The following is a 115343-nucleotide window of genomic DNA, read 5'->3' as shown; positions in this document are numbered from 1 at the left end:
GTGGTGCTGGAGCGGCTCTCCGAGGCGCGCCGCAACGGACACCGGATCCTGGCCGTGCTGCGCGGCAGCGCGGTGAACCAGGACGGCGCCTCCAACGGTCTGACCGCGCCGAACGGCCCGTCGCAGCAGCGGGTGATCCGCAAGGCCCTCGCCAACGCGGGCCTGTCCACCACCGACGTCGACGTGGTCGAGGCCCACGGGACGGGCACCTCACTGGGTGACCCGATCGAGGCGCAGGCGCTGCTCGCCACCTACGGCCGCGGCCGCGCCGCGGACCTCCCGCTCTGGCTCGGCTCGGTCAAGTCCAACGTCGGCCACACCCAGGCGGCGGCGGGTGTCGCGGGCGTGATCAAGATGGTGGAGGCGCTGCGGCACGGGGTGCTGCCGCCCACCCTGCACGTCGAGGAGCCGACACCGCAGGTGGACTGGTCGGTCGGCGCGGTGGAACTGCTGACCGAGGCGCGGGTGTGGCCGGAGACCGGCCGCCCCCGCCGGGTGGGTGTCTCCTCGTTCGGGCTGAGCGGGACGAACGCGCACCTGATCCTGGAGCAGGCCCCCGAGGAGGCCCCGGTCGCGGTCGAGGCCGCGCCCGACGGTGTGGTGCCGCTGGTGGTCTCGGCGGCGTCGAGCGCCTCGCTGGCCGGGCAGGCCGAGCGGCTGGCGGCCTTCGTCGAGGCGTCCGGATCGGTGTCGCCGGCCGCCGTGGCCGGCGTTCTCGCGACGCGGCGGGCGGTGCTCGGTGAGCGTGCGGTGCTGGTGGCGGGTTCGCGGTCCGAGGTGCTGGCCGGGCTGGGGGCGCTGGCGCGGGGCGAGTCGGCTCCCGGTCTGGTGACGGGCAGCCCGTCCGGGGCGGGCCGGTCGGTGCTGGTGTTCCCGGGGCAGGGTTCGCAGTGGGTCGGGATGGGGCGTGAACTGCTGGACTCCTCGCCGGTGTTCGCCGCGCGGGTGGCGGAGTGCGCCGCCGCGCTGGAGCGCTGGGTGGACTGGTCGCTGGTCGAGGTGCTGCGGGGTGAGGCTCCGGCCGAGCTGTTGGAGCGGGTGGATGTGCTGCAGCCGGCGAGTTTCGCGGTGATGGTCGGTCTGGCCGCCGTCTGGGCGTCGGTGGGTGTCGTCCCGGACGCGGTGGTCGGTCACTCGCAGGGCGAGATCGCGGCGGCCTGCGTCTCGGGTGCGCTGTCGTTGGAGGACGCGGCGCGGATCGTGGCGGTGCGCAGCCAGGTGATCGCGGGCAGTCTCGCGGGGCGTGGCGGGATGGCCTCGGTGGCGCTCTCGGAGTCTGAGGCCGTCGAGCGCCTGGAGCGCTGGGCCGACCGGGTGGAGGTGGCGGCCGTCAACAGCCCCACGTCCGTGGTGGTGGCCGGTGACGCCGAGGCGCTGGACGAGGCCCTGGCGGTCCTGGCGGCCGACGGGGTGCGGGTGCGCCGGGTGGCGGTGGACTACGCCTCGCACTCCCGGCACGTCGAGGCGATCGAGGGGACGCTGGCCGAGGCTTTCGCGGACATCCGGGGGCAGGCCCCGCTGGTGCCGTTCTTCTCCACCGTCACCGGTGGGTGGGTCGACGAGGCGGGCGTGCTGGACGGCGGGTACTGGTACCGCAACCTGCGCGGCCAGGTCCGCTTCGGGCCGGCGGTCGCCGAACTGCTCGGCCAGGGCCACACGGTGTTCGTGGAGGCCAGCGCCCACCCGGTGCTGGTCCAGCCGGTCAACGAGATCGTGGACGCGGCCGAGGCCGAGGCCGTGGTCACCGGGACGCTGCGGCGCGACGAGGGCGGCCCGCGCCGGCTGCTGACCTCGATGGCCGAACTCTTCGTCCGGGGCATCGAGGTGGACTGGACCGGCGTGCTCCCCACCGGTGCCGATTCCGCCCAGCTGGACCTGCCGACCTACGCCTTCGACCAGCAGCACTACTGGCTGCGCACCGCCCCGGCCACGGACGCGGCCTCGCTCGGCCAGGCCGGCGTCGACCACCCGCTGATCGGCGCGGTGGTGGCGGTACCCGAGACGGGCGGCGTGCTCTGCACCTCCCGGCTCTCCCTGCACACCCACCCGTGGCTGGCCGACCACGCCGTCGGCGGCGCCGTGCTGGTGCCCGGCACCGGTCTGGTGGAGCTGGCGGTGCGGGCCGGTGACGAGGTCGGCTGCGGCACCCTCGACGAGCTGGTGATCGAGGCCCCGCTGGTGCTGCCCGAGCAGGGCGGCGTCCGGGTCCAGGTCACCGTCGGCGGCCCCGACGGGACCGGCGCCCGCAGCGTCGGCATCTACTCCGTCCGCGAGGACGCCGCCGGGCACACCGGGGGCGACACCTGGACCCGCCACGCCACCGGCACGCTGACGGCGACCTCGGACGCCGCCGGTCCGGCGTTCGACTTCACCGCCTGGCCGCCCGCCGACGCGCAGCCGGTGGGCGTCACCGGCGGCTACGACCTGCTGGCGCAGGCGGGGTACGGCTACGGGCCGGCCTTCCAGGGCGTGCGGGCGGTGTGGCGGCGCGGCGAGGAGCTCTTCGCCGAGGTCGTCCTGCCCGAGGAGCAGCGGGACGGCGCCGCCCGGTTCGGCATCCACCCCGCGCTGCTCGACGCCGCCCTGCACCCCGTGATGCTGGAGGTGGCGCTCGGGGATCCGACGGGCGAGAACCGGTCGGGCGGCGAGTCCGAGGTGCACCTGCCGTTCGGCTGGAACGGGCTGCGGCTGCACGCGGCCGGCGCCTCGGCCCTGCGGGTCCGCCTGGTGCGGTCCGATGCGCAGACCCTCTCCCTGGAGGCCGCCGACGAGACCGGCGGACCCGTCCTGACGCTCCGCTCGCTGGTCTCGCGCGCCGTGTCCGCCGACCAGTTGGGCGGGGCGGGCGCCGAGGAGAGCCGGGACGCGCTGTTCCGGGTGGACTGGACGGAGTTGCCCACGAGCGCCGCTCCGGGCCTGGAACTGCCGCCGGCCTGGGTGCCGGTGGCCTCCCCGGACCACGTGGCCATGCTGACCAACGGCTCGGGCGTGCCGCCCGTCGTCGTCCTGGACGCGGTCGGGGACGCCGCGGACGAGAACGCGGCGCTCGGTCTGACCGGCCGGGTGCTGGAGATCGTCCAGGCCTGGCTGGCCACCCGGGGGCTGGAGGCGGCGCGGCTGGTCGTCGTCACCCGGGGTGCGGTGGCCGCCGGCGGCGACGCCGCGGTGACGGACCCGGCGGGTGCGGCGGTCTGGGGTCTGATCCGGGTCGCCCAGGCGGAGAACCCGGACCGGATCGTGCTGCTCGACACCGACGCCGCCCCCGGTACCGACGTCGAACCGGTGCTCGCCGCCGTGCTTTCCACGGGTGAGCCGCAGGTCGCCGTGCGCGGGACCACGCTGTTCGCGCCCCGGATCGCCCGGGCCACCGGGTCGGCCGACCGTGCCGTCGACGCCGTCGAGGCCGACCCGGCCCCGGCGTTCGACCCGGCGGGTACCGTCCTGCTCACCGGCGGCACCGGCACCCTCGGTGGGCTGCTGGCACGGCGGCTGGTGACCGGGCACGGGGTCCGGCAGTTGCTGCTGGTCAGCCGGCGCGGTCTCGATGCCGAGGGTGCGCCGGAGTTGGCCGCGGAGTTGGCCGGGCTCGGGGCGTCGGTGTCGGTGGTGGCCTGTGATGTGACCGATCGTGGGGCGGTGGCGGCGCTGCTGGCGGCGGTGCCGGCCGAGCACCCGCTGACGGGTGTGGTGCACACCGCCGGCGTCCTGGACGACGGGGTGATCGGCGCTCTGACGCCCGAGCGACTGGCCTACGTGTTCGCCCCGAAGGTGAGCGCGGTGCGGCATCTGGACGAGTTGACGCGTGAACTGGCGCCGGAGCTGCGGTCGTTCGTGCTCTTCTCGTCGGCGGCCGGGGTGTTCGGGTCGGCGGGGCAGGGCAACTACGCGGCGGCCAACGCGTATCTGGACGCGGTCGCCCACCGGCGCCGCGCCGACGGTCTGCCGGCCGTGTCGCTGGCCTGGGGCCTCTGGGAACAGGCCACCGCGATGACCGCCCACCTCGACACCGCGGCGGAGGCCCGGACCGGCCGAAGCCGGAGCCGCTCGCTGGGCTCGGAGGAAGGCCTGGACCTCTTCGACGCGGCGCTGCGCACCGATGACGCGCTGCTCGTCCCGATCAAGCTCGACCTGCGGTCCATGCGCGCCGACGCGGCGGCGGGCCGTGAGGTGCAGCCCCTGCTGCGCGGCCTGATCCGGGTGAGCCGGCAGACCGCGCGGTCTGCCGCGAGCGACAGCACGGGCGGGCTGGCCGGTCGGCTGGCCGGGCTGGCGGCGGACGAGCAGGCGGCGCTGCTGCTGGAGCTGGTCCGCACGCACGCGGCGACCGTGCTCGGCCACGCGGGACCGGAGGGCGTCAAGACCGACACCGCGTTCCGTGACTCCGGCTTCGACTCGCTGACCTCGGTCGAACTGCGCAACCGGCTGCGCGAGGCCACCGGCCTCAAGCTGCCCGCGACGGTCGTGTTCGACCACCCGACCCCGCTCGCGCTCGCCCGTCACCTGCACGGTGAGTTCGGGGAGACGACGGGGACGGGTGTCCCGGCGGCGCCCGCGCTGCCGGCGGTGGCCGCCGATCCCGGCGAGCCGATCGCGATCGTCGGGATGGCCTGCCGGCTGCCCGGCGGCGTGGCGAGCCCGGCGGACCTGTGGCGGCTGGTCAGCGAGGGCCGGGACGCGATGTCCGGCTTCCCGTCCGATCGCGGCTGGGACCTCGACGGCCTGTTCGACGCCGACCCGGACAAGGCCGGCACCTCCTACGTCGACCAGGGCGGGTTCCTCCACGAGGCCGGCCTCTTCGACGGGGGCTTCTTCGGGATCTCGCCGCGTGAGGCGCTGGCGATGGACCCGCAGCAGCGGCTGCTGCTGGAGACCTCGTGGGAGGCGCTGGAGCGGGCGGGCATCGACCCGGCCACGCTGAAGGGCACCGACGTCGGGGTGTTCTCCGGCCTGATGGGCGCCGGCTACGGCTCGGGCAGCGATGTCCCCGCCGAGCTGGAGGGCTTCGTCACGACCGGCGCCGGCAGCAGTGTGGCCTCCGGCCGCGTCTCCTACGTGTTCGGCTTCGAGGGCCCGGCGGTGACGGTCGACACGGCGTGCTCCTCCTCACTGGTCGCGATGCACCTGGCCGCGCAGTCGCTGCGGTCCGGTGAGTGCTCGCTGGCCCTCGCCAGCGGCGCGGCCGTCATGACCGGCCCCGGCGCGTTCGTCCAGTTCTCGCGGCAGCGGGGCCTGGCGGCCGACGGCCGGTGCAAGTCCTACGCGGAGGCCGCCGACGGTACGGGCTGGGCCGAGGGTGCGGGTGTGGTGGTGCTGGAGCGGCTCTCCGAGGCGCGGCGCAACGGGCACCACGTCCTGGCGGTGGTGCGGGGCAGCGCGGTGAACCAGGACGGCGCCTCCAACGGTCTGACGGCGCCCAACGGCCCCTCGCAGCAGCGCGTCATCCGCAAGGCCCTGGCGGCGGCCGGGCTGACCCCGTCCGACATCGACGCGGTCGAGGGCCACGGCACCGGGACGGTGCTCGGTGACCCGATCGAGGCGCAGGCGCTGCTGGCCACCTACGGCCGCGGCCGCGACCCGGAGCGGCCGCTCTGGCTGGGTTCGCTGAAGTCGAACATCGGCCACACCCAGGCGGCTTCGGGCGTGGCCGGGGTGATCAAGATGGTGGAGGCGCTGCGGCACGGGGTGCTGCCGCCGACGCTGCACGTGGACGCGCCGTCCTCGCAGGTGGACTGGTCGGTCGGTGCGGTGGAGCTGCTGACCGAGGCGCGGGCGTGGCCGGAGACCGGCCGCCCCCGCCGGGTGGGTGTCTCCTCGTTCGGACTGAGCGGGACGAACGCGCACCTGATCCTGGAGCAGGTGCCGGAGGACGCCGAGGTGGAGCAGGCGGTCGTGACCGCCCCCGACGCCCTGGTGCCGCTGGTGCTGTCGGCGAAGAGCACGGGGTCGCTGGCCGGCCAGGCCGGGCGGCTGGCCCCCTTCGTGGAGACCTCCGGGATCGGGGCGCCGGACGTCGCCGCCGCATTGCTGTCGCAGCGGGCGTTGCTGTCCGAGCGTGCGGTGGTGCTGGCGGGTTCGTCGGAGGAGGCGCTGGCGGGTCTGGGTGCGCTGGCGCGCGGGGAGGCCGATGCCGCGTTGGTGACCGGCACGGTGTCCGACACCGCCCGCACGGTGCTGGTGTTCCCGGGGCAGGGTTCGCAGCGGGTGGGGATGGGCCGGGAGTTGGCCGAGCGGTACCCGGTGTTCGCCGAGGCGTTCGACGCGGCGTGCGCGGCGTTGGACGCGGGGTTGGCGGGCCGGGTGGAGCACTCGGTCAAGGACGTCGTGTTCGGCACGGCGGGCGATCTCGACCAGACGGTCTACACCCAGGCGGGTCTGTTCGCGGTGGAGACGGCGCTGTTCCGGCTGGTGGAGTCCTGGGGTGTCCGGCCCGATGCGGTACTGGGGCATTCGATCGGTGAGATCACGGCCGCGCACGTCTCCGGAGTGCTGTCGCTGGCGGACGCGGCGGCCGTGGTGGCCGCGCGAGGCCGGCTGATGCAGGCGCTGCCGTCCGGTGGCGCGATGGTCGCGGTGGCCGCGACGGAGGCGGAGGTCGCCGAATTCCTGGGCGATGGCGTCGACTTGGCGGCGGTGAACGGTCCGTCCTCGGTGGTGCTCTCCGGTGCGGAGGCGGCCGTGCTGAAGGCCGCGGAGAGCCTGAAGGAGCAGGGGCGCAAGGTCAAGCGGCTGACGGTCTCGCACGCCTTCCACTCGGCGCTGATGGAGCCGATGCTGGCCGAGTTCGCCGCGGTCCTGGCCGACGTGACCTGGGGTGAGGCGCGGTTCCCGGTCGTCTCCAACGTGACTGGCCGGGTGGCCGAGCCGGGTCAACTCGCTGACCCGGCTTACTGGGTGGACCATGTACGCCGCCCGGTCCGGTTCGCCGACGGGATCACCGCGGCGGCCGAACTCGGTGGCGCGGTCTTCGTCGAGCTGGGCCCGGGTGCCGCGCTGAGCGGTGTGGTGGCGGAGTCCGCCGGCGAGAACGCGGTCGCGGTGGCGGCGCTGCGCGACGGCCGCTCCGAGGCGCACACCCTGCTCGCCTCGGTCGCCGAACTCTTCGTCCGGGGCGTCGCGGTGGACTGGGCCGCAACCCTGCCCGCCGGGCTCACGACCGCTCATCTGGACCTGCCCACCTACGCCTTCGACCACGAGCACTACTGGCTTCGCAGTGCCCCGGCCACCGACGCGGCCTCGCTCGGCCAGGGCCGGGCCGATCACCCGCTGCTCGGCGCGGTGGTCCAACTCCCGCAGTCCGACGGCCTGGTGTTCACCTCCCGGCTCTCGCTGCGCACCCACGCCTGGCTGGCCGACCACACCGTCGGCGGCCTCGTGCTGGTGCCCGGCTCCGCGCTGGTGGAGCTGGCCGTCCGGGCCGGTGACGAGGTCGGCTGCGGTGCGCTGGACGAGCTGGTCGTCGAGGCCCCGCTGGTGGTGCCCGAGCACGGCGGCGTCCGGGTCCAGGTCGCCGTCGGCGGCCCGGACGAGTACGGCGCGCGCACGGTGGAGGTGTACTCCGCCCACGAGGACGCCGCCGAGACCTGGACCCGCCACGTCACCGGAACCCTGGCGGTGGCGCCTACGGCGGGCGCCGCCCCGCAGTTCGACACCGCGGTCTGGCCCCCGGCCGGTGCGGAACCGGTCGACGTCGACGGCCTCTACACCGAGCTCATCGGGCACGGCCACGAGTACGGGCCCTTGTTCCGGGCCGTCCGGGCGGCCTGGCGGCGCGGCGACGAGCTGTTCGCCGAGGTCGTCCTGCCCGGGGAGCAGCGGGACGGCGCCGCCCGGTTCGGCCTGCACCCCGCGCTGCTCGACGCAGCCCTGCACCCCGCCCTGCGGGACGCGGGCGCGGCGGACCTCGACCGGACGTGGCAGCCGTTGGCGTGGCACGGGCTGGCCCTGCACGCCGTCGGCGCCTCGGCGCTGCGGGTGCGGGTCACCGTGCAGGGGCCCGACACGCTGGCGCTGGCGGCGGTCGACGAGACCGGCGGCCCGGTCCTGACGGCGGCCGGTGTGACGCTGCGGCCGCTCACCGCCGAGCAGTTGGCGGCCGCGTCGGGCACGGCGGGTGACGACACGCTGTACCGGGTGGACTGGACGGTGCTGCCCCCGGCCCCGCTGCGGCCCGCCGGGCCGGCGCCCCGCCGGGCGACCGTGAGCACCGCGGCGGACCTCGCGGCCCTGACGGCCGGCGGGGACGTTCCTCCCGTGGTCCTGCTGCCGGCCGTCGCGGACGGTGAGGACGCGGACGCTGTCCTCACGCTGACCTCGCGGGTGCTGGCGGTGGTGCAGGCCTGGCTGGCCGACGAGTCCCTGGAAGATGCCCGGCTGGTGGTGCGGACCCGGGGCGCGGTGCCGGCCGGCGGCGACGCCGCCCTGACCGACCCGGCGGGTGCGGCCGTCTGGGGCCTGGTCCGGGCGGCCCAGTCGGAGAACCCCGACCGGATCGTCCTGCTCGACACCGACACCGACGCCGACGCCGACGCCGACGCCGAGACCGATGCCGGGACCGTGCTCGCCGAGGTGCTCGCGCTCGGCGAGCCGCAGGTCGCGGTGCGCGGGACGGCGCTGCACGTGCCGCGCCTGGCCCCCGCCGCCGGCGCCGACGCACCGGGCGGCGAGCCGGCCTTCCGCCCGGACGGCACGGTCCTGATCACCGGCGGCACCGGCTCGCTGGGCGCCCTGACGGCCCGCCACCTGGTCGTGCGGCACGGCGTCCGCCACCTCGTCCTGGCCGGCCGGCGCGGCCCGGACGCCGAGGGCGCGGCGGCGCTCGCCGCCGAACTCACCGCCGCCGGGGCGGCCGTGTCGGTGGTGGCGTGCGACGTCACCGACCGGGACGCGGTCGCCGCCCTCCTCGGCGCCGTCCCGGCCGAGCACCCGCTGACCGGAATCGTCCACGCCGCCCGGGTCTTCGACGCCGGAGTGATCGGCGAGGCCGACCCGGACCGGCTGGCGCGGGTCTTCGCGCCGAAGGTGACCGCCGTCCGCCACCTGGACGAGCTCAGTCGCGAACTGGCCCCGGACCTGGGCGCGTTCGTGCTGATGTCCTCCGCGTCCTCGGTCTTCCTGGGCGCGGGCACCGGCGGCTACGCCGCGGCCAACGCCCACTTGGACGCGGTGGCGCACCGACGCCGTGCGGCGGGCCTGCCCGGCACGTCGCTGGCCTGGGGCGGCTGGGCGCAGGCCGCCGGGCCGGACGGCTCCGCCGACGGGTCCGGCCGGCGCGGGGGTGTCCGGCCCCTGACGGCCGAGGCGGGCATGGACCTGTTCGACGCGGCGCTGCGCACCGGCGAGGCCCTGCTCGTGCCGGTCGAACTGGACCTGCGGGCGCTGCGCGCCGACGCCGCGCTCGGCGGCGGTGTCCCGCCGCTGCTGCGCGGCCTGGTCCGCACCGGCCGGCAGGCCGTCCGGGCGGCCGCCGGCGACGGTGGCGGCGGGCTGGCCCGCCGGCTGGCCGGGCTCGCGCCGGCCGAGCAGGAGGCGCTGCTGCTGGACCTGGTGCGCGGCCGGGTGGCGACGGTCCTCGGCCACGCCGGGGCGGATCAGGTCAGGCCGGAGACGGCGTTCAAGGACGCCGGCTTCGACTCGCTCACCTCCGTCGAGCTGCGCAACCGGCTCCGGGAGGCGACGGGGCTGAGCCTGCCGGCCACGGTGGTCTTCGACTACCCGACGCCGCTGTCCCTGGCGCACTACCTGTACGACCGGCTGGACCCGGCCGCCGAGGCCGCGGCCACCTCGCACCCGCTGCTGGTCGAGCTGAGCCGGCTGGAGGCGATGCTGGCCGAGACCCCGGCCGGCGACGCGGCCCGTGCCCAGGTCGCCACCAGGCTCCAGGGCCTGCTGGCCACCTGGTCGACGGCGAACGGCGGCGGGCCCGCCGAGGAACAGATCGACTACGACACCGCCTCCGACGACGAGCTCTTCGACCTCATCGACACCGAGTTCGGCAGCTGACCGCCACCGGTACCCCGCCCACCCGGCACCCCCGCACACCACCCGACGCCACAGCCCTCTAGGAGCCGAACTTCGATGGCGGATGAAAGCAAGCTTCGCGACTATCTCAAGCGCGTCCTCGCGGAGGCGCGCCGGTCCCAGCAACGCGTGCTGGAGCTGGAGGCCGAGAAGTCCGAGCCGATCGCGATCGTGGGCATGGCCTGCCGGCTGCCGGGTGCGGTGCAGGGTCCGGACGACCTCTGGCGGCTGGTCACCGAGCGCGGGGACGGCGTGTCGGGCTTCCCGACCGACCGCGGCTGGGACCTGGACGGGCTGTTCGACGAGGACCCGGAGAAGAGCGGCACTTCCTATGTGAGCCGGGGCGGCTTCCTGCACGAGGCCGGGCTGTTCGACGCCGGCTTCTTCGGGATCTCGCCGCGCGAGGCGGTGGCGATGGACCCGCAGCAGCGCCTGCTGCTGGAGACCTCGTGGGAGGCGCTGGAGCGGGCCGGCGTCGACGCGGCGGGGCTCAAGGGCTCGGACGTCGGCGTCTTCGTCGGAGTGATCAACGAGGGCTACGCGACCGGCGGTCCGGTCCCCCCGGAGCTGGAGGGCTTCACCGGGACGGGGACCACCGGCAGTGTGGCGTCGGGCCGGATCTCGTACGTGTTCGGGTTCGAGGGTCCGGCGGTGACGGTCGACACGGCGTGTTCCTCCTCGCTGGTCGCGATGCACCTGGCGGCGCAGGCGCTGCGGCGCGGGGAGTGCTCGCTGGCGCTGGCCGGCGGCGCGACCGTGATGGCCGGGCCGGGCATGTTCATGGAGTTCTCGCGGCAGCGGGCGCTGGCCGCCGACGGCCGGTGCAAGTCCTACGCGGACGCGGCGGACGGCACCGGCTGGGCCGAGGGCGCGGGCATGGTCGTGCTGGAGCGGCTCTCCGAGGCACGGGCCAACGGGCACCACGTTCTGGCCGTGCTGCGTGGCAGCGCGGTGAACCAGGACGGCGCGTCGAACGGTCTGACGGCGCCGAACGGCCCGTCGCAGCAGCGCGTCATCCGCAAGGCCCTGGCGGCGGCCGGGCTCACGCCGGCCGACGTGGACGTGGTGGAGGGGCACGGCACCGGGACGGTGCTGGGTGACCCGATCGAGGCGCAGGCGCTGCTGGCCACCTACGGTCAGGAGCGTGAGCCGGGGCGCCCGCTCTGGCTGGGTTCGCTGAAGTCGAACATCGGCCACACCCAGGCGGCGGCGGGTGTCGCGGGCGTGATCAAGATGGTGCAGGCGATGCGGCACGGCGTGCTGCCCGCGACCCTGCACGTGGACGCGCCCTCCTCCGAGGTGGACTGGTCCGCCGGTGCGGTGGAGCTGCTGACCGAGGCGCGGGCGTGGCCGGAGACCGGCCGCCCCCGCCGGGCCGGGGTGTCCTCCTTCGGCGTCAGCGGGACCAACGCGCATGTCGTGCTGGAGGAGCCCCCCGCCGAACCGGCGGCCGATCCGGTCGCGGCCCCGGCCGCACCCGGCGGTGTGCTGCCGCTGGTGGTGTCGGCGGCCTCGGCCGCTTCGCTGGCCGGGCAGGCCGAGCGGCTGGCGGCCTTCGTCGGGAGCACCGACGGGACGCCGCCGGCGGACGTCGCCGCGGCCTTGGCCACCGGGCGCGCGGTGCTCGGTGAGCGTGCGGTGGTGGTGGCGGGTTCGTCGGAGGAGGTGCTGGCGGGGCTGGGTGCGCTGGCGCGCGGGGAGTCGGCTCCGGGTCTGGTGACGGGGACGGCGGGCGGGGCGGGCAAGCTCGTCCTGGTGTTCCCGGGGCAGGGTTCGCAGTGGGCCGGGATGGGGCGTGAGCTGCTGGATTCCTCGCCGGTGTTCGCGGAGCGGGTCGCCGCGTGTGCGGCGGCGTTGGAGCCGTGGGTGGACTGGTCGCTGGTCGAGGTGCTGCGCGGTGAGGCCCCCGCCGAGCTGCTGGAGCGCGTCGATGTGCTGCAGCCGGCGAGCTTCGCCGTGATGGTCGGTCTTTCCGCCGTCTGGGCGTCGGTGGGGGTGGTCCCGGACGCCGTCCTGGGTCACTCGCAGGGTGAGATCGCGGCGGCCTGCGTGGCCGGTGCCTTGTCGCTGGAGGACGCGGCGCGGATCGTGGCGGTGCGCAGCCAGGTGATCGCGGGCAGCCTCGCGGGGCGCGGCGGGATGGCTTCGGTGGCGCTCTCCGAGAGCGACGCCGTCGAGCGGTTGGAGCGTTGGGCGGACCGGGTGGAGGTGGCGGCCGTCAACGGCCCGTCCTCCGTGGTGGTGGCCGGTGACGCCGAGGCGCTGGACGAGGCCCTGGCGGTCCTGGCGGCCGACGGGGTGCGGGTGCGCCGGGTCGCGGTGGACTACGCCTCCCACACCCGCCACGTCGAGGCGATCGAGGGGACGCTGGCCGAGGCCTTCGCGGACATCCGCAGCCGGGCGCCGCAGATCCCGTTCTTCTCCACCGTCACCGGCACGTGGGTCGACGAGGCCGGGGTGCTGGACGGCGGCTACTGGTACCGCAACCTGCGCGGCCAGGTCCGCTTCGGGCCGGCGGTCGCCGAACTGCTCGGCCAGGGCCACACGGTGTTCGTGGAGGCCAGCGCCCACCCGGTGCTGGTCCAGCCGGTCAGCGAGATCGTGGACGAGGCCGAGGTGTCGGCCGTGGTCACCGGGACGCTGCGGCGCGACGAGGGCGGCCCGCGCCGGCTGCTCACCTCGATGGCCGAACTCTTCGTCCGGGGCGTCGCCGTGGACTGGACGGGCGTCCTGCCCACCGGCACCGGTCGCGTCGACCTGCCGACCTACGCCTTCGACCACCGGCACTACTGGCTCCAGCTCGGCCCGGCGGCCGACGCGGCCTCGCTCGGCCAGGCCTCCGCCGACCACCCGCTGATGGGTGCGGTGGTGGAGGTGCCCGAGACGGGCGGCCTGCTCGGCACCTCGCGGCTGTCGCTCCGGACGCACCCCTGGCTGGCCGACCACGTGGTCGGGGGAGCCGTCCTGCTCCCGAGCAGTGCCCTGGTGGAGCTGGCCGTCCGGGCCGGCGACGAACTCGGCTGCGGGACCCTCGACGAGCTGGTGGTGAGGGCTCCGCTGCTGCTCCCCGAACAGGGCGGCGTCCGGGTCCAGGTCACCGTCGGCGGCCCCGACGAGAGCGGAGCCCGCCCCGTCGCCGTCTACGCGACCCGCGAGGACGCCGCCGGCGACACCGGTGGTGACACCTGGACCCGCCACGCCACCGGCACGCTCACCGCGACGACCAAGACCGGCAGCCCGCAGGCCGACTTCACCGTCTGGCCGCCCGCCGGGGCGCGGCCCGTCGACCTCGACGCGCTCTACACCGGTCTCGGCGGGTACGGCTACGAGCACGGTCCGGCCTTCCGGGTGGTGCGCGGGCTCTGGCAGCGCGGCGAGGAGACCTTCGCCGAGGTCGCGGTGGACGAGGACAGCCGCGAGGAGGCCGGCCGGTTCGGCCTGCACCCCGCCCTGCTCGACGCCGCCCTGCACCCGGCGCTGCGGGCCACGGCCGACGGCGCCGCGACCGGCGTCCGGGTCTGGCAGCCGCTCGCCTGGCAGGGGCTCGCCCTGCACGCCGTCGGCGCCTCCGTGCTGCGCGTGCGGATCGGGCGGCAGGGCGGCGACGCCCTCACACTGGAGGCGGTCGACCCGGCCGGCGGCCTGGTCCTGACGGCGGACGCGGTGGAGCTGCGGCCAGTGACCGCCGAGCAGTTGACGGCCGCGACCGGGACGGCGGGCGATGACGCGCTGTTCCGGGTCGAATGGAGCGAGCTTCCCCCGGTTCCGGGGCCGGCGGCCGAGCCGCCGGTCTGGGTCACGGTGTCCGACGCGGCCGGGATCACCGCGCTGGCCGACAGCGCGACCCCGGAGGCGGCGCTGCCCACCGCGGTGGTCCTGGACGCCGCCGCGGACGAGGACGGCGGCCACGGCGTCGACATGGCGCTCGTGCTCACCAACCGGGTCCTGGCGGCCGTGCAGGCCTGGCTGGCCGCTCCGGGCCTGGAGACGGTCCGGCTGGTCGTGGCCACCCGGGGCGCGGTGGGGGCCGGCGCGGACGGCGCGGTCACCGACCCGGCCGGTGGCGCGGTCTGGGGCCTGATCCGCGCCGCGCAGACCGAGAACCCGGACCGGATCGTCCTGCTCGACCTCGATCCCGCCGGGGACCGCGCCGCCGACGGCGCGCTCGCCCCCGTCCTGGGCGCGGTGCTCGCCGCCGAGGAGCCCGAACTGGCTTTGCGGGGACCGGCGCTGTCCCTCCCTCGGCTGGTCCGGGCCGGCTCGACCGGCTCGGCCGACGGCGCGGACTGGGCGGGCCTCGACCCCGAGGGCACCGTCCTGATCACCGGTGGCACCGGCTCGCTGGGCGGGATCCTCGCCCGGCACCTGGTCGCCAACCACGGCGTCCGCCGGCTGGCGCTGGTCAGCCGGCGCGGCCCGGCGGCGGAGGGCGCGGCGGAGCTGGTCGCCGAACTGACCGGACTCGGTGCCGCCGAGGTCTCGGTCGAGTCCTGCGACGTGACCGACCGGGAGGCGGTGGCGGCCCTGCTGACCGCCGTCCGGCGGGACGGTCGCCGACTGACCGCCGTCGTGCACACCGCGGGCATCGCCGACGCCGGCGTCATCGGGACCCTGGACCCCGAGCGGGTCGCACAGGTCTTCGCCCCGAAGGTGACCGCGGCACAGCACCTGGACGCGCTGACCCGCGAACTGGCCCCCGACCTGGACGCGTTCGTCGTCTTCTCCTCCGTCTCCTCGGTGTTCCTCGGCGCGGGCACCGGTAGCTACGCGGCCGCCAACGCCTTCCTGGACGCGCTGGCGTACCAGCGCCGGGCGGCCGGCCTGGCCGCGACCTCGCTGGCCTGGGGCCTGTGGAACCAGACCGCCGGCGGTATGGCGGCCGGCATGGACGACCTCACGCGGAGCCGGATGAACCGGCGCGGCGGCGTGCTGCCGATGACGGCCGAGGAGGGCATGGCGCTCTTCGACGCGGCCCTGCGCACCGGCCGGGCGCTGCTCGTCCCGGCCAAGCTGGACCTGCGGGCGCTGCGGGCCGGCGCCGCGGCCGGCCGGGACATCCCGACCCTGCTGCGCGGCCTGGTCCGGACCGGGCGCCGGCTGGTGCGGGCGGCCTCGGGCGACGGCGGCGGCGGGCTGGCCGGGCGGCTGGCCGGGCTCGCGGCGGCCGAGCAGGCGGCGCTGCTGCTGGAGCTGGTCCGCTCGCACGCGGCGACGGTGCTCGGCCACGGCGGGCCGGAGGCGGTCAAGAGCGGGACGGCGTTCCGGGACTCCGGCTTCGACTCGCTGACCTCGGTCGAGCTGCGCAACCGGCTGCGCGAGGCGACCGGCCTCAAGCTGGCCGCGACGGTGGTCTTCGACCACCCGACCCCGCTCGCGTTCGCCCGCTACCTGCACGCCGAGTTCGGCCATGTGGCCGCCGAGAGCGCCGCGGCGGCGCCGACGGTCGCGCTCGCCGACCCGGACGAGCCGATCGCGATCGTCGGAATGGCCTGCCGGCTGCCCGGCGGTGTGACGAGCCCGGCGGACCTGTGGCGGCTGGTCAGCGAGGGCCGGGACGCGATGTCCGGCTTCCCCGAGGACCGCGGCTGGGACGTGGAGGGGCTGTTCGACGCCGACCCCGGAAAGGCGGGCACCTCCTATGTGAGCCAGGGCGGATTCCTCTACGAGGCCGGGCAGTTCGACGCCGCCTTCTTCGGGATCTCGCCGCGCGAGGCGCTGGCGATGGACCCGCAGCAGCGGCTGCTGCTGGAGACGTCCTGGGAGGCGCTGGAGCGGGCGGGCATCGACCCGCTCGCGCTGAAGGGCACGGACGCCGGCGTCTTCTCCGGCGTCATGGGCCAGGGCTACGGGGCCGGCGGCGCCGTGCCCGCCGAGCTGGAGGGCTTCACCGGCACCGGCGGGATGGGCAGCGTGGCCTCCGGCCGGGTCGCCTATGTGTTCGGCTTCGAGGGTCCGGCGGTGACGGTCGACACGGCGTGTTCGTCCTCGCTGGTGGCGATGCACCTGGCGGCGCAGGCGCTGCGGCAGGGCGAGTGCTCGATGGCGCTGGCCGGCGGCGCGACCGTGATGGCGACCCCCGGCACCTTCGTGGAGTTCTCGCGGCAGCGGGGTCTGGCGACGGACGGCCGGTGCAAGTCCTACGCGGACGCGGCGGACGGCACGGGCTGGGCCGAGGGCGCGGGTGTGGTGGTGCTGGAGCGGCTGTCCGAGGCGCGTCGCCAGGGGCATCAGGTGCTTGCCGTGCTGCGTGGCAGCGCGGTGAACCAGGACGGCGCGTCCAACGGTCTGACCGCGCCCAACGGGCTCTCCCAGCAGCGGGTGATCCGCAAGGCCCTGGCGAACGCGGGCCTGACCCCGGTGGAGGTCGACGTGGTCGAGGGGCACGGCACCGGGACGGTGCTGGGCGACCCGATCGAGGCGCAGGCGCTGCTGGCCACCTACGGCCAGGACCGGGAGCCGGGGCGCCCGCTCTGGCTGGGTTCGCTGAAGTCGAACATCGGCCACACCCAGATGGCGGCGGGTGTCGCCGGGGTGATCAAGATGGTGGAGGCGCTGCGGCACGGGGTGCTGCCGCCGACGCTGCACGTGGACGCGCCGTCCTCGCAGGTGGACTGGTCGGTCGGTGCGGTGGAGCTGCTGACCGAGGCGCGGGCGTGGCCGGAGACCGGCCACCCCCGCCGGGTGGGCGTGTCCGGCTTCGGTGTCAGCGGGACGAACGCGCACCTGATCCTGGAGCAGGCGCCCGAGGAGGAGCCGGAGCCGGTCGCGGAGCAGGCTCCGCCCGTGGGCGTGGTGCCGCTGGTGGTCTCCGCGAAGAGCGCGAGGTCGCTGGCCGGCCAGGCCGGCCGGCTGACCGCCCTCGCGGGCGCGGTCGACACGGCGGCGCTGGCCGCCGCGCTGGTGTCGCAGCGGGCGTTGCTGGGTGAGCGTGCGGTGGTGCTGGCGGGTTCGTCGGAGGAGGCGCTGGCGGGTCTGGGTGCGCTGGCCCGCGGGGAGGCCGCGGCCGGTGTGGTGACCGGCACGGTGTCCGATACCGCCCGTGCGGTGTTCGTGTTCCCGGGGCAGGGTTCGCAGCGGGTGGGGATGGGCCGGGAGTTGGCGGAGCGGTATCCGGTGTTCGCCGAGGCGTTCGACGCGGCGTGCGCGGCGTTGGACGCGGGGTTGGCGGGCCGGGTGGAGCACTCGGTCAAGGACGTCGTGTACGGCACGGCGGGCGATCTCGACCAGACGGTGTTCACCCAGGCCGGCTTGTTCGCGGTGGAGACGGCGTTGTTCCGGCTGGTGGAGTCCTGGGGCGTGCGGCCGGACGCGGTGCTGGGGCATTCGATCGGTGAGATCACGGCCGCGCATGTCGCGGGTGTGCTGTCGCTGGCGGACGCGGCGGCGGTGGTGGCCGCGCGGGGCCGGCTGATGCAGGCGCTGCCGTCCGGTGGTGCGATGGTCGCGGTGGCGGCGACGGAGGCGGAGGTCGCCGGATTCCTGGGCGATGGCGTCGACTTGGCGGCGGTGAACGGTCCGTCCTCGGTGGTGCTCTCCGGGAAGGAGGCGGCCGTGCTGAAGGCGGCCGAGAGCCTGAAGGAGCAGGGTCGTAAGGTCAAGCGGCTGGCGGTCTCGCACGCCTTCCACTCGGCGCTGATGGACCCGATGCTGGCCGAGTTCGCCACCGTGCTCGCCGAGGTCACCTGGCGTGAGCCGAAGCTGCCGGTGATCTCCAACCTCACCGGCCGCCCGGCCGAGCCGGGTCAACTCGCCGATCCCGCCTACTGGGTGGACCATGTACGCCGCCCGGTCCGGTTCGCCGACGGGATCACCGCGGCCGCCGAACTCGGTGGCGCGGTCTTCGTCGAGCTGGGCCCGGGTGCCGCGCTCAGCGGCGTCGTCGCGGAGTCCGCCGGCGAGAACGCGGTCGCGGTGGCGGCGCTGCGCGACGGCCGCCCCGAGGCGCACACCCTGCTCACCTCGGTCGCCGAACTCTTCGTCCGGGGCGTCGCGGTGGACTGGGCCGCAACCCTGCCCGCCGGGCTCACGACCGGCCATCTGGACCTGCCCACCTACGCCTTCGACCACCGGCACTACTGGCTGCAGACCGCCCCGGCCACTGACGCCGCCTTCCTGGGGCTGACCGGCACGGATCACCCAATGCTCGGCGCGGTCGTCCAACTCCCGCAGTCCGACGGCCTGGTGTTCACCTCCCGGCTCTCCCTGCGCACGCATCCGTGGCTGGCCGACCATGCCGTCGGGGGAGTGGTCCTGGTGCCCGGCACCGGTCTGGTGGAGCTGGCCGTCCGGGCCGGTGACGAGGCAGGCTGCGGCACGCTGGCCGAACTGGTCATCGAGGCCCCGCTGGTGGTGCCCGAGCACGGCGGCGTCCGCGTCCAGGTCGCCGTCGGCGGCCCCGACGAGCGCGGCGCGCGCACGGTGGAGGTCTACTCCTCCCGCGAGGACACCGCGGAGACCTGGATCCGCCACGCCGCCGGCACCGTGGCGCCCGCGAAGGCGGCCGCCGCCGCGCCGCCGTTCGACCTCACCGCCTGGCCGCCGCCCGGCGCCCAGCCGGTCGAGGTCGACGTCGACGGCTTCTACGCCGACCTGATCCGGCTCGGCTACACCTACGGCCCGGCCTTCCAGGGCCTGCGGGCGGTCTGGCGGCGCGGCGAGGAGGTCTTCGCCGAGATCGCGCTGCCGGACGGCTTCCGCGAGGAGGCGGACCGCTTCGGCATCCACCCCGCGCTGCTCGACGCCGCCCTGCACGCCAACGGGTTCGTCCAGCCGGCCGGCGCCCCCTCGGGGGCGGACGAGCCCCGGACGGTCCTGCCGTTCGCCTGGAACGGGCTGGCCCTGCACGCCGTCGGCGCCTCGGCGCTGCGGGTGCGGGTGGCGCCCTCCGGCCCGGACGCGGTGTCGCTCCAGGCCGCCGACGAGACGGGCGGGCCGGTCCTGACGCTGGACTCCCTGGTGTTCCGGGCCGTCTCCGCCGAGCAGTTGGAGGCGGCGGCCGGCGCGCCGGGCGGCGACTCGCTGTTCCGGGTGGAGTGGACCGTGCTGCCGTCGGCGGCGCGGGCCTTCGCACCGGCGCCGAGCCGGGTGTCGGTGGCCACCGCCGCCGAGGTGGCCGCCCTGGCCGAGCAGGGCGCGCTGCCGGACGCCGTCGTGCTGACGGCCGTCGGCGGAGACGCGCTGGAACTGAGCTCCCGGGTGCTCGACGTGCTCCAGGCCTGGCTGGTCGCGCCGGGCCCGGAGGACGCCCGACTGGTCGTGGCCACCCGGGGCGCGGTGCCGGCCGGCGGCGACGCCGCGCTGACCGACCCGGCCGGCAGCGCCGTCTGGGGCCTGGTCCGGGCTGCCCAGGTGGAGAACCCCGACCGGATCGTCCTGCTCGACACCGACCCCGGCACCGATCCCGAGACCGTGCTCGCCGAGGTGCTCGCGCTCGGCGAGCCGCAGGTGGCGGTGCGCGGGGCGGTGCTGTCCGCACCGCGGCTGGTCCGGGCCGGCGGCGGTGACGCCCCCGGCGGTGAGCCGGTGTTCCGCGCGGACGGCACGGTCCTGGTGACGGGCGGGACGGGTTCACTGGGCGCGCTGCTGGCCCGGCACCTGGTCACCCGGCACGGTGTCCGCCATCTGGTGCTGACCAGTCGGCGTGGCCTGGAGGCCGAGGGCGCCCGGGAGTTGGTGGCCGAGCTGGCCGCGCTGGGCGCCGAGTCGGTGACGGTGCCGGCCTGCGACGTCGCCGACCGCGACGCACTGGCGGCGCTGCTCGCCTCGGCCGGCCGGGAGCGGCCGCTGACGGCCGTCGTGCACACCGCGGGCGTCCTGGACGACGGTGTGATCGGGGCCTTGACCGAGGAGCGGCTGGCGAACGTCTTCGCCCCGAAGGTGACCGCCGTCGGCCACCTGGACCAACTGACCCGTGAACTCGCCCCCGACCTGGACGCGTTCGTCGTCTTCTCGTCCGCCTCCGGCCTGTTCGGCTCGGCCGGCCAGGGCAACTACGCGGCGGCCAACGCCTATCTGGACGGGCTGATGGCCCGGCGCCGGGCGGCCGGCCTGCCGGCGCTCTCACTGGCCTGGGGCCCCTGGGAGCAGACCGCCACCGGGATGACCACCGGCGCCGAGGCGGCCGGCCGCACCCGGACGAACCGCCGCGGCGGCATCCTGGCGCTCGGGCCGGACGAGGGGACCGCCCTGTTCGACGCCGCGCTGGCCGCCGACGAGGCGCTGCTGGTGCCGATCAAGCTGGACCTCCGGGCGATCAGGGCCGACGCCGCGACGGGGGCGGGAGTGCCGCCCCTGCTGCGCGGTCAGGTCCGCGTCGGCCGGCAGGCGGCCCGGGCCGCGTCGGGCGACGGCGGCGACGGCCTGGTCCGTCGGCTGGCCGGGCTCGCCCGCGCCGACCAGGAGGGCCTGCTGGTGGACCTGCTGCGGACCCAGGTCGCGCTGGTGCTGGGACACGCCGGACCGGACGGGGTGGTGGCCGGGACGTCGTTCAAGGACGCCGGGTTCGACTCGCTCACCTCCGTCGAACTGCGCAACCGGCTCCGCGAGGCCACCGGCCTCAACCTGTCCGCCACCGTGGTCTTCGACTACCCGACCCCGCTGGCGCTGGCCCGCCACGTGCACGGCGAACTGCTCCCGGACGGTGCGGCGAGCGGGCCGGAAGTGGACGAGGACCGGCTGCGGCACGCCCTGGTCTCCCTCCCGATGGCCCGGTTCCGGGAGGCCGGGCTGCTGGAAGCCCTGGTCGCGCTGGCCGCGCTCGACACCGGCGGCCCGGTGGCCGGCGAGGCGGACGAGGACGACCGGCCGGGCACGCTCGCCGATCTGGATGTCGACGACCTCGTTCAACTGGCGCTCGGCGGCGACGACGAGGGCCTCGAAAGCTGATGCGGTACAACGTGATGGGGGCAGTTGAGTGAGTACTTCATACGAGAAGCTTGTCGAGGCGCTGCGAAAGTCGCTCGAAGAGGTCGGCTCGCTGAAGAAGCGGAACCGGCAACTCGTCAGCGCCTCCAGCGAGCCGGTGGCGATCGTGGGTATGGCGTGCCGACTGCCCGGCGGTGTCGACAGCCCCGAGGGGCTCTGGAACCTGGTCAGCGAGGGCCGGGACGGCGTGTCGGCCTTCCCCACCGACCGGGGATGGGACCTGGACGGCCTGTTCGACGAGGACCCGGAGAACCGCGGCACCTCCTATGTGGACCAGGGCGGCTTCCTGCACCAGGCCGGCCTCTTCGACGGGGGCTTCTTCGGGATCTCGCCGCGTGAGGCGCTCGCCATGGACCCGCAACAGCGGCTGCTGCTGGAGACCTCGTGGGAGGCCCTGGAGCGGGCCGGCATCGACCCGGCCACGCTGAAGGGCACCGACGTCGGGGTGTTCAACGGGATCATGGGCGTCGACTACTTCGCGGGTGGGAGCGTGCCGCCCGAGCTGGAGGGCTTCACCGGGACGGGAGCGGCCGCCAGCGTGGCCTCCGGCCGGATCTCGTACGTGTTCGGCTTCGAGGGCCCGGCCGTCACGCTCGACACGGCCTGCTCGTCCTCGCTGGTGGCGATCCACCTGGCCGCCCAGGCGCTGCGCCGGGGCGAGTGCTCGATGGCGCTGGCCGGCGGCGCGACCGTGATGGCGACCCCCGGCCTCTTCATCGACTTCTCGCGGCAGCGCGGTCTGGCCTCCGACGGTCGCTGCAAGGCCTATGCCGACGCGGCCGACGGCACGGGCTGGGCCGAGGGCGCGGGTGTGGTGGTGCTGGAGCGGCTCTCCGAGGCGCGCCGCAAGGGGCACCACGTCCTGGCGGTGGTGCGCGGCAGCGCGGTGAACCAGGACGGCGCGTCCAACGGTCTGACCGCGCCCAACGGCCCCTCGCAGCAGCGGGTGATCCGCAAGGCGCTGGCCAACGCGGGCCTGACCACCGCCGATGTGGACCTGGTGGAGGGGCACGGCACCGGGACGGTGCTGGGCGACCCGATCGAGGCGCAGGCACTGCTCGCCACCTACGGCCAGGACCGGCCCGCGGAGCGGCCGTTGCGGCTCGGGTCGCTGAAGTCCAACATCGGTCACACCCAGGCCGCCGCCGGTGTGTCCGGGGTGATCAAGATGGTGCAGGCGCTGCGGCACGGCGTGATGCCGCCGACGCTGCACGTGGACGCGCCGTCCTCCCAGGTGGACTGGACGGCGGGCGCCGTCGAGCTGCTGACCGAGGCGCGGGCGTGGCCGGAGACCGGCCGCCCCCGCCGGGCGGGCGTGTCCGGCTTCGGTGTCAGCGGCACCAACGCGCACCTGATCCTGGAGCAGGCCCCCGAGGAGGCCCCGGTCGCGGTCGAGGCCGCGCCCGACGGCGTGGTCCCGCTGGTGCTGTCGGCCGCCTCGACCGCCGCGCTGGCCGCTCAGGCCGGCCGGCTGGCCTCCTTCGTCGAGGGAGCCGACCGCTCCGGGGCCGGCTCGCCGGTCGCGGTGGCGGGTGCGCTGATCGCCCAGCGCGCGGTGCTGGCCGACCGTGCGGTCCTGGTGGCCGGTTCGCGGGAGGAGGCGCTGGCGGGCCTGGCAGCGCTGGCCCGCGGGGAGGCCGCGGCCGCCGGGGCGACCGGCAGTGCGTCGCCGTCGGGCGGTCCGGGGAAGGTGGTCCTCGTCTTCCCGGGGCAGGGTTCGCAGCGGGTGGGGATGGGCCGGGAGTTGGCGGAGCGGTATCCGGTGTTCGCCGAGGCGTTCGACGCGGCGTGTGCGGCGTTGGACGCGGGGTTGGCGGGCCGGGTGGAGCACTCGGTCAAGGATGTCGTGTTCGGTACGGCGGGCGATCTCGGCCAGACGGTGTTCACCCAGGCCGGCTTGTTCGCGGTGGAGACGGCGTTGTTCCGGCTGGTGGAGTCCTGGGGCGTGCGGCCGGACGCGGTGCTGGGGCATTCGATCGGTGAGATCACGGCCGCGCATGTCGCGGGTGTGCTGTCGTTGGCGGACGCGGCGGCGGTGGTGGCCGCGCGGGGTCGGCTGATGCAGGCGCTGCCGTCCGGTGGTGCGATGGTGGCGGTGGCGGCGACGGAGGCGGAGGTCGCCGGATTCCTGGGCGATGGCGTCGACTTGGCGGCGGTGAACGGTCCGTCCTCGGTGGTGCTCTCCGGGAAGGAGGCGGCCGTACTGAAGGCCGCCGAGAGCCTGAAGGAGCAGGGGCGCAAGGTCAAGCGGCTGACGGTCTCGCACGCCTTCCACTCGGCGCTGATGGAGCCGATGCTGGCCGAGTTCGCCGCCGTGCTCGGCGAGGTGACCTGGGGTGAGGCGCGGTTCCCGGTCGTCTCCAACGTGACTGGCCGGGTGGCCGAGCCGGGTCAACTCGCCGACCCGGCCTCCTGGGTGGACCATGTACGCCGCCCGGTCCGGTTCGCCGACGGGATCACCGCGGCCGCCGAACTCGGTGGCGCGCTGTTCGTCGAGCTGGGCCCGGGTGCCGCGCTCAGCGGCGTCGTCGCGGAGTCCGCCGGCGAGAACGCGGTCGCGGTGGCGGCGCTGCGCGACGGCCGCCCCGAGGCGCACACCCTCCTCACTACGGTGGCCGAACTCTTCGTCCGGGGCGTCGCGGTGGATTGGGCCGCGACCCTGCCCGCCGGGTTCACGCGTACGCATCTGGACCTGCCCACCTACGCCTTCGAGCACGAGCACTACTGGCTCCCCGCCACCCCGAGCACCGACGCGACCTCGCTCGGCCAGGGCGCGGCGGATCACCCGCTGCTCGGTGCGGTGGTCCAACTCCCGCACTCCGACGGGCTGGTGTTCACCTCCCGGCTCTCGCTGCGGACGCACGGCTGGCTGGCCGACCACGCCGTCGGGGGAGTGGTCCTGGTCCCCGGCACCGGGCTGGTGGAGCTGGCGGTGCGGGCCGGTGACGAGGTCGGCTGCGGCACGCTGGACGAACTGGTCATCGAGGCCCCGCTGGTGGTGCCCGAGCAGGGCGGTCTGCGCGTCCAGGTCGCCGTCGGCGGCCCGGACGAGCGCGGCGCGCGGACGGTGGAGGTCTACTCCTCCCGCGAGGACGCCACGGACGCGTGGACCCGCCACGCCACCGGCACGCTGCTGCCGACGCCGGCCGGTGCCGCCGCGCCGGAGTTCGACTTCACCGCCTGGCCCCCGCCGGGCGCGCGGCCGGTGGACATCACCGGCGGCTACGACCTGCTGGCCCGGGCGGGCTACGCCTACGGCCGGTCGTTCCAGTGCGTGCGCGCGGTCTGGCGGCGCGACGAGGAGATCTTCGCCGAGGTCGCCCTGCCGGACGAACTGCGCGAGCAGGGGGCCCGCTTCGGCATCCACCCCGGTCTGTTCGACGCCGCCCTGCACTCCAGCATCCTGGACGCGGCGGCCGGGCTGGACGGGGCCGCGACGGACGAGGAGCCGGTGGTGCGGCTGCCGTTCGCCTGGAACGGCCTGGTGCTGCACGCGGCGGGCGCCTCCTCGGTGCGCGTGCGGGTGGCCCGGCCGGCGCCGGACGCGCTGTCGCTGGAGGCGGTCGACGACGCCGGCGGGCTCGTCCTGACGCTGGACTCGCTGGTCTCCCGGGCCGTCTCCGCCGAGCAGTTGGAGGCGGCGGCCGGGGCGCCGGGCACCGACGCGCTGTTCCGGGTGGAGTGGACGGAACTCGCCGCCCTGCCCGGCAACGCCGCCGGGGCGGCCCCGGGGTGGGCCCGGATCGCCACTCCGGCGGATCTGGCGGCCGAGTTCGAGGGGACGGACGCCGGTGAGGCGCCGACGGCCGTGCTGCTGGTGGCCGGTACGGAGGGTGCCGACGACTCCCCGCTCGCGCTGACCCGGCGGGTGCTGGCGGTGGTCCAGGCCTGGCTGGCCGCACCGGGCCCGGAGGACGCCCGGCTGGTCGTGGCCACCCGGGGCGCGGTGGCCGCCGGTGGAGACGCCGCGGTGACCGACCCGGCCGCCGCCGCCGTCTGGGGCCTGCTCCGCGCGGCCCAGGCGGAGAACCCGGACCGGATCGTCCTGCTCGACACCGACCCCGGCACCGACCCCGAGGCCGTGCTCGCCGAGGTGCTCGCGCTCGGTGAGCCGCAGGTGGCGGTGCGCGGTTCGGCGCTGTACGGGCCGCGGCTGGCCCGGGCGGCCGTCGTCCGGGGCGCGGAGCCGGTGCTGGACCCGGCGGGGCGGGTGCTGATCACCGGTGGGACGGGTTCGCTGGGCGCGGTGCTGGCCCGGCACCTGGTCACCGACCACGGTGTCCGGCACCTGGTGCTGACCAGTCGGCGCGGGCTGGAGGCCGAGGGTGCCCGGGAGTTGGTGGCCGAGCTGGCCGGGCTGGGCGCCGAGTCGGTGACGGTGCCGGCCTGCGACGTGACCGACCGGGACGCGGTGGCCGAGCTGCTGACCGCCGTCCGGCACGACGGGCGCCGGCTGACCGCCGTGGTCCACGCGGCGGGAGTCTTCGACGGCGGTGTGATCGGCGAGCTCGACCCGGAGCGGCTGGAGCGGGTGTTCGCGCCCAAGGTGACCGCGACCCGGCACCTGGACGAGCTGACCCGCGAACTCGCCCCGGACCTGGACGCGTTCATCACCTACTCCTCGGTCTCGGCGGTCTTCCTGGGCGCGGGCACCGGCAGCTACGCCGCCGCGAACGCGTTCATGGACGGGCTGATGGCCCGGCGCCGGGCGGACGGCCTGCCGGCGCTGTCGCTGGCCTGGGGCCCGTGGGAGCAGACCGACGGCATGGGCGCCGACCTGGACGAGCTGTCCCGGAGCCGGATGAACCGGCGCGGCGGCGCACAGCCGCTGACGGCGGCGGAGGGCATGGCGCTGTTCGACACCGCGCTGCACGGCGGCGAGGCGCTGCTGGTGCCGGTCAAGCTCGATCTGCGGGCCCTGCGCACGGCCGCCGCGGCCGGCGCCGGGGTGCCGGCCCTGCTGCGGGGGCTGGTCCGCCCGGGGCGGCAGACGGCCCGCTCCACCGCGGCCGGCGGCGGTGGCGGGCTGGCCGGCCGGCTGGCGGGGCTGGCGGCGGCCGAGCGCGAGGCGCTGCTGCTGGAGCTGGTCCGTACGCATGTCGCCTCGGTGCTCGGCCACGCGGGCGCGGCGAACGTCGCGGCCGAACGGGCCTTCAAGGATGCCGGGTTCGACTCGCTGACCTCCGTCGAGCTGCGGAACCGGCTGCGCGAGGCGACCGGCCTCGGCCTGCCCGCCACGGCGGTCTTCGACTACCCGACCCCGCTCGCCCTGGCCCGTTTCCTGGACGGCGAGTTCGACGGCACGGTGGCCCCGGCGGGCCCGGTCGTGCCGGCGGCGGCCGTGCACGACCCGGACGATCCGGTCGCGATCGTCGGGATGGCCTGCCGGCTGCCCGGCGGGGTGGCCGGCCCGGAGGACCTGTGGCAGCTGGTCGCCGAGGGGCGGGACGGCGTGTCGCTGTTCCCCTCCGACCGCGGCTGGGGCCTGGACGAGCTGTTCGACGCCGACCCGGAGAGCGAGGGCACCTCCTACGTCAGCCAGGGCGGGTTCCTGCACGAGGCGCCCCTGTTCGACCCGGCCTTCTTCGGGATCTCGCCGCGCGAGGCGCTCGCGATGGACCCGCAGCAGCGGCTGCTGCTGGAGACCTCGTGGGAGGCCCTGGAGCGGGCGGGCATCGATCCGGGGGCGTTGAAGGGCACCGACGTCGGGGTGTTCAACGGCATCATGGGGGTCGACTACTACGCCGGTGGCACCGTGCCGGCCGAGCTGGGCGGCTTCGCTCTGACCGGCGCCGGCGCGAGCGTGGCCTCGGGCCGGGTGTCCTACGTGTTCGGCTTCGAGGGCCCGGCGGTCACCGTGGACACCGCCTGCTCCTCGTCGCTGGTGGCGATCCACCTGGCCGCCCAGGCGCTGCGGCAGGGCGAGTGCTCGCTGGCGCTGGCCGGCGGTTCGACGGTGATGTCCAGCCCGAGCATGTTCATGGAGTTCTCGCGGCAGAAGGCGCTGGCGACGGACGGCCGGTGCAAGTCCTACGCGGACGCGGCGGACGGCACCGGCTGGGCGGAGGGCGCGGGTGTGGTGGTGCTGGAGCGGCTCTCCGAGGCGCGGCGCAACGGGCACCCGGTACTCGCGGTGCTGCGCGGCAGCGCGGTGAACCAGGACGGCGCCTCCAACGGTCTGACCGCGCCCAACGGTCCCTCGCAGCAGCGCGTCATCCGCAAGGCCCTCGCGGCGGCCGGACTGTCGACCGCCGATGTGGACCTGGTGGAGGGGCACGGCACCGGGACGGTGCTGGGTGACCCGATCGAGGCGCAGGCGCTGCTCGCCACCTACGGGCGCGGTAGGGACCGGGAGCGGCCGCTCTGGCTGGGCTCGCTGAAGTCCAACATCGGCCACGCGCAGGCGGCGGCCGGTGTCTCGGGCGTGATCAAGATGGTGCAGGCGCTGCGGTACGGCGTGATGCCCGCGACCCTGCACGTGGACGCGCCGTCCTCCCAGGTGGACTGGACGGCGGGCGCCGTCGAGCTGCTGACCGAGGCGCGGCAGTGGCCGGAGACGGACCGGCCGCGCCGGGCCGGGGTCTCCTCCTTCGGGCTGAGCGGGACGAACGCGCATGTGATCCTGGAGCAGGCCCCGCCGGAGGAGCCGGCGCCGGTCACGGTCGAGGCCGCTCCCGACGCGGTGGTGCCGCTGGTGGTCTCGGCGAAGAGCGCCGGCTCGCTGGCGGGCCAGGCCGGGCGGCTGACGGCCCTCGCGGGGACGGTCGACACGGCGGCGCTGGCCGGTGCGCTGGTCTCCCGGCGGGCACTGCTGCCCGAGCGCGCGGTGCTGGTGGCCGGCTCGTCGCAGGAGGCGCTGGCCGGGCTGGCCGCGCTGGCGAGCGGTGAGAGCGGCCCGGGGGTGGTGACCGGCAGCGCCGGCTCCTCGGGCGCGGCGGGCCGGACGGTGCTGGTGTTCCCCGGCCAGGGGGCGCAGTGGGTCGGCATGGGCCGTGAACTGCTGGACTCCTCACCGGTGTTCGCCGAGCGCGTCGCGGAGTGCGCCCGGGCCCTGGAGCCGTGGGTGGACTGGTCGCTGGAGGAGGTGCTGCGCGGCGAGGCGCCCGTCGAGGTCCTGGACCGCGCCGACGTGGTGCAGCCGGCGAGCTTCGCGGTGATGCTCGGGCTGGCCTCCGTCTGGGCGTCGGTGGGGGTGGTGCCGGACGCGGTGCTCGGTCACTCGCAGGGCGAGATCGCGGCCGCCTGCGTGGCCGGTGCGCTGTCCCTGGAGGACGCCGCGCGGATCGTGGCGGTGCGCAGCCAGGTGATCGCCGGGCAGCTGGCCGGCCTCGGCGGGATGGCCTCGGTGGCCCTCTCCGAGGCGGAGGCGGCGGCCCGGCTGGAGCGCTGGTCGGGCCGGCTGGAGGTCGCGGTGGTCAACGGCCCCGCTTCGGTGGTCGTCGCCGGCGACCTCGACGTGCTGGACGAGGCCGTCGAGGCGCTGACCGCCGAAGGGGTCCGGGTGCGCCGGGTCGCGGTGGACTTCGCCTCGCACACCCGGCACGCCGAGGCGCTGGAGGAGACCCTGGCGGAGGCGTTCGCGGACATCCGCGGCCGGGCGCCGCTGGTCCCGTTCTTCTCGACGGTGACCGGCGAGTGGATCCGCGAGGCCGGTGTCATCGACGGCGGCTACGTCTACCGGAACCTGCGCGGCCAGGTGCGGTTCGGGCCGGCCGTGGCCACGCTGCTGAGCGAGGGTCACACCGTCTTCGTGGAGGCCAGTGCCCACCCGGTGCTGGCCCAGCCGATCACCGAGGTCGTGGAGCAGACCGGGGCCGACGCCCTGGTGGTCGGCTCGCTGCGCCGCGACGAGGGCGGACCGCGCCGGCTGCTGACCTCGATGGCCGAACTCTTCGTCCGGGGCGTGGCCGTGGACTGGACCGGGGTGCTGCCCGCCGGCGCCGAGGGCGCCGGGGTGGAGCTGCCGACCTACGCCTTCGACCATCAGCACTACTGGCTGCAGATGGCCAGGGCCGCCACCGACGCGACCTCGCTGGGCCTGGCGGGGGTGGACCATCCGCTGCTGGGCGCGGTGGTGGAGGTGCCCGAGACGGGCGGGGTGCTGTGCACCTCCCGGCTGTCGCTGCGCACCCACCCGTGGCTGGCCGACCACGCCGTCGGCGACGTGGTCCTGCTACCCGGCACCGGGCTGGTGGAGCTGGCGGTGCGGGCCGGTGACGAGGTCGGCTGCGGCACGCTGGACGAGCTGGTGATCGAGGCCCCGCTGATCCTGCCCGCCCAGGGCGGCGTCCGGGTCCAGGTCACGGTCGGGGGCCCCGACGAGAGCGGCGCCCGCCCGGTGGCCGTCTACTCGACCCGCGAGGAGACCGTCGGCGAGCCGTGGACCCGGCACGCCACCGGGGTGCTCACGGCCACGGTGCGGCCGGCCGGCTCCGGGTTCGACTTCACCGCCTGGCCGCCGCCCGGCGCGGAGCGGGTGGAGATCGGCCCCGAGGAGTTCTACGCCGGTCTGCTGGAGCACGACTACGTCTACGGGCCGGTGTTCCGGGGGCTGCGGGCGGCCTGGCGGCGCGGCGACGAGGTCTTCGCCGAGATCGCCCTGCCGGAGGAGGACCGGGGCAGCGCCGCCGGGTACGGCATCCACCCGGCGCTGCTGGACGCCGCGCTGCACGCCAAGGCGTTCCTGAGCGCGGGCGACGAGCGCACGATGCTGCCGTTCGCCTGGAACGGGCTGGTCCTGCACGCCGCGGGCGCCTCGTCGCTGCGGGTGCGGGTCGCCCAGCCGACGCCGGACGCGCTCTCGCTGGAGGCGGTCGACGAGGCCGGCGGCGCGGTGCTGACGGCGGACTCGCTGGTGTTCCGTCCGGTGTCCGCCGAGCAGTTGGGCGCGGCGGCGGGACGCACCGGCGGTGACTCGCTGTTCGCGGTGGACTGGACGGAGGTGCTTCCGGCCGAGGCCACCGGGGCGCCGTCCTGGCTGCGGCTGTCCACCGCCGAGGAGGTGGCCACGCTCGCGGAGGACGCGCTGTCCGGGGCGGAGGTCCCGGCGACGGCGCTCCTGGCGGCGGTCACCGGCGGCGACGCGGACAGTCCGCTGGAGGTGACGGACCGCGTACTGGAGGTGGTCCAGACCTGGCTGGCCGGTGCCGGGCTGGAGGACACCCGGCTGGTGGTGGTGACCAGGGGCGCGGTGCCCGCCGGCGGTGACGCCACGGTGGTGGACCCGGCCGGGGCCGCCGTCTGGGGCCTGGTCCGGGCCGCGCAGGCGGAGAACCCGGACCGGATCGTGCTGCTGGACACCGACGCGTCCGACCCGGTGGACGTCGAGTCGCTGCCCGGGTCGGTGCTCGGCCGGGTGCTGGCCGTCGGCGAGCCGCAGGTCGCGGTGCGCGGTTCGGCCCTGTACGTGCCCCGGCTGGCCCGGGCCGGCGCCGTCGTCCGGGCGGAGCCGGTGCTGGACCCGGCGGGGCGGGTGCTGATCACCGGTGGGACGGGTTCGCTGGGTGCGGTGCTGGCCCGGCACCTGGTCACCCGGCACGGTGTCCGCCATCTGGTGCTGACCAGTCGGCGTGGCCTGGAGGCCGAGGGCGCCCGGGAGTTGGTGGCCGAGCTGGCCGCGCTGGGCGCCGAGTCGGTGACGGTGCCGGCCTGCGACGTGACCGACCGGGACGCGGTGGCCGAGCTGCTGACCGCCGCCCAGCGGGACGGGCGCCGGCTGACCGCCGTCCTGCACGCCGCGGGTCTGTTCGACGCGGGTGTGATCGGTGAGGTCGACCGGGAGCGACTGGAGCGGGTGTTCGGCGCGAAGGTGACCGCGACGCAGCACCTGGACGAGCTGACCCGCAAGCTGGCACCGGAGTTGGACGCGTTCGTGGTCTACTCCTCGGTCTCGGCGGTGTTCCTGGGCGCGGGCACCGGCGCCTACGCGGCGGCGAACGCGTTCATGGACGGGCTGATGGCCCGGCGCCGGGCGGCCGGTCTGCCGGCGCTGTCGCTGGCCTGGGGCCTGTGGGAGCAGGACTCGGGCATGGCGGCCGGCACCGACGACCTCACCCGCAGCCGGCTGAACCGGCGCGGCGGTCTGCTGGGGATGACGCCGGCCGAGGGCATGGAGCTGTTCGACACCGCGCTGCGCGGTGACCGGGCGCTGCTGGTGCCGGCCAAGCTGGACCTGCGGGCCCTGCGCGCCGACGCCGCGGCCGGGCGCGAGGCACCGCCGCTGCTGCGCGGGCTGGTGCGGGCGAGCCGGCAGTCGGCCCGGGCGGCCGTCTCCGGTGACGAGCGCCGCCGGCTGGCCGAGCGGCTGGCCGGGCTGCCCGGCGCGGAGCGGGCGACGGTCCTGCTGGACGTGGTCCGCGCCCAGGTGGCGGTGGTCCTCGGCTACAGCGCGTCGCACCACATCGACGTGGACCAGGGTCTCTTCGAGATCGGCTTCGACTCGCTGACCGCGCTCGAACTGCGCAACCGGCTGGGCGAACTGATGGGGGCGAAGCTCTCGGCCGGTCTTGTTTTCGATCACCCGACGCCGGGGATGATTGTCGCGCACATGCAAGAGCGCATGTTCGGCGCGGGGGCGGGGGGCGTCGCGGCGATCTCGGTCTGAGCTGTTCCGGCCGGGCCCCGACGCGGCCCGGCCGAGGGGGCCCGAACGGCCCCGAGCCGGACCGGATCCGGCCCCCGACCGGCCCCCGAGCGGGGAACCGGACCGGCCGCCGAGCCGGCCCGCGCACACGAGAGGAGATGACGACATGTTCGACGCGGACGCCTACCTCCGGCGCATCGGTTGCGCCGGGCGGACGGGCGTGGACATCGAGACGCTGCGGACGCTGCACAAGCGGCATCTGATGGCGATCCCGTACAACATCGCCGCCCAGGACTTCACCGACGGCGTCAACCTCGTCGACCTCGACGAGGACGCCGTGTTCGAGACGGCCGTCGTCCAGGGGCGGGGCGGCACCTGCTTCCAGCTGAACCGGCTGTTCTTCCGGCTGCTCGGCGTCCTGGGCTACCAGGTCTCCCTGATGGCGGCCAGCACCGCCGAGGGCAGGGAGAACTTCGGCACCGAGGTCGAGCACATGTTCGTCCGGGTGGCGCTGGACGGCGACGAGTGGCTGGTCGACGTGGGCTACCCGGGACCGTCCTACCTCGAACCACTGCTGGTCACCGACGCGGTGCAGACCCAGTACGGCTGCCAGTACCGGCTGGTGGACAAGGGCGACGGCGACTTCGCGCTGCAGCGCCGGGGGCGGGTGACCCGCTGGAGCGTCGTCTACACCTTCAAGCTGCTGCCCCGCCGGTGGAGCGACTGGAAGGAGTTGGAGGACCGCGCCCGGGAGAACCCGGCCCCGCCCCCCGAGGGGGACATGCAGGGCGTGCTCTACGGCCGGGCGTTCGAGGACGGCCAGGCCGTCCTGAAGGGCCGGCGCCACCTGACGGTCCGGGACGGACGGGAGCGGGTACGCACCGTCGTCGACGACGGCGAGCACCGGGTGCTCGTCGGCACGATCGTGTCCGGGGAACTCCCCTGACGCGCAGGAGCACCATCCGCAGGCGATGTACGACAAATTCTGGAAGGGAATCCAATGGCGAAGAACTCGGCTGATGTGGTTGTCATCGGCGGCGGCCCGGCCGGCGCGGTCAGCGCCTTTGTCCTGGCCAAGCAGGGCCATTCCGTGGTGCTCCTGGAGCGCGACGAGTTTCCGCGCTTTCACATAGGCGAGTCCCTGCTGCCCTACATGATGGGCCTTTTCGACCGGATCGGTCTGCGTGAGGCGCTGGAGACCAGGGGCTACGTCCCGAAGTTCGGTGGCGAATTCATCGACCCGACGGAGAAGAAGTTCTTCTCCGGGGTCTTCCGCGCGGACTTCAGCAAGCAGGGCGAGGGGCGCTTCGACCGCGCCTTCCAGGTCGAGCGCGCCCGGTTCGACGCGATGCTCGTCGAGGAGGCGGCCAAGGCCGGTGCGGAGGTCCACCTCGGCGCCGGCGTCAAGGACCTGCTGATGGAGGGCGACCGGATGGTCGGCGTCAGCTACGAGAAGGACGGCGAGGAGCACGAGGTCCGGGCGTCCTACGTGATCGACGCCAGCGGCCGGGCCGGGCGCATCGCCAACAAGTTCGGGCTCCGCAAGACGCTGGAGAAGCTCCGGATGGTCGGGGTGTTCCGGCACTACGAGGGCCTCGACGAGAAGCACAACCTCGGTGCCGAGGGCGACATCCAGGTCGGCGCGCACAACGACGGCTGGGTGTGGGCGATCCCGATCTCCAAGGAGGTCATCAGCGTCGGCACCGTGATGCCGCGCGACGTGTTCCGCGCGAGCACGCCGGAGGCGGCGTTCGACGAGCACCTGAACCGGGTGCCGCGGATCACCGCGCGACTGACCGGCACCCGCCCCAGCATGGACCTCAAGATCGAGACGGACTACTGCTACCACGCGGACACCGTCACCGGCCCCGGCTGGGTCATGGTCGGCGACGCGGGCTGCTTCGGCGACCCGATGTTCTCCGGCGGGGTGCTCGTCGCGACGGCCACCGCCACCCGCGCCGCCGAGACGATCGACGCGGCGCTGAAGGCCCCGGCCGACGCCGACGCGCTGATCGACGAGTACGCGAACTACTTCAAGACCGGGTACGACACCTACATCCGGCTCATCCACGCCTTCTACGACGGCGAGCTGGTCTCGGTGGCCGCCGACGCCGGCCGGACCACCTCCCGCGACGCGCTGGAGCGCTACCTGATCCGCCTGATCGGCGGCGACTTCTGGAGCGAGCACAACGCGGTGGCGCAGGAGATGCGCCGCCGGCCGGAGTGGGACACCTTCGCGCCGTTCCAGCGGGTCTTCGGCTGCCCCTCGTACCCGCAGCTGGACGAGCACGACCGCAAGGAGCGGGCCGAGGCCCGCATCCTGCGGGTGACCACCGGCCAGTAACGGCCGGCGCGCCCCCCGCACGCCCGGGATCCCGGCGGCCGACCGCCGCCGGGGCCCCGGGCGCGGCCCCGGGGCGCGCGCACCCCGGCTGACAGCAAGCGCGACACCGAGCAGCACGCGCACCGCCGAGCGGGCGCGCACCACCGAACAGTCGGCGTGCTACGTCTACAGAACAGGTTGAAGCGGCGTGAGAGAACAAGTTCCGGTGCGCATCGGCGACCGTTCGTACGACGTGCTCATCGGCCCGGGAGTGCGTTCCTCCTTGGCCGAGGTGATCCGGGGCCTCGGCGCCCGGCGGGTGGCGGTGGTGTCGGCGCGGCCCGCGGAGTGGGTCCCCGACACCGGTGTCGAGACCCTGCTGCTGCCCGCCCGGGACGGTGAGCCGGACAAGAACCTCGCCACCGTCGAGGCGCTCTGCGCGGCGTTCGTGCGGTTCGGCCTCACCCGGTCCGACGCCGTGGTCTCCTGCGGCGGCGGCACGACCACCGACGTGGTCGGCCTGGCGGCGGCGCTCTACCACCGCGGCGTGCCCGTCGTGCACCTGCCGACCACGCTGCTCGCCCAGGTGGACGCCAGTGTCGGCGGCAAGACGGCGGTCAACCTGCCGTCCGGCAAGAACCTGGTGGGCGCCTACTGGCAGCCCGCCGCGGTGCTCTGCGACACCGACTACCTGTCGACGCTGCCGCGCCGCGAACTGCTCAACGGGCTGGGCGAGATCGCCCGCTGCCACTTCATCGGCGCCGGTGACCTGCGCCCCCTCGGGCTGGCGGACCGGATCGCGGCCAGCGTGACCCTCAAGGCCGGCATCGTCTCGGCCGACGAGCGCGACACCGGGCCGCGGCACCTGCTCAACTACGGCCACACCCTGGGCCACGCCCTGGAGGTGGCCACCGACTTCGCGCTGCGCCACGGTGAGGCGGTCGCCGTCGGCACCGTCTTCGCGGGTCTGCTCGCGGGCGTCCTGGACCGGATCGACCCGGCCCGGGTGGACGAGCACCGGGAGGTCGTCGCCTCCTACGGCCTGCCGGGCGCGCTGCCCGAGGGCGTGGACCCGGCCGAACTGGTCCGCCTGATGCGCCGGGACAAGAAGGCCCTCAGCGGGCTCGCCTTCGTCCTGGACGGCCCCGAGGGCGCGGCACTGGTCCACGACGTGCCCGAGTGGGCCGTCGAGGAGGCCCTGGCACGGATGCCGCGGCAGCCGCTCGCCCGGCTGATCGGGCAGGACGGCGACGGGCAGGACGGCGACGGGCACGACGGCGACGGGCACGACGGCCACGGGTACGAGGGTGACGGGCACGAGGGTGACGGATCCGCCGGCACGGGAGCAGCGGTGGCATGAGCTACTCACCACAGCCGCCCGCCGGCCGGGCCCCGGAGCGGACCGGGCACCCGCAGGACCGGCCGCTCGCCGACCGCCTCGCCGCCGCGCTGGCCCGCCCCGCCGCGCAGCAGCCCCGCTGGCCGGACCGGGCCCGGGCCCGGGAGGTGGTCGGCCGGCTGCGCACCGCCGCCCCGATCGTGGCGCCCGCCGAGACCGCGCGGCTGTCCGAACGGCTCGCGGCCGTCGCCCGGGGCGAGGCCTTCCTGCTCCAGAGCGGGGACTGCGCGGAGACCTTCGCCGACAACACCGAGCCGCACCTGCGCGCCAACCTGGGCCTGTTGAAGCGGATGGCCCTGGTGTTCAGCCATGCCACCGGGCTGCCGGTGGTGCCGGTCGCCCGGGCCGCCGGCCAGTACGCCAAGCCGCGCTCCCAGCAGGTCGACGGCCAGGGCCTGCCGGTCTACCGCGGCGACATCGTCAACGGCGTCGAGCCCACCCTCGCCGCCCGCACGCCGGACCCGGAGCGGATGCTGCGGGCCCACGCCGAGGCCGCCCGCACGGTGGCCACCGCCCGCCGGCTCTGCCGCGAGGACCTGGGGGACCCGCACGCGCTGCACGCCGAGAACCTCCGCTTCGTCCACAGCTCGCCCGCGGGCGGCCGGTACGCGCCGGCGGTCGAGGAGATCGGCCGCGGCCTGCGCCTCATGTCGGCCCTCGGGGCGCGCGGGCGGACGGCGCGGCAGAGCGAGATCTACGTCAGTCACGAGGCCCTGCTGCTGGACTACGAGAGCGCCGTGCTCCAGGTGGCCGAGGACGGGCCGGAGCCGCTGTTCTCCAGCGGACTGGCGCACTTCCTCTGGATCGGGGAGCGGACCCGCGGCCCGGACGACGCGCACATCGCCTTCGCGGAGCTGCTGGCCAACCCGATCGGGGTGAAGATCGGCCCGGGGACCACGCCCGAGCAGGCGGTCGAGTACGCGCGCCGGCTCGACCCGCACGGCACGCCCGGCCGGCTGACGCTGATCAGCCGGATGGGGCACGCACGGGTGCGCGAGGTGCTTCCGCCGATCGTCGAGAAGGTCACCGCCTCCGGTCACCAGGTGGTCTGGCAGTGCGACCCGATGCACGGCAACTCCCGCACGGCGGACAACGGGTACAAGACCCGCCACGTCGACCACGTCGTCGAGGAGATCGCCGGCTTCCTCGACGTGCACCGGGCGCTCGGCACCCACCCCGGCGGCCTCCACCTGGAGGCGACCGGCGAGGACGTCACCGAGTGCCTCGGCGGTGCCCGGGGGATCGCCGAGCACGATCTGCCCGGCCGCTACCGGACCGCCTGCGACCCGCGCCTGAACGCCGAGCAGTCGATGGAACTCGCCTTCACCGTCGCCGAGTTGTTCGCCGATCTGTTCCCGCCGGGCACCGCGCCCCGCCCCGAGAGGCCCTGATGACCGACACCCCGCGGAGCACCCCGCAGCCCGCCGGCACCCCGCGGCCCGCACCCGCCCCGCAGCCCGCCGACACCCCGCGGGGCGTGCCCATCAGCGGTGCCACCCGCCTGTACGCCGTGCTCGGCGACCCGGTCGCCCAGGTCCAGTCACCCGGGCTGCTGAACCCGCTGTTCGCCCGGCTGGGCATCGACGCGGTGCTCGTCCCGGTGCACGCCCGGCCGGCCGACCTGGCGACGGTGGTCCGCGGCCTGCAGCGGGTCGGCAACCTGGACGGCCTGTTCGTCACCGTGCCGCACAAGGCCGCCGCCGCCGGGCTCGCCGACCGGCGCAGCCGCACGGTGGAGATCACCGGCACCGCCAACGTCCTGCGCCGCGAACCGGACGGCGGCTGGCTCGCGGAGAACTTCGACGGCTCCGGCTTCGTGGCGGGCCTGGCCCTGGCCGGCCACGACGTCCGCGGCCGCCGGGTCGCGCTGGCCGGCGCCGGCGGGGCGGGCAGCGCCATCGCGGCCGCCGTGCTCGCGGCCGGCGCGGAGCGGCTCGCCGTCACCGACCCGGACGGGCCCCGGCTGGCCGCGCTCGTGGCCCGGCTGGCCGAGCACTGGCCCGGCCGGGTCCGTGCCGCGGCCGAACCGCCCCTGCGCGACAGCGACATCGCGGTGAACGCCAGCCCGCTGGGCCTGCGCCCCGGCGACCCGCTGCCGTTCCGCCCGGACGCCCTCGCGCCCGGCGGCGTGGTGGCGGACATCATCATGAAACCGAGGGAGACGCCACTGCTGCGGCAGGCGGCCGCCCTGGGGTTCGACGTCCATCACGGAATCCACATGCTGAACGGTCAAGTGGACGAGTACCGCGCATTCTTCGGGCTGCGCTGACCGGTGATCAGCAGGTCGGGGCCGACGACTACCAGACCGAGGGATGTGGGGCGCCGAGGGCGGCGCCTACTGTGAGGCCGCAATACCTTGCGTGAAATCCCAGGGGCCATTGTTCCGCTGTTCCGTCGGCCACGCGCCCCGCCCGCTCAATCCGCCCGGCAGTCCAAAAGCGGAGACCAGTTCGCAGCGGAGATTTGGAGAGACATGAACGCGCGACCGGCACCGGAATTCCCCTCCTGGCCGCAGTACGACGACGACGAGCGGAGCGGCCTGATACGCGCTCTGGAGCAGGGCCAGTGGTGGCGCATGGGCGGGGACGAGGTGAACTCCTTCGAGCGTGAGTTCGCCGACTACCACGGTGCGCCGCACGCCCTGGCGGTCACCAACGGCACGCACGCCCTGGAGCTGGCGCTGCAGTGTCTGGGGGCCGGTCCCGGCACCGAGGTCATCGTGCCGGGCTTCACCTTCATCTCCTCCTCCCAGGCCGCCCAGCGGCTCGGCGCGGTCGCCGTCCCCGTCGACGTCGACCCCGTCACCTACAACATCGACGTGGCCGCCGCGGCCGCCGCCGTCACCCCGCGGACCCGGGTGATCATGCCCGTCCACATGGCCGGACTCATCGCCGACATGGACGCCCTCGGCAAGCTCTCCGAGGACACCGGGGTACCGCTGCTCCAGGACGCCGCGCACGCGCACGGCGCGCGCTGGCAGGGCAAGCGGGTCGGCGAGCTCGGCTCGGTGGCCGCCTTCAGCTTCCAGAACGGCAAGCTGATGACCGCCGGCGAGGGCGGCGCCCTGCTGTTCCCCGAGTCGGAGCTGTACGAGGCCGCCTTCCTACGCCACAGCTGCGGCCGGCCGCGCACCGACCGCCGGTACTTCCACCAGATCGCCGGCACCAACATGCGGCTCAACGAGTTCTCGGCGTCCGTGCTCCGCGCCCAGCTGCGCCGCCTGGACGCCCAGACGGAGCTGCGCGAGCAGCGCTGGAACCTGCTGTCCGGCCTGCTCGGCGCGATCGACGGCATCGTCCCCCAGGGCACCGACCCGCGGGCCGACCGCAACTCGCACTACATGGCGATGTTCCGCGTCCCCGGCATCTCCGAGGAGGGCCGCAACGAGCTGGTGGACCGCCTGGTCGACGCCGGCCTGCCGGCCTTCGCCGCGTTCCGCGCGATCTACCGCACCGACGCGTTCTGGGAGACCGCCGCCCCCGAGGAGAGCCCGGAGGCGGTCGCCGAGCGCTGCCCCAACACCGAGGCCATCAGCGCGGACTGCGTCTGGCTGCACCACCGCGTCCTGCTCGCCTCGGAGGACGCCCTGCACGCCACGGCCGGGATCATCGCCGACGCAGTGGCAGCCCTGTGAGGCTTCGCACCGCCGTCGTCGGGCTCGGCTGGGCCGGCCGGGAGCTCTGGCTCTCGCGGCTCAGGACACACGAGGACTTCGACGTCGTCGCCGTCGTCGACCCCGACCCGGCGCTGCGGGCGGCGGTCGGTGAGGCGACGGGCATCCCCGCCCACGCGGCGGTGGACGCCCTCGACAGCCGCGACGTCGACGTCGCGGTCGTCGCGGTGCCCAACCACCTGCACGCCGAGGTGGCCGCGGCGCTGCTGCGGCGCGGCCTCTCGGTCTTCCTGGAGAAGCCGGTCTGCCTGACCGGCGCCGAGGCCGACACCCTGGCGCGGGCCGAGCACGGCGGCGGCATGCTGCTGGCCGGCAGCGCCGCCCGCCACCGCGCCGATGTCCGCGAACTGGCCGGGCTCGTCCCCGGGCTGGGGCGGGTGCGGCACGTCGACCTGGCCTGGGTGCGGGCGCGCGGCGTGCCGAAGGCCGGCGGCTGGTTCACCCAGCGCAGCAAGTCCGGCGGCGGCGTGCTGGTCGACCTCGGCTGGCACCTGCTGGACGCGCTGGCCTCCCTGGTCGGCCCGGCCGAGTTCGCCCAGGTGGTCGGCTCGACCTCCGACGACTTCGTCAACGTCGGCGCGTGGTCCGCCGCCTGGCGCCAGGACCGGCCCGCCGACGCGCTCGCGGGCGACGTGGAGGACACCGCCCGCGGCTTCCTGATCCGCGAGGACGGCATCTCCGTCGCGCTGCGGGCCAGTTGGGCCTCGCACGAGGCCCTGGACGTCTCGCGGATCCTGGTCGAGGGCAGCGCCGGCAGCGCGGAGCTGCGCTGCACCTTCGGCTTCAGCCCCAACCGGCAGCCGGAGCCCGTCCTGACCCTGACGCAGGAGGGCACCACCCGTCGGATCCCGGTGCCCGCCGAGCCGATCGGGGCCGAGTACCGGCGTCAACTGGACGGCCTCGCCGCGCTCCTGGCCGATCCCGCGAACCGCGGCCGGGCCATCGCGCAGGCGCGTGGCACGGTCCAGCTCATCGAGAGTTTCTACGAGTCGGCCCGCGTTGCCGGCCGGGCGCGATCCGCCCGCCCGGCGACCACCCACGAGGAGGTGAGGACCTCATGACCGCCACATCGGCACACGGGTCCGCCACGACCACCGACAGACCAGCACACCCCCGGCGAGCGGTCGTCTTCGACCTGGACGGGGTCATCGTCGACAGCTTCGCGGTGATGGGCCAGGCCTTCGCCATCGCCTACGCCGAGGTGGTCGGGGACGGCCCGGCGCCGTTCGAGGAGTACCAGCGCCACCAGGGCCGCTACTTCCCCGACATCATGCGGATCATGGGGCTGCCACTGGAGATGGAGGCGCCCTTCGTCCGCGAGAGCTACCGGCTCGCGCACCAGGTGCAGGTCTTCGACGGCGTCGTCGAGCTGCTCCAGGAACTCCGCGACCGGGGGCTGCGGCTGGCCGTGGCCACCGGCAAGGCCGGCGACCGGGCCCGCTCGCTGCTCGACGGCCTCGGCCTGCTCCCGTACTTCGCCCATGTGATCGGCTCCGACGAGGTGGCCCGGCCCAAGCCCGCCCCCGACATCGTGCTGCGCGCGCTGGAACTGCTGGACGTGCCCGCCGAGCAGGCCATCATGATCGGTGACGCGCCGACCGACCTCGCCAGCGCCCGCGGCGCCGGCGTCGCCTCGGCCGCCGCCCTCTGGGCCGGGCCCGACGAGGCGGAGCTGCTCGCGGCCGGCCCCGACGTGGTGCTGCGCCGCCCGGCCGAGCTCCTCGCCCTCTGCCCGGCCCTGACCGGGCGCTGACCCGACCGCACCGGAGGCGGCACACCATGCGGACCCGCGACGGCGGACCGGGCCACGGCACCGGGCAGCCCGCCGAGGGACGCGCCGACGGCGCGCCCCGCTACCTCGGCATCGACATCGGCGGGACCAAGGTCGCCCTCCGGACGGAGTCGGCGACCGGCCCGGCCGAGGAGACCGCCTTCGCCTGGGGCCCGCGCCGCGGCGCCGACCACGACCTGGCCCGGCTCGCCGAGTGCGTGGGCACGCTGACGACCCGGACGGGTGAGCCGTTCCGGGCCGTCGGCGTCGCGGTGCCCGCCACCGTCGGCCCGGACGAGCGGGTCACCGCCTGGCCCAGCCGGTCGGAGTGGACCGGCCTGCCGCTGGGCCCGGCGCTGCGCGCGCTCTTCCCCGGGGCGGCCGTCGCCTGGGCGGACGACGGCGACCTGGCGGCCCTCGCCGAGGCCGGGGCGGCGGACTGCGCGGACCTGCTCTACCTGGGCGTCGGCACCGGCATCGGCGGTGGCCTCGTGCTCGGCGGCCGGCTCTGCCCCGGGCCGGACCGGGGCTCCTTCGAGCTCGGCCACCTGGTCGTCGAACTCGACGGCCCCACCTGTGTCTGCGGCCGCCGGGGGTGCCTTCAGGCGACCGCCTCCGGGCCCGCCACCCTCGGGCGCGCGGCGCTGCTGCGCGGCGCTCCCGTCACCTTCGACGAGCTGCGGGCGGGGCTGCGCGACGGGCGGACCTGGGCCGTCACGGCGCTCGACCGGACCGGCTACGCCCTGGCCGCCGCCATCACCGGCGTCACCGAACTGCTCCACCCCCGGCTCGCCGTACTCGGCGGCGGCTTCGCGGCCGGTGTCCCCGGGCTCGTCGACCGGGTGGCCGGCCACCTCGCCGGGTTCGCCCGGCCGGGCGTGCCCCCGTTGCCGGTCGCCCCGGCCCGCCTGGGCGGCCTCTCCTCGCTGCGCGGTGCCGTGCTGCTCGCGCGTCGGCAGGAGGGCCGGCCGGACGGCGTCCGGTGACGGTCCGTCCGGCGCCGCCGCGCCGGGAGCACGACCACGCCGCACGGCACGGCCCGTCCGGACCCACCCGGTCCGGACGGGCCGTCGTCGGCTCAGCCCCCGTGGCCCGCCGGCACGGCGGCCTCCAGCCGGGCCCGCAGCTCGTCCACCAGGGCGGCCGCGCCCTCCGGGCCCCCGGCCGCGCCGAACACGTGGTAGTCCGGGCGCACCAGCAGCGCACTCGCCCCGTACCGGGCCAGATACGCCCCGTAGACGCCGTCCACGTCCACCACCTCGACCGTCCCGGCGTCACCGGCCGCCCGCTCGGGGCCCGTCGCGCCGCCTCCGTCGGGGGCCGGGCCGCCCGGCAGCAGACGCACCACGTGCGCCTCCAGGCCGGCCAGGAAGGACAGCCGCTCCGCCCCCAGCCGGGCCTGGGCCCCGGCCGCGAGCAGCAGCACGAAGCCGCGCCCGACCACCTCGTCGAACAGGCCGCTGCCATCGGGGCCCGCCACCGCCCCCTGCGGTACCACCTCGCCGGCCGGCCGGACCGGCCCGTCCCCGCCGGCGCGGTACAGCAGGCCCTCGCCGAGCGGCCTGGCCGGCTCCGGCCGGGTCGGCCCCCGGCCGCGTCGGTTGGCCAGCACCGTGGCGTCCCGCTCGGCGGCGGCCGCCGGGTCCGTCACGCAGATCACCCGGCCCAGTTGGACCGAGGCCAGGATCGACTCCTTGACCTGCGCCCGGCGCTCCTCGGTGTAGCTGTCCAGCACCGTGTCGTCGGCGAGGCCGCGCAGGACCAGGTCCAGCTTCCAGGACAGGTTGACCACGTCCCGGATGCCCGAGCACATGCCCTGCCCGGCGAACGGCGGCATCAGGTGGGCCGCGTCGCCGGCCAGCAGCACGCGCCCCACCCGCCACTGGTCGGCCCACCTGGCCTGGAACATGTAGGTGGTGCTGCGCAGCAGGGTGGCGGTCCCGGGGGTGACCCCGAACGGGGCCAGCAGCCGCCACGCCGTCTCCTCACGGTTCAGCTCGGCGGCCCGCTCGCCCGGCAGCCGCATGAACTCCCAGCGCCGGTGCCCGGGGCCGCTGCCCACCAGGGTGGTGGGCCGGGCCGGGTCGCAGATCTGCACGTTGGTCGGCACGAACGCCCGGGGTTCGCGCAGCTCGACGTCGCACAGCAGCCACTCGTAGGAGAACCCGAGGTCGGTGACGGGGACGTCGAGGTGCTCCCGGACGAAGCTGTTGGCGCCGTCGCACCCCACCACCCAGCGGGCCGAGACGCTCCGCAGCGCGCCGTCCTCGTCCTCGGCCGTCACCACGACCCGGTCGGCCTGCTCGGTGATGCCGACGACCTGCCGGCCGCGCTCCACGGTGACCCCGGGCAGCCGCGCCGCCCGGGTGGCGAGCAGCTCCTCCAGGGCGGGCTGGTGCATGGTGTTGGCGTCCGGCCAGCCGTACGGGCCGCGCGGCCGGAACTCGATGTCCAGCAGGGTCTCGCCGCTCGCCGTGCGCCACTGGTAGCCGGAGGCCGGTTCGGTGATCCGGTCCAGGTCCGGGCCGATGCCGCAGGCGGCGAGCAGCCGGGCGGTCTCCCCGTCGAAGCTGGTGGCCCGGGGCAGCGTGTACGGGCGGCGGCGGCGTTCCAGCACGGTCGTCCGCCAGCCGCGCCGGGCGAGCAGGACGGACAGCGCGGCCCCGACCGGCCCGTTGCCGACGACGACCACGTCCGTGTCCGTCGGGCCGGTCGGGGGCTCGTGCGGTGACACCTTGGGCATAGGGACCCCTCATCGCAGGGAGGCGGCGGACCGGTGCGGACCGGTGCACGGCGGATGGGCACGGCGGCGGGACCACGGCGGAGAAGCGGGGGAGGTGCTCTGCCCGGACGCCGTGGCGGCTGTGCGCGGCAACGGGGCGCGACAGCCCTGACAGGAACATCGGAAGACTACTATCGCGGCCTGCGGAAAGCGTCAACGTCCGCCCCGGGCCACCAGATCGGGGGATACCCCGACGGGCCCGGACCGGCTTAGTCTGCCCACGTCCCGAACAAACCGAGGACCCGTGCGGAGTCCGCCCACCATCGCCGATCGGCCTGTGCTGGGGAACGTGCCACGGACCGATGCCCGAAGGGAACCTCTCGGCATGGCGCAAGCGACGGCCCAGTACCAGAAGTGGGTCAGTGTCTTCCATCCGGCGCCGAACAGCGCCGTCCGGCTCGTCTGCCTGCCCTACGCGGGCGGGTCGGCGAGCTTCTTCTTCCCGGTGTCGCGGGCGCTCGCCCCGAAGGGGATCGAGGTGCTGGCCGTCCAGTACCCGGGCCGCCAGACCCGGCACCAGGAGCCGGGCATCGACAACATCCCCGACTTCGCCGACCAGATCTTCGCGGCGCTGCGGCACCTGGACGACAAGCCGCTGGCGCTGTTCGGCCACAGCATGGGCGCGGTGCTCGCGTACGAGGTGGCCCTGCGGATGCGGCGGGCCGGGCTGCCGACGCCGGTCCGGCTGTTCGCCTCCGGCCGGCGCGCGCCGTCCCGCTACCGCGACGAGAAGGTCCACACCGGCTCGGACGAGGACGTGGTGGCCGAGCTGAAGACGCTGAGCGGCACCAGCCAGGTGATGCTGGCCGACCCGGAGATCCTGGCGATGATCCTGCCGGCGATCCGCAGCGACTACACGGCCGTCGAGCGCTACCGGCACGACCCCGGCCAGGAGTTGGACTGCCCGGTGACGGTGCTCACCGGCGACGCCGACCCCCGGGTGTCGATCGACGAGGCGCGGGCCTGGGAAGAGCACACCACCGGGCCGACCGAGCTGGAGGTCCTCGCCGGCGGGCACTTCTTCCTCGCCGACCGGAGCGCCCAGGTGATCGAGATCGTGGCCCGGAGACTGACCGGGCAGGGCGTCGCAACCAATCGCTGAACCATCTCCCGGAATAGGTCGACATGCGAACCGCCGCACCCGTGCCGACGATCGGCCAGCATTCGCTCCTGGTGTTCCTCCTCCAAATAGCCGTCCTGCTGCTGCTGGCGCTCGTCCTCGGACGGCTGGCGCAGCGCTTCAACCTGCCCGCGGTCGCCGGCGAGCTGTGCGCGGGGGTGGTCCTCGGGCCGTCGATCCTCGAACCCCTGCTGCCCGGCTTCTCCGACTGGCTGCTGCCGCAGAAGCCCGACCAGATGCACCTCCTGGACGCCGTCGGCCAGCTCGGTGTGCTGCTGCTGGTCGGCGTCACCGGCGCGGAGCTGAAGTTCGGCCTGGTGCGGCGGCGCGGTCTCACCGCCGCCCGGGTCAGCATCGCCGGTCTGCTGCTGCCGCTGGGCCTCGGGATCGGCACCGGCTACCTGCTGCCCCGCTCGTTCCTGCCGGCCCACGCGGACCCGGCGGTCTTCGCGCTCTTCCTCGGCGTGGCGATGTGCGTCACCGCGATCCCCGTGATCGCCAAGACCCTGCTGGACATGAAGCTCCTGCACCGCGACATCGGCCAGCTGATCCTCGCCGCCGGGGTGGTCGACGACGTGGTGGGCTGGTTCCTGCTCTCCGTCGTCTCGGCGATGGCCACCGCCGGGCTGACCGCCGGTGTCGTCACCACCTCGATCCTGTACCCGATCGGGGTGGTGGTCTTCGCCTTCCTGATCGGCCGTCCGCTGGTCGGCGCGGCGCTGCGGGCGGCCGGGCGGTCGGAGAGCCCGGCGCCCACCATCGCCACCGCCGTGGTGCTGGTGCTGTTCAGCGCGGCGGCGACGCAGGCGATGCACCTGGAGGCCATCTTCGGCGCCTTCGTCTGCGGTGTCCTGATCGGCACCAGCGGCCAGTTGGACAGCGAGAAGCTCGCTCCGCTGCGGACCACGGTGCTGGCCTTCCTGGCCCCGCTCTTCTTCGCGACCGCCGGTCTGCGGATGGACCTCACCGCCCTGGGCCGCCCGGTCGTGCTGGGCGCCGCCGTCGCGGTGCTCGCGGTGGCGATCTTCGGCAAGTTCGCGGGCGCCTTCATCGGGGCCCGGCTCAGCCGGCTGAACCGGTGGGAGGCGCTGGCGCTCGGCGCCGGTATGAACTCCCGCGGCGTCGTCGAGGTGATCGTGGCGATGACCGGCCTGCGGCTCGGCGTCCTGAACACCGAGACCTACACCATCATCGTCCTCGTCGCGATCGTGACCTCGCTGATGGCGCCGCCCATCCTGCGGTACGCGATGACCCGCGCCGAGGAGGTCGCCGGGGCCGAACTCGGCCTGGGCGACAAGCACGCCGACCCGGCGCAGGCCTCCGACCCGGCGCAGGCCTCCGACCGGGCACCGTCTCCCGACCGGGCGCAGCCCCCCGGCCCGGCGCAGGCCCCCGACCGGGCGCCCCGCGCGATCCGCGTCTCCGACCAGCGAGGTGACTCATGAGTACCACCATGCTTCTCCTGAACGGCCCCAACCTCGGCATCCTCGGCCGGCGCGAGCCGGAGATCTACGGCACCGACACGCTGGCCGACATCGAGAAGGCCGTCGCCGAGGAGGTGAGCGGCCGGGGCTGGGACGTCCGCTCCATCCAGCACGACTCGGAGGGCGACCTCGTCCGGGCCATCCACGAGCACAGCCTCAGCAGCGTCGGCGCCGTCGTCAACCCCGGTGCCCTGATGATCGCCGGCTGGAGCCTGCGCGACGCCCTGGCGGCCTACCCGCGGCCCTGGGTCGAGGTGCACCTGAGCAATGTGTGGGCGCGCGAGCAGTTCCGGCACGAGTCGGTGATCGCCCCGCTGGCCGGCGGTGTGGTGGTCGGCCTCGGCGCGTTCGGCTACCGCCTGGCGGCCCAGGCCCTGATGCACCTGACCGCCGCCGACCGGTGACGGCCGGTCGGGCCCGCCCGGCCCGTTCGCGTCCCGTGCGTCGAGAGGCACCCCCGGCCCACCCGGCCCGCCCGCATCCCGTGCGTTGAGAGGAAGACCCGGCCCATGAGGCTCAAGCTCCACGAAGTCGGCGACGGCGACAAGGTCGCGCTGCTCGTCCACAGCATCATCTCCTCCGCGGACACCTGGAGCCGGGTGGCACCCCGGCTGGCCGAACGCGGCTACCGGGTGATCATGCCGGACCTGCGCGGCCACGGCGACAGCCCGCACGCCGACACCTACACGCCGGAGGTGCTCGCCGCCGACCTGGTGGAGTCGCTGCCGGCCGGTGCCGACCTGGCGATCGGTCACTCGTTCGGCGCCTCGGTGCTCTCGCTGGCGGTGGCGGGGCTGCGCCCGGCCAAGGTCGTCTACAGCGACCCCGCCTGGCGGTTCACCGAGAAGGCGGTGGGGGAGATCCGGGAGTTCGCCCGGTTCACCAAGGTGGCGACCGCTGACGCCATCCGTCCGATGTTCCCCCGCTGGGCACCCGAGGACATCGAGGCCGAGCTCGCCGGGTACGCGCGCTGGGACGTCACGGCCGTCGACTGGCTGGAGAGCACGCACGACTACGTCCCCGCCCGGCCGGTCGTGCCGTCGCTGGTCCAGGGCGCCGGCGACCACCACCTCGTCCCGGACGAGCTGGCCGCGACGCTGCGCGCGAGCGGGTTCGAGGTGCGGTACGTCCCGGACACCGGTCACTGCATCCACCGGGACGACCTGGACGGCTTCCTGGCGTCGCTCGACGGCTGGGTCTGATCCTGTGGACGAAGGAAGTTGACGGTCATTCAGGCCGGTCGGGCGGCGACACGACGAGGTCCCCGTCCGACCGGCCGAGTGGTGATCGGCCTGCGTGGTAGTGTCGCCGAGTGAGCTCTGGCCGCCTTGATCACACCAGTGAAGGCACTTCCCCGACCGGCGGAGAATCGCAGGTCGTCCACGGTTCGTTCGCCTTGCGGGTCGACTTCTCGGCGCCACCGGAGCGGGTCTTCGCGGCCTTCGCCGAGCCCGCGCTGCGCACCCGCTGGTTCCGCCTCCCCGGCTCCTCGAAGAACGCCACCCACGCGCTGGACTTCCGGGTCGGCGGCAGTGAGGTGGCGGCCAACCTGTTCGTCTCCGGGGACATCGAGGAGCGGCTCGAATACCGCTCCCGGTTCCACGACATCGTGCCCGACGAGCGCATCGTCTACGTCTACGAGGCCCATGTGGACGGCCTGCGCCGCTGGGTCTCCCTGGTGACGGTCGAACTCGCCGCCGAGGGCGGCGGATCGCGGCTCGACTGGAACGAGCAGTTCGCGTACCTGGTGCTGAGCGGGGACGGCACCCAGGACACCGCCCACCTCCGGGGCGGGACGAGGCTGCTGCTCAACGGCCTGTCCGGCGTCGTCGAGCCGGAGCGCTACCGGGGCCTGTCGAAGATCCGCCCCGACATCGGCTGATCCGCCGTCAGTTCGCCCCGGATTCCGGCACCTTGCGTACGGCGGTGTCCGCCGGCCGGACCGGGCGGCCGTCGGCGGCCAGCACGGCCAGGTCGCGCAGCGGTCGGTCGTCACGCCGGTCCAGGAGCTCGGAGTGCGGCTCGCCGGGGTCGAAGAAATGCCGTTCGCCCCACTGGCGGAGCGCCACGACCACCGGGAAGAGGTCCTCGCCCTTCGGGGTGAGCGCGTACGCCTGGTAGGCGCTGCCGTCGGCGGCCGGTTCGACGGCGAGGATCCCGGCGTCGACCAGGGCGCGCAGGCGATTGCTCAGGATGTTCTTGGCGACGCCGAGACTGCGCTGGAACTCGCCGAACCGGCGACTGCCGTCGAAGGCGTCGCGGACGATCAGCAGCGACCACCAGTCGCCGATCGCGTCCACCGAGCGCGCCACGGGGCACGAGCTGTCGTCCAACCTGGTCCGCTTCACCATCTCCGACCTCCTGGGCGCCGATCGCCGTTGTAGCTGGTTGCATGATGCTACCTCTCAAGCCTATCGTGCTGCCATGTCGGTAGCATCATGCAACCAGAGTCCACCGCGGGTCCTGACCCGCCCCCTCACGCTGCTGTTCGCCCTCGCCAGTGGGGCCGCCGTGGCGAATGTGTACGCCGCCCAGCCCCTGCTGGTCGCCATCGCCGATGAACTCGACATCGGCCGGGCCGCCGTCGGCGCGGTGGTGACATGCACGCAGATCGGGTACGGGCTGGGCCTGATCCTGCTGGTCCCGCTCGGCGACCTGCTGGAGCGGCGGCGCCTGGTGACCGCGCAGGCCGTGCTGCTGGCGCTCGCGCTGACGGCGGTGGCCACGGCGGGCAGCACGGCCGCTCTGCTGGCCGGTCTGATGGGGGTGGGTCTGCTCGCGGTGCTCACCCAGTCCCTGGTGGCGTTCGCCTCCGTCCTCGCCCCGGCCGGCGAGCGCGGGCGGGTGGTCGGCACGGTGACCAGTGGCGTCGTCCTCGGCATCCTGCTGGCCCGGACGGTCGCCGGCGCACTGGCCGGCCTCGCCGGGTGGCGCGCCGTGTACGCGCTGTCCGCCGTGCTCACCCTGGTCCTCGCGGTGGCCCTGCGCCGCGCCCTGCCCCGGACCGGTCCCCGGACCGACGCTTCCCGGACCGACGCCCCCTGGGCCGGAGGTCGTTCGGTGGTGGTCGACTACCGCCGGGCGCTGCGTTCGCTCGCCCGACTGCCGCTGCGGGAGCCGGTCTTCCGGCAGCGGGGGTTGATCACCCTCCTGGTGTTCGCGTCCTTCAGCACGCTGTGGAGCTGCGTCGCGCTCCCGCTGAGCGAGGCCCCGCTGTCGCTCTCGCCCGCCGCGGTCGGGGCGTTCGGTCTGGCCGGCGCGGCCGGTGCGGCGGCCGCGGCGCCGGCCGGCCGGCTGTTCGACCGGGGGCTCGGCCGGTGGACGGTCGGCGCCGGCCTCGCCCTGCTGGCGCTCTCCTGGCTGCCGCTCGCGCTCACCCGGCAGTCGCTCTGGGCCCTCGCGGTCGGGGCGATCCTGCTGGACTTCGCCGTCCAGGCCGTCCATGTCACCAACCAGAGCATGGTGCTGGCCCTGGACCCGACCGCGGGCGGTCGGCTGATCGGCGGCTACATGGTGTTCTACTCCCTCGGCAGCGCGCTCGGCGCGATCACCTCCACGGCGGTGTACGCGGCGGCCGGCTGGTCCGCCGTCTGCCTGCTCGGTGCCGCGTTCAGCCTGCTCGCGCTGCTCGCCTGGTCGTGGACCCTGCGCCCGGCCCGGCTCCGGTAGTCCCGGCGCCGGGCCCCGGACGCCGAGCCCCGGACGCCGGTCGCCGGGCGAGAGCGGCGACCGGCGCGGGTGCTCCGGAGGGCAGCACGCGTGTGACCCCGGAACCGGCAAGGGTCAGCTGCGCCACGGTACATGACGTATCGTCAGGACTTCAGTGCGTCCGGGACCGGCAGGGTGACGACCTCCGCGTCACCCTGGACGGTGGCCGGCCGGCGCCGGTGGGCGAGGGCGAGCAGCAGACCGCCCGTCGCCGTGCCGACCAGGAGGACGAGCGCGCCCACCGAGGCCGCGCGGCCGACGGCGTCGGTGAACGCCTGGGCGACGTCCTGCGGTCGCGGGCGGCCGAGGGTGGCGAGGCGCTCCTCGAAGCGGCTGGTCATCAGCGTGCCGAGGACGCTGGTACCGAGCACCGCGCCCACCTGGCGGGCGGCGTTGACCGTCCCGGCCGCCGCGCCCTCCTTGCCGCGCGGCACATGGCCGACCGCCAGGGCGGTCGAGGGCGCGTTGGCCAGGCCGCAGCCGAATCCGAAGGCCATCAGCGCCGGGGCGTAGCCGCCGAAGCCGTCGGCCGGCGCGACGGTGGCGAACAGGGCGGCGCCCGCCGCCGCCAGCAGCAGCCCGGTGACGATCAGTCGCGCCGCCCCGACGCGTGGCCCGAGTACCCCGGCGGCCACCGAGGCCAGGATGAACATGCCGAACTGTGCGAGGAGTTGGACACCCACCTGGAGCGCGCTCAGCCCGCGTACCTGCTGCAGCCAGAGCACCTGGAGGAGGGAGAGGCCGACGAAGCCGAACAGGACGGTGCCGGCCAGCAGGAGGGCGGCGCTGTACGAGGGGTCGCGCATCAGCCGCAGGTCGAGCAGCGGGTGGCTGCGGCGCAGTTGGACCGCGGCGAAGGCGGTGAGCAGCACGGCCGCGCCGAGGGCGGCGGCCAGTGGGGCGCCGCCGACGTAGCTGTGGTGGCCGCCGTCGATCAGCCAGTAGATGAGCAGGGCGAGCCCGGCGGTGGCGAGGATCTGCCCGGGCCAGTCCAGCCGGACGCCCTCGGCCCGGGACTCGGGCACGCCGGACAGGGCGGCGGCGGCGGCGAGCGCCGCGATCACCGGGCCCAGCCAGAACGCGGTGTGCCAGCTCGACCAGCGCAGGGCCAGCCCGGCCGTGATCGGCCCGAGGGCGAGGCCCAGGCCGGAGGCGGCGGCCCAGGCGGAGATCGCGCCGGCTCGCCGGCGCGGGTCGGGGAAGGCGCCGGTCACCAGGGCGAGCGAGCTGGGGGTGATCAGCGCGCCGCCGAGGCCGGCGACCGCCTGCCCGGCCAGGACGGCGGACAGGCTCCCGGCGAACACCAGGACCACCCCGCCGGCGGCCATCGCGAGGGCGCCCAGCAGGAAGATCCGCCGCCGCCCCCACCGGTCGGCGAACGCGCCGGCGCCGAGCACGACGGAGGCCACCACCAGGGTGTACATGCTCGGGACCCAGACCAGGTCGGCGGAGTCGAGACCGAGGTCCGCGCGGACCGCGCCCAGGGTGCCGATGGTCTGGGTGGTCTGCACGAACACGGTGAACAGGCCGAGGCAGGCGGCCAGCAGGACGGTTCCGCTGCGGTCAGTGCGCGGCATCGGGCACCTCCGGGGTGCGGGACGCGGCGGGGCGGGGGACGGTCACGAGCGCTCCAGGGCAGTGGCGAATCAGTTGGTTTGATTTCGAGACTCACCCTAGCGTCAGTGCGTTTGATTCTCCAACCATTGTCTTCGGCCATCGGGAGTGGTGCCGACGAGAACGCGGCGGGGCGCCCCGGTGGGTCCGGGGCGCCCCGCCGCGAGGGGGGATTCGGCGGGTCAGCTCGGCGTGCCGCCCGACGGGGTGACGCAGGGCGGCAGGGTCGAGGGCGAGAGCGTCACGCAGGTCGCCGTCGTGAGGGCCGACCGCGAAGCCGAGGTCGTGGTGCCGGTGGCCGCTGCCGAGGTCGTGGTGCCGGTGGCCGTCGCCGTGGCCGTGGTGCCGGTGGCCGTCGCCGTGTGCGCGGTGGTGGTGGCCGTGGACGGCGTGACACTCGCGGTGGACGGCTTCACGCTCGCCGTGGACGGACCGGACGAGCCCGGTGGGGAGGACGAGGAGGGTCCGGCGGAGCTGCTCGACGACGAGGCCGAGGCCGACCCGGTGCTCGCCGAGGACGACGGCCCCGACGGCGAACCGGAGGAGCTGGACGCCGAGGCCGACCCGGTGGACGGACCGGTCGAGCCCGAGGTCGACCCGGAACTGGCACCCGAGGTCGAGGCCGAGCCCGAACCCGACGTACTGGCCGAGGTGGCGCCGGACCCCGACGCCGACGGGGAGACCGGTGGCATCGGCGCGGCCGGCGGAATGCCCGGTGCCAGCTCCCGCGGCGGCAGGACCGGCCGGTCCTCCACCTTGATCTGCCCGGTCACCCGGGCGAACCAGCCACCGGTGTCGATGTTCACCAGCACGAACTCGGCCACCGGCTTCGGCGCCGCCACCACGATGACCAGCGACGCCGGCTGGAAGCCGGTCCAGGACTTGCCGGTGTACTTGGCGTCGGTCACCAGCTCCGGCGGCTTCAGCGGGTTCCCGCAGCCGCAGCGCACCCGCGGCACGCCCTGCGCGTCCACCAGGACGGAGGTGCCCGCCTGCAGCACCGACTGGTAGGCGACGGCCACCCCGCCCTTGTAGCCGTGGTTGGTCACCCGGGTGTCCACCCGCAGGTAGACCGAGGTCAGCGAACGCATGTAGCTCGGGATGGCGGACTGCTCGATCCCCTGGGCGGAGGCCCAGGCCCGGCCGGTGTCCCCGGTCGAGGTCATGGAGATCAGCTTCTCGGTGTCGCAGGCCGGCTTGGACATCGCGCCCGCGTAGAGCCCGGACGACGAACCCTGCACGGTGTGGATGCCGGCCGGCGAGGTCGCGGGGGTGCCCGGCGTACCGCCGGTCGGCTTGGCGGAGCCGGCGCTCTGGGTGCCGCCGGTCGGCTTGGCCGCGGCGGTGGTCGGCTGGGGAGCGGAGACGGCGGTGGTCTCCACCGACTGGGTGAACGGCGCCGCCCCCGGATCGCTCGGCGACTGCAGCGCCACCTCGTTGGCGGCCGGAATGGCGTCACTGGCCTGCCCGCCCCCGCCGCCGGTGCTGTTGACGATCAGCACCGTCGCCAGCACGGCCAGCCCCGCCGTGCCCGCGGCCAGCGCCAGCTTCTTGCCGGAGCGCCACCAGGGCGTCGGACGTCCGCCGGACGGACCGCCCGGCGCACCGCCCGAGGAGCCGCCCGGCCCGGACGGCGGAACGGACGGCGGTCCCGGCGGGCCGCTCGACGGCGGCCCGGAGAGCGGGCCCGACGGCGGGCCCGAGGGCGGCCCGGTCGGCGGCCCGGAGTTGGGCGGTTGGGAACTCATCGAGGCTCCGTTTCGCGGGCGGCCGGGGAAGCGGCCGGCGCGGAACGCTCCTGCCACTGGCTTCCATTTCTGCCCCGGCCGGGCATCCGCCGCAACAGCACGCCGGTGCCGGGTCGCTGTGCGTACACAGCGCGCGGGAACCGGTCCTGGGTGACGCTGGACCCAGACGCGAGGGGGGTACCCGAGTCCACCAGGAGCCCGTATGCCTCAGGAGCCCACCACCCCGGCCCCCGGCCCGCCCGGTGTTCTGCGCGGCTGGCTGGACGCGCTGGCGGTCGTCCTCGCCGGGATCGCGGCGATGGCGGCGGTGGCCGCGCTCGGCCTCTGGGCCGCCGGCGCCGACTCGCTCCCGGGCGGCGGGTTCCCCTACGTCCTGGCCGGTGCGCTGGCGCTCGCGGTCGGCGGCTCCGTGCAGCTCGACGGCGGCGCCGGCTTCTTCGCCCAGGTGGACGCCGGGATCACCGCGATGCCGCTGAGCGTGGGACTGGTCGGCGCCCTGGTCATGGCGGAGGTGTTCCTGCGTCAGCTGCGCTTCCGGGCGGTCGCCGGCGGCGTCGAACTGCTCGGCCGGGTGGCCCGGACGGCGGCCGTCTGGGTGGTGGCCCTGGTGCTGCTCACCCTCGCCGCCCGGCACACCTTCGTCGTCCCGCTCGGCAACGACCTCGCCCAGCAGCTCGGCGGCGCCCTCGGGCTGACCCCCGAGATCGGCTTCCACGCGGAGGGGGTGAGCACCGTCGGCCTCGGCCTGCTCTGGCTGCTGGTGGTGCTGGCGCTCACCTTCGCGGTCTCCCGGCGGGCGCCGCTGCCCCGCGGCCTGGTGCCGTTCCAGCAGGCCGTCCGGCCGGCCGCGTTCGCGATGCTGTTGGTGCTGCTGGTCTGCGTGGCGGCCGGGCTGGTGGCGGGCCTGGTCACCGCCGTGGTGCACGGCAACGCGCGGGAGACGCTGGCGCTCCTCCTGCTGGCGCTGCCCAACCTGGTCTGGCTCGCGTTCGGGCTGGGGCTGGGCGCGCAGTGGCACGGCCATCTGGTCGGGGCACTCGGCTTGCCGGTGCCCGACGCGCTGTCCTCGGTGCTGCGCGGGCCGGACGGGCAGCAGGCCACCATCGATCTGGGCAGCCTCGCGGAGCAGAACGGCCTGGTCTGGCTGCTGCTGCCGCTGGCGGCCGGGCTGCTGCTGGCGGCGGGATTCCTCACCGCCTACCGCTCGCCGCGCGGGGTCCGGCTCTGGCAGCACGCCGTCCGGCTGGGCGCGGCGGCGGCGGTGACCATGCTGCTGGTGGGCGTCTGGTCACGGGTCTCCGCCGCCTACGGCCTCTCGGTGCTCGGCGTGGGCGCCGGGGAGGGCGGGCTGGGCGACCTCCTCGGCTCCGTCCTGGGGGACACCAGCCCGGCGGCGAGCCTCGGCGGCGGGTCGCTCTCGCTCAGCCCGCAGCTGTGGGTGGCGGTGCCGCTGGCGGCGGCCTGGGGGGTGGTCGCCGGCCTGCTGGGCGGTCTGCTGGCGGCCGGCCGGGGCCGGCGCGGCGAGATCCCGGCGGACGACAGCTAACCGACCGCCGGACGGACCGGGCCCCGCCGCGCCTCAGCACGCGCCCGCGGGCGCGGCCGCGCCTCAGCACGCCCGGGGTCGTGCCTCAGCGCATCCGGGGGTAGACGATCGGGGTCGCCCAGGGCGGTGGTTCGGGTACCGGCGGCGAGGCGCCCGGGCGGCCCCGGCCCGCGCCGGGGAGCACCTGGGTGGGCGGTCCGTCACCCTGCCACGCGGTGGCCGGGCCGGGGGCGTCGGCGTCGGCGGAGCGCAGCTCGGCCACGAACTGCAGGCAGCTGGAGTACCGGTCCTCGGGTGATTTGGCGAGTGCCCGGGCCACCACGGCGTCCACCGCCTCGGACAGGTCCGGGCGGTGGTCGCGCAGCGTCGGCGGCGGGTCGTTGAGGTGGGCCCAGAGCAGGGCGAGGTCACTCTCCCGGCGGAACGGCGGCGTCCCGGCCAGCATCTCGAACACCACGCACCCCAGGCTGTACTGGTCGCAGCGGCCGTCCAGCGGCCGTCCGGAGATCTGCTCGGGCGCCGCGTAGTCCAGGGTGCCGACGATCTGGCCGACGGTGGTCAGCCCGCTGAGCGAGAGCGACTTCTTGGTGAGGCCGAAGTCGGCCAGGTACAGGTGCTCCGGGTGTTCGCTGTCCGTCCCGGCGGCGACCAGCACGTTGCCGGGCTTGACGTCCCGGTGGACCAGGTCGTGGTCGTGCGCGGAGTCCAGCGCGGAGCCGATCTGCAGGGCCAGCCGGGCCGCCCGCCCGACCGCGAAGGGGCTGCCCCGGTTCATCAGCCCGCGCAGGTCGCCGCCGTCGACGAAGCGCATCGCGATGAACAGGATGCCGTCCGTCTCGCCCGCCTCGAACACCGGGATGATGTGCGGGTGGTCGATCGCCGCGGCGGCCTCCGACTCGTGGATGAACCGCTGGCGGAACACCTCGTTGCGGGCGAGCTCGGGTGCCAGCAGCTTCACCGCGACCGTCCGGCCCAGCCGCAGGTCCTTGGCCCGGTAGACGACGGCCATGCCGCCCCGCCCGATCTCGGCCTCCAGCCGGTAGCCGGCCACCCGTCGGCCGACCATGCCGGACGGCAGGCCGGGAGCCTCCTCGGTGTGCGGCACCCGTTCGGCGGACTCCCGTCCGGCCGGCCGGTCCGGGGGGATCACAGCTCACCCGTCCGGGTGGGCTCGTACCCGGACGGTGCCGGGCCGGGTGCCGCGTCGGGCGCCGTGCCGGCGGTCGGGCCGGGTGTCGGGCCGGGGGGCGCGCCGGGTGTCGGGCCGGGGGTGGCGCCGGGGGTGGCGTGCGGCCGTCCGGGGGCCGCGTACGTCTGCAGCTGGAGGCCGTCGCAGTAGCACCACCGGTCGTGCACCGGGTCGAAGACCCAGAGCGCCTCGCCGTCGACGACCAGTCCGACCCGCAGGCCGTGGGTCCGCTCCCGGAAGGTCTCCAGGTCGGCGCTGCCGGCCGCGAGGTCCTCCAGCAGCGCCCGGTAGCGGGCCAGCACGCCCTCGGCCTCGGCGAGCGCCGGGCGGGGGTCGGCCGTCCGGGCCGGCGGGCCGGTGGCGTCCGGCGGCGTCGCGGGGAGGTTGATCAGCAACCGGCCGTCCACCCAGGTGCTCCATCCGTTGGAGCAGAGCACGTTCCCCCAGTCGCCCTGCCGGCCGACCAGTTGGACCGGCAGCAGCGGGTCCAGCCGGGCCGACGGCTGCGCCGGGTCCGGGGCCGCCCAGGAGGCCATCCCGTCCGGTGGGGCGACATGGGTCGGGCGGAACGCGAATTCGTCCATGGGCTCCGTCCATCGGAGGGCACTTCACCATCGCGCGATCACGCGCGATCACTTCCGCATGATCGCGGGCTCCTGCCGGCGCAGCAGCGCGAGCACGACGCCGCCGAGCACCGCCGAGAGGCCCACCAGGATGCCGATGCACTGCAGCCAGCGGGTGCGGTCGGGACGGAACAGCGGATCCGCGGTGATGGCGGTCGGGAAGACCGTGTGCAGGTCGACGGTCTGGGCCATCGCGGCCAGACCCCAGCGCGAGGGCACCAGCCAGGCGAACTGCTCCAGGCCGGGCACCCCGTGCAGCTTCAGCATGGCGCCGCTGAAGACGATCTGCACCACCGAGAGGAGCACCAGCATCGGCATGGTGGCCTCCTCCTTGCGGACCAGCGCGGAGACCAGCAGGCCGAGCATCATCGCCGAGAAGGAGAGCATCGCGACGGCCAGGATCAGCTCGGCCAGCGGCGGCAGCACGACACCGGCGTGCACCTGGACGCCGGTGGGGAGCGTCGGGCTGAGGTCCACCCCGGCCAGGCCGACGGTGGTCAGCACGGCGGCCTGGGCCACCGTGATCGTGCCGAGCACCACCACCTTGGAGACCAGGTAGGCCGATCTGGAGAGCCCGACCACCCGCTCCCGTTGGTAGATCGGCCGTTCCTTGACGATCTCGCGCACCGCGTTGGCGGAGCCGGTGAGCAGCCCGCCGATACAGAGCGTGAGTACCACGTTGATCGCGTTGTCGGGGGAGATCCGGCTGCCGGCCATCGCCCGGCACATCACGCCGATGATGAACGGCAGGGCGATCATCACCGTGAGGAAGAGCCGGTCGGCCGCCAGGACGGCGGTGTAGCGGCGGACCAGGGTCGCCAGCTGGGAGAACCAGCCCTGCGGCTTCTCCGGCCCGATCGGGCTCCCGGCGCCCGCGGCGGCGTGCGCGGCGGGCACCGCCCCCACCGCGCCGGCGGCCACGTACCGCTGGAACTGCGGGGACTCCCGGAACCGGCGCTGCCAGGCGGCGTGGTCCTCGCTCTCGAACGCCTCGAAGGCCTCCGGCCACTCGGCGTAGCCGAAGAACGCCAGCGCCTCGCCGGGCGGGCCGTAGTAGGCGGTACGGCCGCCCGGGGCCAGCACCAGCAGCCGGTCGCAGACGGACAGGCTCAGCACGCTGTGGGTGACCACGACGACCGTGCGGCCGTCGTCGGCGAGGCTGCGCAGCATCGTCATCACCGAGCGCTCCATACCGGGGTCCAGCCCGGAGGTCGGCTCGTCGAGGAAGAGCAGCGAGGGCTTGGTGAGCAGCTCCAGGGCGACACTGACGCGCTTGCGCTGGCCGCCGGAGAGGCTGGAGATGACCAGGTCGGCCCGGCTGTCCAGCCCGAGCTCGTGGATCACCTCGTCGACCCGGGTCTCGCGCTCCCGCTTGGTGGTGTCGCCGGGGAAGCGCAGTTCGGCCGCGTAGGAGAGCGCGCGGCGGACGGTGAGCTGGGTGTGCAGGATGTCGTCCTGCGGCACCAGGCCGATCCGGCGGCGCAGTTCGGCGTAGTCGCGGTAGAGGTCGCGCCCGTCGTACAGGACGGTGCCCTCGTCGGCCGGACGCAGCCCGGTCAGGGCGTTGAGCAGGGTGGACTTGCCGGCGCCGCTCGGGCCGGCCACCGCGAGCAGGGCCTTCTCGGCGAGCGGGAAGCCGACGCCGTCCAGCAGCACCCGGTGCTCGGGGCCGACCCGGACCACCAGGCCCTGGACGTTGAGCGAGATCTCGCCGGTGTCGGTGTACTCGGCCAGCTCGTCGCCGGAGAGGCAGAACGCGGAGTGGCCGATGCCGACGATGTCGGCCGGGCCGACCGGGGCCCGGTGCACCGGGCGGCCGTTCAGGTAGGTGCCGTTGTGGCTGGTCAGGTCGACGATCTCGTGGCCGCCGTCGGGGAGCGTGCGCAGCTCGGCGTGGTGGCGCGAGACCACCAGGTCGTCCAGGACGAGGTCGTTGTCGTCGGCCCGGCCGATCCGTACCGTCCGGCCCGGCAGCCGGATGACCGCGCTGGGCCGGCGGAAGACGCCGGAGGCCTGCGGGGCGATCAGTGACGGTCGCTCGGCGGCGGCCGGCGCGGGCACTCCGGCGAAGGTCGCGGACGGGCCGTCCGCGGGGTTGCCGAACCGCAGCAGGGTGCCGGGGCCGACGTCCTCGTGGTCGATCCGGCGGCCGTCGGTGAAGGTGCCGTTGGTGCTGCCGACGTCGTCCAGTTGCCAGTGGCCGTCGCTGGTGTGCAGCACCGCGTGGTGCCAGGAGACCCGCGGGTCGTCGAGGACGATCTCGCCGGTCGGGTCACGGCCGACGTGGTACGACCGGCCAGGATCGATCAGTTGCGAATCCTGGTCGGTGACGAGAACCAGAGGCGGCGCGACGGGCGCGCCAGCGCGCTCTCCCATGACTCGCATTCTAGTCCGGCCGGGGCCCCCCGGCTTTCCGGCCCGGCCCGGTCGCGGCTCGACCGGGGACGGGCCGCGGACCGGCTGCGGACCGGTCCTGGGCGGGTCCTGGGCGGGTGCTGGATCGGTCGTGGACCGACTGTGGACCGACCGCGGACCGGACCGGACAAGTGGACTGGACCACTGGATCCGAACCGGTCAGCTGCCCTATCGTTTGCCCCGTCGTCCGGCGCGGCTGCCCCGTCGTCGACGTGTCTGCCCCTCGTCCGGAACGATCCGGACCGGCCCCCGCGATCCCCTGGACGGACCGATGAGCCTCTGGCCGCAGTTGCGCGAATCCCGGCTCGTCCGGGCCGGCCGGGCCCCCGGGGCGGTGCTGCGCTGCGGGCTGATGGACACCATGCTGGCCGACCTCTCGGTCTCGGTCGTCCTCTTCTTCGAGCAGGCCCTGGACGAGGACCGGCTCGCCGCCGGCCTCGCCCGCGCGCTGGCACAGGTCCCGGTCTTCGCCGGGCGACTGCGCACCGTGGGCGACGAGTTGACCGCCGTCTGCGACGACTCCGGTGTGCCGATGGACAGTTACGACGTCGACGGCACGCTCGCGGAGGCGATGGGCCGGGTCACCTCGGCCGGCGCCGGTCTGGTCGACCCGGTGGACGCCCCGGCCGCCCGGCTCGGCGGCGTCCCGCTGCTCACCGTCCGGATCACCCGCCCCTCGGCCGGTGGCACGGTGCTGGGCTGCTCCTGGCACCACGCGATCGGGGACCTGCAGAGCTTCATGCTGCTGCTGCGGGCCTGGTCCGCCGCGGTCGAGGGCGGGGAGCTGCCCGAGGCCGAACTGGTCGAGGACCAGGACGCGTTACTGGCGAAGGTGCTGCCCGTCGAGGACTGCGGGCGGCCCGGGTTCCGGCTGCCCGAGCCCGCCGAGGCCGCCCTGCTGGCCCGTGAGGTGGCGGCCGGGCCGCGCGCCAACCGGACCGTCCAGCTGTACTTCGGCGAGGCCGAGATCGCCCGGATGCGGGAGGAGTTCAGCGCGGCGGCGGGCCGAAGACTCTCCTCCGGCGACGTGCTCTGCGCCCACGTCGTCAGTACCGTCAGGGCCTTGGACGAGGACGGCGAGACCCGCTGGCTGACCGTCCCGGTCAACGCGCGCCGCCCGCTCGGCCTGCCGCCGACCCTGGTCGGCAACCTGCTGGGGGACGTCCATCTGCCGCACGCGCCGCAGGACGGGCCGGCCGCCCTGGCGGCCGCGCTCCGGGAGGCAGTGGAGGACTTCGCGGACGGGCATCTCAACCTCCGTTCCAACCAGGCCTTCCTGGAGGCGATCGGGCGGTCCCGGCTGCGTGACTGCGTGCCGCTCGGCTTCGACCCCGCGCACCGCCGGTTCAGCTTCTCCAACTGGAGCCGGTTCGGCGCGTACGAGGTCTCCTTCCAGGGGCACCGGCCGGTGTTCTTCAGCCCGGCCGCCAACTACCCGCTGCCGTGGGTCTCCTGGACGGTCGAGGGCTTCCACGGGGCCGGCTCGCTCACCACGGTGGTGCTTCCGGCGCGGCTGGCCGCCCGGCTGCGCGGCGCCGAGGGGCGGGCCGCGCTGCACCGCTTCCGCGATCCGGCCGACGTGCTGCCCGCGCTGGCCGCCGCCGTGCCGAAGGTGCTCTGACCTACCGGCCGGTGCGGAACGACGTGAGGGGGGAAGGCCCGAAGGCCTTCCCCCCCTCAGCTGCCGCGACCGGGCCGGTCAGGCCGGGAAGGCCGCCTCGATCGCCGTCCAGAGCTGCACCCGGGCCTTGAGCGCGAGCCGGACGGTGTCCGCGCAGGCGGTCCACTTGGCGTCGTCGTCGCCACAGAGGTCGATCAGCATCTGCATCGCCATCGGAGTGTGCTGCTCGCCGTCCACCTCGATGTGCCGGGCCAGGTAGTCCTTGAAGACGGTGAGCGCGCCGTCCGGGTCCTCGATCTTGATGACCTGGGCGAACATGTCGGGGATGAGGTCCTCGCGGCCGAAGGCGAACGCCGCCGCGCGGCAGTGCACCGGCGCGTTCTCGATGATCTCCCAGGTGGTCGTGGTGAAGTCGACGGCGGCCTGCGGCACCCCGGCCTTCTTCAGCGCCTCGGGCACCGGGGTGCCCGCGCGCAGCAGCTCCAGGAACGCCTCGACCGGTGCCGGGTCGGCGCCGGCCTGCCGCATGCCCTCGACGTACAGCTCGAAGTGGCTGGTGAAGCCCTCGCCGAGCTCGTCGCTCTCCTCCACCAGCACGATGTCGTTGATCAGGCGACGGCTGGCGGTCGGCCCGTTCGGGACCCAGGGCACGTCGACGCAGGTCAGCTCGCGCTGCAGGCTCTTCAGCAGCGACATGAAGTCCCAGACGGCGAACACGTGCCGGTCCAGGAAGGTGCGGACGTGCCCGATGCTGGTCAGGCCGCCGTAGACGGTGTGGCCGACGACCTCGCGGCGCAGCGGGTCGATGGCCTCCTGCAGGCCGGTCAGTCCGGGGTGCGAACGGTCCCAGTGGTAACGGTTGTTGGACATGTGAGCTCCTTCACGGGGGGACGGGATTCTGCCACGGCGGCTGCGCGCCGGACAGGGGTCGCGCAGCCGACGGGCCGGTCGATGACGGCGGGGGCTACTTCATGACGGCGCGCAGGGCGTGCCGCAGCTGCTCCCGGCCGGGCTGGAGGGCGCGGTCGAGGGCGGGGGCGAACGGCAGCACCGCGCCGTCCGGGCGGGTGATCCGGCGGGGTGGGGCGATCAGCCGCATCTCCTCCGCGGCCGTGGCCAGCACCTCGGCGCCGATCCCGCAGCTGCGGTTGGAGTCGTCGATGACCACCAGCCGGCCGGTGCGTTCCAGTGAGGCGGCGAGCGACTCCCAGTCGAAGGGGTGCAGCGTGCGCGGGTCGAGGACCTCGACCGAGATCTCGTCGGCGAGTTCGGCCGCGACGGCCAGCGCGTCGTGCACCAGGTGACCGACGGCGACCAGGGTGACATCGCTGCCGGGCCGGTGCACGCGCGCCGAGCCGAGCGGAATCGGCTCCAGCGCCCAGGTGACGGTCTCGCGCACGGCGAGTGCGGCGGCCGGCGCGAACACCACCACCGGGTCCGGGTCGCGTACGGCCGAGCGCAGCAGGCCGTACGCGTCGGTCGGCGTGGCGGGGACCACGGTCTTCACCCCGGCGTGCGCGAACAGGCTGTACGGGTGGTCGGAGTGCTGGCCCGCCCAGCCGTCCCGGGAGCCGGACCCGGGGACGACGCAGGTCAGCGGGACACTCGCCTGGCCACCGGTCATCAGGGAGAACTTGTGGGCCTGGTTGACGAGTTGCTCGAAGACGAGGAACAGCAGCGAGGGGATCTGGAATTCCAGCACCGGCCGCCGCCCGGCCAGTGCCGCGCCGATCGCCATCGCGGTGAAGGCCTGTTCGGAGAGCGGGGTGTCGACGATCCGCTCCGGCCCGAACCGGTCGAGCAGTCCGAGGGTCGGGCCGGCCAGGCCGGCGCCGATGTCCTCGCCGAACACGCAGACCGCGGGGTCGTCGGCCAGCTCGTCGGCCAGCGCCCGGTTGAGCGCCTTGGTGTAGGAGAGCCTGGTCATCCCGTCGCCCCCGCCCGCGGCCGCCGTCCGTCGGCGTAGAGATAGTCCAAAGCGCCCTCCAGGTCCGGGAGTTCGGAGGCGAGTGCGAATCGCTCGGCCTCCGCCAGCTCGGCTGCCACGGCGGCGTCGAGCTCGGTGGCGGCGGCCTCGCCGATCGCGGCGGCGGCGGGCAGCAGCGGGTCGCGGGCCCGCCAGTCGGCCACCTCCTCCGCGCTGCGGTAGCGCAGCTTCATCCGGCGCTCCATGGTGTGGTGGCCCTCGAAACGGTAGGTGCGGCACTCCAGGAAGCCCGGACCGCCGCCGGCCCGCGCCCGGGCGACGGCCTCCTCGGCCGCGGCCCGGACGGCCTCGGTGTCCATCCCGTCGACGGTGACGGCGGGGATGCCGAAGGCGGCCGCCCGTCCGACGGCGCTGCCCGCGACGGCGGTGGCGGCCGGCAGCGTGGTCGCGTAGCCGTTGTTCTCGCAGACGAAGACCACCGGCAGCCGCCACATCGCGGCCAGGTTGAACGACTCCAGCAGCACACCCTGGTTGAGCGCGCCGTCGCCGAAGAAGGAGACCGCCACCCGGTCGGTGCCGGCCTGCCGGGCCGCCCAGGCGGCGCCGACCGCGATCGGCGCGCCGGCCCCGACGATGCCGTTGGCCCCGAGGATGCCCAGCGAGAGGTCGGCGGCGTGCATCGAGCCGCCCCGGCCCCGGTTCAACCCGCCGACCCGGCCCGCCAGTTCGGCGAGCAGGCGGCGCGGGTCGACGCCCCGGGCGAGCACGTGGCCGTGCCCGCGGTGGGTGGAGGTGAGCCGGTCGCCCGGGCCCAGCGCGGCGCACACGCCGACCGCGACCGCCTCCTGGCCGATGTAGGGGTGGATGCCGCCGGTGATCACCCCGGACTTCACCAGGCCGAGCGCCAGCTCCTCGAAGCCGCGGATCAGCCGCAGCATCCGGTAGCGCCGCGCGGGCGTGCCGAGCGGCGCCACCCCCGCGCCGCCGTCCGGGGCGGGCGCGGTGTCAGCGGCCTCCACTGTCGCGCCGCCGGCCGCCGCCGTCACGGGGTGCCCCGCCAGAGCGTCGGGCAGATGTCCGGGTCGGCGTAGTCCGGCCGGTCGTCGGCGGTGCGGCGGACCACCACGTCGTGGTTGTAGACCACCGTGCCGCCGTCCGGCCTGGCGTGCCGGCGGTACTCGTTCGCGCCGTCCTGCAGGTGCAGCGAGATCGCGCGGCGCGGGGCGTCGGAGAGGTTGGCGCCGCTGCCGTGGTAGGTCCGGCAGTGGTGGAAGCTGACGTGCCCGCGCGGGATCTCGACCGGGACCTTGCGCACCTGCTGCCCGTTGTGGTGCGCGTTGGCGGCCAGGATCGACTCCAGCTCGGAGCGGTCGCGGTGGGCGAAGTGGCGGGTGGAGTCCTCGCCGGAGTTCAGCTCGCGCCAGCGGTGGCTGCCGTCGATCATGGTGATGGTGCCGTTCTCCTCCCGGCAGTCGTGGAACGGGAGGAAGGCGGTGAGCATCCGGTCGGAGCTGGAGGTCTGCCAGTAGTGCTTGTCGAAGTGCCAGGGCACCTGGTTGGTGGGCTCCTCGGGCACCGGCGGCTTGTAGATCAGCGTCGCCTGGAAGACCCGGATCTCCTCGGCCTCGGCGAGCAGCGCGGCGACGGCGCCCAGCAGCGGCTTGCGCAGGATCGCGGCGATCGCGTCGCTCTCGTAGTGGACGTAGTCGTTGTGCCGCTGGACCGGGCCGTGCGAGGGGTCCCAGGCGGCGAGGTTCGGCGGGCGGACGGGCAGCTCGCGGTCCCGGTGGCCCTCGTAGTACTTCTCGGTGGCGGCCTGCAGGGTGTCCAGTTCCTCGTCGCTGAACAGCCGGCGGGAGAGGTACCAGCCGTGTTCGAGGTACCCGGCCACCTCCTCGGGCGTGGGCAGCAGCGCGCGCTCGGCCTCGGTGAGCCGGAACTCGGGTGCGGTGGTCATGCGGGGGCCTCCTTCTGCGGGGCGGGGGTTGCTCAGACGGAGGCGGCAGAGCCCTGCCGCTCGACGGCCTCGTACAGGGCCTTGATGTTGGCGGTGCCGAAGGTGCCCGCGCCCTGGCGCTCGATCAGCTCCAGGAAGTAGGTGCGGCGCGGGTGCGTCGAGCGCAGGAAGATCTGGAACAGCTGCCCGCCGTGGTCCTGGTCGACCAGGACGTCGAGTTCGCGCAGCGTGTCGACCGGGATGGCCGTCCCGCCGAGCCGCTCCGCCAGCGCGTCGTAGTAGGCGCCCGGGGTGCTGAGGAACTCCACCCCGCGGTCGCGGACGGTGCGGACGGCGGTGGCGATGTCGCCGGTGCGGAAGGCCAGGTGCTGGACGCCCGCGCCCTCGTTGTCGGCCAGGAAGGTGTCGATCTGGCCGGGCCGGCGGGTGGTGTCGGGCTCGATCAGGGTGAAGGTGACCTCACCGGAGGCGCTCTGCACCACACTGGAGTCCATCGCCTGCTCGCCGACCTCGATGTACTCGCCGAAGATCCGGTGGAGGCCGAGCGCGGCCTCGCAGAACTTGACGGCGGGGGCGAGCTCCCCGGCCGGCACGCAGATCGCGGCGTGGTCGAGGGCGTCCAGCAGGGTGGTGGCGGGCGTCGCGGGGGCGGGCCCGGCCGGCGCCTCGGGGACGAACCGCAGCGCGACGTCGCCGAAGCCGGCCACCAGCCCGCCGGTCCGGTCCAGGACGCGGGCGCCGTGCCGCTCGGCGCGCTCCAGCGAAGCCTGCGGGTCGGTGCAGCCGAGGGCGATCACCCCGACGCCGTCGCCGTGCACGGCCACGAAGCGGGCGACCGGGTGGTCGGGGTCGGTGGCGGAGACGAGGTGCAGCCGGATGCCGCCCTGCCGCAGCCGGACGGTGCGCGCGCCGAGCGGCCCGGCGGCGGGCGCCGCCGGGACGGGGGACCCGGGCGTCTGTTCATCGGGCGTCTGTTCATCGGGGGCGAAGCCGAAGTCGGCGCAGAGGCCGGCCGCGGTCTTGTCCGCGTCGGCGCAGTGGAACTCGACATGGGTGATGGACTGGATGGACAACGGGTTCTCCCCGGGGGTGGCGAATGATGGATGGCCGGGGCTCGGCCCGGCCCGGGCACCCCGCCGGGCCGGGCCGGCTCCGGCGGGGCGTCGCACGGCAGGCCGGGGCGCGGCCCGGCAGCCGGCCGCTACTTGGTGGACCGGGTGGAGGCCGGGCCGAAGACCAGGCTGAGGTTGTGTCCGCCGAAGGCGAAGGCGTTGCTCAGCGCGGCGCCCGGCGGGGTGGACCGGGCCGCGCCGCGCACGTGGTCGAGCGCGCAGGCCGGGTCGGGGTCGTCCAGGTTGAGCGTCGGTGGCAGCGTCCCCCGGGCCACCGCGAGTGCGGTCACCGCCGCCTCCAACGCGCCTGCGGCACCGAGCAGATGGCCGGTCGCTCCCTTGGTCGAGCTGACCGCCGGCCCGTGTTCGCCGAAGACGGCGCGCAGGGCGGCGGTCTCGGCGACATCGCCCAGCTTGGTACCGGTGCCGTGTGCGTTGACATAGCCGATGTCGGCCGGCGCCAGGCCCGCGTTGGCGATCGCGGCGCGCATCGCGTCGGCCGCGCCCGAGCCGTCCGGGCGGGGCATGGTCGGGTGGTGCGCGTCGGTGGAGGCGCCCCAGCCGGTCAGGTCGGCGTAGCCGGCCGCGCCGCGGGCGTCCGCGTGCTCGGCCCGCTCCAGCACCAGGACGGCGCTGCCCTCGCCGAGCACGAAGCCGTTGCGGCGGGCGTCGAACGGCCGGCTGGCCTGCGCCGGATCGTCCCAACCGGACGACAGCGCGCGGGCGTTGGTGAAGGCGGCGGCGATCGTCGGGTGCAGCGAGGACTCGCTGCCGCCACAGACCACCACATCGGCGTCGCCGGCCCGGATCAGCCGCAGCCCCTCGGCCACGGCCTGGGCACCGGCCGCGCAGGCCGTCACGATCGCCGAACTGAAGCCCCGGATCCCGTGCTTGATGGCGATCCGGGCGGTGGCCATGTTGGAGAGCATGCCGGGCAGCAGATACGGGCTGACGCCGGGCCGGCCACGCTCCAGCCGCCGGTGCGACTGCTGCTCGAAGGTCTCCAGCCCGCCGCCGCCGGTGGCCAGGACCACGGCGGTGCGGTGCGGGTCGGCGTCCCGCCCGACCACCAGGCCGGCGTCGGCGAGCGCGTCGTCGGCGGCGGCGAGCGCGAGCAGCACGAACCGGTCGACGCACCTGGTCTCGGTCGGCGGCAGCACCTCGCGGCCCTCGACGGCGGGTGCCAGGCCGGCGGCGGTGAGCCAGCCGTGCGCAGCGTGGCCCTCGGGCAGCGCGCGGATGCCCGAGTGGCCGGCGGTGAGCGCCTCGAAGACGTCGGCCGGCTTCCGGCCCACCGGTGTGACCAGGCCGATTCCGGTGACCACGGCGCCCGGACGGCCGGTGGGCGCGCCCGGACGGCCGCCGGCCGCGCTCATCGGGCGGCCACCGAGTCGAGGTAGCGCTGACGCAGCAGCACCTTGCGGACCTTGCCGGTCGGCCCGAGCGGGATGTCCTCGCCGGACACCACCAGGACCTGCCGGACGGTGGCGGCCGCGGCCTCGTCGAGGGCGGCCGTGACCGCCTTGGTGCGGTCCGCGGCCGGATCGGCGTCGGCCGCCAGGAGCAGCAGGACGTCGGTGACCACCCGGTCGCCGTCCCGGACGGCGACGACCGTGCAGTCCGCCACGTCGGGGCAGGCCGCGAGTACCCGCTCTTCCGACATCGCGGTGAACAGCCGCTTGCCGTCGCCGAGTTCGACCGAGTCCACGGCCCGGTCGACGTGGTAGTAGTAGCCCTCCTCGTCCCGGTACATCAGGTCCCCGGTGAGGAAGCGGCCGCGGATCCGGGTGCGGAAGGTGGTGGCCGAGTCGTTCCAGTAGCCGAGCGCCAGGGTGGGGGAGGAGGTGGCGAGTTCGCCGACCTCCCCGGGGCCCAGCGGCTCGCCGTCCGGGCCGACCACCTCGCAGTCGACGAAGGCGTGCGGGCGGCCGACGCACCGGCCGTACCGCTCGGTGCCGGGGCCGTGGGAGATGAAGAAGTGGGAATGGCCCATCTCGGTGGAGCCGAGGCCGTCCACGAACAGCGAGCCGGGCACCCGGACCCGGCCCGCACGGGTGACGGACTCGCGGCTGCCGGTGGCGATCAGCCGGCGGATGTGCACCTCGTGGGCGCAGTCACCGGTGTTCCACCAGAGCGCGACCGACGTCAACTCCCGCTCGGCCAAGTCGTGGTGGGCCAGCTCGGCCCAGGTGGCGGCGAAGCCGATGACACCGGTGGGCCGCCGGCTCTCGATGGCGTCCAGCACGCCGGCGCCGGACTGCCGGGAGAGCAGGTCGAGCCGGGTGTGCGAGCTGAGCGCGAGGTTGACCGCGATCAGGGTGGCGGCGTGCGGCGCGGGCAGCGCGCTGAGCATCCGGTCCTGGCCCTGCGGGCGGGGCAGGCGCAGGCGGTGGCGGATCGCCGCGTACAGGCTCGCGTGCGAGTGGACCACGGCCTTGGGCATCCCGGTGGTGCCGGAGGAGTGCGTGATCGCCACCGGGTCGCCGGACCAGTGCCGGTAGGGCGCGGGCGCGGCGTCCGGGTCGCCCGAGCCGAGCGTGCCGATCTCCGGGAGCAGCGGGGCGCCGGGGTCGTGGCCGGCCAGGGCGGCCAGGTGCGCGGCGTCGGCGAGGATGCCGACGGGGCCGAGCCGGGCGATGTAGCGGGCGGCGCGCTCGCCGTCCACGTTCGGGTTGAGCAGGGCCGGGATCGCGCCGAGCCGGGCCAGCGCGAGGAAGGAGAGCACGTGGTCGGCGGCGTCCGTCGCGTAGACCACCACCGGGTCGCGGCGGGTCACGCCGAGGCCGTGCAGGGCCGCGGCCCGGGCCCGGACGGCGCGGTCCAGCTCGCGCAGGGTGAAGGGCTGCCAGGCGGCATGGTCGTCCACCGGGGTGTCGAAGGTCAGCAGCGGCTCGTCCAGCCCGAGGCCCAGGGCCATCCGGCTGGTCAGGACGTTGCCGGCGCCGACGTCGGGGTCGTCCGCGAGAAGGGTGCGGATACTGCGGATGCTCACGGTGGTGAATCCCTCCCATGGTGCGTGGTGCTGGGCGTACTTCGGCGGGTGCGGCGTGTGGCGCCGCTCGCTCGATGGCGGTGCGGGGAACGCGGCGGCGGTGGGCCGTGCGGGACGGCTCGGGGGTGGCTGTGGGACGGGTGACGGGGCGGCTCGGGTCAGCCGGCCGTGACCAGGACGGCGGCGGCCCGGTCCGTTCCGTCGGCGGACTCCGCCTGCTCGGCGGCGATCACGAGGACCTGGTCGGCGTCGCCGTCCGCGAGGAGCAGCGCCGCCAGGTCGAGCGCGTCCAGCGGTACCCGGCCCGGTACCGAGTCGGCCGGGCTGATCGCCACCACCGGACCGGTCAGGCCCCAGCGGGCGGCGATGTGTCCGAGGACGGCGTTCGGGTTGGACTGGAAGAACAGCAGGGGCGGCACCCGCTGCCCGGAGGCGGCGGCGTCGTCGATGGCACGGGCGGTGGCGCGGTCGCCGCCCGCGCTGGCCAGCAGCAGGGCGGTCCGGCCGGGGGCCGGGGCGCCGCCGTGACGGGCGCGCAGGCAGCGTTCGGCGGTCTCGGCCACCAGCGGATTGAAGGAGGAGGCGGTGAAACCGGGGATCGGCGGGAGCGGCTCGTGGCGGCCCGGCTCCGGCCAGCGGGCTTCGGCGAGGACCCGCAGCCCGGTCATCGGGCCGCCACCAGGAGCGCGGTGTTGGCGCCGCCGAACGCGGAGTTGAGGGTCAGCGCGTAGCGCGGCCGCTCGGTGCGCGGGCCGTCCAGGACGAGGTCCAGTCCGACGTCCGGGTCCGGGCCGAGCCAGCCGGCGTTCACCGGCAGCCGGCCGTCGCGCAACGCCGCTATGGTGACGGCGAGTTCGAGCAGCGCCGAGGCCTCCAGGGCATGGCCGTGGACGGCCTTGCTGGAGCTCACCGGCAGCCGTTCGGTGTGGGCGCCGAAGACCCGGCGCAGCGCGCTCGCCTCGGCCCCGTCGGCCAGCGGCGAGCCGGTGCCGTTGGCGTTGACGTAGCCGACCTCGGCCGGGCTGACGCCGCCCCGGGCGAGCGCGGCCTCGACGGCCCGGGCCACGCCGTCGCCGGTCGGCTCCGGGCGGCAGACGTGGTGGGCGTCGCCGGCCCGGCCCCAGCCGGCCAGCCGGGCGAGCACCGGTGCGCCGCGCCGCCCGGCCTCCGACTCGGTCTCGATGACGACGGCGGCGGCCGCGTCGCCGAGCAGGGTGCCGGTCCGGCCGGCGCTGAACGGGCGCAACTCGCCGTCGCGGGCCAGCGCGCGGCCGGCGTCGAAGGCGGCGAAGACGCCCGGTTCCACCAGGTGGCCGGCGGCGACCAGCACCCGGCGGTGCCGGCCGGCGGCCACCAGCGCGGCGGCGTCGGCCACGGCGGTGCCGGCGGCGACGCAGGCACCGGTGTACACCCGGGTGACTCCCGCGAGGTCCCAGGCGGCGGCCGCGCCGGCGGCCACGGCGGCGGCCACGGCCCGGGTGTTGAGGTCACTGTGCAGGGCGAGCAGGACGGGCATGTCGTCCCGGTCCGCGGTGGGCCCCGCGCCCCGGTCGGTCGCCGCCCGACGGTCGCCTTCGCCGCTCCGGCCACCTTCGCCGCTCGCGCCGCCGGCGGGCAGGCCGGCCTGCTGGCAGGCCTGGTCCACGGCGGCGAGCACGGCGTCGGCGAGTGGCATCGGCTCGGCCAGCAGCGCGGCCCGGCCGGTCCGGCGCGCGGAGACGTCGAACCTGGTCACCGCGGTGAAGGCGGTCTTGCCGTGGGCGGCCGCGTCGGCCAGCGCGTCGAGCCCGGTGCCGGCCGCGCTGAGCACGCCGACGCCGGTGACTACGGGCCGGACGGCGGGCGGGGCATGGCCGGTCATGACTGCGCGGCCCCCGCGGTCTGCGGCGTCGCGGCGGCCGCGGCCGCCGCGAGGACGGCCGAGCGGAGCACCTCGACGGCGTCGTCCACGGTCCGGATCGCCTCGAAGCGTTCGTCGTCGAGGTCCGGCTCGATGCCGTAGCGCTGCTCGAACTCAGCTATCAGCCAAGTGAGTTCGAGTGACCCGAGTTCCTCGGGGACGTCGCCTGCGGCGCGCTGCCCGAACGCCGCCAGGATCGTCAGGACCTCGGCCCGGTCGGGGAGGACGGGATCGCTCACGCCGGGCTGCCCGAGGTGGCGTTGGCGGCGTCGAAGCGCTTCGCGATGTCGGCGGTGAACTCGTCGAGCGTCATCAGCGCGGTGCTCTCCATCTCGTCGAAGTCGAACTTGATCCCGAACTCGTCCTCGACCTGCACCGAGAGGTCGGCGAGGGCGAGCGACTCCAGGTCGAGGCCGGCCGGGCCGAGGTCGGTGTCGCCGGTGACCTCGGAGACGTCGTACTGCATCTCGGTCAGGGCGGCGAGGACGAACTCGCGGATGCGGTCCTGCATGGTGTGCTCCTGTACTCGCGCGCTGCGGCGCGCGGATCGTCGGGGGAGGCGGCGGAGGGTCGGGACACGTCGGTTCGGCGGCGCCGGTCCGGGGCCGGGTGCGGCGGGTTGTCCGGCAGGCCGGGTCAGCCCGCCGCGGCTGCGGTCGCCCGGAGGGCGGCCGGGTCGCGCAGCAGCTTTCCGGTCGCGGTGCGCGGGAGTCGCGGGAGGAAGGCCAGTCGGCGGGGCCGCTTGTAGGCGGCGAGCCGCTGGGCCAGCGCGTCCCGGACCAGAGCCCGGTCGGCGTCGTCGTCGGTGGCGAGGTACGCCTCGATGGCGCCCTCGTCGAAGACCACGACGGCCTCACGGACCTGGGGCAGGCCGGCCAGGATCAGTTCGACCTCGGTGAGGTCGACCTTCAGCCCGCCGATCGAGACCTGGGAGTCCCGCCGCCCGAGGACGGTGACGAGCCCGGTGGCCGGGTCCAGTTCGGCGGCGTCACGGGTGTGCAGCCAGCCGTCCGACCAGCGGGTCGGGTCGTCCAGTCCCGGGTACGGCGAGGCGGCCGTCCTCAGCTGCAACTCGCCCGCCACCAGGCGGAGTTCCATGCCGTGGACGGGCTGCTTCGCCGGGTGCAGGGCGCCGTCGAGATCGGTGGCGATGACACCGAGCTCGGTCATGCCGTACATGGTGCCCAGCGGCACGCCGTACCTGGCGGTGAAGGCGGCCGGCAGGCCCGGGCGGACCAGCTCCCCGGCCACCACCATCCGGCGCAGTCGTGGCAGCGCCGGGGGCGCGGCCACGCCGGCCAGCAGTTCGGCGTGGAAGGGTACGCCGATCACGGTGGTGGGCCGGTCGGCCTCGTCGGCGACGGCGGCCAGAATGCCCGCCGCCGTCATCCGGTCCGGCACGGTCAGCGGTGCGCGGGCGTGCAGGCTGTTCAGCAGTCCGCCGACCAGTCCGAGCACATGCACCACCGAGGAGAGCAGTACCACCCGCTCGCCCTCACCGGGGAAGTCCACCAGCCGCTGGTAGCAGCCGAGTTCTCGGATCAGATCACCGGCGGTGCGGGCGATGACCTTGGCCGGGCCGGTGGACCCGGAGCTCAGCTGGACCAGCGCGTGGCCGGTCCGGGCAGGTCGCCCGTCCGGTAGCCGGACGGCCACCGGCTCGATCTCGGAGAAGCCGCGCAGCGCCGCCGAGGGCCGATGAGCGGACCCTACCAGCACCTGCGGGGCCAGCCGTTCGACCGCGAGCTCGATCTCATGGTCGGTCAGCCGGTGGTCCAGCAGGGCCACTTGGGCGCGCAATCGCCAGCAGGCGAGCAGCACGGCGACGAAGCCCAGCGACGGTGGCAGCCGCAACGCCGCCGTGCCGCCGGGGCCGAGGCCGGCCGCGGCGAGCCGCGCGGCCTGCTCGTCGACCAGGGCGCGCAGAGTGCCGCGGTCGACGGGTGTGCCGAAGCGCAGGCACTCCTCGCCCTCCGGGCCGGCCAGCAGGAACCGGGTCACCCAGTTGTCCGGGGCGTCGGCGTGCGGCGGTGCAGAGGGCGGAAGTGAGGAGAGGGAAATGCCGGTCAACGCCACTCCACGCAGAGGAGATTTGACATGGACGCCGTTCTCAAACCAATACGGCCAATTCCGTTGCCAGACTTTTGCACAGACGTTTGGTCAAATCAAGGTCTATACCAATCCGGCTCGTACCTCCTACGCTGCCGAAGCGGGACTGGTCCGAGCGCGGCCGTCCGGGAACGAGGATGCCCGTGGGACTACTCACGCTGGCCGGGTACGAGCGCGCGGCGCGCACCCAACTGCCACCAGAAATATGGGACTTCATCGAGGGTGGCAGCGGACTCGAACGCACCCTGGCGGCCAACCGGGAAATGTTCGGCCACTACGCACTGAGGCCCCGCACGCTCGTCGACGTCTCGACCTGCTCGACGGCCGTCCCGCTGCTCGGAAGCGAGCTGCGGCTGCCGGTCGGAATTGCCCCGATGGCCTACCACCAACTGGTCCATTCGGACGGGGAAACCGCGACCGCTCGGGCAGCCGGCCGGGCCGGGGCGTTCCTGGTCGCCGGAATCTTCGCCAGCCGGACCCTGGAGTCCATGGCCGCCGCCGCCACCGGCCCGCTCTGGCTGCAGCTCTACTGGCTGCGGCGCCGTGACGCGCTCGCCGCGCTGGTCGAACGGGCCGAGGCCGCCGGCTTCGCCGCCCTGATGCTGACCGTGGACGCCCCCCGGATCGGCCGCCGGATGCGCGACCTGCGCAACGGCTTCGCCGTCCCGCCGCAGATCCGCGCCGTCAACCTCGATCCCGCGCTGATGGCCGCCAGCCACCGGGCCGACACCGGCTCCTCCGGCATCGCCGACCACGCACGGGAGCAGTTCGACCCCAGCCTGACCTGGTCCGACCTGGCCTGGCTGCGCGAGCGCAGCAGCCTCCCGCTGGTCCTCAAGGGCATCCTGACGGCCGAGGACGCCAGGATCGCCGCCGAACACGGCGTGGACGCCGTGGTGGTGTCCAACCACGGCGGCCGTCAACTGGACGGCGCGCTGCCCGCGCTCGCGGCCCTGCCCGAGGTGGTCGCCGCCCTCCCGCCGGAGGTCCCGGTGCTGCTCGACGGCGGCGTCCGGACGGGGACCGACATCGCCGTCGCGCTCGCGCTCGGCGCCCGCGCCGTCCTGGTCGGCCGCCCCGTCCTCTGGGGGCTCGCCGTCGAGGGCGAGGACGGCGTGCTGCGGGTCCTCGACCTGCTCCGCGACGAACTGGAGCACACCCTGGCCCTGTTGGGCCGGCCCACGCCCGCGGACCTGGACGGCACCGTCCTCGCGCCCTGGCCCACCGCCTGACCGGGCTGCCCCTCCGGCCGGAGGGGCAGCCCGGTCAGGCCCCGTACCGAGGCTCCGCGCGAAGGCGCCGCACCGACGCCCCGCGCCCGAGCTCCGCACCGCACGCCCGACAGAAAGACCGACGACATGAAGAACCAGGACGCCTTCCCCGGCTGGGACTGGGACGATCCGGAGGACCTCGCCGTCCGGCTCGACGCGTTCAGCGGCGACGTCGCCACCTGCCGACAGCTCGAACCGGCCGTCGGCGGCCTCCCCAAGGACCACCGGGGCTTCCGCGAGCTCGGCATCACCGGCATCGAGTTCGCCGCCTTCCGGACGGCCCACCCGGAGGGCCTCGGCACCGACCTGACCGCCCTGCGCAGCCCCGAGACCAGTACCGAGCCCGGCACCCTCTACCGCGTCGACGGCGACCGCTGGTTCACCCAGCTCGACATCGGCCGGCCGCTGCCCTTCGCGGACGCCAGCGTGGACTGGGTCTACGCCGAGCACCTGATCGAGCACGTCACCATGCCGATCGCGGTCGGCTGGCTGCGCGAGGCCCGGCGGGTACTGCGCCCCGGCGGTGTCCTGCGGATCACCACCCCCGACCTGGCCCGCTACCTGACCGGTTACGCGACCGACGACGGCTTCCTCGCCAAGCACCGCCGGCGCCTCACCACGATGGGCTTCGGCCCGCCGATGCCGCAACGCCCGGCTTTCTTGATCAACCAGATCTTCCGGTACTACGGCCACCAGTGGATCTACGACCTGGACGAGCTGCGGCACGTCCTCACCCGGGCCGGCTTCGAGGCCGACCGGATCCGCCCCTGCGCCTACCGGGAGGGCGTCCGCGCCGACGTCGCCGACCTCGACACCGCGTTCCGCACCGACGAGACGGTCTACGTCGAGGCCGACCGCTGAGCCGCGGAGCCCACCTCCCCCTGCCCGATCGGATGACCATGCCGCTGCACCCCCAGGCCCAGGCGCTGCGCGAGCGCCGCGCGCGGGCCGGCACACCCCCGCTCTACAGCCTCACCCCGGCCCAGGCCCGCGCCGCCGACCTCGCCGACATCCGGGCCGCCGCCGGTACCCCCGAGCCCGTCGCGGCCGTCGAGGAGCACCGCATCGCCGGCCCCGGCGGCGAACTCGCCCTGCGGCTCTACCGCCCCGAGCCGCCCGGCCGGCGGCTGCCCGCCCTGCTCTACCTCTTCGGCGGCGGCTGGACGCTCGGCTCGCCCGACACCAGCGACGCGATCTGCCGCCGGCTCACCAACGCCGTCGGCTGCGTCACCGCCTCCGTCGGCTACCGTCTCGCCCCCGAACACCCCTTCCCCGCCGCCGTCCACGACTGCCGCGCCGCCGCCGGCTGGCTGGCCGGGAACGCCGACGCCCTCGGCCTCGACCCGGCCCGGCTGGCCGTCGGCGGCGACAGCGCCGGCGGCAACCTCGCCGCGGCCCTCACCCTGCTCGCCCGCGACGGGGGCGGCCCGGCCCTGCGCCACCAACTGCTGGTCTACCCCAACACCGACCACCGGGCCGCCGAGGCCCCGTCGGCCGAGCGGTTCGACGACCCGCTGCTCTTCAACCGCCGCTCGGTGGCCTGGTACTGGGGCCACTACCTGGCCGATCCCGCCGACGGCGACCACCCGCACGCCTCCCCGCTGCGCGCCCCGAGCCTGGCCGGGCTGCCGCCCGCCACCGTGATCACCGCCGAGTACGACCCGCTGCGCGACGAGGGGGAGCGCTACGCCGAGGCGCTGCGGGCGGCCGGCGTCCCCGTCGAGTCCCGCCGGTACGCGGGCATGCCGCACGGGTTCTTCGCCATGACGGGCGTCCTGGACGCGGCCGGGGAGGCCCAGCGGTACGCCGCCGAGCGGCTGCGCGAGGCCCTGCGGTGACCGCCGCCGCTCCTGCCGCCGCGTCCGCCGCCCGGCCCGCCGCCGCCACCGGGCCCGCCGTCGGGCCGCTCGCGCTGGGTGACCTGCACGGCTCGCTGGCCGATCCGCTGCTGGACGCGATGACCTTCCTCAACGAGGTCACCACCCGCTACCCCGGGGCGGTCTCCTTCGCCCCCGGCCGCCCCTACGAGGGCTTCTTCGAACCGGAGGACGTCCACGACCACCTGGACGCCTATCTGGAGCACCTCGCCGCCCGGGGCCTCGACCGCGACGCCGCCCGCACCACCCTGTTCCAGTACGGCCCGACCAAGGGCGTCATCGCCGACCTGGTCGCCCGCACCCTGGCCAACGACGAGGGCCTCACCGTCGCCCCCGAGTCCCTGGTGCTCACCGTCGGCGCCCAGGAGGGCATGCTGCTGACGCTGCGCGCCCTCTGCGCGGGCCCGGACGACGTCCTGCTGGTCAGCTCACCCTGCTACGTCGGCGTCACCGGCGCCGCCCGGCTGCTCGACCTGACCACCGTCCCGGTGCCCGAGGGCCCCGACGGCGGCCCCGATCCGCGGGCCGTCCGGGCGGCGGCCCGGGCCGTCCGGGCCCAGGGGCGGCGCCCGCGGGCGCTCTACGTCGTCCCCGACTTCGCCAACCCCTCCGGCACCAGCATGCCGGTCCCCGCCCGGACGGGGCTGCTGGACGCCGCCGCCGAGGAGGGGCTGCTGGTCATCGAGGACAACCCGTACGGCTTCTTCGCCCGTGACCCCGGTGAGCGGCCCACCCTGAAGGCGCTGGACCGCCGCCGCCAGGTCGTCTACCTCGGCTCCTTCGCCAAGACCTGCTTCCCGGGCGCCCGGCTCGGCTACGTCGTCGCGGACCAGGAGGTGGCCGGGCCCGGTGGCCGGCGCTCGCTGCTCGCGGACGAGCTGGCGAAGCTGAAGAGCATGACGACGGTCAACACCCCGGCGCTCAGCCAGGCCGTGATCGGCGGCATGCTGCTGCGCCACGACTGCCGGCTGCGGGCCGCCAACGCCCCGGCGACGGCCTACTACGCGGCCAACATGGCGGCGCTGCTGGCCGCGCTGGAGGAGGAGTTCCCCGCGGCCGAGCGCGAGCGGCTGGGCCTGTCCTGGAACGAGCCGGAGGGCGGCTTCTTCGCCGTGCTGACGGTGCCCTTCACGGCCGACGAGGCGGCCATGGAGCGGTGTGCCCGGGAGTACGGCGTGCTCTGGACGCCGATGGCGCCGTTCTACCCGGCGGGCGGGGGAGAGCGCCGCCTCCGGCTCTCCGTCAGTTCACTCACCGCACGTCAGATCCGCGACGGTGTGGCCGACCTGGCCCGCTTCATCCGCGCCGAGGCCGAGGCCGAGGCCGGTGCCGGGGCCGGCGCCGAGGCCGACCCCGGGGCGCGGGCGGAGGCGGAGGCGGCACGGTAGGGGAGCGGCACGCACGAGGGTGGGGCGGGGGCTTCGAGAAGCCCCCGCCCCACCCTCGTGTCCGTCCTCGCGCGCGGTCCCGGGGCTCAGCGCACCCGGGTGGAGAACAGCCGGGCCGAGCAGTACACCGAGGCCACCGTCATCAGGACGACCACCAGCAGCCCCTGCCAGACCACACTGTCCCCGGCATGGCCGGAGAAGAGCGCCCGCATGCCCTCCACCGCCCAGTAGAAGGGGTTCCACTTGGCCATGGTCTGCTGCCACACCGGTGCCAGCGCCAGTGGCAGCAGGACGCCGGACAGCAGCGCGATCGGCTGCGCGAGGGTGTTCACCACCGGGGCCATCGCCTCGTCGGCCGGCAGCACCAGGGCGATGCCGTAGGAGATCGCCGAGGTCATCAGGGCCAGCAGGCCGAGCAGCAGGTACGCCAGCAGCAGGTCCAGCGGTGCGACCCGCAGCCCGAACGGCAGCGCGATCAGCGTGATCAGGACGGCCTGGACGAGCAGCGCCACCGTCTCGCGCAGCGCCCGGCCGAGCAGCAGGGCCAGCCGGCTGACCGGGGTCACCCGGGACCGCTCGATGATGCCGGCCTTCAGCTCGCCGAGCAGGCTGAAGCCGGTGTACAGCCCGCCGAAGATGCAGAGCACCGCCAACAGGCCCGGTACGTAGATCTGGTAGGTCTCGGCGTAGGTGGTCGCGCCCATCGGCGCCAGCACCTTCTTGAGCAGTGGTGCGAACAGCAGCAGATAGAAGATGGGCTGGATCAGCCCGACGGCGATCCAGATCGGGGTTCGCCACATGAGCAGCAGCTGCCGCTGGAAGACCAGCCAGGTGTCGCGGGCGAGCTTCATGGGGGCCTCTCGGGGATCAGTGCTCAGGACTGCTCGATGGAACGGCCCGTCCGGGCCAGGAACACGTCGTCCAGGCTGGGCCGTTGCAGTTGCACGGTGCCGGGTACGACCCCGGCGCCGTCCAGGGCGCGCAGCAGCCGTGGGATCGCGGCCGCGCCGTCGTCGAGGTAGAGCCGCAGGCCGTCGTCGCCCTGTGTCTCCAGGCGGCGCAGGTACGGCTGGTCGCGCAGCGCCTTGGCGGCGGGTTCGGCCTCGCCGGCGGTGAGGCCGACCAGGACGACGTCGCCGGAGATCTCCCGCTTCAGGGCCTCGGGCGTGCCCTCGGCGACGATCCCGCCGTGGTCGACGATCGCCACCCGGTCGCAGAGCGCGTCGGCCTCCTCCAGGTAGTGCGTCGTCACCACCACGGTCAGGCCCTCGGCGCTCAGGCGCCGGATCTCGGCCCACACCTGTCCCCGGCTGGCCGGGTCGAGGCCGACCGTGGGCTCGTCGAGGAAGAGCACCTGGGGCGCGTGGATGACGCCCAGCGCGATGTCCAGCCGGCGGCGCTGGCCGCCCGAGTAGGTGCGGCACGCGCGGTCACCGAACTCGGTGAGCCCGAAGGCGTCCAGGGCCTCCTCGGCCAGCTGCTGGGCCCGTGCCTTGCGGGTGCCGTGCATCCGGGCCTGCAGCACCAGCTCCTCGCGGGCGGTGACGGTGTCGGCGGTGCCGCCGCCCTGGGCGACGTAGCCGATGCGTTGGCGGACTCCGTCCGGGTCGGTGAGCAGGTCGGCGCCGGCGATCCGGACCTCGCCGCCGTCCGGCCGGATGAGTGTGGCGAGCATGCGCAGGGTGGTCGTCTTGCCGGCGCCGTTGGGCCCGAGGAAGCCGAATATCTCACCTGCGGCCACGTCCAGATCGATGCCGCGGACGGCGTCGACGGCAGCCTGGCCGCGTTGTTTGGACGGATAGGACTTGCGAAGTCCCTTGGTCTCGATCAACCAGAACTCCCGTGCGGGGATGGATTGCCACGTCGACGACGTCCAGCGCGGAGAGGGCTGGACGGTCCGTTCGGGGATGGTGGCCGGGGCACCTGGGAAGCGGTGCTTCGCGCCACACTAGGGTCTGCGGCGCCCCGGATACAATGGCCTAGACCAATGGATTCGATCGTTCTGCCCCGGCTCCGACCAGGGCCTCCAGCCGGTCGGCCGCCGTCACGGCCCCGCCGCCGGCGCGCAGCGCCGCACCCACCCGGACAGCGCTCTCGCGGTACCGCGGTGCGTCAAGAACCGTCCGCAGCGCGGTCGCCAGCCCGTCGGGCGTGACGCGGGCGAACGGCACCCGCAGCCCGGCGCCGGCCGCCGCGACCTGCGCCGCGACGAACGGCTGGTCGTGCCGGATGGGTGCCGTCACCAGCGGCAGCCCGTGCGCCAGCGCCTCGCCGACTGTGTTCATCCCGCCGTGGCACAGCACCGCGTCCAGCGCGCCGCGGGCCATCAGCTCCAGGACCGGGGCCCGGTCCACCGCCACCGCCTGGCGGGGCAGTTCGGGCAGCAGCGCGGCCGGTGCGGCGATCACCGGCTGCACGTCGTCCCCGCACAGCTCCAGCGCCCGGACGGCCCGGGCGTGGAAGTCCGCGCCGAGGTCCCCGGCCAGCGTCCCCATGGTGACCAGTACCCGCCGCCGGCCCGGCTCCAGCCGCTCCCAGGGGAAGTGCGGGTCGGCGGGCCGCTCGGCCAGGACCGGCCCGACCAGCGCGTAGTGCGCCGGGAAGGCCGTCGGGCCGGTCAGCGCGGGCCCGGTCGGTGCCAGGACGAGGGTGGGGGAGAAGCGCGGGTCGGTGTACTCCTCCTCGGGCAGGCCGGCCCGCCGCCAGAGGCCGGTGAGCAGTTCGGTCATCCAGGCCTCGACCCGCGGCAGCGCCCGGAACGGCCGCCCCAGCTCCATCGCCCCGGGCGCCAGGCTGGCCCACGGCAGGCCGTGCCGGTGCGCGACCAGCGCGCCCGCCGGGGTGTGCTGGTCGACCAGCAGGGCGTCCGGCCGGAACTCCCGCACCGCCGCGTCCAGCGGCTTCGCGGTGAACCGCGCGTACGGGACGATGAAGCCCTCCCAGAGCGAACGCAGGGCGGCCAGCCCGTGCCCGCCCTGCGCGCGGAACGCCCGGGTGCCGGTCCCCAGGACGACGGCCTCGGGCCCGAGCAGGGGCCGCAGCACCGACTCGGTGCCGGTCCAGGCGACCTCGTGGCCACGGGCGGTCAGCTCGCGGGCGATGCCCGCGACCGGATTGACGTGTCCCGTCAACGGGGGTACCACCAGCAGGAATCGGCTCATCGGGCGGGCTCCTCGGCGGGCAGCAGCCGCTGCACCTCGGCGACGGTCAGGGCTTCCAGTCCGGCCAGGTCCAGCCCGGCACGCAGTGCGGTGAGGTCGGCCGATGCCCCGAAGTACCCGCGCAGAAGGGCATCGAGCGCCGTCAGTTCGTACTCGTCCAGCATCAGATCGGCGTCCAGCCGGGCCTGCGGGGTGACCAGCGCGGCCCATTCGGGTGGCGCGCCGGCGGCCTCGACCAGCAGGGCGACCAGCTCCGGACGGGCCTGGGCAGCGGAAACGGGGGGTTCACGATCGGTCATGGGGGCTCCACCTGCTCGACGGCACGGGGGCGGATGAGTCTGCGAAGGGGCCCGAGATCACTTGTGCGACCCGTCGGGCGTGGGAATACTAGCCCGCGTGACAGCACTGGAGGCAGTGGCCGTTCACCTCCCCCACCACACCGTGCCCATTGAGGCAGTGGGCGAGCGAATCGGCCTGACCCCGCGTCAACTTCGACTCTTCCGCCGTTTCCACGGCCTGGACCAGCTGCGGCTGGACCCGGACGGGAAGCTGCCCGACCTGCTCGGCGCCGCCGTCGACGCCTTACCGGAGCTGCGCGGACGCGAACGGCACGTCCGCTTCGTGATCCACGCGCGCAGCATGCCGGTGGCGGTGCCCTATCCGCTCAACCCGCTGCACGACCTGCTCGGCCGCTACGGCCTCGCGCACGCCGCGGCCTTCACGGTGACCCACCACGCCTGCGCGGTGGGTCTGCTGGCCGTCGACCTGGCCGGCCGACTGCTGGCCGGCCAGGCCGACCCGGACGCCCTGGCGCTGGTGCTGGCCGGGGAGAAGACCTTCACCAAGGACGCCCAGCTGGTGCCCGAGACCGGGATCTTCGCCGAGGGCGCGGCCGCCTGCCTGGTCCGGGCGACCGGCGAGCGCAACCGCGTGCTCTCCTACGCCGTCCGGCACCGCCCCGAGTTCGACGGCCGCCTGGCCGAGGACGCGGACCTGCTGGCGCGCTACCAGCGGGAGTACCCGGTGGTGATGATCGAGGCGATCGAGGCCGCCCTCGACCAGGCAGGTCTGGACCTCTCGGACCTCGCCCTGGTGCTTCCGCACAACGTCAACCAGGCCTCTTGGCGCATGATCTGCCGGCGGATCGGCTTCCCGGTGGAGAAGGTGGTGCTGGACAACGTGCGCTCGGTGGGGCACAGTTTCGCTGCGGACAGCCTCATCAATCTCCACACCGCCACCACGCAGGGGCTGCTCCGCCGCGGCGACCGCTACCTGATCGCCGCCGCCGGTGTCGGAGCCACCTTCTCCGCCATGGCCGTCGAGCACTGACGCATCGTCGGTCCGGCGCGCACCGGGCGACGTACCGGCACGGCGAGGACGACCACACCTCCGGCCGGCCGCACCCATTCACCTCTCACGCACGACGGGACGGGACATCCATGCCAGAATCGGCGGTCCAGACCACTGACACCGAGCTTCGCGAGCGGGTCCTGCGGAGCATCGGCGAACTGCTGCCGCGCGTCCTCAAGCGCGACCTGCCCGAGATCCCGGAGAACGCCTGCCTCTTCGACGACCTCGGTCTCACCTCGGCCGGCACCATCGAGCTGATCCTGGAGGTCGAGGAGACGCTGGACATCCAGGTCGACGTCGAGCAGATCGGCGAGGACGACCTGCGCTCGGTGAGCAACCTGGCCGACTACGTCGCCGGGCACATCATTCCCGAGGACTGACCGGGTGGCCGCCGCTTCCGCGTCGCCGCCCGCGCTGGGCGTCACCCGGATCCTCGCCCGGTCCTTCGACGGCAGGTCGGAGACCTCGCTCGACCCGGACCTGCGGGTGTTCGTCACGGACCTGGTCCGGCCGTACGGCCTGCCGGTGCGGGAGGACCTCCTGACCGAGGGCGTCGGCCACTCCTACGCCGAGCTGGCCGAGGGCCTGCTGGAGGAGGCGCTGGCCGACGGCGTCCCGGTGGACCTGTTGATCCTGGCCTTCGACTCGCCGGACGTCCGTCCGGGCGCGCCCAGCTCCCTGGCGCTGAGCCGCTCCTGCCCCGGCTCGCCGCTGGCCTTCGCGCTCTGCGACCAGGGGTCGGCGGTGGCGTTCAGCGCGCTGCGGGTGGCCGCCGAGTACCAGCGCACCGGTGCCTGCCGGCGCGCGGTGGTGGTGCTGGCCGAGCAGACCGCGCTGCACTACCGGCCGGCGGCACCGGTGGAGCTGCCCGAGCGGCACGGCGTCGTCGTGCTGGTCCTCGACGAGACCGCCGGGGCCGAGCTGACGATTCGTCAAAGCTCGGCCGTGGACGCCGATATGGCGGGCAAGGTACTGAACGACGAGGTGCGGGCCCTGGCCGAGGACGCCGCCGTCCTGCTGGACGCCGGCCTGGCGGCGGGCGCCGGCGGCGAACCGGTGGTGGACCAGGGGCGTGAGCCGGCGGTCGTCGCGCCGCCCGGGCAGCCGTTCACCGGGCTCTGGGCGGAGCTGGCCGGGCGGCTGCCCGACTGGCAGGCGCGGGGCCGGCCGGTCCTGGCTGCCGGCCTCGACCGCAGGCTGGGAGTCCTGAGCACGCTGACCCTCCGGGTGGGCCCGTGACCGCGGGGCCGCCCGCCGATCCCGCCGACGCGTCCGACCGCGTGGACCTGGCTGACGCATCCGGCCCCGCCGACCTCGCCGACGCCCGCCTCGACGGCACCGACCCGGTCGACCCGGTCGACCTGTGGACCATTCCCACCGACCAGCCCGACGCGGTGGTCCGAGAGCTCCGGAGCCTGCTGGACCCGGCCGAACTCGCCCGGGCCGCCGGCCGCGGTCCGGCCCGCGACCCGGCGGTCGGGCGGCGCTTCATCGTGGTGCACGGTGCCGTCCGGCTGCTGGTGGCGGAGCGCCTCGGCCTGCCCGCTGCCGAACTCGTCTGGCGGCACGGCCCGCACGGCAAACCCGAGCCGGTGGAGGGGCGCGGGCGGATCGGCGTCAGCTACTCCGGGTCCGGCGCCCTGGCCGTCCTGGCCCTCACCGGTGGGCGGCCGGTCGGCGTCGACGTCGAGGAGATCCGTGACGCGCGGGTGGCCGGCCGGGTCGCCGCGCGCTACTTCCCGGGTGCCGAGGCGGAGTTCCTCGCGGCCTCGGGGAGCCCCGAGGCGCTGGCCGAGCGCTTCACCACCCTCTGGTGCCGCCGTGAGGCCTGCGTCAAGGCCTACGGCGGGCGGCTGGTGCAGGGCTTCGGGCTGCCGCTGGCCGGTCCCGCGCCGTTGCGCCTGGCCGACCCGGGCACGCTGGGTGAGGGCCCCTGCCTGCTCGACGACGTGCCGGTGCCCGGACCGTTCCGGGCCGCGGTGGCGTTGCCGGGTGGCCGGCCCTTCCGGCTCCGCCGGCATCGCTGGAATGCCTTGTCCGAGGCCATTCAAGCACGCTGACAAGAGAATTGACGCTCTGTCGGCCGTCCCAGAATTCTGGTCTGTACCACTGCGGCGGGCCGCTGATAGCGTCCCGACCCGCACTCCGCTGACATCCCCCCGGCCGGCCGAAGGGCGCGTACGACGTGACAGAGAGCATCCGGCGGATCATTGTCCGGTACAGCGGCGCGAGCAGCGGCTTCGGGCCGCTGACCCTCGGCCAGGACAACATGATCCGCTGCATCCGGCGCGACAGACCCGAGCAGATCAACAAGGAGTCCGTCTGGCCGGTCCCCGACGGGGTGACCGTGCCGGCCGCGCTCGACGCCCTCCGCCGACTCGTCGAGCGGCACGACTCGCTGCGGACGGTCTTCCCGGCCGGCCCGGGCCCGGACGGCTTCCCCGAGCGCCAGCTGGTCTGCGGCGAGGGCGAGTTCACCGTCACCGTACGCGCGCCGGCCGGCCGGTCGGTCGAGGGCTCCGAGGGCGTGGCGGCCTTCGAGGCATTCGAGGGCTTCGACGGAAGCGGCGGGATCGACGCGCTGGCCGACGAGGTGGGCCGGGCCGACGTCGCCGTCCCGTTCGACCTGACGGCCGGCCCCCGGCTCCGGTTCACCCTGCTGGCCGAGGCCGACCGGGTGCTCCGACTGATCGTGGTCGTCTGCCACGCCGGCGCGGACGGCGCCGCGACCACCCTGCTCATCCAGGACTGGCTGGCCCTCGCCGCCGGCCAGGAGCTCCCGCCCGTCACCGCCCGGACCCCGCTGGAGGTGGCGGCGGTCGAGCAGAGCGACCAGGGCCGCCGCAAGGCCGCCGCCGCGCTCCGGCACTGGCGCAAGGTCCTGTCCGCCGCCCCGCAGGCCGTCTTCGCCGACTCCCGGATCACCGGCCCGCCGGACGGCGTCGCCGCCGTCGTGCTGCGCTCGCGGACGGCGGCCGCCGACCTGGCCGCCACCTCCCGGCGCACCGGCGCGAGCCCGTCCGTCGTCCTGCTCGCCGTCTTCGCGGCCCTGGTGGCCCGGCGGGCGGACCGGACGGACGTGGTGATGTCGGCGCTCTCCGCCAACCGGCAGCGCGCCGTGATGGCCGACCACATCGGCACCCTCGCCCAGGACGCCCTGCTCGCCCTGGACACCGACGCGGACGACCTCGACGAGCTGATCGGCCGCGCCAAGGTGGCCTCGCTCGCGGGTTACTGGCACAGCACCATCCCGGCGGGCGAGGTCTGGGCGCTGATCGAGGACATCGCCCATCTGCGCGGCTCCCGCTTCCCCCGCCAGGTCGTGGTCAACGACCTCAGCCTGACCATCCCCGAGGCGATGTCCGAGGCCCGTCCGGCCCCGACCAGCGACCCCGAGCTGACCTGGCTGCCCGACCAGCCGGTCGCGGTCCGGGTGATGCTCAACATCCTGCGGATCTCCGGCAGTCTGGAGTTCGCGCTGGTCGCCTGCCCGCAGGTGCTCGACCGCGAGGAGACCGGCCGCTTCGCGCTCGCCGTGCCCGCCGTGCTCGAAGCGGCCGCGCGCGGTCCGGTCCCGCTCGCCGAACTCCCCGCGCTGACCGGGCTGGGCGGCGCCGTCCGGGCCGGTGCGTGGCAGCGGATCGAGGGCTCCTGGGTCGACCTGGACGCCGTTCGGGCGCTGGTGGCGGACGCCCTCGGCGCCGCTACCCGGGTCGAGTTCGCCGACGGCCGTCTGGTCGCCCGGATCGCCACCGCCGACCCGGAGTTGACGCCCTCGCTCGCCCACCGCACGGTGATCGGGGCGTTGCCCGGCCGGGACACCGCGATGGCTCCGCAGCACTACGTCGTCCACGCCGCCGCCGATCCGGCCCTGCCGCCGCACTGGGGGGAACTGGCGGTCGTCGCCGAGGGAACCGGCCGGTGCCCGGAGGTCGCCGGCCGCCTCGCCCCGCTCGGCTGACCGCCCCGCTCGGCTGACCGCCCCGCTCGGCCGGCCGCCCCCGGCACCTGATCGCTCCGGTGTCACGCGGGTGCCCCGGCCGGGCGGAGCGCCCCGCCCGCCGGGCGGCTGCCGGGCCCGGGCCGACCGCGGGCCGCGCGCGACTCACCCGAACCGCGACTCACCCGAACGGGGTGGCGCGTCCGCCGCACGGTTCACCCCTGCGCGCCGTCCCAGGAGCAGAGCGACGTCGCGCCCGAGGTCAGCCCCCAGGGGCTGGGTACGCCGTCGGGTTCCCCCGGTTCGGACTGTCGTGGCAACTGGTCGATCACCGTCACCAGCGCCGGGGGCAGTTGCGGTGCCAGTCCCCGATGGCAGCGCGAGAGGATGTCCCGCCGGACGTCGTCCGGCAGCAGGGGCCGGTCCGCCCGCAGGGGGGACCGGCCGGCCGGCCGAGACTCCGGGGGGCCCTCGGCGGCGGCGAGCTGGTCCGACCACGCCCGCCAGTAGTCGGCGTCGTCGGTCTCGCCGAACCGGAGGTGGTACAGGTGCAGGCAGTACGCCGCCGTGCCGCTGCCCGACCCGGCCGCGAAGCGCCACCAGAACTCGGCGCCCTCCTCGTGGCCGGTGGCGTAGAGCAGCGCGGCGAACACCTCCGCCCCCTCCGGTTGGATCCGCCGCGCGTTGACCAGCAGGTCCAGGCCCCGGGAGGCGTTCGGGGCGCCCAGCACGAGGGCGACCACCAGACCCAGCTCGAAGGCGGCCTGCTCGTGCTCGGACGGCAGATGCGCGGGGGCCGCCGTCAGCCTGGCCTGGCGCAGTGCGGCGATCCGCTCGGCGTGCGCCCGTTCGGGCCGGGGAATCCGCGGACCCGCCGCGCCACCGCCGGCCGGCGGCTCGGTGCCCGGGGGAGCGGCCGGACCGCCGGGCACCTCGGCGCCGTGCCAGGGGGTCACTGCTCGCCTCCCCGGTCCGGCAGTTCGCGCACACCGAGCCGCTTGGCCAGCCGTTCCCGGGCGTGCCGGAGGTTGGAGTGGACGGTGGCGACCGGCCGGCCCAGATAGGCGCCGATCACCTTGACGTGCAGCCCGAGCAGGTACCGCAGTACGATCACGTCCCGCTGCCGGTCCGGGAGTTCGAGGATCGCCGCGTACAGCCGGACGCCGTCCGCCTCGCTGTACAGGAGCCCGTTGGCGACATCCTTGAACGCCCCGATGACCGCCGCGAAGGTGACGGCCTCCACCTCGACCTGTTCCTCGCCGGCCACCCAGTCGGCGACGTGCCGGTTGGCCAGCCGCCACGCGTACGCGGCCGGCTCCTCGAACCGCAGGACCTGGGCCCAGCGCCGGGCGAGGTCCTCCTTCACCGCCTCGACGACCAGCGTCACGTCCGCCCGGTTGCCGATCCGGGTCAGCGCGAGGGCGTGCCAGGCCGGCTCGTGGGTCTCACAGAACGCCGAGTAGGCCAGCTCCAGCCGGATGTTGGCGTTCTCCGGACCGTCGTATCCGTCGCCCCCGGGGGCGTCGCGGCCGGCGCTCGGACGGTCTGCCCGGCCGCCGTCGGCCCCGGTGCCCACCGGCGCCGGCCCTCCCCGGTGCCCGAGCGTGCGGACACCCCTGTCGATCGTCATCGAACCTGCCTTCCGCGGCGGCCGACCGATCGCCGGCCGCCTGAGGGTGCGGACTCCGTGCCCGCCGCCCTCATTCCATCAGGTCCGTCACGCCGGGTCGTTGGATGAATACTGAATGTCATCTCGTCCTCATGGCCGATCATCGGCCCTGCCGAACGCGGCGGGCCCCGGCGGCGGTTGGCCGGCGGGTAGCGTGGGCAGCAATCGGTGAGTCCGCCGGCGGGGGAGAGCGATGAGCCTTTACGACGGGGTCGACCTGCGACTGAACGTGCCGCACTCGGCCCGGATGTACGACTACTACCTCGGCGGCTTCACCAACTTCGCCGCCGATCGCGAGGCGGCCGGGCAGGCGCTCGCCGTCCTTCCCTGGGTGCGCTCCGCCGCGCGCGCCAACCGGGCCTTCATGCACCGCTCGACCAGGTCCCTCGCCGAGGCCGGCCTGGACCAGTTCCTGGACATCGGCACCGGCATCCCCACGTCGCCCAATCTGCACGAGATCGCCCAGCGGGTGAATCCGGCGGCCCGCGTCGTCTACGTCGACAACGACCCGATCGTGCTCTCGCACGCCCAGGCCCTGCTCACCGGGGCGCGGGAGGGCCGCACCGCGTACATCGAGGCCGACCTCGCCGACCCGGTGGCCCTGCTCGCCGCGCCGGGCCTGCGCGACACCATCGACCTCTCCCGCCCGGTCGCGCTCTCCCTCAACGCCGTCCTGCACTTCGTCCCCGACGACCTCGCCGGCCCCGGCGTCCCCGACCGCGCGGACGGCCCCGACGCCCCGGCCGACCGGGGGTTCCCCGGCCCCCACCGCGCCCACGCGATCGTCGAGCACCTGAAGGCCGCCCTCGCGCCCGGCAGCGCCCTGGTGATCTCCCACCTCACCGCCGACTTCGCCCCCGAGGAAGTCGCCCGGGTGACCGGCATCTACCGCGCCGCAGGCACGCCCCTCCAGGCCCGTGCCCACCGTGAACTCAGCCGGTTCCTCGCCGGCTGGACCGCGCTCGCCCCCGGCCTCGTCCCCGTCCCCCGGTGGCGCCCGGCCGACCCCGGCGACGCCGCCGTCACCGACATCGAGGCCTCCGGCTACGCGGCCGTGGCCGTCAAGCCGTAGCGGCTCGCGCCGGACCCCGGCCCCGTGCGGTCCCGACCCCTCGCCGTGGGCCCACTCCCGTGCGCGCGGGCCCGCGCGGGCCCAGACTGGTCGTGGAGCCTGCCCCGAGGAGAGTCATGCTGCTCGGACTCACCACCGCCCTGGTCGCCACCGTCTGCTTCGGCTTCGGCTCGGTCTTCCAGGCGCGCGGCGCCCGGTCGGCGCCGCGGGCGGACCGGGTACGGGTCGGCCTGCTGGCCGCCCTGGTGCGCTCCTGGCAGTTCCTGCTGGGGACGGCGCTGGACATCGGCGGCTTCGTGCTGAGCGTCGTCGCGCTGCGCAGCCTGCCGCTCTTCCTGGTCCAGGCGGTCACCAACGCGGGCCTCGCGGTGACGGCGCTCGCCGCGGTCTGGCTGCTCGGCGCCCGGCTGCGGCGCGGCGACGTGGCCGCGATCGTCGCGGTGGTCGTCGGACTCACCCTGCTGGCCCTCGGCTCCGGGCGCGAGGGCCGCGAGTACGCCCCGGCGGCCTTCCACTGGGCACTGCTCGGCACCACGGTCCTGATGCTGCTGCTCACCCTGCTGCTGGCCCGCCGGGACGGCAACGCCGCGGCGGGCGGCCTCGGCCTGCTCGCCGGGGTCGGCTTCGGCGTGACCAGCCTGGCCGTCCGCGTCCTCGACGTCGGCGGGGTGGCCGAGGTCCTCACCGACCCGGCGGCGTACGGGCTCGCCCTCGGTGGTCTCGGCGGCTACCTCGCGTACGCGCTCGCCCTGCAGCGCGGCACCGTCACGGCGGCGACGGCGGCCGGGACGGTGACCGAGACCTTCGGCCCGGCGCTGGTCGGGGTGGTCGCCCTGGGCGACGCGGCGCGCCCGGGCTACGCCTGGTGCGCGCTGGCCGGCTTCGCGGTGGCGGTCGGCGGCACCTTCGTGCTCTCCCGGTTCGGGGAGGTGGAGGCCGAGGTGGGGCCGTCGGAGGCGGGGGCGCGGGGGCGGGCCGAGGCGGCCGCGCTGCCACCCCGGTAGCCCGGGCGGCGCCCTCGTGCGAAGGTGACTTGCCGGACAAAACGGACGGCCAGATCGGCGAGGAACGGGAGCAGCCATGGCGGACGAAGGCCATCACCGGTCCCGGCGGGCCGACCGGCCCGGCAGCCCCGCGGCCGGGCCGCCGGTCGCGCTGATCACCGGCGCCTCCTCCGGCATCGGCGCGGCCACCGCCGTCCGCCTCGCGCCGGCCGGCTGGCAACTGCTGCTCTCCGGCACCGACCGCACCCGGCTCGACGAGATCGCCGCCCGCACCGGCGGCCGGGCCCTGCCCGAGGACCTCGCCAAGCCGGACGGCCCGCAACGCCTCGCCGAGGCGGCGCTGGCCGCCGCCGGCCGGGTCGACGTCCTGATCGCCGGGGCCGGCCTCGGCTGGCGGGGGCCCTTCGCCCAGACCCCCACCGACACCCTGGACCGGCTGATCGAGGTCAACCTGGCCGCTCCGCTGCGGCTGGTCCGCCTGCTGCTCCCCGGCATGCTGGAGCGCGGGCGCGGCCGGATCGTCCTGCTCGGCTCGATGGCCGGACAGGTCGGCGTCCGCGACGAGGCGGCCTACGCGGCCACCAAGGCCGGGCTGGCGATGTTCGCCGAGAGCCTCCGGTACGAGCTGCGCGGGACCGGAGTCGGCGTCGGGATCGTCCTGCCGGGGCCGGTGGACACGCCCTTCTTCACCCGCCGCGGCACGCCCTACCAGCGTGAACGCCCCCGCCCGGTGGCCCCGGAACGGGTCGCCGAGGCCGTGGTCGGGACGATCACCACCTCCCGTGACCGGCCTTTCGTCCCGCGCTGGCTCGGCCTGGCCGCGCGCGTCCACGGCGCCGCGCCGGGAGTGTTCCGGCGCATGGCGTCCCGGTTCGGCTGACCGGGGCGGGTACCGATGGACCGGGCGCGTACGGCCCGCCGGGCGGCCCTCGTCGCGGCGGGCGCCGAGCTGTGCCACCTCGCGCCGGCCGCCGTCCGGCTGCCGCCCGTCCGCCGGACGCTCGCCCGCCGTACGGCCGGGTACGGCGACGTCCCCCGCCACGTGGCCCTGACCTTCGACGACGGCCCGGACCGGCGCAGCACCCCGTACGTGCTGGACGCCCTGGACGGGCTCGGGGTCCGGGCCACCTTCTTCGTGCTCGGCACGATGCTGGAGCGGGCCCCGGAGCTCGGCCGCGAGCTGGTGGCCCGCGGCCACGAGGTCGCCGTGCACGGTTGGTACCACCGGACCCAGTGGTACCCGGCCCCCGTCCGTGACCTGCGCGAACTGCGCCGCGCCACCGAGGCGGTCACCGAGCTCTGCGGGGCCCGTCCGCTCTGGTACCGACCGCCGTACGGTGTCCTCGCGGCCGGTCCGGCGCTCGCCGCCCACCGGCTCGGTCTGCGGACGGTGCTCTGGACGGCCTGGGGCCGGGACTGGACGGCGGACGCCACCGCCGCCTCCGTCCACACCACCGCCCGCCCCGGCCTCGTCGGCGGTGCCACCCTCCTGCTGCACGACTCCGACTGCACCTCCGCCCCCGGCTCCTGGCGGGCCACCCTCGCCGCCCTCCCGCTCCTCGCCGGCCACTGCCGCTCCCACGGCCTGACCCTCGGCCCCCTGCGCGACCACGGCGTGCCCGACCGCGCGGGGTGACCCGCCCGGGCCGCGGGGCGGGCGGCTACGCCAACCCGACCCGGGCCAGCGCGGCCGCGAACCCCGTCCGCCAGGCCTCCGGGGAGGCGCCGACGGACGGGGGCGGCGCCGGGCGGTCCAGTGCGGCGAGCGCGGTGCGGACCACGTCGGCCGGACGGGCGGAGGTGACGTCGGCGTGGCCCAGCTCCAGTTCGTGCTGGAGGTTGTCCCGGCCGTGGCCCTGGACGACGTCCAGCAGGAGCAGCCGGCGGCCGAGCGCCCGGGCCTCGCTGCAGGTGTCGCCCGAGCTGGTCACCACCAGGTCGGCGGCGGCCATCAGCGCGGGGATCCGGTCGGTGTAGCCGAACGGGTGCAGGCGCGGGCGGCGCCCGGCGGCGTGGCGCAGCCGGCGTTCCAGCTCGCGGTTGTGCCCGGCCACGGCGAGCACGTGCGGTCCGGCGTCGGCCAGGTCGGCCGCCGTGCGGGCGAGCGGGCCGAGCCCCCAGGAGCCGGACATCAGCAGGACGCACGGGGCGTCCGGCGGCACACCGAAGTCGCCCCGGGCCGCCGCGCGGGTGGGCGGGTGGTAGAACGGCTCCCGCAGCGGCGCCGGCAGCACGGCGATCGCGGCGTCCGGCCGGTAGCGCCGCACCGCGCACGCCGCGACCTCGGAGGTGACCAGGAAGAGGTCGGTGCCCTCCTGCACCCAGAGCCGGTGCGGTGTGACGTCGGTGCAGAGCACCAGGTGCCGGAACGCCGGTCCGCCGGTCCGCCGGGGCAGCCGGTTCACCGCCGAGGTCGCGGTGGCGAACACCGACACCACCAGTTCGGGCCGCTGCCGGGTGACCAGCTCCCGCAGGGCCGGGACCAGCCGGGTCCGCGCCGCGGCGTCGGCGAGCAGGGCGGGGCGGCTGCCGGGCCGCAGCGCCGCGAAGTGGAAGGCGTCGTAGACACCGGGCAGGTCGAGCAGCCGGCGGAAGACCGCCTCGCCGGCCGCGCCCGCGCGCTGCCCGAGCAGCGCCATCGCGTCCACGGTGGCCGTGGTCCAGCCGCGGGCCCGCAGCGAGTCGGCGCAGGCCCGGGCCATCACGTCGTGGCCCTGTCCGAGCGAGCCGGAGACCAGTAGGGCGTGCGGCACCGGGGCGCCGCCTCAGGAGGCGCCGGCGGTGGGGCCGGCCTCGTCGCGGTACCACCGCGCGTACTGTCGCAGGCCGTCCGCGAAGGTGGTCTGCGGCGACCAGCCGAGCAGCCGCTTCGCCTGCGCGGCCGAGATGCGGCGCCCGGCGTAGTCGGCGGTCCGGGCCTCGATGTGCGAGATGGTGACCGGGCCGAGCAACCCGTCGACGGTGTCGGCGATGTCCCGGACGGAGATGGCGGTGGAGCCCTCCAGTGCGAAGGTCTGGTCCTCCGCGGCGGGGGAGAGCGCGCGCACGTGCGCGTCCGCGAGGTCCTCGACGTAGACGAAGTTGCGGCTCTGACGGCCGTCGCCCGCGATGGTGATCGGCCGTCCGGCCAGGGCGGCCTGCACGAACCGGGCGACCACCAGCTCGTCCCGCATCCGCGGCCCGTACGGGATGCCGTAGCGCAGGATGGTGAAGTGCTGCCCGTACAGCTCCCGGTAGCTGTGCACCAGCATCTCGGCGGCCAGCTTGGTGGCCACGTACAGGTGCCCGCTGTGCTCCAGTTCGATGGGCACGTGCTCGTCCAGCTCCTGCTCGCCGCTGTCCAACTGGTCGTCGGTGAGGGCGGCGCCGTAGACCCAGACGGTGCTGGCCAGCACCGTCCGGCTGAGCCCGCTGCGCCGGGCCGCCTCCAGGACGCTCTCGGTGCCGTCGATGTTGATCCGCACGGCCCGGACGGGGTCGGCGGCGACGTGTTCGACGTCGGCCATGGCGGCGAGGTGGAAGACCACTTCGCAGCCGTCCAGGGCGGCGGTGAGGGCGGGCAGGTCGAGGATGTCGATGCGGGCGTGCTCGGCGTCGGCGTTGAGGTACTTGTCGGTGGTGTCCACCGCGAGCACCTCGTGGCCGGCCGCGAGCAGCCGGTCCACCACGTGTGAGCCGATGAATCCGCATCCCCCGGTGACGGCTACGCGCACGTTCTCTCTCCTTGTCCGGCCTTCTCCCGCGCCGTCCGGGCCGGGCGGGCCGGCCGGTCGGCGGGGACTCCCTGGGCGGTGCTGGTGTACGGGGTGCTGCGACCGCGCCGGTCGGCGCGGGTCGTCCCGGTCATCCCGGTCGTCCGGGTGATCCGGGTGGTCCTGGTCGTCCGGGTGATCCGGATCGTCGTGGTCATCCGGCGAGCCGGCGGTGGACGGCGGAGACCGCCTCGATCACCTGGTCGGTCTCGTCCTCGGTCATGTCGGAGTGCACCGGCAGGCAGATCTGCCGCGCGCAGAGGTCCTCGGCCACCGGCAGCGGCCCGCGCCGGTACGGGGCCAGCACCGGCTGGAGGTGCAGCGGCAGGTCGTACACCTCGCCGGAGAGCCGCACCCCGTACTCCTCGGCCACCGCCCGCTTGAACGCGGCGCGGTCGACGCCCGCCGGCAGCAGGGCGACGTACTTGTAGTAGTTGCTGCGGCAGCCGACCGGCTCGACCGTGGGCCGGAGGCCGTCGAGCCCGGCGAGCGCGGTGTCGTACCGCTGGGCCACCCGCCGCCGGGTCTCCACGAACTCCTTGAGCCGGCGCAGGTGCACCGTGCCGACGACGGCGTTCAGCTCGCTCAGCCGCCAGGAGGCGCCGGACCGGATGTGGTGGTTGGTGGTGAAGGAGCCCTTGCCCTGGTCCCGGTGGATCCGCGCCTCGTCGCGCAGCTCGGGCGACTCGGTGAGGATCATGCCGCCCTCGCCGCTGGTGGTGACCTTGGTCGGGTAGAACGAGAAGGCGCCGGCCAGGCCGAACGACCCGGCCGCCCGCCCGCCGTAGCTGCTGCCGTGCGCGTGGGCGGCGTCCTCGATCAGCGGGATGCCCCGGCGGTCGCAGACCGCGCGCAGGTCGTCCACCTCGGGGGTGATCAGGCCGCCGATGTGCACCAGCACCACGGCGGCGGTCTCCGGGGTGAGGGCGGCCTCCAGCGTGTCGGGGGAGAGCGCGAAGGTCGCCGGGTCCACGTCGGCGATGACGGGGCGACCGCCCGCGTGCACCACGGCGGCGGCGGTCGCGTAGAAGGTCACCGCGGGGAGGACCACGTCACGGTCGCGGACGTCGACGGTGCGCAGGACGATCTCCAGCGCGGCCGTGCCGCTGGCGACGGCGACGGCGTGCGAGGCACCGTGCTCGGCCGCGAAGGCCTGTTCGAACCGCTCGGTCCACGGGCCGAGGGTCAGCGCACCGGTGGCGAGGATCTCCGTCACCGCGTCGGCGACGGCCGTACGGTCGCTCTCGTCGAACACGATACGAGCGGCTGGAACGCCCATGTGGCCACCTCCGGCAGCGGGATGAACAGATCGTCGAACGGGTCGATTCCGGTCGGACCGGACAGAACGGTCGGGCCAGGCACATCACGCTACTTCGCCCGCCCGCTCCCGGCCCGTCGTCACCGCCCGCCCGGGTGACCGGGCGGGGAGCGGCGGGAGGCCCGGCACCTGCTCCGCGCGCAGGCCGGACGTACGCCGTTCGGGTGGCGCGCTACTGCGCACGGACTACGCGAAGTGCCTGCACAGCGATGACGACGCGGTGGCCCCCGCCGATCGAGGATGGCCATGCTCCGGGCACTCCGGGCCGTACCGCGGCCCGGAGCCCCGGCCCGTACCTGTGAACGTCATCCGAAGGAGTCTGCTCTTCCGTGGCCACATTCCTGTACCGCCTGGGCCGATGGGCCTTCCTCCGGCGCCGCTTGATGACCTTGCTCTGGGTCGCCCTGCTGGCGACCGCCGGAGTCCTGGCCGCCAAGGCACCGACGGCACCCGACGACGGCTTCGCGATGCCGGGCACGGAAGCACAGCAGGCCTTCGACCTGATGGACGAGCGCTTCCCCGGCAGCACCGCCGAGGGGGCCTCGGCCCGACTGGTCTTCGTCGCCCCCTCCGGGCAGAAGATCACCGCCGGCACCAACCAGCAGGCCGTGGAACGGACGGTCGCCGAGATCGCCCACGGTGAGCAGGTCACCGGTGCGGTCAGCCCGTTCCAGGCGGGCGCCGTCTCCAAGGACGGCTCGACCGCCTACGCGACGGTCAGCTACGACGCGAAGCCCGGCTCGCTGAGCACGGCCGCCACGGACGCGCTCCAGCAGGCGGCGCAGCACGGGCGGGACGCCGGTCTCACGGTCGAGATCGGGGGCTCCGCCCTGATGGGCGGCGGGGAGGCCGGTGGCACGTCGGAGGCCATCGGCATGGCGATCTCCGCGGTCGTCCTGGTGATCACCTTCGGCTCGCTGGCCGCCGCCGGGCTGCCGCTGCTCACCGCGCTGGTCGGCGTCGGCCTCGGCATCGCGGCCATCACCGCGCTCGGCAGCACCCTCGGCCTCTCCACCACGACCAGCACGCTCGCGATGATGCTCGGCCTCGCGGTCGGGATCGACTACGCCGTCTTCATCGTGTCCCGCTACCGCGCCGAACTCCTGGAGGGCCACGAGCCGCGGGAGGCCGCGGGCCGGGCGGTCGGCACGGCCGGCTCCGCGGTGGTGTTCGCCGGGCTCACCGTCGTGATCGCGCTGGCCGGGCTCTCCGTGGTGGGCATCCCGATCCTCGCCAAGATGGGCATGGCGGCCGCCGGTACGGTCGTGATCGCGGTCCTGGTCGCCCTCACCCTCGTCCCGGCCCTGCTCGGATTCCTCGGTGGCCGGGTGCTGCCGCGCCGCGCCCGGCGGGCCGCCGCCCGCCGGTTCCGTTCCCGCCGGTCGCCGGCCGGTCCGGTCGCCGCCGAGGGCGCCGCCCGCCCCGGGAGCCCCGCGGTCCTGGCCGCCGTCCCCGCCGTCCCCGCCGAACCTGTCGGGGAGCAGCCGGCCAACGGCGGCACCCGCTGGGCCCGGCTGGTGCTGCGCCGCCCGGTGGCGGTGCTGCTGGCCGGCGTCGTCGGCCTCGGCATCTTCGCCCTGCCCGCGCTCGACCTGCGGCTCGGTCTGCCGGGCGAGGAGTCCCAGCCGACCTCCACCACCCAGCGGCGCGCCTACGACCACCTGTCCGAGGGCTTCGGCCCCGGCTTCAACGGGCCGCTGACCGTCCTGGTGGACGCGAAGGGAGCGGCCGACCCGAAGGCCGCCGCCGAGCGGGTCGGCAAGGAGGTGGCCGGCCTGCCGGGTGTGGTGTCGGTGTCACCGGCGGTGTTCAACAAGGCCGGTGACACGGCGCTGATCAACGCGGTGCCGTCCACCGGGCCGAGCGCCGCCGAGACCCAGCAGCTCGTCCACGCCATCCGGGACCGCTCGGCGGGCCTGAAGTCCGCCACCGGCGCCACCGTCCTGGTGAGCGGCGCCACCGCGATGAACATCGACGTCTCGCAGAAGCTCAGCGACGCGCTGGTGCCCTACCTCGCCGTCGTGGTCGGCCTGGCGGTCGTCCTCCTGCTGGTGGTCTTCCGCTCCGTCCTGGTGCCGCTCAAGGCGGCGCTCGGCTTCCTGCTCTCGGTGGCCGCCGCCCTCGGCGCCGTCGTCGCGGTCTTCCAGTGGGGCTGGCTCGCCAACCTGATCGGGGTGGAGCAGACCGGCCCGGTGATGAGCGTGATGCCGATCTTCATGGTCGGGGTGGTCTTCGGCCTGGCGATGGACTACGAGGTCTTCCTGGTCACCCGGATACGCGAGGCCTACGTCCACGGGGAGGAGCCGGGCGAGGCCGTCGTCACCGGCTTCCGGCACAACGCCCGGGTCGTCACGGCCGCCGCGTTCATCATGATCAGCGTCTTCGCGGGCTTCATCGGCATGGCCGAGCCGATGGTCAAGATGATGGGGCTCGGCCTCGCCGCGGCCGTCGCCTTCGACGCCTTCGTGGTCCGGATGGCCATCATCCCGGCCGCCCTGGCGCTGCTGGGCCGCAGGGCGTGGTGGCTGCCGCGCCCGCTGGACCGGATGCTGCCCGACATCGACGTCGAGGGCGCCCGGCTGCAGACCCCCGCGCCGGAGCCGGAGCCGGCCAGGCACTTCGTGGGCGTCTGATTCGTTCCTCCTGGTCGGGGGCCACGGTGTCCGTGCCGATGGCCCCCGACCCGCCCGCCCCCGCCACCCGGCGGGGGCGGCCATCGCACAGGGCAGAACCCCGGCCGGGGGCACCGCCACCGCACCCCGGATCCGGAGAGCACGAGATGACCGACAGCTGGCTGCGGCGCCGAGCCCGCCGCCACCCCCGTCTGGTGGACGCGGCGGGCGGACTCACCCTGCTTCTGCTGACCGCCGTCGGCACCACGCTCGACGGGGCCGGCCACTACGGCCGCCCCGAGCCCGCGCGGCTGGCCCTGGCGGCCGTCTCCAGCGCCGCGCTGTTCGCCCACCGGCGCTACCCGCGCACGGTGGCCGCGGTGACGCTCGGCTGCGGAACGCTGCTCGAGCTGATCGCGGTCAAGCCGACACCTACCGTGGTCCTGCCGCTCCTGGTCGCGCTCTACCTCCTCGCGGTGCGCACCGACCGGCTCACCGCCCGCGTCGCCACGGCCGTCTCGGCGGTCGTGCTCACCGCCACCACCCTGGTCATCGACTCCCACGCGCCGCTGGCCGAGCGGATCGGCGTCGTGACCTGGGTCGTCCTGCCCGGCGCCGTCGGCGACTCGATCCGCAACCGACGCGCCCACCTGGCCGCGATCGAGGAGCGCGCCGAACGGGCCGAGCGCACCCGCGAGGAGGAGGCCCGCCGCCGGGTCGCCGACGAGCGGATCCGGATCGCCCGCGACCTGCACGACGTCGTCGCCCACCACATCGCCCTGGCCAACGCCCAGGCCGGCATCGCCGTCCACCTGATGGACACCCACCCCGCCGAGGCCCGCGAGATGCTCAGCCATCTCACCGACGCGACCGGCTCCGCACTGCAGGAGCTCAAGGCCACCGTCGGGCTGCTGCGCCGCGCCGACGACCCCGAGGCGCCGCTGGAGCCGGCCCCCGGGCTCGGGCAACTGCCCGACCTGATCCACTCCTTCGAACGTGCCGGACTGCCGGTGCGGCTCGCCGTCGAGGGCGAGCCGCGGCCGCTCTCCCCGGGCGTGGACCTGACGGCGTACCGCATCGTCCAGGAATCCCTGACCAATGTGGCCAAGCACGCCCGGGGCGCCGGAGCCGACATCACGCTCGCGTACTCCGGCAGCCGGGTCGCGCTCACCGTCGCGAACGCCACCCCGGCCCGGTCCGGGCAGGTGCCGGGCAGGCCCGGCCTCGCCCCGGCCGTGACCGGTACCGCCGGTTACGGGCTCATCGGCATGCGCGAGCGCGCCGGTGCCGTCGGCGGCCGGCTCTCGGCCGACCGCCGGCCCGGCGGGGGCTTCCTGGTCTCCGCCGAACTGCCCCTGCGTACCGCCGCCCGAGACGACAAGGACCACGCATGACCATTCGGGTACTGCTCGCCGACGACCAGGCGCTGCTGCGCGGCGCCTTCCGGGTGCTCATCGACGCGGCCGAGGACATGGAGGTGGTGGGGGAGGCCGCCGACGGCCGCGAGGCGGTGGAGCTCGCCCGCGCCACCCGGCCCGACGTCGTGCTGATGGACATCCGGATGCCCGGTGTGGACGGGCTCTCCGCGACGGCCGCGATCTGCGCCGACGAGGAGCTCACCGGCACCCGGGTGCTCATCCTCACCACCTTCGAGATCGACGAGTACGTCGCCCAGGCCCTGCGGGCGGGCGCCGGCGGCTTTCTGGGCAAGGGCGCCGACCCGAAGGAACTGCTCGCCGCCCTGCGCACGGTGGCCGCCGGGGACGCCCTGCTCTCGCCCGCGGCCACCCGCGCGGTGATCGACCAGTTCCTCGCCCAGCCCGGGCCGGCGGGCGCCGGGGCGGGCGACCCCGAGCGGCTGTCGGCGCTCACCGCCCGGGAGCGCGAGGTGATGGCGATGGCCGCCACCGGTCTGACCAACGAGGAGATCGCCGAGCGGATGTTCGTCAGCCCGTTCACCATACGGACGCATGTCCACCGGGCGATGTCCAAGCTCGACGCCCGCGACCGGGCCCAACTGGTCGCCATCGCCTATCAGTCGGGGCTGGTCCCGGCGGCCCGCCCGCCCCGCTGAGCCCACCCCGCTGAGCCCCCCGTGCCCCGCCCGTTGCCGGGGTGGCCGGGCTGGCGCTGACCGGGCTGGGCTGACGGGGCTGGGCTGACGGGGTACCACCGCGTGTTCGGCCGAGGGGTGTTGGCCCCGCGCCGGTCGAATGCTGTGCGGACCCCGGCAACCTCGGCGTTCCACCGGGACCGTTACCATGCGCACCATGGCCCGCCACCAGGGCGGCCGGAGCTGCTTTCCCTGGTGAGCGGGGAGCGGAAGGGGCGAGGATGTCAGGCATGGGGTGGATGTCGGGGAATCGGCAGGACGGGCGCTGGCCGGGGGTGGACCTGCGGATGGACGTCCCGCACTCGGCCCGGGTGTACGACTACCTCATCGGTGGCAAGACCAACTTCGAGGCGGACCGGACGGCGGCCCATGCCTCCGTGAAGGCCTGGCCGGCCCTGCCGATCTCGATGCGCACCACCCGCACCTTCATGCAGCGCGTGGTCCGCCACCTCGCCGAGGAACACAAGGTCCGCCAGTTCCTGGACATCGGCACCGGGATCCCGACCTCACCCAACGTGCACGAGATCGCGCAGGGCATCGCTCCGGAGGCGCGCGTCGCCTACGTCGACAACGACCCGATCGTGCTGACCCACGCCCGCGCCCTGATGTCGAGCACTGAGGAGGGCCGGACGTCCTACATCGACGCCGACTTCCGCGACGTCGACTCGATCATGGGCGCCCCGCAGCTGCGCGAGGTGCTGGACCTGTCGCAGCCGGTGGCGCTCTCCCTGATCGCGATCGTGCACTTCGTCCTCGACCAGGACGATCCGCAGGGCATCGTGCGTCGGTTCATGGACCGGCTGGCGCCGGGGAGCTTCCTGGCCCTGACGGTCTTCACGGGGGACACCGACCCGGTGGGCGTGGGCGGCGTGGGCCGGGAGTACAACGCGCGGGGCATCCCCCTGCAGATCCGGGACAAGGCGGAGACGCTCGCCTTCTTCGACGGCTACGACCTGCTCGACCCGGGTGTGAGCCTGGTCCACCACTGGCGGCCGGACGCGGATGCCGCGCCGGTGCGCGACCAGGACATCGCGATGTACGGCGGCGTCGCCGTCAAGCGCGGCTGAGCCGCCCGAGGTCGCGGTGGTGGGGACGGCGCGCCCCGTCCCCACCGCGGACACACCCCGGAACGGACCCCGGGGAGCGGCATGTTCCCGCACGTCTCGGGCCCCGCCGACACGTCCCCGCCGCCGGCCCGTCAGGAATGACGGGGCAACCCGTGGGCATGCGGCCGTAGGCTGCGGACGGTGACCTACGACCTCCTGTTCCTGCGGGTGCAGCCTGGCCGCACCTTCGACGAGACCATGGAGGAGTTCAACTCCGCCCACGATCCGGACGCCGAGCCCGAGCCCGTGAACCTGACCGGCGACCAGCGCGCGGCTTGGGACAGACTTACGCGGCGGATATCACTGGAGGTGGGTCCGATCGCGTCCGAGGAGTACCTCTACAGCCTGACCCTGTGGCGCGATGGGCCTGCCGGCTATCTGCGGGTGGACTTCGCGGGACACTCGGCCTCCATCGAGATCCCCTACCGCTATCCGGGGCAGGCCGCGCTACCGATCATGGCCGAGGCGTATCACGTGGCCCGGATCATCGAGGATGAGAGCGGCCTCGAAGGCTACGACCCCGAGGTCGACCAGCCCACCCGGACAGGTGATGCCGAGACCGCGGCAGCCAGACTCGGTGGCGTCTCCAGCTGGGCGCGCGATCATTTCACCCGGTGAGCGGAACCGTCTTCAGGGCATCCCGGCGAGGGCGAACGTCGAGTGCTCAGCACCTCCACGGACGTCCTACGCCACCCTGACCACGTACTTGCCCTGGACGCCGCCCGCCTCCAGCGCCCGGTGCGCCGCCGCTGTCTCCTCCAGGGGGAAGACCGTGTCCACCGCGGGGATCAGCCTGCCCTCGACCACATGGCGGGCGAGCTCGTCGAAGTCCGCCCGCGTGGGGTTGCCGCTGAAGAAGCGCACCCGGCTGGGTCCGTGGACCGTGCCGGCCGCGAGGTAGCCGAGCGACGTGGCGGGCCGCTCCGGGTCGAAGGCGATGGTGACCATCCGCCCGCCGGGATTCAGCAGGCGCCGGAAGGCCCGCAGGTCGGTCCCCGCGGTGTCCAGGACCACGTCGAAGCGGCCCAGTTCCGCCGGCCGCACGCTCCGGTGGTCGACTGCCCGGTGCGCGCCGAGCCCGCGGACGAAGTCGAGGTTGGCTGCGCGGGCGAGGGCCGTGACCTCGGCACCGTACGCCCGTCCGAGCTGGACGGCGGCGTTGCCGACACCGCCTGCCGCGCCCCGGACGAGGAGTCGCTCGCCGGGGCGCAGCCCGACCTTGTCCCGTAACGCGGTGACGGCCGTGGTGGCCACCGGCAGCGCGGCCGCGTCCACCGGGTCGAGGCCGTCGGGGAGCCGGCCGACCCGCTCGGCGGGCACGGTCACGTACTCGGCGGCGCTGCCGAACCCGGAGGTACGGCTCAGGACGCCCCACACGCGGTCGCCGGCCGCGAACCGTGCGACTCCGGCACCCAGCGCGGCGACCTCACCGGTGAAGTCCAGGCCGACGCGCTTGGGGAACGTCCGGCCGCTCAGGAGGCGGAGACGGCCGGCGCGGACTGCCAGTTCGCCGCCGTTGACGCTGAACGCGCGCACCTTCACCAGCACCTCGCCGCGGGCCGGTTCGGGGCGTGGCACGCGGCCGGTGTAGAGCACGTCGGGGCCGCCGTAGCGGTCGTAGAGCACTGCCTTCATCATGCGATGGTTCATCGTTCTGCCTTTGCCGCCGGGGGCGTTCGGGGGTCTGGCGTCGACCGTAAGCTCTGAAGCGGACACCCTCGTCCGTGTGGACCGGAAGCGAGAGACAGTGATGGCGGAATCCTCTCGGATCACAGCCCGGGACGGGGTGCGGGCGGACGCCCGGCGCAACCGGGAACGCGTCCTCGTCGCCGCCCGTGCGGTCTTCGCGGAGCACGGCATCGACGCCCCGATGGCGACCGTGGCCCGTCGGGCCGGGGTCGGCGTGGCGACGCTGTACCGGCATTTCCCGACCCGGGACGCTCTGGTGCGGGGCGCGTTCGCGCGGCAGATGGAGACCTGCGCGCGGGCGCTCACCGAGGCGCTGGCCGCCCCCGACCCCTGGCAGGGGTTCCAGCGGCTGGTCGAGACGATCTGCGCTCTGCAGCGGAAGGAGCGCGGGTTCCCGGCCGCGTTCGTCACGGCCTTCCCGGACAGCACGTCGGAGCACGCGCAGTCCCGGCGACGGGCCGAGCGGGACTTCACGACCCTGGTCCGCAGGGCGCAGGCGTCGGGCGCGCTGCGGGCCGATTTCCACCCGTCCGACCTCGCCGTTGTCCTGTTGGCACACTGCGCTCTGGTGACCGCCCTGCCGGACGACGCTGCGGCGTCCCGGCGCCTGGTGGCCTATCTGCTCCAGTCGTTCCGCGCCGACCCGGCCAACGAACCGCTGCCTCCGCCGGCTGCGCTGACGCTGCGCAACCTCCCGATGGCGACGGACGGTTCCCGGGGGAAGCGGCCCCCCGGCGCCTGACCCGAGACGACGCGGCGGCCGCCCTACCACCACCCCTTGCGGAAGCGGCGGCTGCACCATCGGCACTGTTCCTCCGTGAGATCTCCTCGCGCCATGAGCCTGATCGTCCAGGTCTCAAGATCCACCGTCGCTACCGGGCCCGGGCCCGAGGAGGGGGTCGGGTGGCCTCCGGAGGGCAGCGGACGCTGCCCGATCGGGCAGCGTGCTCCGGTGGCTCCGGGCCTTCCGAACACCTCGGTTGACACCGCAAGTTGGTCTAGTCCACCGTAGGGGAACGCCAGCTCGGCGAGGCGGGGAAGCCCTTGGCGGGATCCCCTGCTGAAGGCTTCAACTACCTCTCTCTCATGGCGAGTTATGGGTAGTCCCGGAGTGTGGTCCACCGGTGGCCGAGCATGCTCTCGGCACCCCCCGACCGACCTGGCGGCGCGCGTGGCGTCGTCGATCGGGCCGGTGCCGGGGTCCGCCGTCGGCGCCGGCGGGCCTGTTCGGGGTCGAGCGCCCCGGGGGAGTGGCCGATCGACTCGGTCGCAGTGGAATTCGATTCTTGGAGTGACTGGAAACGGGATGCCGGTCGGCGATGGGCCGACGCAGGACCTCCCGACTGCTCGGCCGCCGCGCGCGCCGGCCGGTCGGGCGGGAATCCGGTACCGACTCCCGTGGACAGCACGACCTTTGACGACCGAACGGAGAGCTGGCATGCGCAGAACCTGTCGGGCCCTGCCCGTCAACCGGGCCCGCGCCGAGACGATTTCGGCGATCGGCGAGGAGGCGGCGCCCGCCGCGGGGCACTGCGAGAGGCGCGCCCGGTGATCCTGGACATCTCCGACGCGTCGACGTTCGCGACGCACGCGCATGCCGCCGACGAGTGGCCCGACCCGCGGCCGCGCACCGCCGTCCGCGAGGCCGCCACCGCCGGCGAAGGGGCCGAGTAGATGACCGAGGACATCAGCTTCCGGCTGCTGGCCGACAGCGACTGGGATGCCGTCGTGGCGCTGGAGTTCGACGCCTACGCGGCGGACAACCTGTCCGAGGGGCGGGAGGCGCTACAGGCCAGGGGACGGTCCTCGCCCGGCACCTGCTTCGTGCTGGAGCACGGCGGGAAGGTCCGCGGCTACCTGCTGAGCCTGCCCTACCCGCTCTACCACTGCCCGGACCTGGGCCAGGTGGAGGAGGCCGACTTCGATTCGCGGAACCTGCACGTCCACGACTTCGTGATCGCCGAGGACCTGCGCGGCAAGGACGTGGCGCTGCGGTTCATCCGCCACATCCGGGAGCAGGCGGAGCGGCAGGGGTTCGAACGGATCTCGATGGTGGCGGTCCGGCGCAGCGACATCCTGCTCGCCATCCTGGGCTACCGCACCCACCGTGAGGTCGCCGTCCCGGCGGGCTACGGCAAGCGCGCGGTGTACATGTCCATGGAGATCTAGGGCGCGTCCTCACTCTCCCGCCCGCGGGCCGACGCCGGGCACGCCCGGTCGGGGCGTGGCCGCCGCAGTGGACTCCGGTGGCCGGGGGCGCGTGGGGGCGCCTTCGGTCACCGGTGCGAAGGGGGCGGACGCCGGGTCGACGAGTCCGCCGGGACGGCCCGCCTGCCCCGGTCGCGGACCGGACCCGCACCGGGCGGTGGCGCCCGCGAGTGACGCGGGCGCCGGCGTCTCCCGCAGGGCCGCGCCGCGCAGGTCGGGCGACCGCGCCCTCCGGGATTCCGTCGCGCCGCATTCCGGTTCGGACGGCTCGGGACGGGCAGACGCCCACCGTCCCCGCCCGCGCGAGCCCCGTCCCGGTCGGTGGCGAAGACCTTCGTCCAGCGGGTCGACCACGAGTCGGCCCGGCCGTCCCGCCCCGTCGGGCGGCCCGGCCCCTCCCGGCGCAGGATGGAGATCCCGGGCGTCCGACGACGGAACCGGCGACAGCGGGAGGCTGTGGTGATCGGAACGGCTGACATCAGGGAGTGGCGCGGCCACGCCGTGGTCGACGAGAAGGACCACCGGATCGGCACGCTGGAGTCGGTGTACGTGGAGACGGCCAGTGACCTGCCGTTCTTCGCCACTGTCACGGTGGGCCTGCCGTCCCGGCGGCGGCTGGTGTTCGTCCCGCTCGACGGTGCCGTGGTCGGGCCCGGGTACGTGCGGGTGGCGTTCGCCAAGGGCGTGGTCAAGCAGGCGCCCTCGATCGGGACGGACGACATCCTGCCCGCCGAGGACGAACCGGCGGTCTTCGCGCACTACGAACTCGCCTACGCCCCCGGTGCCGGCGGTGAGCGCCGACTGGCCAGGCGCTGAGGCTCCCGCTGCTGTGCCGGCCCCAGCCGCTGCGCCTGCACCGGCCGTCGGGCCCACCGGCCGCTATACCCCACGGGGTACGCTGGGGGTCGGGTCGCGACAGCGGAAGGCAGTTCTGAGATGCAGGTGGACGAGGAAGCGGTCGGTGCCGTTCTGAACCGGCTCCGCCGGGCCCAGGGGCAACTGGCCGGTGTGATCGCGATGATTGAGGCGGGGCGGGACTGCAAGGACGTCGTCACCCAGTTGGCGGCCGTCTCCCGGGCCCTGGACCGGGCCGGGTTCAAGATCGTGGCCAGTGGCATGCGTCAGTGCATGGCCGCCGCCGACGGGGATGCGCCGCCGATGAGTGAGGCGGAGCTGGAGAAGCTTTTCCTGGCCCTCGCCTGACGTCGGGCGGACCGGCCGCCGGCCGGCCGCCGTGCACGTCGGCCCGACCGGCCGCCGTCGCCCCGGGCCGGCGTCGCCCTGGGGGCCCACGTCGCCCTGGTGCAGCACGTGGTCCTGGGCCGGCACCGTCGTTCTCGGTCCGACCGGACCCGGGCGGCCGGCGGGAGAATGGTCACGGCGGAAGGTGGTGGCCATGGACGACGTCGGTTTCGGCCGGGCGGTGACAGGCCTGCTCAAGGCCTCCCACCGGATCGGGCCCGGTGAGCTCGCGGCTGCCGTCCGTGCGGCGGCCCGCGCGATGGGGCTCACCGACGCGGTGGTCCTGCTGGCCGATGTGCGACAGGTGCAACTCGCGCCGTTGGAGCCGCCGGCGACCGGCGGCGTCGGCGACCCAGGCGCTCCCGGCGGGCCGAGCGCCGACGCCGACGTGCCGACCGACCCCGGTCCGCACCGGCGCCCGGACCCCTCGGCCGTCGGAAGGCCCGAGCGCGGGGCGCTCCCGCTGGAGGGGAGCCCGGCGGGCCGGGCGTACCGCACGGGAACGGCGCAGTCCACGCCGGCCGAGGCCGGGCCCGGCCGGGTGCTGTGGCTGCCGATGGTCGACGGTGCCGAGCGGATCGGCGTGCTCCGCCTCGACGTGCCCCCGGGCCGGAGCGTCGACGTCGAGGACTGTCTGACGCTCGCCGCACTGGCCGCGCTGATCGTGGTGGCCAAGCTGTCCTACGTGGATGATCTGGTCGACACCGTGCGTGTCGTTCCGATGACCCTCCAGGCTGAGCTGGCCTGGGCCTTCATGCCGCCGCGCACGGTCGGCACCCGGCACGTGACGTCGACGGCGGTGCTGGAGCCCGCCTACGAGATCGGCGGGGACGCGTTCGACCACAGCTTCAGCGGGGACCGGCTGCGGATCGTCGTCGTCGACGCGATGGGTCACGACCTCGCCTCGGGCGGGTCGTCGGCGTTGGCGATCGCGGCCTGTCGGGCCGTCCGCCGGGCCGGCGGCGGACTCGTGGACATCGCCACCGTGATCGACCGGGAGCTGGACCAGTGGTTCCCGGAACGCCTGCTGACCGGCATCTTCGCCGAACTGGACACCTCGGACGGCCGGCTGGCCTGGGTGAACCGCGGGCACCCGGCACCGCTGCTGATCCGCGGTCGGCAGGTGATGCCGGCCGCACTCGAACGGGCCCCCGAACTCCCGCTCGGGCTGGCCGGCTACGAGCGGGTGTCCACCACCGTCCACGAGGTCCGGCTGGAGCCGGGGGACCGCGTGCTCATCCACACCGACGGCGTCACCGAAGCGCGCTCCGCCACCGGAGAGCTGTTCGGCGAGGCCCGGCTGACGGACATGATCGTCCGGGCCGCGGCGGCCGGGGAGGCCGCCCCGGAGGCCCTCCGGCGGCTGGTCCACGCGCTGCTGGAGCGCCAGGACCACCGGCTGTCCGACGACGCCACGATCATGCTGGTGGAGTGGCACCCCGACCGCTGACGGTGGCCCCCCCCGGGGGGTAGGGACCGGTCCCGGTCGGCGGGCAAGTTCACCGTCCCGGGATGTCCGGCCAATCCGATCGCCCCGTCGGTTCCGAAGACCCGGGCGGACCCGGTCGGAGGAGACCCCCGACTCCGGCCGGGCCGCGTCCTTTCCGTCCGGCGCGCCGTGCCCCCGTGCCGAGCGCCGGAGTGGGAGGCTCACCTGTCCTGCCGGGGACGGTCGCCGCGAGCGGCCGCCCCCGCCCGCCGACCGCTCCCACCCGACCGCCCACCCACCGACCCACCCACCCACCGACCCGCCGAACCCCTCCACATCCACCACCACGACCACCGGGCCTCCACTGATGACCGTCTCCATCGCCCTGCTCACCCAGGATCTGCGCCTGCACGACAACCCCGTGCTCCGGGCCGCCGCCGAGTCCGCCGACGAGGTCGTCCCGCTCTTCGTCCTCGACCAGGACATCGCCGCCGCCGGCTTCGCCGCGCCCAACCGGATGGCCTTCCTCGCCGACTGCCTCACCGACCTCGACGGCGCGCTGCGCCCCCTGGGCGGCCGGCTGGTGCTGCGCCGGGGTGCGACCGCCGCCGAGACCGCCCGGCTGGCCGCCGAGGTGGACGCCGTGTCGGTCCACGTCGCCGCCGGTGTGAGCGCCTTCGCGCATCGCCGGGAGCAGGCCCTGCGCGAACTCCTCGGCACCCGCCTGCGCGTCCACGACGGCGTGCTGACCGTGGCCGTGCCCGGCGCCGTCACCCCGGCCGGTAAGGACCACTACGCCGTCTTCACCCCGTACTTCCGTGCCTGGCAGCGTGCTCCGCGCCGGACGGTGCAGCGCGCGCCGCGGGCGCTGCGCACACCCGAGGGTGTCGCCGGCGAGCCCGTGCCCGCCGTCACCCCGGACTCGCCGGGGCTGCCGGCGGGCGGCGAGGGTCCGGGCCGCAAGCTCTGGCAGGGCTATGCCCTGGAGCACTACGACGCGCTGCACGACGACCTCGCCGCCGACGGTACGTCACGCCTGTCGCCGTACCTGCACTTCGGCTGTGTCTCCGCCGGCGAGCTGGTGGCGTCCGCCGAACGGCGCGGAGGCAGCGGTGCGGAGGCGTTCGTCCGGCAGTTGGCCTGGCGGGACTTCCACCACCAGGTGCTCGCCGCCCGCCCGGAGGCGGCCCGTAGCGACTACCGGTCCAAGGGCGACAACTGGCTCCCCGACGACGCCGAGTCCGAGGCCTGGCGCCAGGGTCGTACCGGCTTTCCGCTGGTGGACGCGGGTATGCGTCAACTCGCCCACGAGGGCTGGATGCACAACCGGGCCCGGCTGGTGACGGCCTCGTTCCTGACCAAGACCCTGTACAAGGACTGGCGGACGGGCGCCCGCCACTTCCTGCGGCTGCTGGTCGACGGCGACGTGGCGAACAACCAGCTCAACTGGCAGTGGGTGGCCGGGACCGGCACGGACACCCGCCCCAATCGGGTGCTCAACCCGCTCGTCCAGGCGGACCGGCTCGACCCGGACGGCGCCTACGTCCGGCGCTGGGTACCCGAGTTGGCCGACCTCCCGGGTCGCTCCGCGCACCGGCCGTGGCGGCTGGACCGGGCGCCGGCCGGCTATCCGGCGCCGATCGTCGAGCCCGAGGCGATCTCCGTCCGCCTCCGCCACGCCCGGGGCCTCGACTGAGCCGCCCGGCCGGCGGTCCGCGCGCACTGCTCTGACGGAACGTCAACTCTGCCTGTCCGGGGTGTTCCGGCCGCTCCGACCGCGCATGTCCCCCGCGAATGGGGGTAGCCGGGCGGGCACCACTGTCGCCAAGAGAGGGGGGACGTACGGTGCCCCAGATCGTCGAGGACGTCATCGAGGCCTGTCTCGTCGGCCCGGAGCCCCGGCCGGTGCTGATGGGGCTGCGCTACGACCCGGCCGACCCGTTCGCGCTGTCGCTCGGTTTCGGGGCCAACGCCTCGCTCGGACTGGAGAGTTCGTTGTCCTGGACGGCCGCGCGGGAGTTGTTCGGCGAGGGCCTGCGCAAACCGTCCGGTCTGGGGGATCTGCGGGTCAGGCCGTGGGCTCCCGGGGTGGTCTCCGTCGAGTTCCACGGGGACGAGGGCTGCGCGGTGCTGGTGCTGCCCTCCCGGGATCTCGTGCACTTCCTCCGCCGGACGTACGACGAGGTCGCTCCGGGCGCGGAGCACCGGCTGGTCCGCTGGCCCGACACGGTGGCCGGTCTGGTGGGAGAGGCCGGCTGAGCCGGCTCCGGCGCGAACATTGCGGCCCGGGCGGAGAAACCGCCCGGGCCGCGCCCGCGTCCGGTGAGCCGGTCGGCACTCGGGCCGACGCCCGGAGCCGGGACCCGAGGTCGGTGCAGCGAGGTCAGTGCCCCGGATCAACGGATCAACGGATCAACGCCCCGGATCAACGCCCCGGGTCAACACCCCGGATCAACGGGTCAACGCCCCGGAGCGAGCCGGCGGACGTCGATCTCCACCCAGACCGCCTTGCCCTGCTCGTGGCGCTCGGCGCCCCAGCGGTCGGCGGCCCGCTGGATGATGAACAGGCCGTGGCCGCCCGGCAGACCGGGCAGGTGCGGCAGGCGGGGTTCGGGGAGCGCGGACTCGCCGTCGCTCACCTCGACCCGGAGCCGGTCCGCGGACGCGTCCAGCACCAGTTCGAGCGGCCCGCCGCCGTGCATCATCGCGTTCGCCACCAGCTCCGCGACGAGCAGCACCACATCGTCGGCCACGTCCGGGTCCGCGCCGCTCGCCGGGGTCAGCCACGACCAGTCGGCGAGCGCCTGCCGGGTGAAGGCGCGGGAGCGGGCCACCGGCTTGGGCAGGTCGGCCAGCCGCAGCCGCCGGCGTTGCCCGGCCTCCGGCAGTGTGGCGCCGGACCGGTTGTCGTCCAGGGTGCCCCGGCCCCTCGTCATATGCGGTTCACCCCTTCGTGCGGTTGCTGTGGCACATCGTCCGATCGGATTCCCGGGCTGCGCCGGGTTATTCCTGTGACGGTTGTCCGACTGCCCGCCCGTGGTCACAGCCGGGCGGCGCGAGCCGGAGCGCACGGTCGCTCAACGGACGAGCGCCGCGCCGACCGAATCGTGGATGGAGAACACCGCACCGGCGCCGGTCAGCTCCAGCACCCGGGCGACCGGGGCGGCGACGGCGGCGAGGCGGAACTCCACGCCTGCGGCGGAGGCGGCCAGGCGGGTCTTCAACAGGAGGTTGAGCCCCGAGGAGTCGCAGAACCCGACGCCCTCCAGATCGACCACGACCAGGGGTGTGCGCTGCTCGACCAGGGAGGTCAGCGCCTTCTCGGCGGGGGAGAGGCTGTCGATGTCGAGATCACCCGCCACCGCGCAGACCGCTGCCTCGGCGTCGGTGCGCCGTATCTCCACGGTCAGCGCGTACGGCAGGGTGCTCGCGGCCGCCGCGCTCCGGTACTGCTCGTCCTCGACTGGCATCGTGGTTGTCTTTCCCCTCCAGAGAGTGCTCTTCGACCATACGCGGGGGAAAGCCCGCGGCCAAGGCGCACCCTCCGCAGGAGGGCTGACGCCCCGGCCGCCGGGGGCGGTCGGTCAGTCCTCGTCCAGAGCGGCGCGGAGCCGGCGGAGGATCCGGTTGAGCAGCCTGGAGACGTGCATCTGGGAGACGCCCAGCCGGGCGCCGATCTCGGACTGTGTGAGCTCCTCGGTGAAGCGCATCGAGAGGATGAGCCGGTCGCGGTCGGGGAGGGCGGCGATCAGCGGCTTCAGCGAGACGAGGCTCTCCACCTTCTCCAGCCGCCCGTCCTCCCGGCCGAGCCGGTCGGCCAGGGCGCTCCGGGCGTCGTCCGGGGAGTCGGAGCCCAGATCGAGCGATCCCACGGTGTGGCCGTTGGCGGCGGCCAGCCCCTCGGCCACCTCCTCGGGGGTGAGCGACAGGTGTGCGGCCAGCTCGGCGACGGTCGGCGCCCGGTCGAGCCGCTGGGTGAGCTGCTCCTGGGCCCTGGCCAGCGTCAGCCGCAGCTCCTGGAGCCGGCGCGGTACGTGCACGGCCCAGGTGGTGTCGCGGAAGTGGCGGCGGATCTCCCCGAGCACGGTCGGCACCGCGAAGGTGGTGAACTCCACGCCGTGCCGGGGGTCGAAGCGGTCGATCGCCTTGATCAGGCCGACCACGCCCGCCTGGACGAGGTCCTCCTGCGGCTCGCGGCTGGAGCTGAAGCGCCGGGCGGCGTAGCGGACCAGGGAGATGTTCAGTTCGATCAGCGTGGCCCGGACGTAGGAGTACTCCCGGGTGCCCTCTTCCAGTTGGTCGAGGCGGGCCAGCAGGGTCCGGGTCAGTGCGCGGGCGTCCGCCGGAGAGACCTCGCTCGGCTCGGCGATCTCCGGGAGTTCGGCGGTCTCCTCGGTCTCCTCGGTCTCCGTGGCCTCCGCGGTCTCGGCTTGACCGGACAGACCGGACAGACCGGACAGACCGGACAGACCGGACAGACCGTGCGGGGCGGGCGTTCCGGGGGCGGCGGGCAAGGTCGCGGTCCCCGGCTGTACGGCGCTCGGCCGGGCCTGGCCCGGGACGGAGGGGTGTGCCGGGGCGAGGAGAGCATCACTGGACGGAGCCATGTCGGTCCTTTCATCGGTTCCGCGACGGTCCGTCCCCCTGTACCCGGGATCACCGGGCCGATGCCCCTTCGATGTGTGGTGTTCCTGTGAAGAAACTGTGACGAATCCTATGGGTGCGCGGCGTCCTGCCCCGCGGCGGGGGCGACCGGCAGCCGGGGCAGGGCGTGCGGGTGGGCCTCGCACAGGTAGCCGACGAGGTGTTCGCGGACCTGGCAGCGCAGCGCGAACGCGGCGTCGGCGTCGGGCGCGGTCATCAGGGCGCGCACCACGATGGTGGTCGGTGTGGTGTCGACCACCTGGAGGGCGCTGCCCTCGCCGTCCCACAGCGAGCTCTTGGCCAGGAACGCCTCGAACTCCGCCCGCAGCTCGGGCATCGGCGTGCGGTGGTCCAGGTGGAACAGCGCCGTTCCGGTGATCTTGCTGGTGCGGCGCGACCAGTTCTCGAAGGGGCGGCCGGCGAAGTAGGACATCGGCATCACCAGCCGGCGCTGGTCCCAGGTGGCGATCACCACCGAGGTGAGGGTGATCTCCTCGACCGTCCCCCACTCGCCGGCGACCACCACGACGTCGCCGATCCGGATCAGATCGCCGAAGGCCATCTGGATGCCGGCGAACAGATTGGCGAGCGTGCTCTGGGCCGCGATCCCGGCCACCACGCCGACCAGTCCGGCGGAGGCGAGCAGGCTGGTCCCCAGCCCCCGGACGGCGGGGAACGTCATGAGCATCGCCCCCAGCGCGACCACGGCGACGGCGGCCTGGCAGATCCGGCCGAGCAGGCCCGCCTGGGTCCGGGCCCGGCCGGCCCGGGCCGGGTCGCGGCGCCGGTCGGCCAGCTGCATCGCGCCGCTCGTCAGCAGGGCGACCAGCCGGGCGGCCAGCCAGGCGCAGGCGGCGATGGTCGCGAGCACCAGCAGGTGCCGGACGGCGCCGTGCACGGCCGGCGCGGCGCGGGCCCACGGCTCCCCGGTGAGCATCAGCCCGCAGGCGGTGGCGGCCAGCAGCGGCGGCCGGCAGCCGCGCAGCAGCGACGGTGTGGTGCCGGTGCGCCCGCGCGCGGCGAGGAACCGTGCGACGGCTTCCGAGAGCCGGTTCAGGGCGTACGCGGCGACGGCGGCCGCCACGGCGACGACGATCAGGCGGACGAGGCTCCACCCCACGGTGCGGATCCCTTCTGCTGGTGGTTCCCGCTGGGGCGCGCCCCAGCGGCGGGGCTCCGTCTGCCCGCCGGTCCCGCCGTCCACACCCGTCCGGCGCCTCCCCGGCCCGCCGGGGGCCGGACGGGTGACGTCCTGACGGATCGTCCGGGCCCGGGCATACCCGGGCGCGGTCGGGGCAGGCGCCCGGCGACCGGCCGCCCGCCCGGTGGTCGGTACTCGGCCCTGTCCGGCCGGCAGGACCTCGACGGAGAAGGGAAACGTGATGACACAGATCGAGGAGTCGGTCCTGGTCGACGTGCCGCTCGCGGTGGCGTACGAACAGTGGCGCAAGGTCGAGGAGTTCCCGCTCTTCATGCGCGGTGTGGTCAGCATCGAGCGGCGCGGCCGGGAGCTGACCCACTGGGTGGTCGGTGTGGCGGGGGCGCACCGCGAGTTCGACGCCAGGACGACCGAGGTGGTGCCGGACGAGCGGGTGGCCTGGGCCGCGGTGGCGGGTGAGGTCCGGCAGGCGGGCGTGGTGACCTTCCACCGTCTCGGAGCCGAGCGCACGCGGATCATGCTGCAGCTGGATGTCGAGCCGCAGGGCCTGCTGGAGCGGGTCGGGGAGGCGCTCGGCTTCCTCGACCGTCAGGTCATCGACGACCTCCACGACTTCAAGGACTTCGTCGAATCGGCCCACGAGGGGCCCCCGACCGCGCCTCCGGGTGCTGCCCCGGGCGGCCCCCGGGTGGCCTGACCGGCCGGCCGTCCGACCGGGTCGGCGCGCCCCCTGAGGGGCACCGACCCGGCCGCCGGTCCGGGCCGGAGTTCCCGTACCGCCCGACATCGCGTCATGCGTCGTTCACGTCACGGTCGCCGACCTTGGGATGAATGGGGGCCGCCCGCAGTTGTACAGCCAACTGCCGGCTCCCTCCCCTCATCTCCGTGACCAGCCGTGGACGGACCCGGCCGCGCCCCCCGGCGGACCGGTCTCCCGAGCGCGGCGGACAGGACCACCGTGGCCGCAGGCAGCGCCCTGACGCTCAGCTCATCCGCCAACCCGCTCGAAGGCGACAGGCTCACCTTCCACTGGAGCACCGACGCCCCCGACGCCAAGAACTGGGTCGGCGTCTACGACGGCACCCGCCAGCCCGGTACCGGCAGTTCGCTGGTCTGGAAGTACACCGCGGCCGCCGCCGGTGACGTGCAGCTCGACACCTCGGCGCTCACCGGCGGCCCGTACACCGCCTATCTGCTCGCCAAGGACGGCTACGGCGTCCTGGCGCAGTCGGTGCCGTTCACCTTCCGGCCGAAGCCGGCCGTGGTCCGTCCGCACAGCGCCGTCGACGCGCTGACCACCGCGGCCGTGGCGCCCGGCGGCGCCGTCTCCGTCAAGCTCGGCGGGCTCTGGTCCCGGCCGGCCGGCAACCCGGCGGGTACCGCCGTCTTCCGCAAGGTGAGCGGCCCGGCCTGGGCCTCCGTCGCCCCCGACGGCACGCTCACCGGAACCGCGCCCGCCCCCGCGCCGAAGAACCCCGAGGTGGTCGTCGTCGGCGTCAAGGACAGCGCGGGCGCCACCGACACCGTCACCGTGCAGATCCCGGTGGTCGAGCCGGCCGGGCCGCTGCGGCTGAAGGTGGCGAGCTGGAACCTCGCCAACGCGGGTGCCGGGTTCACCGACGCGTTGGAGAAGCAGCTGCGGGTGGTGCTCACCCAGGGCCTGGACGTGCTGGCGCTGCAGGAGACCGCCGGTTCGGCCGCGCAGACCCTGGCCACCGCACTGGGCTGGTACGCCTACCAGAGCGCGGGCAGCGTCGGTGTCCTCAGCCGCTACCCGCTCACCGCCGTCACGGCCACCACGGCCGCGCTGCCCGCCGCCGGGGTCACCGTCCAGCTCCCCGGGGGCCGGAGCGTCCGCGTCTGGGCCGCTCACCTGGACGAGGCGGACTACGGCCCGTACGCCGCCCAGGACGGCCGGAGCGCCGCGCAGATCACGGCCACCGAGAACGCCTCCGTCCGCCTCCAGCAGGCCAAGGCCCTCGCCACCGCCGTCCGGGCCGACGCGGCCGGGCGCACCCCGGTGATCCTGGCCGGGGCGCTCGCCTCGCCGTCCCATCTGGACTGGACGGCGGCCACCGCCGGCCAGCACAGCGGCCTCGGCCCGCTCGACTGGCCGGTCACCGTGGCCCTCCAGGGCGCCGGACTGACCGACAGCTTCCGTGAGGAGAACCGGAACCCGGTCAAGGCGCCCGGCGCCACCTGGTCGCCGGTCCGCAAGCAGCGCGGCAGCAGGCCGGAGCCGCAGGACCGGATCGACTATGTGCTGTACTCCGGTCCGCTGAAGCTGGTCGAGGCCCACACCCTGGTCGCCGACTGGCCCGCCACCGGCACCGACCCGGCCGCCGTCGCCGCCAACCAGTGGCCCTCCGACAGCGCCGCCGCCGTCGCCACCTTCCAGCTCTGACGGCCTCCCGCCCCGCTCCGCCCCGCGCTCTCCCCCCTGCCCCGAGAGGCCAGTTCGCCATGTCCGATCTCTCCCGTCGTTCCTTCGTCGGCGCCACCGCGGCCGCCGGCGCCGCCGCCGTGGTCGGCCTGCCGGCCGCGTCCGCGAGCGCGGCTCCTGCCGCCGACCGTCCCACCGGCAGCATCGCGGACGTCAAGCACGTCGTGGTGCTGATGCAGGAGAACCGCAGCTTCGACCACTACTTCGGCACCCTGAACGGCGTCCGCGGCTTCGGCGACAAGCAGGCGCTGCGGTTCCCCGACGGCACCGACGTGTTCCGCCAGCCCGACGCCGGCCGCGCCGACGGCGGGATGATGCTGCCCTACCGGATGGACACCGCGAAGTACAACGCGCAGAACGC

The 115343-nt window shown here is 75.0% G+C and carries 82 protein-coding genes and 1 pseudogene (1 of these 83 running past the window's edge); 49 read left to right on the top strand and 34 right to left on the bottom strand.

What is annotated here, in order from left to right:
* The 12 genes and pseudogenes from ACIQTO_RS24025 to ACIQTO_RS23970 all read left to right on the top strand — a co-directional run.
* Positions 1–9999, top strand: partial view of an SDR family NAD(P)-dependent oxidoreductase gene (locus tag ACIQTO_RS24025; protein ID WP_402391543.1) — the 3' portion only. It extends 6033 nt beyond the left edge of the window; only the last 9999 of its 16032 coding nucleotides appear in the window; the start codon falls outside the window, past its left edge; the stop codon is at positions 9997–9999.
* A 93-nt stretch (positions 10000–10092) separates the two neighbouring features.
* Positions 10093–20901 (top strand): annotated as a pseudogene (locus tag ACIQTO_RS24020) (type I polyketide synthase); the annotation flags it as partial.
* 28 nt (positions 20902–20929) lie between these two features.
* Complete coding sequence (locus tag ACIQTO_RS24015) at positions 20930–31543, top strand: type I polyketide synthase (protein ID WP_402391540.1); 10614 nt, start codon at positions 20930–20932, stop codon at positions 31541–31543.
* A gap of 145 nt (positions 31544–31688) precedes the next feature.
* Positions 31689–32468 carry an arylamine N-acetyltransferase gene (locus ACIQTO_RS24010; RefSeq protein WP_402391537.1) on the top strand — a complete coding sequence of 260 codons (780 nt, stop codon included), beginning with the start codon at positions 31689–31691 and terminating at the stop codon, positions 32466–32468.
* A gap of 54 nt (positions 32469–32522) precedes the next feature.
* A complete protein-coding gene (locus ACIQTO_RS24005; protein WP_402391534.1) occupies positions 32523–33866 on the top strand; it encodes an NAD(P)/FAD-dependent oxidoreductase in 1344 nt (447 codons plus the stop codon).
* Between the two features lie 187 nt (positions 33867–34053).
* Entirely contained in the window at positions 34054–35205 is a 1152-nt protein-coding gene (locus tag ACIQTO_RS24000) for a 3-dehydroquinate synthase family protein (protein WP_402391531.1), read from the top strand.
* Positions 35202–36635, top strand: coding sequence for a 3-deoxy-7-phosphoheptulonate synthase (locus ACIQTO_RS23995; protein ID WP_402391528.1), 1434 nt, complete (start codon positions 35202–35204; stop codon positions 36633–36635). The genes ACIQTO_RS24000 and ACIQTO_RS23995 overlap by 4 nt, the downstream gene beginning before the upstream one ends.
* A complete protein-coding gene (locus tag ACIQTO_RS23990; RefSeq protein WP_402391525.1) occupies positions 36635–37513 on the top strand; it encodes a shikimate dehydrogenase family protein in 879 nt (292 codons plus the stop codon). The genes ACIQTO_RS23995 and ACIQTO_RS23990 overlap by 1 nt, the downstream gene beginning before the upstream one ends.
* A 204-nt stretch (positions 37514–37717) precedes the next feature.
* The gene (rifK, locus tag ACIQTO_RS23985; protein ID WP_402391522.1) at positions 37718–38878 is read left to right on the top strand and encodes a 3-amino-5-hydroxybenzoate synthase; all 1161 of its coding nucleotides are present in this window, start codon (positions 37718–37720) and stop codon (positions 38876–38878) included.
* Positions 38875–39978, top strand: a complete 1104-nt coding sequence (locus ACIQTO_RS23980; RefSeq protein WP_402391519.1) for a Gfo/Idh/MocA family protein — start codon at positions 38875–38877, stop codon at positions 39976–39978. The genes rifK and ACIQTO_RS23980 overlap by 4 nt, the downstream gene beginning before the upstream one ends.
* Complete coding sequence (locus ACIQTO_RS23975) at positions 39975–40670, top strand: HAD-IA family hydrolase (protein ID WP_402391516.1); 696 nt, start codon at positions 39975–39977, stop codon at positions 40668–40670. The genes ACIQTO_RS23980 and ACIQTO_RS23975 overlap by 4 nt, the downstream gene beginning before the upstream one ends.
* Before the next feature lie 26 nt (positions 40671–40696).
* Positions 40697–41674 carry an ROK family protein gene (locus ACIQTO_RS23970; protein ID WP_402391513.1) on the top strand — a complete coding sequence of 326 codons (978 nt, stop codon included), beginning with the start codon at positions 40697–40699 and terminating at the stop codon, positions 41672–41674.
* A 92-nt stretch (positions 41675–41766) separates the two neighbouring features.
* On the opposite strand, the gene ACIQTO_RS23965 is transcribed toward ACIQTO_RS23970, so the two are convergent.
* A complete protein-coding gene (locus ACIQTO_RS23965) occupies positions 41767–43431 on the bottom strand; it encodes a bifunctional 3-(3-hydroxy-phenyl)propionate/3-hydroxycinnamic acid hydroxylase (protein WP_402391511.1) in 1665 nt (554 codons plus the stop codon).
* A 364-nt stretch (positions 43432–43795) separates the two neighbouring features.
* On the opposite strand from ACIQTO_RS23965, the gene ACIQTO_RS23960 reads away from it, so the two are divergent.
* The 5 genes from ACIQTO_RS23960 to ACIQTO_RS23940 all read left to right on the top strand — a co-directional run bounded on the left by ACIQTO_RS23960 (position 43796) and on the right by ACIQTO_RS23940 (position 47956).
* Positions 43796–44572: a thioesterase II family protein gene (locus ACIQTO_RS23960; protein WP_402391508.1), complete on the top strand. Its 777-nt coding sequence runs from the start codon at positions 43796–43798 to the stop codon at positions 44570–44572.
* A gap of 23 nt (positions 44573–44595) precedes the next feature.
* Complete coding sequence (locus ACIQTO_RS23955) at positions 44596–46035, top strand: cation:proton antiporter (RefSeq protein ID WP_402391505.1); 1440 nt, start codon at positions 44596–44598, stop codon at positions 46033–46035.
* Complete coding sequence (locus tag ACIQTO_RS23950) at positions 46032–46478, top strand: type II 3-dehydroquinate dehydratase (RefSeq protein ID WP_402391502.1); 447 nt, start codon at positions 46032–46034, stop codon at positions 46476–46478. Before ACIQTO_RS23955 ends, ACIQTO_RS23950 begins: the two co-directional genes overlap by 4 nt.
* Before the next feature lie 105 nt (positions 46479–46583).
* Positions 46584–47276 carry an alpha/beta fold hydrolase gene (locus ACIQTO_RS23945; protein ID WP_402391499.1) on the top strand — a complete coding sequence of 231 codons (693 nt, stop codon included), beginning with the start codon at positions 46584–46586 and terminating at the stop codon, positions 47274–47276.
* Positions 47277–47470: 194 nt separating this feature from the next.
* A complete protein-coding gene (locus ACIQTO_RS23940) occupies positions 47471–47956 on the top strand; it encodes an SRPBCC domain-containing protein (RefSeq protein WP_402391496.1) in 486 nt (161 codons plus the stop codon).
* 7 nt (positions 47957–47963) lie between these two features.
* On the opposite strand, the gene ACIQTO_RS23935 is transcribed toward ACIQTO_RS23940, so the two are convergent.
* Positions 47964–48425, bottom strand: a complete 462-nt coding sequence (locus tag ACIQTO_RS23935; RefSeq protein ID WP_402391494.1) for a winged helix-turn-helix transcriptional regulator — start codon at positions 48423–48425, stop codon at positions 47964–47966.
* A 73-nt stretch (positions 48426–48498) separates the two neighbouring features.
* Between ACIQTO_RS23935 and ACIQTO_RS23930 the strand changes: the two genes are divergently transcribed.
* Positions 48499–49743 carry an MFS transporter gene (locus tag ACIQTO_RS23930; RefSeq protein ID WP_402391491.1) on the top strand — a complete coding sequence of 415 codons (1245 nt, stop codon included), beginning with the start codon at positions 48499–48501 and terminating at the stop codon, positions 49741–49743.
* Between the two features lie 143 nt (positions 49744–49886).
* Here ACIQTO_RS23930 and ACIQTO_RS23925 read toward each other — a convergent pair whose 3' ends face one another.
* The gene (locus ACIQTO_RS23925) at positions 49887–51359 is read right to left on the bottom strand and encodes an MFS transporter (RefSeq protein ID WP_402391488.1); all 1473 of its coding nucleotides are present in this window, start codon (positions 51357–51359) and stop codon (positions 49887–49889) included.
* 219 nt (positions 51360–51578) lie between these two features.
* Positions 51579–53144: a DUF6777 domain-containing protein gene (locus tag ACIQTO_RS23920; protein WP_402391485.1), complete on the bottom strand. Its 1566-nt coding sequence runs from the start codon at positions 53142–53144 to the stop codon at positions 51579–51581.
* Between the two features lie 202 nt (positions 53145–53346).
* On the opposite strand from ACIQTO_RS23920, the gene ACIQTO_RS23915 reads away from it, so the two are divergent.
* Positions 53347–54690, top strand: coding sequence for a streptophobe family protein (locus tag ACIQTO_RS23915; protein WP_402391482.1), 1344 nt, complete (start codon positions 53347–53349; stop codon positions 54688–54690).
* Between the two features lie 85 nt (positions 54691–54775).
* Here ACIQTO_RS23915 and ACIQTO_RS23910 read toward each other — a convergent pair whose 3' ends face one another.
* The 3 genes from ACIQTO_RS23910 to ACIQTO_RS23900 form a co-directional block, all read right to left on the bottom strand.
* On the bottom strand, positions 54776–55756 hold the full coding sequence (locus ACIQTO_RS23910; RefSeq protein ID WP_402391691.1) for a serine/threonine-protein kinase: 981 nt from the start codon (positions 55754–55756) through the stop codon (positions 54776–54778).
* A gap of 80 nt (positions 55757–55836) precedes the next feature.
* Positions 55837–56463: a hypothetical protein gene (locus tag ACIQTO_RS23905; RefSeq protein ID WP_402391479.1), complete on the bottom strand. Its 627-nt coding sequence runs from the start codon at positions 56461–56463 to the stop codon at positions 55837–55839.
* A 48-nt stretch (positions 56464–56511) separates the two neighbouring features.
* Entirely contained in the window at positions 56512–58878 is a 2367-nt protein-coding gene (locus ACIQTO_RS23900) for an FHA domain-containing protein (protein WP_402391477.1), read from the bottom strand.
* 310 nt (positions 58879–59188) lie between these two features.
* Here ACIQTO_RS23900 and ACIQTO_RS23895 point away from each other — a divergent pair, with 310 nt between their 5' ends.
* Complete coding sequence (locus ACIQTO_RS23895; protein WP_402391475.1) at positions 59189–60538, top strand: acyltransferase; 1350 nt, start codon at positions 59189–59191, stop codon at positions 60536–60538.
* Between the two features lie 78 nt (positions 60539–60616).
* Here ACIQTO_RS23895 and ACIQTO_RS23890 read toward each other — a convergent pair whose 3' ends face one another.
* The 12 genes from ACIQTO_RS23890 to ACIQTO_RS23835 all read right to left on the bottom strand — a co-directional run bounded on the left by ACIQTO_RS23890 (position 60617) and on the right by ACIQTO_RS23835 (position 72496).
* Positions 60617–61408 (bottom strand): DUF3050 domain-containing protein, encoded by a 792-nt coding sequence (locus ACIQTO_RS23890; protein ID WP_402391473.1) that lies wholly within the window; start codon positions 61406–61408, stop codon positions 60617–60619.
* 94 nt (positions 61409–61502) lie between these two features.
* Positions 61503–62465, bottom strand: coding sequence for an alpha-ketoacid dehydrogenase subunit beta (locus ACIQTO_RS23885; RefSeq protein WP_402391470.1), 963 nt, complete (start codon positions 62463–62465; stop codon positions 61503–61505).
* On the bottom strand, positions 62462–63484 hold the full coding sequence (locus ACIQTO_RS23880; protein ID WP_402391468.1) for a thiamine pyrophosphate-dependent dehydrogenase E1 component subunit alpha: 1023 nt from the start codon (positions 63482–63484) through the stop codon (positions 62462–62464). Before ACIQTO_RS23880 ends, ACIQTO_RS23885 begins: the two co-directional genes overlap by 4 nt.
* Positions 63485–63507: 23 nt before the next feature.
* The gene (locus ACIQTO_RS23875) at positions 63508–64422 is read right to left on the bottom strand and encodes a phytanoyl-CoA dioxygenase family protein (protein WP_402391465.1); all 915 of its coding nucleotides are present in this window, start codon (positions 64420–64422) and stop codon (positions 63508–63510) included.
* A 32-nt stretch (positions 64423–64454) separates the two neighbouring features.
* Positions 64455–65495, bottom strand: a complete 1041-nt coding sequence (gene hppD / locus ACIQTO_RS23870; protein WP_402391462.1) for a 4-hydroxyphenylpyruvate dioxygenase — start codon at positions 65493–65495, stop codon at positions 64455–64457.
* Between the two features lie 128 nt (positions 65496–65623).
* Positions 65624–66910, bottom strand: coding sequence for a beta-ketoacyl-[acyl-carrier-protein] synthase family protein (locus ACIQTO_RS23865; protein ID WP_402391460.1), 1287 nt, complete (start codon positions 66908–66910; stop codon positions 65624–65626).
* On the bottom strand, positions 66907–68526 hold the full coding sequence (locus ACIQTO_RS23860) for an AMP-binding protein (RefSeq protein ID WP_402391457.1): 1620 nt from the start codon (positions 68524–68526) through the stop codon (positions 66907–66909). The genes ACIQTO_RS23865 and ACIQTO_RS23860 overlap by 4 nt, the downstream gene beginning before the upstream one ends.
* A 158-nt stretch (positions 68527–68684) precedes the next feature.
* Positions 68685–69194, bottom strand: a complete 510-nt coding sequence (locus ACIQTO_RS23855; RefSeq protein ID WP_402391454.1) for a beta-ketoacyl synthase N-terminal-like domain-containing protein — start codon at positions 69192–69194, stop codon at positions 68685–68687.
* Positions 69191–70387 (bottom strand): beta-ketoacyl synthase N-terminal-like domain-containing protein, encoded by a 1197-nt coding sequence (locus ACIQTO_RS23850; RefSeq protein WP_402391451.1) that lies wholly within the window; start codon positions 70385–70387, stop codon positions 69191–69193. Before ACIQTO_RS23850 ends, ACIQTO_RS23855 begins: the two co-directional genes overlap by 4 nt.
* Positions 70384–70665, bottom strand: a complete 282-nt coding sequence (locus tag ACIQTO_RS23845; protein WP_402391448.1) for an acyl carrier protein — start codon at positions 70663–70665, stop codon at positions 70384–70386. Before ACIQTO_RS23845 ends, ACIQTO_RS23850 begins: the two co-directional genes overlap by 4 nt.
* Complete coding sequence (locus ACIQTO_RS23840) at positions 70662–70937, bottom strand: acyl carrier protein (RefSeq protein WP_402391446.1); 276 nt, start codon at positions 70935–70937, stop codon at positions 70662–70664. Before ACIQTO_RS23840 ends, ACIQTO_RS23845 begins: the two co-directional genes overlap by 4 nt.
* A gap of 125 nt (positions 70938–71062) precedes the next feature.
* A complete protein-coding gene (locus tag ACIQTO_RS23835; RefSeq protein WP_402391443.1) occupies positions 71063–72496 on the bottom strand; it encodes a class I adenylate-forming enzyme family protein in 1434 nt (477 codons plus the stop codon).
* Positions 72497–72672: 176 nt separating this feature from the next.
* Between ACIQTO_RS23835 and ACIQTO_RS23830 the strand changes: the two genes are divergently transcribed.
* The 4 genes from ACIQTO_RS23830 to ACIQTO_RS23815 all read left to right on the top strand — a co-directional run bounded on the left by ACIQTO_RS23830 (position 72673) and on the right by ACIQTO_RS23815 (position 77071).
* Positions 72673–73767 (top strand): alpha-hydroxy acid oxidase, encoded by a 1095-nt coding sequence (locus ACIQTO_RS23830; RefSeq protein WP_402391440.1) that lies wholly within the window; start codon positions 72673–72675, stop codon positions 73765–73767.
* Between the two features lie 126 nt (positions 73768–73893).
* Positions 73894–74667, top strand: coding sequence for a class I SAM-dependent methyltransferase (locus ACIQTO_RS23825; protein WP_402391438.1), 774 nt, complete (start codon positions 73894–73896; stop codon positions 74665–74667).
* Between the two features lie 38 nt (positions 74668–74705).
* Positions 74706–75644: an alpha/beta hydrolase gene (locus tag ACIQTO_RS23820; RefSeq protein WP_402391435.1), complete on the top strand. Its 939-nt coding sequence runs from the start codon at positions 74706–74708 to the stop codon at positions 75642–75644.
* Positions 75641–77071, top strand: coding sequence for a PLP-dependent aminotransferase family protein (locus ACIQTO_RS23815; protein WP_402391432.1), 1431 nt, complete (start codon positions 75641–75643; stop codon positions 77069–77071). The genes ACIQTO_RS23820 and ACIQTO_RS23815 overlap by 4 nt, the downstream gene beginning before the upstream one ends.
* An 86-nt stretch (positions 77072–77157) precedes the next feature.
* Here the strand turns inward: ACIQTO_RS23815 and ACIQTO_RS23810 are convergent, their stop codons facing one another.
* The 4 genes from ACIQTO_RS23810 to ACIQTO_RS23795 form a co-directional block, all read right to left on the bottom strand.
* Positions 77158–77922: an ABC transporter permease gene (locus ACIQTO_RS23810; protein WP_402391429.1), complete on the bottom strand. Its 765-nt coding sequence runs from the start codon at positions 77920–77922 to the stop codon at positions 77158–77160.
* A 23-nt stretch (positions 77923–77945) separates the two neighbouring features.
* Entirely contained in the window at positions 77946–78902 is a 957-nt protein-coding gene (locus tag ACIQTO_RS23805) for an ATP-binding cassette domain-containing protein (protein WP_402391426.1), read from the bottom strand.
* Positions 78903–79050: 148 nt separating this feature from the next.
* Positions 79051–80232 (bottom strand): glycosyltransferase, encoded by a 1182-nt coding sequence (locus ACIQTO_RS23800; protein WP_402391423.1) that lies wholly within the window; start codon positions 80230–80232, stop codon positions 79051–79053.
* Positions 80229–80531, bottom strand: coding sequence for a hypothetical protein (locus ACIQTO_RS23795; RefSeq protein ID WP_402391420.1), 303 nt, complete (start codon positions 80529–80531; stop codon positions 80229–80231). Before ACIQTO_RS23795 ends, ACIQTO_RS23800 begins: the two co-directional genes overlap by 4 nt.
* Before the next feature lie 157 nt (positions 80532–80688).
* On the opposite strand from ACIQTO_RS23795, the gene ACIQTO_RS23790 reads away from it, so the two are divergent.
* From ACIQTO_RS23790 to ACIQTO_RS23770, 5 genes are all read left to right on the top strand, one after another.
* Positions 80689–81561: a 3-oxoacyl-[acyl-carrier-protein] synthase III C-terminal domain-containing protein gene (locus tag ACIQTO_RS23790; protein ID WP_402391418.1), complete on the top strand. Its 873-nt coding sequence runs from the start codon at positions 80689–80691 to the stop codon at positions 81559–81561.
* A gap of 110 nt (positions 81562–81671) precedes the next feature.
* Positions 81672–81962, top strand: a complete 291-nt coding sequence (locus tag ACIQTO_RS23785) for an acyl carrier protein (protein ID WP_402391416.1) — start codon at positions 81672–81674, stop codon at positions 81960–81962.
* A gap of 4 nt (positions 81963–81966) precedes the next feature.
* Positions 81967–82821 (top strand): hypothetical protein, encoded by an 855-nt coding sequence (locus ACIQTO_RS23780; RefSeq protein WP_402391413.1) that lies wholly within the window; start codon positions 81967–81969, stop codon positions 82819–82821.
* On the top strand, positions 82818–83642 hold the full coding sequence (locus ACIQTO_RS23775) for a 4'-phosphopantetheinyl transferase family protein (RefSeq protein WP_402391410.1): 825 nt from the start codon (positions 82818–82820) through the stop codon (positions 83640–83642). Before ACIQTO_RS23780 ends, ACIQTO_RS23775 begins: the two co-directional genes overlap by 4 nt.
* 125 nt (positions 83643–83767) lie before the next feature.
* Complete coding sequence (locus tag ACIQTO_RS23770; protein ID WP_402391407.1) at positions 83768–85543, top strand: condensation domain-containing protein; 1776 nt, start codon at positions 83768–83770, stop codon at positions 85541–85543.
* Between the two features lie 194 nt (positions 85544–85737).
* On the opposite strand, the gene ACIQTO_RS23765 is transcribed toward ACIQTO_RS23770, so the two are convergent.
* Together ACIQTO_RS23765 and ACIQTO_RS23760 are read right to left on the bottom strand one after the other, a co-directional pair.
* Complete coding sequence (locus ACIQTO_RS23765; RefSeq protein ID WP_402391404.1) at positions 85738–86478, bottom strand: hypothetical protein; 741 nt, start codon at positions 86476–86478, stop codon at positions 85738–85740.
* On the bottom strand, positions 86475–87152 hold the full coding sequence (locus tag ACIQTO_RS23760; RefSeq protein ID WP_402391401.1) for an RNA polymerase sigma factor: 678 nt from the start codon (positions 87150–87152) through the stop codon (positions 86475–86477). The genes ACIQTO_RS23765 and ACIQTO_RS23760 overlap by 4 nt, the downstream gene beginning before the upstream one ends.
* Before the next feature lie 232 nt (positions 87153–87384).
* On the opposite strand from ACIQTO_RS23760, the gene ACIQTO_RS23755 reads away from it, so the two are divergent.
* The 4 genes from ACIQTO_RS23755 (at position 87385) to ACIQTO_RS23740 (ending at position 90903) form a co-directional block, all read left to right on the top strand.
* Positions 87385–88263 carry an SAM-dependent methyltransferase gene (locus ACIQTO_RS23755; protein ID WP_402391398.1) on the top strand — a complete coding sequence of 293 codons (879 nt, stop codon included), beginning with the start codon at positions 87385–87387 and terminating at the stop codon, positions 88261–88263.
* Positions 88264–88379: 116 nt separating this feature from the next.
* Entirely contained in the window at positions 88380–89267 is an 888-nt protein-coding gene (locus ACIQTO_RS23750; protein WP_402391395.1) for a hypothetical protein, read from the top strand.
* A 76-nt stretch (positions 89268–89343) separates the two neighbouring features.
* Positions 89344–90147: an SDR family NAD(P)-dependent oxidoreductase gene (locus tag ACIQTO_RS23745; protein WP_402391393.1), complete on the top strand. Its 804-nt coding sequence runs from the start codon at positions 89344–89346 to the stop codon at positions 90145–90147.
* A 15-nt stretch (positions 90148–90162) separates the two neighbouring features.
* Positions 90163–90903 carry a polysaccharide deacetylase family protein gene (locus ACIQTO_RS23740; protein WP_402391391.1) on the top strand — a complete coding sequence of 247 codons (741 nt, stop codon included), beginning with the start codon at positions 90163–90165 and terminating at the stop codon, positions 90901–90903.
* Between the two features lie 25 nt (positions 90904–90928).
* Here the strand turns inward: ACIQTO_RS23740 and ACIQTO_RS23735 are convergent, their stop codons facing one another.
* From ACIQTO_RS23735 to ACIQTO_RS23720, 4 genes are read right to left on the bottom strand one after another with little or no spacing between them, the layout of a single operon-like run.
* On the bottom strand, positions 90929–92020 hold the full coding sequence (locus tag ACIQTO_RS23735; protein WP_402391388.1) for a hypothetical protein: 1092 nt from the start codon (positions 92018–92020) through the stop codon (positions 90929–90931).
* A 12-nt stretch (positions 92021–92032) separates the two neighbouring features.
* Positions 92033–92980, bottom strand: coding sequence for an NAD-dependent epimerase/dehydratase family protein (locus ACIQTO_RS23730; protein WP_402391385.1), 948 nt, complete (start codon positions 92978–92980; stop codon positions 92033–92035).
* The gene (locus tag ACIQTO_RS23725; protein ID WP_402391382.1) at positions 92971–93177 is read right to left on the bottom strand and encodes a hypothetical protein; all 207 of its coding nucleotides are present in this window, start codon (positions 93175–93177) and stop codon (positions 92971–92973) included. The genes ACIQTO_RS23730 and ACIQTO_RS23725 overlap by 10 nt, the downstream gene beginning before the upstream one ends.
* A complete protein-coding gene (locus ACIQTO_RS23720) occupies positions 93174–94298 on the bottom strand; it encodes a DegT/DnrJ/EryC1/StrS family aminotransferase (RefSeq protein WP_402391379.1) in 1125 nt (374 codons plus the stop codon). Before ACIQTO_RS23720 ends, ACIQTO_RS23725 begins: the two co-directional genes overlap by 4 nt.
* A gap of 368 nt (positions 94299–94666) precedes the next feature.
* Between ACIQTO_RS23720 and ACIQTO_RS23715 the strand changes: the two genes are divergently transcribed.
* The 5 genes from ACIQTO_RS23715 (at position 94667) to ACIQTO_RS23695 (ending at position 100786) form a co-directional block, all read left to right on the top strand.
* Positions 94667–96970 carry an MMPL family transporter gene (locus ACIQTO_RS23715; protein ID WP_402391376.1) on the top strand — a complete coding sequence of 768 codons (2304 nt, stop codon included), beginning with the start codon at positions 94667–94669 and terminating at the stop codon, positions 96968–96970.
* Positions 96971–97116: 146 nt separating this feature from the next.
* Positions 97117–98343 carry a sensor histidine kinase gene (locus ACIQTO_RS23710; protein WP_402391374.1) on the top strand — a complete coding sequence of 409 codons (1227 nt, stop codon included), beginning with the start codon at positions 97117–97119 and terminating at the stop codon, positions 98341–98343.
* Positions 98340–99023 (top strand): response regulator, encoded by a 684-nt coding sequence (locus ACIQTO_RS23705; protein WP_402391372.1) that lies wholly within the window; start codon positions 98340–98342, stop codon positions 99021–99023. Before ACIQTO_RS23710 ends, ACIQTO_RS23705 begins: the two co-directional genes overlap by 4 nt.
* A gap of 260 nt (positions 99024–99283) precedes the next feature.
* Positions 99284–100129 carry an SAM-dependent methyltransferase gene (locus ACIQTO_RS23700; RefSeq protein WP_402391369.1) on the top strand — a complete coding sequence of 282 codons (846 nt, stop codon included), beginning with the start codon at positions 99284–99286 and terminating at the stop codon, positions 100127–100129.
* A gap of 180 nt (positions 100130–100309) precedes the next feature.
* Complete coding sequence (locus ACIQTO_RS23695; RefSeq protein ID WP_402391367.1) at positions 100310–100786, top strand: hypothetical protein; 477 nt, start codon at positions 100310–100312, stop codon at positions 100784–100786.
* Positions 100787–100852: 66 nt separating this feature from the next.
* On the opposite strand, the gene ACIQTO_RS23690 is transcribed toward ACIQTO_RS23695, so the two are convergent.
* Entirely contained in the window at positions 100853–101818 is a 966-nt protein-coding gene (locus tag ACIQTO_RS23690) for an NAD(P)-dependent alcohol dehydrogenase (protein WP_402391365.1), read from the bottom strand.
* Between the two features lie 100 nt (positions 101819–101918).
* Here ACIQTO_RS23690 and ACIQTO_RS23685 point away from each other — a divergent pair, with 100 nt between their 5' ends.
* From ACIQTO_RS23685 to ACIQTO_RS23650, 8 genes are all read left to right on the top strand, one after another.
* A complete protein-coding gene (locus ACIQTO_RS23685; protein ID WP_402391362.1) occupies positions 101919–102599 on the top strand; it encodes a TetR/AcrR family transcriptional regulator in 681 nt (226 codons plus the stop codon).
* Between the two features lie 806 nt (positions 102600–103405).
* On the top strand, positions 103406–103531 hold the full coding sequence (locus ACIQTO_RS23680) for a hypothetical protein (RefSeq protein WP_402391359.1): 126 nt from the start codon (positions 103406–103408) through the stop codon (positions 103529–103531).
* Positions 103532–104026, top strand: a complete 495-nt coding sequence (locus tag ACIQTO_RS23675; RefSeq protein WP_402391357.1) for a GNAT family N-acetyltransferase — start codon at positions 103532–103534, stop codon at positions 104024–104026. It begins immediately after the preceding gene.
* Positions 104027–104524: 498 nt separating this feature from the next.
* On the top strand, positions 104525–104881 hold the full coding sequence (locus ACIQTO_RS23670; protein WP_402391355.1) for a PRC-barrel domain-containing protein: 357 nt from the start codon (positions 104525–104527) through the stop codon (positions 104879–104881).
* A 120-nt stretch (positions 104882–105001) separates the two neighbouring features.
* Positions 105002–105268 (top strand): metal-sensitive transcriptional regulator, encoded by a 267-nt coding sequence (locus ACIQTO_RS23665; protein ID WP_380573425.1) that lies wholly within the window; start codon positions 105002–105004, stop codon positions 105266–105268.
* A gap of 193 nt (positions 105269–105461) precedes the next feature.
* Positions 105462–106757, top strand: coding sequence for a PP2C family protein-serine/threonine phosphatase (locus ACIQTO_RS23660; protein ID WP_402391351.1), 1296 nt, complete (start codon positions 105462–105464; stop codon positions 106755–106757).
* A 346-nt stretch (positions 106758–107103) separates the two neighbouring features.
* On the top strand, positions 107104–108432 hold the full coding sequence (locus ACIQTO_RS23655) for a cryptochrome/photolyase family protein (RefSeq protein ID WP_402391349.1): 1329 nt from the start codon (positions 107104–107106) through the stop codon (positions 108430–108432).
* 149 nt (positions 108433–108581) lie between these two features.
* Positions 108582–108995: an SsgA family sporulation/cell division regulator gene (locus ACIQTO_RS23650; RefSeq protein WP_402391346.1), complete on the top strand. Its 414-nt coding sequence runs from the start codon at positions 108582–108584 to the stop codon at positions 108993–108995.
* A 200-nt stretch (positions 108996–109195) separates the two neighbouring features.
* Here ACIQTO_RS23650 and ACIQTO_RS23645 read toward each other — a convergent pair whose 3' ends face one another.
* The 4 genes from ACIQTO_RS23645 to ACIQTO_RS23630 all read right to left on the bottom strand — a co-directional run bounded on the left by ACIQTO_RS23645 (position 109196) and on the right by ACIQTO_RS23630 (position 112500).
* On the bottom strand, positions 109196–109672 hold the full coding sequence (locus tag ACIQTO_RS23645) for an ATP-binding protein (protein WP_402391343.1): 477 nt from the start codon (positions 109670–109672) through the stop codon (positions 109196–109198).
* Positions 109673–109813: 141 nt separating this feature from the next.
* Positions 109814–110206 (bottom strand): STAS domain-containing protein, encoded by a 393-nt coding sequence (locus ACIQTO_RS23640; protein WP_402391341.1) that lies wholly within the window; start codon positions 110204–110206, stop codon positions 109814–109816.
* Between the two features lie 114 nt (positions 110207–110320).
* Positions 110321–111343, bottom strand: coding sequence for a SigB/SigF/SigG family RNA polymerase sigma factor (locus ACIQTO_RS23635; RefSeq protein ID WP_402391338.1), 1023 nt, complete (start codon positions 111341–111343; stop codon positions 110321–110323).
* Between the two features lie 107 nt (positions 111344–111450).
* Positions 111451–112500, bottom strand: coding sequence for a mechanosensitive ion channel family protein (locus ACIQTO_RS23630; protein WP_402391335.1), 1050 nt, complete (start codon positions 112498–112500; stop codon positions 111451–111453).
* Positions 112501–112762: 262 nt separating this feature from the next.
* Between ACIQTO_RS23630 and ACIQTO_RS23625 the strand changes: the two genes are divergently transcribed.
* The 3 genes from ACIQTO_RS23625 to ACIQTO_RS23615 form a co-directional block, all read left to right on the top strand.
* Positions 112763–113236 (top strand): SRPBCC family protein, encoded by a 474-nt coding sequence (locus ACIQTO_RS23625; protein WP_402391333.1) that lies wholly within the window; start codon positions 112763–112765, stop codon positions 113234–113236.
* Between the two features lie 261 nt (positions 113237–113497).
* Positions 113498–114943 (top strand): endonuclease/exonuclease/phosphatase family protein, encoded by a 1446-nt coding sequence (locus ACIQTO_RS23620; RefSeq protein WP_402391330.1) that lies wholly within the window; start codon positions 113498–113500, stop codon positions 114941–114943.
* Positions 114944–115002: 59 nt separating this feature from the next.
* On the top strand, positions 115003–115343 hold a 341-nt coding region (locus ACIQTO_RS23615), incomplete at its 3' end, for an alkaline phosphatase family protein (protein ID WP_402391327.1).

Source organism: Kitasatospora sp. NPDC091207 (assembly GCF_044768625.1).
Taxonomy (GTDB): Bacteria; Actinomycetota; Actinomycetes; order Streptomycetales; family Streptomycetaceae; genus Kitasatospora.
The sequence above is the reverse complement of the archived record's forward strand: the minus strand, read 5'-3'. Positions and strand labels throughout refer to the sequence as shown.

What these genes read in the sequence shown, in the direction of transcription:
- ACIQTO_RS24010 (WP_402391537.1), top strand. Translation starts at nt 31,689, where the DNA reads ATGTTCGACGCGGACGCCTACCTCCGGCGCATCGGTTGCGCCGGGCGG.
- ACIQTO_RS24005 (WP_402391534.1), top strand. Translation starts at nt 32,523, where the DNA reads ATGGCGAAGAACTCGGCTGATGTGGTTGTCATCGGCGGCGGCCCGGCC.
- ACIQTO_RS23995 (WP_402391528.1), top strand. Translation starts at nt 35,202, where the DNA reads ATGAGCTACTCACCACAGCCGCCCGCCGGCCGGGCCCCGGAGCGGACC.
- ACIQTO_RS23990 (WP_402391525.1), top strand. Translation starts at nt 36,635, where the DNA reads ATGACCGACACCCCGCGGAGCACCCCGCAGCCCGCCGGCACCCCGCGG.
- rifK (WP_402391522.1), top strand. Translation starts at nt 37,718, where the DNA reads ATGAACGCGCGACCGGCACCGGAATTCCCCTCCTGGCCGCAGTACGAC.
- ACIQTO_RS23975 (WP_402391516.1), top strand. Translation starts at nt 39,975, where the DNA reads ATGACCGCCACATCGGCACACGGGTCCGCCACGACCACCGACAGACCA.
- ACIQTO_RS23970 (WP_402391513.1), top strand. Translation starts at nt 40,697, where the DNA reads ATGCGGACCCGCGACGGCGGACCGGGCCACGGCACCGGGCAGCCCGCC.
- ACIQTO_RS23965 (WP_402391511.1), bottom strand. Translation starts at nt 43,431, where the DNA reads ATGCCCAAGGTGTCACCGCACGAGCCCCCGACCGGCCCGACGGACACG.
- ACIQTO_RS23960 (WP_402391508.1), top strand. Translation starts at nt 43,796, where the DNA reads ATGGCGCAAGCGACGGCCCAGTACCAGAAGTGGGTCAGTGTCTTCCAT.
- ACIQTO_RS23955 (WP_402391505.1), top strand. Translation starts at nt 44,596, where the DNA reads ATGCGAACCGCCGCACCCGTGCCGACGATCGGCCAGCATTCGCTCCTG.
- ACIQTO_RS23950 (WP_402391502.1), top strand. Translation starts at nt 46,032, where the DNA reads ATGAGTACCACCATGCTTCTCCTGAACGGCCCCAACCTCGGCATCCTC.
- ACIQTO_RS23945 (WP_402391499.1), top strand. Translation starts at nt 46,584, where the DNA reads ATGAGGCTCAAGCTCCACGAAGTCGGCGACGGCGACAAGGTCGCGCTG.
- ACIQTO_RS23935 (WP_402391494.1), bottom strand. Translation starts at nt 48,425, where the DNA reads ATGGTGAAGCGGACCAGGTTGGACGACAGCTCGTGCCCCGTGGCGCGC.
- ACIQTO_RS23930 (WP_402391491.1), top strand. Translation starts at nt 48,499, where the DNA reads ATGTCGGTAGCATCATGCAACCAGAGTCCACCGCGGGTCCTGACCCGC.
- ACIQTO_RS23925 (WP_402391488.1), bottom strand. Translation starts at nt 51,359, where the DNA reads ATGCCGCGCACTGACCGCAGCGGAACCGTCCTGCTGGCCGCCTGCCTC.
- ACIQTO_RS23920 (WP_402391485.1), bottom strand. Translation starts at nt 53,144, where the DNA reads ATGAGTTCCCAACCGCCCAACTCCGGGCCGCCGACCGGGCCGCCCTCG.
- ACIQTO_RS23915 (WP_402391482.1), top strand. Translation starts at nt 53,347, where the DNA reads ATGCCTCAGGAGCCCACCACCCCGGCCCCCGGCCCGCCCGGTGTTCTG.
- ACIQTO_RS23910 (WP_402391691.1), bottom strand. Translation starts at nt 55,756, where the DNA reads ATGGTCGGCCGACGGGTGGCCGGCTACCGGCTGGAGGCCGAGATCGGG.
- ACIQTO_RS23905 (WP_402391479.1), bottom strand. Translation starts at nt 56,463, where the DNA reads ATGGACGAATTCGCGTTCCGCCCGACCCATGTCGCCCCACCGGACGGG.
- ACIQTO_RS23900 (WP_402391477.1), bottom strand. Translation starts at nt 58,878, where the DNA reads ATGGGAGAGCGCGCTGGCGCGCCCGTCGCGCCGCCTCTGGTTCTCGTC.
- ACIQTO_RS23895 (WP_402391475.1), top strand. Translation starts at nt 59,189, where the DNA reads ATGAGCCTCTGGCCGCAGTTGCGCGAATCCCGGCTCGTCCGGGCCGGC.
- ACIQTO_RS23890 (WP_402391473.1), bottom strand. Translation starts at nt 61,408, where the DNA reads ATGTCCAACAACCGTTACCACTGGGACCGTTCGCACCCCGGACTGACC.
- ACIQTO_RS23885 (WP_402391470.1), bottom strand. Translation starts at nt 62,465, where the DNA reads ATGACCAGGCTCTCCTACACCAAGGCGCTCAACCGGGCGCTGGCCGAC.
- ACIQTO_RS23875 (WP_402391465.1), bottom strand. Translation starts at nt 64,422, where the DNA reads ATGACCACCGCACCCGAGTTCCGGCTCACCGAGGCCGAGCGCGCGCTG.
- ACIQTO_RS23865 (WP_402391460.1), bottom strand. Translation starts at nt 66,910, where the DNA reads ATGAGCGCGGCCGGCGGCCGTCCGGGCGCGCCCACCGGCCGTCCGGGC.
- ACIQTO_RS23855 (WP_402391454.1), bottom strand. Translation starts at nt 69,194, where the DNA reads ATGACCGGGCTGCGGGTCCTCGCCGAAGCCCGCTGGCCGGAGCCGGGC.
- ACIQTO_RS23850 (WP_402391451.1), bottom strand. Translation starts at nt 70,387, where the DNA reads ATGACCGGCCATGCCCCGCCCGCCGTCCGGCCCGTAGTCACCGGCGTC.
- ACIQTO_RS23840 (WP_402391446.1), bottom strand. Translation starts at nt 70,937, where the DNA reads ATGCAGGACCGCATCCGCGAGTTCGTCCTCGCCGCCCTGACCGAGATG.
- ACIQTO_RS23830 (WP_402391440.1), top strand. Translation starts at nt 72,673, where the DNA reads ATGCCCGTGGGACTACTCACGCTGGCCGGGTACGAGCGCGCGGCGCGC.
- ACIQTO_RS23825 (WP_402391438.1), top strand. Translation starts at nt 73,894, where the DNA reads ATGAAGAACCAGGACGCCTTCCCCGGCTGGGACTGGGACGATCCGGAG.
- ACIQTO_RS23820 (WP_402391435.1), top strand. Translation starts at nt 74,706, where the DNA reads ATGCCGCTGCACCCCCAGGCCCAGGCGCTGCGCGAGCGCCGCGCGCGG.
- ACIQTO_RS23810 (WP_402391429.1), bottom strand. Translation starts at nt 77,922, where the DNA reads ATGAAGCTCGCCCGCGACACCTGGCTGGTCTTCCAGCGGCAGCTGCTG.
- ACIQTO_RS23800 (WP_402391423.1), bottom strand. Translation starts at nt 80,232, where the DNA reads ATGAGCCGATTCCTGCTGGTGGTACCCCCGTTGACGGGACACGTCAAT.
- ACIQTO_RS23795 (WP_402391420.1), bottom strand. Translation starts at nt 80,531, where the DNA reads ATGACCGATCGTGAACCCCCCGTTTCCGCTGCCCAGGCCCGTCCGGAG.
- ACIQTO_RS23785 (WP_402391416.1), top strand. Translation starts at nt 81,672, where the DNA reads ATGCCAGAATCGGCGGTCCAGACCACTGACACCGAGCTTCGCGAGCGG.
- ACIQTO_RS23760 (WP_402391401.1), bottom strand. Translation starts at nt 87,152, where the DNA reads ATGACGATCGACAGGGGTGTCCGCACGCTCGGGCACCGGGGAGGGCCG.
- ACIQTO_RS23755 (WP_402391398.1), top strand. Translation starts at nt 87,385, where the DNA reads ATGAGCCTTTACGACGGGGTCGACCTGCGACTGAACGTGCCGCACTCG.
- ACIQTO_RS23750 (WP_402391395.1), top strand. Translation starts at nt 88,380, where the DNA reads ATGCTGCTCGGACTCACCACCGCCCTGGTCGCCACCGTCTGCTTCGGC.
- ACIQTO_RS23745 (WP_402391393.1), top strand. Translation starts at nt 89,344, where the DNA reads ATGGCGGACGAAGGCCATCACCGGTCCCGGCGGGCCGACCGGCCCGGC.
- ACIQTO_RS23740 (WP_402391391.1), top strand. Translation starts at nt 90,163, where the DNA reads ATGGACCGGGCGCGTACGGCCCGCCGGGCGGCCCTCGTCGCGGCGGGC.
- ACIQTO_RS23725 (WP_402391382.1), bottom strand. Translation starts at nt 93,177, where the DNA reads ATGACCACGACGATCCGGATCACCCGGACGACCAGGACCACCCGGATC.
- ACIQTO_RS23720 (WP_402391379.1), bottom strand. Translation starts at nt 94,298, where the DNA reads ATGGGCGTTCCAGCCGCTCGTATCGTGTTCGACGAGAGCGACCGTACG.
- ACIQTO_RS23710 (WP_402391374.1), top strand. Translation starts at nt 97,117, where the DNA reads ATGACCGACAGCTGGCTGCGGCGCCGAGCCCGCCGCCACCCCCGTCTG.
- ACIQTO_RS23705 (WP_402391372.1), top strand. Translation starts at nt 98,340, where the DNA reads ATGACCATTCGGGTACTGCTCGCCGACGACCAGGCGCTGCTGCGCGGC.
- ACIQTO_RS23700 (WP_402391369.1), top strand. Translation starts at nt 99,284, where the DNA reads ATGTCAGGCATGGGGTGGATGTCGGGGAATCGGCAGGACGGGCGCTGG.
- ACIQTO_RS23690 (WP_402391365.1), bottom strand. Translation starts at nt 101,818, where the DNA reads ATGAACCATCGCATGATGAAGGCAGTGCTCTACGACCGCTACGGCGGC.
- ACIQTO_RS23685 (WP_402391362.1), top strand. Translation starts at nt 101,919, where the DNA reads ATGGCGGAATCCTCTCGGATCACAGCCCGGGACGGGGTGCGGGCGGAC.
- ACIQTO_RS23675 (WP_402391357.1), top strand. Translation starts at nt 103,532, where the DNA reads ATGACCGAGGACATCAGCTTCCGGCTGCTGGCCGACAGCGACTGGGAT.
- ACIQTO_RS23665 (WP_380573425.1), top strand. Translation starts at nt 105,002, where the DNA reads ATGCAGGTGGACGAGGAAGCGGTCGGTGCCGTTCTGAACCGGCTCCGC.
- ACIQTO_RS23660 (WP_402391351.1), top strand. Translation starts at nt 105,462, where the DNA reads ATGGACGACGTCGGTTTCGGCCGGGCGGTGACAGGCCTGCTCAAGGCC.
- ACIQTO_RS23655 (WP_402391349.1), top strand. Translation starts at nt 107,104, where the DNA reads ATGACCGTCTCCATCGCCCTGCTCACCCAGGATCTGCGCCTGCACGAC.
- ACIQTO_RS23645 (WP_402391343.1), bottom strand. Translation starts at nt 109,672, where the DNA reads ATGACGAGGGGCCGGGGCACCCTGGACGACAACCGGTCCGGCGCCACA.
- ACIQTO_RS23640 (WP_402391341.1), bottom strand. Translation starts at nt 110,206, where the DNA reads ATGCCAGTCGAGGACGAGCAGTACCGGAGCGCGGCGGCCGCGAGCACC.
- ACIQTO_RS23635 (WP_402391338.1), bottom strand. Translation starts at nt 111,343, where the DNA reads ATGGCTCCGTCCAGTGATGCTCTCCTCGCCCCGGCACACCCCTCCGTC.
- ACIQTO_RS23625 (WP_402391333.1), top strand. Translation starts at nt 112,763, where the DNA reads ATGACACAGATCGAGGAGTCGGTCCTGGTCGACGTGCCGCTCGCGGTG.